A 107,601-nucleotide genomic window follows, 5' to 3' on the forward strand; every position below is an offset into this window, starting at 1 on the left:
AAGGTTCTCGGCGACGTTGCGGGCAACCCCGCCGAAGCTGCGATAGCCATCGACCGGGTTCGACGTCGCGAAGATCAGATCCTTCCTGGCGTGATACTTGCGGTCGAGCACGGCCCCGCCAATGCAGACCATACGTTTGGACGCCGGCAAGACATAGCCGCGGCCGAGAATGTAGCCCTTGTTGATGAGTTGCACGATGTGGGCGGCAACGGTCGAGCGGGCGATTCCGAGCGCCGTCGCTAGATCCTGCTGGCCGGCGAACGGGTTCGCCGCGATCAAGTCGAGAACCGCTTGTTCATGTGCCCCAAGGTCGTCCATCGTCTCACGCGGCCGTCAAATTCGAGGCTGAACGCTGTCGCAACAACAGATGATATTGTCAACGTTTGTTTGCTGACCACCGGCGCTCCTGAGGACCCTGCCGTCCGGACGACGAGAGCGGGTGAGGCGCGAAGACCGCTAAGCCTTCAGCACCGAGACGGCCAATTCGCTGTTGTGGACGTATTCATTGGCGTCAGGCTGCTTCTGCACGAGCAGGATGAACAGCAGGTCGGTGAGCGTCAGTTGTGCATCACGTGCGGTTATCGATGACGAGCGGGCGCGCTCTTCATCGGCGATCGTGTGGAGGCGAATGTCGGCAACCCGGCTCAGCGGATTGTCGCGAAGTCCGGTGACGGCGATCACGATGCTGCCGCGTTTATGTGCGAGTTCTGCTATCCGCAGGGTTTCAATGCTTGCCCCGGAATAGGAAAGCGCGAACAGCACGTCACCTCGTCCAAGCGTCGAGACATTGGCCATTTGCACATGGCTGTCGCTGTCATGCAGCACGTTGCGGCCGAGCTTCATCAGCTTGTAGGAAAAATCGCGCGCCACCAGCGAGGATGCGCCGACGCCGGCCAAATGAATGCGACGCGCACCGTTCAAGGCTTCGAGGGCCTTGCCGATTTCCTGCTCGGTGTTGGCCGCGACGGTCTGTTGCATCGACAAAAGCTTGCTGCCGATCAGCTTGCGCAGGATGACCCGATGGCTGTCGCCGACTTCGATCGAACCGTGGATCATGCCAGCCGGCACGTGCCATTCCTGCGACTTGGCCTCGCTGACGGCGAGCTTAAGCTCCTGATAGCTGGCATAGCCGAGCTTCTGGCTGAACTTGACGACGCTCGACTGGCTGCGGCCGATCTCGGCGGCAAGCCCCGCCGTCGACAGGCGGAGCATCTGGTCGGGATTATCGACGATATACCGCCCGATCTCGCGGTCGCCGGGCGCCATGACTTCGAGCTTGGCCTCGATCTTCTTCAGGACGGACATGCGTTCTCCCATTGCCTGTCATCGACAATGCCGAGCCAAGGAATAAATTATTCCGTCTCTGATTGACAGCCAAGAATGGTCCGTCAAACCTCGACCGGTGCGATTGCGGCCCAGCCTTCGGGCATGTCGACGATTCGGACATGAAAGATCGTAGACTCGCCGACAGCTCGGGATTAGGTCAGAGCCATGGACAAATTGCGGATCGTCGGCGGGCACAGGCTTGAGGGCGCGGTGACGATCTCCGGCGCCAAGAACGCGGCCTTGCCGCAAATAGCGGCGGCGTTGCTCAGCCCGTATCCGCTGCAGCTGACCAACCTGCCCGACGTGACCGATGTCGAGAACATGCTCGGCGTCGTCAGGCTTCATGGCGCCAAGGTCACCAGATCTGCCCACACCGCGACGATCGACACCAGCGCTGCCGTCTCCAGGGAGATAAGCTACGATACTGTCAGGCGCATGCGCGCGACGGTGTTGGTTCTCGGCCCACTGCTTGCCCGCTTCGGCCATGCCCGGGTCTCGCTGCCTGGCGGCTGCGCGATCGGCGCACGGCCGGTCGACATGCACGTCGCCGCACTTGCCGCGCTTGGCGCCGATATCGCGATCGAAAACGGACTGATCGTCGCGTCTGCGCCGGGCGGACTGAAAGGCGCGCGCATCGTTTTGAGCTCGCCGTCGGTCGGCGCGACCGAAACGGCGATGATGGCGGCGACGCCGGCAACCGGCGAGACCGAGATACTCAACGCGGCCCGCGAGCCGGAGGTGGCCGATCTCGCCGCCTGCCTGAGCGCCATGGGCGCGCGGATCGAGGGCGCTGGCACGCACCGCATCCTGATCGCGGGCAGCACAGACTGGCGCGCCGCCACGCACGACATCATCCCGGACCGGATAGAGGCCGGCACCTATGCCGTCGCAGCGGCTATCACCGGCGGTCAGCTCGAGCTGACCCACGCGCGGCTCGAGCACATGGCATCCGTCGTCCAGCTGCTCGAAGCAGCCGGTGTAAAAATATGGCCTGGCGACCGCGGGCTGATCGTATCGAGAGACGGGCCGCTCAGAGCCGTCGACGTGACGACGGAGCCCTATCCGGGCTTTCCGACCGATCTCCAGGCGCAGTTCATGGCGTTGATGTGCTGTGCCGAGGGCGCTTCCCTGTTGCGCGAGACGATCTTCGAGAACCGCTTCATGCATGTGCCCGAACTGATGCGGCTCGGCGCCAATATCAAGCTGCAAGGCACCATGGCGCTGGTGCGCGGGGGCGAGAAGCTGAAGGGCGCGCAAGTGATGGCGACCGACCTGCGCGCCTCCGTCTCGCTCGTACTGGCAGCGCTGGTGTCCGAGGGCGAGACGACGATCAACCGCGTCTATCATCTCGACCGCGGCTATGAGCAGTTGGACCGCAAGCTCCGGCTGTGTGGCGCCCAGATCGAACGAATAAGGCAATGAGTGCCGGTGGGACGTCTCCGCATTATTTCCTGGGCGTCGATGGCGGCGGAACCGGCTGCCGAGCGCGTATCGAAGACGAGGCAGGAACCGTGCTCGGGCAAGGCCTGTCGGGCCCGGCGACAACGCGGCTCGGTATAGAGGCGGCCTGGGCCTCGATTGCCAAAGCCTTTGGCGCGGCGATCGAAGAGGCCGGGTTCGCGGCGGCGGAAATCGCCAGGATCCGCGCCGGCATCGGTGTTGCCGGCATCGGCCGTAAGGGTGCGCTCGAGGCGTTTCGTGGCATCGAACATCCCTTTGCGAGCATCGACTTCGTCAGCGACGGCATCGCGGCATGCCTTGGCGCGCATTCGGGTCAAGACGGCGCCATCGTCATAGCCGGAACCGGTTCGATCGGGCTCGGCTTTGTCGAAGGGCGCGACCTGCGCGTTGGCGGCTACGGTTTTCCGATTTCCGACGAGGGCAGCGGCGCCGATCTCGGACTGAAGGCAGTGCAGCTTGCCTTGCGTGCCCATGACGGCCGGCATGAGCGGACGGCGCTGCTGGCCGAGGTGCTGCAGCGCTTCAAGGACGATCCGTTCGAGGCGGTGGCCTGGATGGACCGCGCCAGCGCGACCGACTATGCCGCCATGGCGCCCATGGTGATCCGCCATGCCGACCAGGGCGATCCGGCCGGTCGGCGGATCGTGCAGGGCGCTGCCGAGCAGATCGACACGTTCGTGCGGGTGCTGTTCGAAAAAGGCGCGCCGCGGGTTACGCTGCTCGGAGGTCTGTCCAGCCCGCTTGAGCCATGGCTCACTCCCGACGTCCGCCGACGGCTGAAGCCGGCCGACGGCGATGCGGTTTCGGGAGCCATAATCCTGGCCAGAAAATCGCTCTACCGCCAGTGATGCCTTGCCCGACAAGGAATATAATATTCCTTCTTCCGTTGACAGAGAGAATATCAAATTCTAAAAAGTTAACGAAACAGAACCGGCGCAGCCGGTACGGAGCCGACGGCCAGGTGCAGGCACTGGACGCCGCTTGCCGCGGGCATCACAGTCCTACTCGCAGTCGCACTTGAAAGTAAGCGAAGTGGTCGAACAAGGGTTGATGTCGGAGCTGGAGCGGCTGGTTTCCGAGGACCGGAACCCGAAAACCATGGACATCGATCTGTTGCCGACCCTCGAGGTGCTGCGCAAGATCAATGACGAGGACAAAGGCGTTGCGTCAGCCGTCGAGAAGGTCATCCCCGATATTGCTACGGCCGTGGACCGGATCGTGAACGCGTTCCAGAACGGTGCACGCCTTGTCTATATTGGGGCTGGCACCAGCGGCCGGCTCGGCGTACTCGACGCCTCGGAATGTCCGCCGACCTTCGGCGTACCCGAGGACATGGTGGTGGGCCTGATCGCCGGCGGCGTCGACGCGCTGATGCACTCTGCGGAAGGCGCCGAGGACGATCCGAAACAGGGAATAAAGGCGCTGCAAGACATCAAGCTGACCGCCGACGACGTGGTCGTCGGCATCGCTGTCAGCGGACGCACACCTTATGTCATCGGTGGCCTGACCTATGCCAAGGAGGTGGGAGCCACCACCGTGGCGTTGTCCTGCAATCCTCGATCGACCATTGCCGGCATTGCCGATATTGCCATCTCTCCGGTGGTTGGCCCGGAGGTCCTCACCGGCTCGACCCGACTGAAATCGGGGACGGCGCAAAAGCTGGTGCTCAACATGCTGTCTACCGCCAGCATGATCCGCATCGGCAAGAGCTATCAGAACCTGATGGTGGACCTCAATCCGAGCAACAAGAAGCTTGTCGCCAGGGCGGTCAGGATCGTGATGCAGACGACCGGCTGCGCGGCACAGCAGGCACGACAGGCACTCGATCAGACCGGCAATGATGTAAAACTGGCAATCCTGGTGACGATCACCGGCATGGGCGTCGAAGAAGCACGTAAGGCGCTTGCCAACGCGGGAGGTTTCCTGCGCAAGGCGATAGGCGAAAAGACGGTGTAAGACCGCATGGATACTGGGCCGATGTTCCGAGGCATGTGTCCCTTTGAAGCGGTCCGGGGAACTGCAAGGCATCTGGTTTAACAATAATGGGAGACGACAATGGTACGGCACATTGGCAAGAACTTGCTTTCCGGCATGACGCTCGCGGCAATGGTTGGCATCGCCGCGCTGCCGGTGCAGGCGAGCGCGGCGACGCTGCATATGGCGTGGTCGCAGGACGCCACGGGTCTTGATCCGCACAAGCAGACGGCATTCTCCTCGCTGCGGCTGCTGGAGCTGATCTACGAACCGCTGGTGCGGCTCGACGCCAATCTGCAGATCGTGCCGGCGGTTGCCGATTCATGGCAGTTCTCGCCGGACGGCAAGGAGTTGAGTTTCAAACTCAATCCGAAAGCAAAATTCCAGAACGGCGCCGCCGTGAATTCGGCCGACGTCAAGGCATCGTTCGAGCGCATACTCGACGAGAAGACGGGTGCGGCTGCGCGCGCCAACTTTCTCTCGATCGCCAGCATCGACACGCCCGATCCAGCCACCGTCGTGTTCCACCTCTCGCAGCCGGATGTGCCGATCCTGACGGCGATGAGCGACGTCAATGCGGCGATCGTCCCGGCAAGCGAAATCACGGCCGGCTCGATCGGCACGACGACGGTCGGCTCGGGTCCCTTCAAGCTCGAAAAGTGGGATCCGAATTCCAAGGAAGTGCTTGTCGCCAACAAGGATTGGGCGGGCGGCGCGACTGGTGTCGACGGCATCGAGATCAGTGTGCTGCCGGACGAAACAGCGATCCTGGCGGCGATGCGCGCCAAGCAGATCGACTTCGCCCTGCTCAACGATCCGCTTGTCGCCACGCTGGTGCCCAAGGAAGCCAGCCTGCAGTTGAACCGCGTGCCGGTGCTAGCCTACCACGTGCTGCAGCTCAATCCCTCCCGCAAGCCGATGACCGAACTCAAGGTGCGCCAGGCAATATCCTGCGTCATCGACCGGCAGGAAGTGCTGGACACCGCCTCGCTTGGCGAAGGCAAAGTCACCGGCCCGCTGACCATCCCGGCGCTGGCGACCGATCCGAACCAGTTGTTCTGCTATAAGCGCGACATTGAGAAGGCCAAGCAGTTGATGGCCGAATCCGGCTATGCCCACGGCTTTTCGGCGACCGTGATCGGCGCCACCGGCGAGCCGCCGACGGCAGCGGCGGAAGCCCAGGTGATCCAGTCGCAACTCGCCGAAATCGGCGTTAAACTCGACATCAAAATGATGGAGCTCAACGTCTATGTCGATGCCTGGCTGAAGGGCGATTTCGACATGGCCGTCGCGCTGAACGGCGGCAGGGCCGATCCCTACACTATGTACAACCGGTACTGGACCAAGACCGGCAATCTGCAGAAGGTGGCGAACTATATCGATGATACGCTGGACAGCCTTATGCAGAAGGGCCGCGCGCAGACCGACCCGGAGAAGCGCAAAGCGATCTTCACCGAGTTCGAGAAGCACATCACCGAGATGTCGCCCTGGATCTGGCTCTACACGTCCTACAGCTATACGGCACAGCAGAAGAATATCGCAGGATTCGAACCGGTGCCGACAGGTTCGCTGTTCAGCCTCGCCAAGGTGACGATCCAGTAGCTGCTTCGATGCCGGACGAGAGGATATTCTTCGCGTGAACTATCTGATGCGGCGACTGGCGACCTTCCCTCTCGTCCTGCTTGGCGTGTCCATCGTGGTGTTCCTGGCGATCCGGATGGTTCCGGGCGATTCGATCACGGCAATGCTGGGGACCGAAGCCGGCCTGCTGACGCCGCAGCAGCGCGATGCGCTTGCAACTTATTTCGGCATCGACCAGCCCTGGTTTATCCAGTACTGGCGCTGGCTGCTTGGTCTTTTCCAAGGTAATCTCGGCATTTCGTCCACGTATGGCAGGCCGGTGCTCGGCGTCATCCTCGAACGCTTCCCGCTGACGCTGGAGCTTGCGCTGCTGTCGATGATCATCGCCCTTGTCGTCGGCATGCCGGCCGGGATCTTTGCCGCCACCCACAATGAGAAGCTTTCCGACCTCGGCGTGCGCGTTGTCGCAATGATCGGCCAGTCGACGCCGAACTTCGTCCTTGCCCTGCTGATCATCTACACGCTGTCGGCGGGGTTTGGCGTTTTGCCGGCGATGGGCGAGTTTTCGCCGCTGTGGCGGGACCCGCTGCGCAATCTCAGCCAGCTGTTCCTGCCTGCCGTAACACTCGGCTTTGCCTTCGCAGCTTCGGTGACCCGCATATCGCGTTCGGCGATGCTCGATGTGCTCAGCGATGATTATGTCAGGACGGCGCGCAGCAAGGGCGTCTCGGCGCGCCGCGTCATCTGGCGGCATGCTTTGCCCAACGCGCTCATCCCGGTCGTGACGCTGAGCGGCATAGAGTTCGGCTATCTCCTGGGCGGGGCAGTCATCGTCGAGCAGATATTTGCGCTGCCCGGTCTCGGCCGCATGGTGCTGGATGCCATCCTGCAGCGCGACTACGCGCTGGTGCAGGGAAGCGCGCTGTTCATCGCCTTCAACTTCATGATCGTCAATCTCCTCGTCGACCTCGCCTATGTCGCGCTCGACCCGCGTATCCGGCTAAGCGAGCACTGATGGCGACCTTGCGAGCTATACTTGCGCATCCCAGCGGCCGCATCGGCGGTGCGATCGTTGCGCTTTATCTGCTGCTTGCCGTGCTTGGCATGCTGGGGCTGACGCCGCACAATCCACTGACGCAGCACCGGGTCGAGCGGCTGCATGCGCCTGACAGCACCTACTGGATGGGCACTGACCTGTTCGGCCGCGATGTCGCAAGCCGGCTGATGACCGGGATCGGCCAGTCCTTCATCGTGGCCTTCTTTTCGGTCGCCTTCGCGACATCGGCCGGCACCGTGCTTGGGCTAGCGGCAGCCTGGTTCGGGCGCCGCTGGGACGGCCTGGTAATGCGCATCATGGACGTTCTGCTGGCGTTCCCGGCGATCCTGCTGGCGCTGCTGATCGTCGCGGTTGCGGGACCGGGAACCTCGACCAGCGTCATTGCCATCGCCATCGTTTACACGCCGATCTTCACACGCGTCGTGCGAGGTCCGGCTCTGTCGCTCAAGGCGCGCGAGTTCGTCGATGCGGCCCGCACGTTCGGCAGCAGCTCGAACTACATCGTGACACGGCATCTTCTGCTCAATCTGGTGGCACCGCTGACGGTCCAGGTGACCCTGGCACTGGCCTGGGCGCTGCTGACCGAAGCCGGCTTAAGCTTCCTCGGGCTCGGCACGCAGCCGCCCGCCGCGTCGCTCGGCCTGATGCTGAGCGACAGCCGCAAACTGATGGAGACAGCTCCCTGGCTGATGATCTTCCCGGGCTTGGCGATCATGATCAGCATCCTCGGTTTCAACCTGCTCGGCGATGCGTTGCGTGATGTCCTCGACCCGAAGATGCGGAGATCGATCGCATGATCCCGCTGCTGTCCGTCAGCGGATTGCGCGTCGGCTTCGGCCGAAAGCCGTCAGCCAATGAGGTCGTGCGCGGCGTCAGCTTCGATCTCGCCGATGGCGAGACGCTGGCCATCGTCGGCGAAAGCGGCTCGGGCAAATCGGTCACCGCGCTGTCGATCAATCGGCTCGTCGATTATGGCGGCGGCCGCATCACCGCGGGCTCGATCAAGCTCAGGCTGGCCGACAACAGCATCTTCGACCTGACCGCCGCGGCCGAGCCGCAACTGACGAAGATCCGCGGCGGCGAAATCGGCATGATCTTCCAGGAGCCGATGACCTCGCTCAATCCGGTGCTGACCATCGGCAGGCAGATCGAGGAATCGTTTCGCCTGCATCGCGGCCTGACCGGCCGGCAAGCAACGGCGGCGGCCAAGGACGCGCTCGACCGCGTGCGTATTCCCGACGCTGCACGGCGGCTGAAATACACGCCCAACCAGCTTTCGGGCGGCATGCTGCAGCGGGTGATGATCGCCATGGCGCTCGCGTGCAACCCGCGCCTGCTCATTGCCGACGAGCCAACGACGGCGCTGGATGTTACGGTGCAGGCGCAGATCATGGCGCTGCTCGCCGAGTTGAAGCAGGAAACCGGGATGTCGATGATCTTCATCACCCACGACATCGGTCTGGTTGCGGGCATCGCCGACAAGATCATGGTGATGCAAAGCGGAGAAGCTGTCGAGCAGGGCGCGCTGAACCAAATATTGGACGATCCGCGGCATCCCTATACGCGGCATCTGCTGCATGCGGTGCCGCATTTCAGCGGCGGCAGTGCGACACGCAGGGACGCGCAACGCGAAAAGCAAAAAGCTGCCGAGCCGGCGCTGAAGGTCAGTGACCTCGTGGTGCGATTTCCAGTCAAGGGTGGTTTTCTCAGCCGTACCAGCGGTGCCGTCCATGCCGTGGACGGTGTGGATTTCGAGCTGATGCCGGGCGAGACATTGGCGGTCGTCGGCGAGAGCGGTTCCGGAAAGTCCACCACCGCCCGCGCGATTCTGGGGCTGGTGCGCTCGACGCGCGGCACAATCTCGGCCAGCGCGCGTAGGGCCGCCGCCGGGCAGAGCGCCCTTCCCGTGCAGATGGTGTTCCAGAATCCCTATGGCTCGCTCAATCCCAAACTCACCGTCGAAAGCATCCTCGCAGAGCCGGTGATCGCTACCGGCGGACGGACAACTGCTGAAACGCGGGCGAAAATGGCCGCGCTGTTGAAACGCGTCGGCCTTCCGGAAAACAGCCTGCAGCGCTATCCGCACGAATTCTCCGGCGGCCAGCGGCAACGCCTGTGCATCGCTCGCGCGCTGATGCTCAATCCTTCGGTTGTCGTCCTCGACGAAGCGGTTTCGGCGCTCGATGTGTCGGTGCAGGCCAGGGTGCTGGAGCTTTTGATCGAGCTGCAGCGTGAATTCGGGCTGGCCTATCTGTTCATCTCGCATGACATGGCTGTCGTCGAGCGGATCGCCCATCGCATCGCGGTCATCTATGCCGGCCAGATCGTCGAGATCGGCGATGCCAGATCGGTGCTGTCGGAGCCGAAGCACTCCTATACCAAACAGCTTATAGCGGCCGTTCCCTCCATAGACCGGCGGCATGAACGTTTCGAAATTGATACGCGCCAGGTCCCCTCGCTCGTGCGTCCGCTGGGATTTGAGCCGGGCCCGGCCAATTGGCACCAATTCGGGCCGGATCATAGAGCACGGGTGGACGTGTGATGATTATCACCCGAAAGCATGCAGAGTCAGACGAACAGCCCATCGCTGCCTTTCAGACGGAGGCCGCAATTGATCGACCATGATCTCTTCGACTGCGCATTCGCCCCGCTCGAAGCGGCCGTGGCTGCGTCGCGCATTCCGGGCAGCGTGCTCGGCATAGTCGACCGGGACGGTCAGCGCATCGTCCGGGCAATCGGCTCAGCCCAAGTCGTGCCGAAGATAAGGCCGATGCATGTCGGGACATGGTTCGACCTGGCATCCCTGACCAAAGTCACCTTCACCACGCCGCGTATTCTGGCACTGGCGGAAGAAGGCGTCATCGACCTCGACGCACCGCTGATTTCGGTCCTGCCCGACCTTCGCCAATATGACGAAAGAGCCTGGGAACGGAAGGTGACTTTTCGCCAGTGCCTCGGCCATCAGACACCGTTTCCCGCCGTTGCGCCGATCTACACCTACGGCCGCGACCCCGAGCTGTTGCGCGCTTTCGTCCTGCAGCGCGAATGGCCGGCCGGGGAGCCGGTCTATTCCGATATCAACTTCATCCTGCTCGGCTTTGTTCTGGAGCGCCTGTCCGGCAAGACCATTCGCCACATGGATCCCGGTCCAGGCTTCGCGTTCTCCGCCGAACCGGATCGAGCGGCGGCGACCGAAGACTGCACATGGCGCCATCGCGTGCTGTCAGGCGAGGTCCACGACGACAATTGCTCGGCATTGCAAGGGGCCGGTCACGCCGGGCTGTTCGGAACGGCAGCTTCGGTCCTCGACTTTGCGCGAGGGCTGCTCGACGGGACCGGCGCGTCGCAGCGTTCGATAACGCTGATGCGCACGCCCTTGTCGGCAACCCGCACCCATGGCTGGGAGCTGCCCTACGAAGGCTGGTCCGGCGGCCGGCTGTGTAGCCCCGAAACCATCGGGCATACCGGCTTCACCGGCACCGGGCTGTGGATCGACTTCGACAAAGGCAGAGCATGGACCTTGCTCACCAATCGGATTCATCCGACACGTCATTTCAACAGCGGGATCGCATCTCTACGGCAATCGGTCGGCGATCTCGTCAACGGAGCCTGACAATCATGGTAAATAGCGAACCAATGTGGGCCGTCGGCTTGATGACCGGCACTGTGCTGGACGGCAATATCGACGTCGCGCTGATCAAGACCGACGGCGAGCGGATCGCGGATTTCGGCACCTACACGCTGGCCCCCTACCCGCAGTCGATCCGGACCTTGCTGGAAGAGACGCTTGGCCAGGCAAGGAGCTGGAATTTCAGCGGGCGGGAACCGGCAATCTTCCATGAGGCAGAAGAGGCGCTGACGCGCGCCCAATCCACCGCGGTCAAGGATCTTGTCGAAAGTCACGGCCTGACCATGGCCGATATCGACGTCGTCGGTTTTCATGGCCAGACCGTGCTGCACCGTGCCCCGGAAGTGGGCCGACTGGGCCAGACCCGCCAGCTTGGCGACGGCGAACTGATGCATGCCATCCTGGGCACCAAAGTCGCCTATGACTTCCGCTCGGCCGACATGCGCGCCGGCGGCCAGGGTGCGCCGCTCTCGGCCGCCTATCACGCCGCGCTTTTGCGCGAGGCCGACGCCGGCGGCGACACGGCAGTGCTCAATCTCGGCGGCGTCGCCAACATCACCTGGTGGGACGGCAAGAACAATGTCGTTGCCTTCGACACCGGGCCCGCCAACGCGCCACTGAACGATTTCATCAAATCGAAGGGGCTCGGCGACATGGACCGCGACGGCGCGCTGGCTCGCGTTGGGACGGTCGACGAGGCACGGCTGGCCAAGCTCCTGCAGCACCCCTACTTGACTAAACCCTATCCGAAATCGCTGGACCGTTTCGATTTCGGCGCCTCGATGGCGGACGGGATGAATGCCGAGGATGGCGCTGCCCTGCTGACGGCCTTCACCGCGGCCGCGGTCGGCAAGGCGCTCGATCTTCTGCCGCGCCGGCCGAAGCGGCTGGTGGTCAGCGGTGGCGGTCGACACAACCCAACGATCATGGCCATGCTTGCCAGCCGCGCCGGCGTCGAAGCGGTTCCGGCCGAGGCGCTCGGCTGGAAGGGCGATGCGGTGGAGGCGGAGTGTTTTGCCTTCCTGGCGGTGCGCGTGCTCAGGGGCTTGCCGATCAGCTTCCCCAGCACGACCGGCGTGCCACAGCCGATGCGTGGCGGACGCCTTGCCGGCTAATCAAGCCAACAACCTCTTCTGCAGGAAGATGCGGCTGCGGCCGATGGGAAAATCGGCAAGCACGCCGAATGGCAGATAGCCCTGGCGCTCATAGGCCTTGGCGGCCTTGGGATTGAACGTGTCGATCCAGGCGCCGTGACAGCCGCGCGCCATTGCCTCCCTCTCGGCTGCCTCGAGCATCCGGCCGGCCATGCGCTGCCCGCGCAGCCGCTCATCGACCCAGAGCCATTGCACATAGAGCCAGCCCCAGGCGGTGTATCCTGAGATGCCGGCGACAATAGCGCCGTGCTCATCGCGCGCGAACACGGCCAGTGTCTTCCTGCCGGAGGCACCGACATCACTGTCGTTGAACGCCGTAAGCCGCTCTCCGAGAAAAGCCAGCTCATGCGGCAAGGGATCGGCGGTTGTCTCAAGCGTTGTATTGTCCATCCAACGAGCATCTATCGAAGGACCGAACCGAGACGCAAGCCTTGCTGCGCTATAGCTTCGGCGAACGCCACGCCGCTGCCGCAGCCGCGATCAGCATGAGCAAAGCTGCAACCACCGCCGATGCCGCAAAACCGAATGTGGAATAAAGCGGTCCGAACGCCGTGGTGCCGACGAACACCGCGAGATAGGTCACCGCGCTGTTCAATCCCATGATAGTGCCGCGGCGCGCAGGATCGAGCGCCGAGAGGCGCATCACCAGGACGTTCAGCCCGAAATGATTGGCAAGGCCCCAGACGGCTATCATCGCTATGGTCAGATGGAAACTACTGCTCGCGGCGGCAATCGCGACATAGACGGCCGCGACGAGCAGGTAGGCAAACGGCATGACACGCCGCGCGCCCAGGCAGTCGATAACGCCGTCAAGAAGTGCGGCCGTGCCGAAGCCAACGCCATAGGCGAGTGCGGCCAGCCCGTTGGCACTGACCGGCCGTCCCAGGCCATTGTGAAGGTGATCGCCAAGATAGCCATAGACACCGTAGAACGCGGTCATGAAGGCGGCGCAGGCAACCAGAAGCGGCACTATGCCGGGAACGCCCAAGGCGCTCAGTGGCGTCGGCGCCGGACCGCTCTTCCTGACGTCGCTGAGCGACGTCAGAGACAGGCTGGCCAATGCGAGTGCTGCGAGCACCGCGACCGCCGCGAAAACGGCGCGCCAATGCACCAGATCGGCAAGTACGGCCGACAGCGAAACGCCGGCGACCATGCTCAGCGTCCACCCGGTCAGCACGACGCCTATGGTGCCGCTTTCACGACCGGGTGGCGCAATCGCGGCGGAGCTGGCGTAGATTGCCGGCATGGCGACACCTGCAGCGATGCCGGCGAGCAGCTGGGCCGCGACCACCCCCGTCACTGTCGGCGCAGCGGCGCTGGCGACGAGCGCAATTGCCAGCAGCAGCAAGGCCCCTTGCAGCATGCGGCGGGCGCCGAGCCGGTCGATGTAGCGCGCCAGGAACAAGGCGCTTGCCGACGTACCGAGCCCGAACGCGGCGGACGCGATCATAACCGCCGGCACGCTTGTGCCGAACGACGCGGCCACGGCCGGTGCGATCGGACCGAGCACCAGCGAGTTCGAGCCGATCACGGCAATGCACCCGGTCAGCAGGTAAGCGAGTGCCGGGATTGGCGGCTTGGCGGCCGCTGCGAATGTGGCGACTTGATCAGTGTTCGACATATGGCAATAATGGCCGTATTAAATTCTGTATCAATAAGGAATATCCACATGGATGAAGAAACAGATGGCATTCCGCAGAACAGACCTGCCGCCCGCGATATTGATGCAACCGACCGAAAAATATTAGGCGTTCTGGTCGACGACGCCACGATCAGCTATGCCGAGCTCGGCGACCGCGTCGGCCTTTCGCCGCCGGCAGTCCATGAACGCGTCAAGCGCCTGCGGCGGAACGGCGCCATCCGCAACACCGCGGCAATCATCGATCCAAAGGCGGTGCACAAGCCGCTGCTCGCCTTCGTCCATATCGACACCAAGGGGTGGGGCAAGACGCCGGAGCTGATGGCGATTTCCGAACATCCCGAAGTCGAGGAGATCCATTCGGTGGCCGGCGACACTTGCATGCTGATCAAGGTCCGTACCGAGGACACGCGGGCGCTCGAAGGCCTGCTGTCGCGCCTCTACGAAACACCCGGCGTCACTTCGACGCGAAGCTACGTGGTGCTGTCGACCTATCTGGAGCGGCCGGTGCAGCCGGGGATTACGACGGAATGGCCGACGCCCCGGCACATGGCCAAGCCGCTCTATTAACTCAAACGATCCTCACGCGTATCCAAAGTCGAACCGGAGACGTCTTAGGCACTGCATCCTGTGGTCATCCGCGGGCCGGTTTCGTTTTCGCCGGTTCCTTGGGTCCGACGGATGTCTATTGCGCAACCGGAGACACGCGATGAGAAAATTGATCGTGGGCAGCTTCATTTCGCTGGACGGCGTCATCGAGGCGCCAATGGAATGGGCCTCGCCCTTCTTCGACGAGGAGATGACGGAGCACTCCTATGAAAAGGCCAGCGAGGCGGATTTCTTCCTGCTCGGCCGCGTCACCTATGAAATGTTTTCGGCGCGTTGGCCGCAGGTCAAAGGCAGCAAGTACATGGACCGCATGAACGGGCTGAAGAAGCTCGTCGCGTCGCGCAGCCTCAAGGAGGTGAGCTGGAACGCGTCGCTGATCGAAGGCGACGTCGCTGCCGAAATTGCCAGGATCAAGCAACAGGCCGGCGACAACATATTGAAGTATGGAGTGAGCAATCTCGACCAGACTCTGCTCGCCAACAGGCTTGTCGACGAGTATCAGCTCTCGATCGTGCCGATCCGTGTCGGCCGTGGCAAACGCGCTTTCCAGGATGTCGACCCGTCCCTGGTCAAGCTGGAGCTTATAGATACGCACCGTTTCAAGAACGGGGTCATTACGCTGACCTATGTCCCGCTGTGATCGTGTACCATGAAGATGCAGCCAAGACTTGACCCGACCGGGCTTTTCGACGTCCGCTACGCCGGCTTTCTGGAGACGGTCGCGCATTTGCGTGGACGGCTGCACCGCTACTGCGCACGCATGACCGGTTCGGCGCTCGACGCCGAAGACGTCATGCAGGAAGCCTTGTTCGAGGCGTATCGGAAGATCGAGAAGCTGGACGATGCGAGCGCCCTTCGCCCCTGGCTGTTTCGCATTGCGCATAATCGCTGCATCGATTTCCTGCGAAGCCGGCAGGTGCGCCAGCAGGCTGAGGCCAATTTCGCCGAGGACGAGATCATCCTGCCGGTCGAGCCGGCGGGCCAGGGCGCCGATCGCGCGATCGAACGGCTGGTGATCCACCTGCCGCCCAAGGAACGCGCCTGTGTCCTGCTCAAGGATGTCTTCGACTATTCGCTGGAAGAGATCGCCGATCTCGTCGGCTCGACAGTGGGTGGCGTCAAAGCTGCGTTGAGCCGTGGCCGCTCGAAATTGGCCGCCTTGTCGGGCGAGCCAATCGTCCGTTCGGAGCGCCAAAGCGATCCGGAACTTCTGGAATTGCTCAGGCGCTATGTCGAACTGTTCAACCGCCGCGACTGGGACGGCGTACGGGCGCTGACCAGCGCCGACGCACAATTGCGGGTCGCGGATTGCTTCAAGGGCAGGCTGTCGGAATCACCTTACTTCGTCGAATACGAAAGAGCCTCGACGGCCTGGAAAATAGCGATTGGCGAGATTGATGGCGAGGCGGTGCTGCTCGTGCTCCACCATGGCGAAGACGGTTGGAAGCCTGCCCATCCGGTTCGGATCGAAGCCGCCGGCGGGATCATAAATCGCATCACCGATTACTATGCCTGCCCCTGGATCATGCCGACGGCTGGTTCGGTGGTCATTTGCGGGCCGGCCTAAGCGGCAGCAGGACCTGCAAGTGTCCGGCATCAACCTCAATGGAATGGGATCGATGCCGGACAAGACATAGGCAATCTACTGAAGCTTCGCCTGCAAGGCGTTGACGTCATCCGTCGTCATTTCGCCGTCGGTCGTCACCTTGCCGTCGACGATCTTCCAGAGCCGGAACGGGCCGGTGATGTCGCCATACTTATCGAAGGCGACCGGACCGATGACGCCTTCGTAGCGGATCGGCTTGCCCTCCTTGATCAGGCCGAGCGCCTTGGCGAACTCGTCCTTGCCGGCATAGATCGGCGTGCCGGCCGGGTCGACTGCCTTGTACATCGCATCCTTGATCTTGGCCGGATCCTCGGAGCCGGCAATGGCGATGGCCAAGCCGACAATAGCGCCGGCATCATACGATCGGTCGGCCGCCGGGTTCGAAGGTTCGATGCCCGAAAATTCCTTGTAGTTCTTGGTGAAATATTCGGTCGATGCGGTCGGGCTGGTGCCCGAGGACGTGCCATAGGCGTCCTTCAAATAGTCGGCGCCGACGGATTCGATGAAGTCCGGACTGTTCATGCCGTCATTGAGCAGGAATTTCTGGACACCGCCCTGCGAAATCCAGGTACGGGCGATGGTTGCGCCGTCGACAGGTGTGCTGACGAGATAAAGCCCGTCCGGTTCACCGGCCATTGCCGCGGTCACTTCCGAGGCATAGCTCGACTGCTTTTCATTGTAGGGCGTGTCGGAGACGATGGTGCCGCCGAGCGCCTTATAGGCGCGTGAGAATTCCGCCACCATGTTAACGCCGAAGTCGTTGTTGACGTGGATGACCGACAGCTTCTTGAAACCCTTGTCCATGGCGTATTTGGCGGCGGCGACGCCTTGCAGTGCGTCCGAGGTGATGGTGCGGAAGAAAATGCCGTTGGTCTTGCCGTCGCGTCCGAGCGCCGTCAGCGTCGGCGACGAAGAGGCTGGCGAGACCTGGACGATCTTGGCCGGAGCGGTGACCGAGGTCAGGATCGGGATCGACACCGAAGAGATGATGCCGCCGATGATCACCGGCACCTTCTTGACCTGCACGAGCTGCGTCGCAGCGTCGACCGCGATGTTGCCCTGGCTCTGGCTGTCGCGCGTGTCGGTCGCGAGATCGCAGCCGCGCACGCCGCCAGCATCGTTGATGTCGCGGAATGCCATCTCGACCGATTTGGCGCCTGCCTGGCCGTACTCGCCGGCCGGGCCTGTCAGTTCCATGACGAGGCCGACGGTGATCTTGCAATCGGCGGCGTGCGCTGCGCCGGCCGCTGTCAGCAGAGCGAGCGCGGTGGTGATCTGAAGTATGGTCTTTTTCATTGTTGTTCCCCTTTCGTTACACGACTCTCATTGATGTCTTGAGCCTGTTCAGCCTTCAGGCATCTGCAGCCAGGTTTCATGCAGATGTCGCCATTCGACGCCGTTGGGCGCCGATGAACTGGTGGTGAAAACGGCACTCGAGCGGCGGCGGCTGTGCTTGCCGGCGCGCTGCTGCGCTTCGATGTAGCTGACGACGATCGTGTCGCCTTGTTGCCACCCAGCCCGGATATCCTCGATCGAGATGGTGAAATCGCCGTCACAGGTGGCGCGGCTTGCCCTGATATGGTTGAGCACCGCGTCACGATCGAGGAGCTGGCCGTCCGGTGCGACCATCTGGAAGCCTTGGCCCATGACGCGTTCGAAGCGGTTGAAATCTGCATCGTTCGCACTCGCCGCATTGAACCAGTCGACGAAGGAGCGGTGGAGACCGACCACCTCGGCGCTGGCGCGGGAAAGCAAGGAAGGCTTCTCATCCATGGCCGCACTCATTTCCTGCCTGCATTCAAATTGTAATGCATGATCGAGCCGTGGCGGCCGTGACGGTCGCGTTCCAATGTGTAGACATCGCCCGTGGGGCCGCGGCTTTGCGCGATCACGGCGGCGATCCGCGCCCGATCCTCAGCATTAAGCGCGACGTCCATGATTCTGGCATTGGCAAGGGCGTGCGCCTGGTTGCGGGCGCCGACGATGACGGCCGCCACTTGCGGCTGTTCCAGCACCCAGGCGCTGGCGATGGTGGCGATATCGACGCCGTGGCGGTCGGCGACGGTCTTCAGTGTGCGAAGCAGCTCCTGGAAAAGCTCCCAGCCGCCGAAATCATCGATGATCAGCTTGTATTTGACCAGCGACCGGTTTTCGAGCGGCGTTTGCGGCTCGGTAACGCCAAGCCATTTTTCGCTGAGGAAGCCGCCCGCCACCGAACCGTAGCAGAGGAAACTGACGCCATGCTGGCTGGCGAGTGCTGCAAGGCTGTTGGCCGGCCGCTGGTCGAGCACCGAATATTGCAATTGCTGGCTGACCAGCGGCACACCTGCGGCCAGGATCTCGGCCAGCCGCGGCGTGTCGAAGTTCGTGGCGCCGATGTTGCGCACCTTGCCTTCCCTGCGGATTTCGTCGAGCCAGCCCATCGCATCGACATAGCGGGGCACCGAATAGTCCCACCAATGGAACTGCACAAGATCGAGCCGCTCAGTCTTCAAGCGCCGCAGCGACTGGTCGACGATGCTGCTGATGTAGTCGCGGGTCATCGTGGAAAGCCGTTCGAGGTCAGGCACCAGCTTGGTGTGCACCTTCATCTTGGCGGCAGCGTCGAGGCCACGCTCATTGGCAAGGCGCAGGCGCGCTGCGCCGATCAGCTCTTCGACGCCGGTATAGATATCGGCGCAATCATAGGTCCTGATGCCGGCGTCGAAGGTGGCGATCAAGTCGGTTACCGCCTGTTGGCGGTCGATCGCGCCGTGCCCGCCGGCAAGCTGCCAGCCGCCGCGAATGACGCGCGAGATCACATAGCCGGGGCTGAGCTCGAATGCCTTCGCAGTCATCTCTGGTCACTCTTCCTGGGCAGCGGCACCGCCGTCGTTTCGGCATGGCTGAACCGCCGCTTGCCGGTCCTGATGATCCGCAGCCGGCTGGCGCAATTGGGATCGGGACAAGCGATCTCCGCATCCGATGTCATCCAGTCGTTCCTGTGGGTCGGGCGCTGCTTTGCTGCTAGAAGCGGCAACACAGCCGCGATGGAATAGATCGAAAAACCCTGCCCCGCCGGCATCGACAGTATCTCACCCTTGAGCTCGAAATAATCACCTGATTTGGCGCCGCAATAGATCGGCTTGCCCTCAGGAATGACCGCCTCGACGCGAAGGTCGAAGAGTTCAAAACTGTCGTCGCTCTCAGCCATTCAGATATCCACCCGGGTAAAGGTGATGTCGCAGGCACCGTTGCGGCGGATCACGCCACAAGCGGCTGCGAATTTATCGCGCTCCTCAGGCACCACCTGCGCGACGACGCTTCCGGCAAGCCAGCCGATCGGGAACAGCAGGCGTGCACCCGCTCCGTAGAACAGGCCGACGTCAAAGATGGCATCCGGGTTGCCGCCCCACATGCGCGGCGGCACGTAGGATAACACGATGTCGCCCGGCTGCGGCGTCAGCGTTGCGTTCTCCGCCGGCAAGGGCCTGGCATAGGTTTGGCCCTCAAGATCGGCTGACGGAACCGGGCAGGAAATCTCAGGCCCCGTCCACATCGCATGGATGCCGGCAACGACGCGCGGCTGCTCGAGATAGGCCAGCAGGAAGGCGGCGTTTTCGGGCGCCTTTTCAGGCAACAGCAGCGCAGTCACGGACAGCTTCGAGCGTGGCTCGGTGATGCTGATGCCAGGCGCCGTCATGCCCTCAATCCTTCCTTGCTTGCGGACTGGAGCTTGTCGCGCAGAAAGGCGAAGGGCCGGCTGATGTCGGCCACCAGAGCCTCGCGCGCCGCTTGCGCATCCTGCCTTGAAAGCGCTGCGACGATGCTGCGGTGGTAGTGGGCCGTATCGACCTCGCCGGCGTCGGAGAAGGCGTAGATGGCAACACGGATGCAAGGCCCGGATTGCAACCACAGGCTCTCGATCATCGGGATCAGCACGGCGGAACCGCAGCATCGGTAGATCTCGAAGTGGAAGCTCTGGTTGAGCGTCGCCTCGCGGTCGATATCCTTCTTGTGCTCCAGCGCCCGCATCTCGTCCCACTCGCCGAGCATGGCTTCGACCGAGGCAATCTGGCGCGCGTTCATGCGCGCGGCGGCCAGGGCGATCGCTTCACCCTCGATCAGGGAGCGAGCCCGCAAGAGGTCGTCGATGCGCTCCAGCGTGATCGGCGGCACGCGAACCGAGCGGTTGGGAAGCGCCTCCAGCGCCTTCTCAGTGATCAGCCGTCCGAGCGCCTCGCGCACCGGCATGGTGCTGGTGACCAGCGCGTCGGCGAGGCCGCGAATGGTCAGAACTTGGCTCGGCTCGAAAAGGCCGCCGATCAAGGCGCGGCGCAGCTCCGAATAGACGCGATCCTGCACGGTCTCGCGGCCGACCGGCGTAAGCTGGGCTGCGATCACCTCATTATTCTTTTCGATGGCGGCCTTCTGCATGGGCAATCCCGGTCTTGGCCGTTTTCGGCTTGCGGAAGAAATTAAAGCCGAATAGCGTGATCAAAGCAAGTGTGATCACAAATCAAATCATAGGCGACGAAGATCGCTTTTCGGCCAGAGGGATTGATGAGCGACACGACGGAACGGCAGGAGGAGATCCGCACGCCGGTCCTCACGGCCAGGAATGTCCTCAGACGCTTCGGCGGCCTGGTCGCGGTCAACAATGTCTCGTTCGACGTCCGGCCAGGCGAAATACTTGGCCTTCTCGGCCCGAACGGCGCCGGCAAGACCACGATGTTCGACCTGCTCGCCGGCAGCATTCTGCCGACCAGCGGCGAAATCCTCCTCAACGGCGTATCGGTGTCGGGGGAAGCAGCCCATCGCCGCATCGGCCGCGGCCTTGGCCGCACGTTCCAGATCCCCCGGCCCTTGCCTAACCTGACGCTGATCGAAAACGTCATGCTGGCCGCGCAAGGGCAGGCCGGAGAAAAACTGCTCGCCAATTTCCTGATGCCCCGGCGGGTCGCTGCCGAAGAAAGGGCTGCCGAGACAAGAGCCGTCGAACTGCTCGAGCTCGTCACGCTTGCTCGCCTCGCGCACGAGCCGGCGCGCGTGCTTTCAGGCGGCCAGCGCAAGCTGCTCGAGCTGGCCCGCGTCATGATGGCCGACCCGGCGATCATCCTGCTCGACGAGCCGGCGGCCGGGGTCAACGCAACCCTGCTCGAGATCATCATCGACCGCATCCGCGACATCAATGCGCGCGGCATCACCTTCCTGCTGATCGAGCACAATATCGACATGGTGACGCGGCTTTGCCACCGCGTGCTGGTCATGGCGAGCGGCCAGCTTCTGTGCGAAGGCACTCCGGACGAAGTGGCGCGCGACCCGCGCGTCATCGAGGCCTATCTCGGGGGCGCGGCATGAGACAAAGGGTACTCGATGTCCGCGACCTTGAAGCCGGCTACGAGCCCGGCGTTCCGATCGTGCGCGGCGCTTCGATCACCGTCGACCAGGGCGAGATCGTCGTCGTTCTCGGTCCCAACGGCGCCGGCAAGTCGAGCCTTATCAAAGCCATCGCCGGCCTTGTCCCGATCACCGGCGGCACGGTTCTGCTGGACGGCAAGGATATCACGGCGTCGCCCGCCCACACCATGGTCCGCCTTGGCCTTGCCTTCGTGCCACAGACAGAAAACATCTTCCCGCTGATGTCGGTCGAGGACAATCTCAGGGTCGCCTGCGGCATCCTGAGGCCGCGCGAGGTCCCCGCCCGCATCGAGGAAATGTATGCGGCCTTTCCCGATCTCGCCCGTCAGCGCAGAACGGCCGCGGGCAATCTGTCGGGTGGACAGCGGCAGATGCTGGCCGTCGCCCGTGCGTTGATCGTCCATCCCAAGGTGCTGGTGCTCGACGAACCGTTGGCCGGCCTGTCGCCGAAATTCGTGGCGATGGTGTTCGAGATGCTGGCCGGTATTCGCAAATCCGGCGTCACCATTCTGCTGGTCGAACAGAACGCCAAGGCAGCGCTTACGATCGGCGACCGCGCCTACGTGCTGGTCGAGGGCAAGGACCGGCACCAGGGCATCGCCTCCGAGCTCTGGAACGATCCTGTCGTCGCCGAGCTCTACCTTGGCCAGCGCCGCCCCGATCTTGGGAAAGGAGGCGCGACATGAACCTGCAATTCGTCGTCGACGGGCTGCTGGCAGGCTCGATGATCGGCCTCGGCGCCATCGGCGTGACACTCACCTATTCGATCCTGCGCTTCTCGAACTTCGCCCATGGCGACTTCATGGCCTGGGGCGCCTATGCGACGCTGGCCGTGGTTGGCGCCATTGGCGCGATGTTCGGCAAGATCGCGCCGATCGCGCCCCTCTCCTTCGGTTGGCCGCTGATCGTCGCGCTCATCATCGGCATGGCGGCCACCGGCCTGCTGGCGCTGGCACTCGACATGATGCTGTTCGCGCGGCTACGGGCCAAGGGCCAGGCGATCATCGTGGTGATGGCGAGCTTCGGCGCCTCGATGGCGCTGAGAAGCCTGCTCGAATTCATCTTCAGCTCGCGGCCGACCTACTTCAGCCGGGCGATCCAGATCGCCATGCCGGTCGGCTTCGGCATTCGCATTACCCCGGACCAGATCGCGCTGCTGCTGCTGACCGCCGTTCTGGTGCTCGGTGTGCATCTCCTGATGACGCGGACCCAGACCGGCCGCTCGATGCAGGCGTTGAGCCAGAACGCAGCACTTGCCCGCATTGTCGGCATCGACGTCGCCAAGGTCGTGCGCGTCACCTGGATCATCGGCGGAGCGCTGGCCTGCGTCGCCGGCGTCATGATCGGCATTCTCATCCAGATCCGCCCATTCATGGGTTTCGAGATGCTGCTGCCGATGTTCGCGGCCGCCATCCTCGGCGGCATCGGCAGCGTGCCTGGCGCCGTTCTCGGCGGCCTGATCATCGGTCTGGCCGAAGCGGGTGCCGTGCAATTGATCGGCGCCGAATGGCGGGCGGCCGTCTCGTTCATCATCCTGATGGCGGTGCTGTTCGTGCGGCCCATCGGCCTTTTCGGAGTGAGGGAACGCTGATGGATCTGTTCGGCTACGGCGCCTTCTTCCTGACCAACGCGCTGATCTTTTCGCTCATCACGCTCGGGCTCAACCTGCAATGGGGGCTGACCGGGCTTTTCAATGTCGGGGTCGCCGGCTTCGTTGCCATCGGCGCCTACACCTCGGCGTTGCTGACCACGCCCGACGATGCCGCGCGACTGGGCGGCTTCGGTCTGCCTATCCTTGTCGGCTGGCTCGGTGCAATGGTCGTTGGCGGCGTCGCGGCCGCCATTACCGGCATCGCCACGCTGCGCCTGAGATCGGACTATCTGGCGATCACTACTTTCGGCGTCGCCGTCGTCGTGCAGCTGGTGGCGCTCAACGCCCAGAAGCTGACCGGCGGCCCGTTCGGCATCGGCTTCATTCCGCGTCCCTTCGGCGGTCTTGCCGAAACGCCGTTGCTGTTCAACCTTTCGAACCTTGCGATCGTCTCGGTGGTGACGCTGATCGTCTATCTCGCGCTGGAGCATCTGTCGCGCAGCCCGTGGGGGCGCGTGTTGAAGGCGCTTCGCGAGGATGAGCGGGCCGCGATATCCCTAGGTAAAAGCGCACGTTTCTACCGTGTCCAGGCCTTCGCCGTGGGCGGTGCCATCATGGCACTGGCCGGCGCGTTGCAGGCGCATTTCACTGGCTTCATCGCTCCGGACAATTACTTGCCGGCGCTGACTTTCCAGGTCTGGGTGATGCTGATCGTCGGCGGCTCGGGCAGCAACATCGGCGCCGTCATCGGCAGCATCCTGGTCTGGGCGATATGGGCCGGATCGGGAGCCTTGACCAGCGTGTTGTTCTCGCCGGAACAGCAGGCACGCGCCGCTTCGCTGCAGATCGTGGCGATCGGCGTGATGCTGTGCGTCATCCTGCTGGTCAGGCCGAACGGCCTGTTCGGCGACAGGCCGCGGCGTCCAAGGTTCGGTAAGGCTGCGAAAGCGGCTCCGGACGAGAGCGCTGCAAGGTCATGAGCAGTGTTGCCGTGCCCCGCAGCCTTTCGCTATGGCACGCCGTTGGCCGCAACCGCCGCGACCGGCCGGCGCTCGAAGGTGCACTCGATGTCGATCTGGCAATTATCGGCGGCGGATTTTCAGGCCTTTCCACCGCGCTGCACAGCGCCGAGAAAGGCATCTCGGTCGCCGTCCTCGAAGCCGAAATCATCGCCTGGGGCGCGACTGGCAGGAACGCCGGTTTTGTCGTGCCGAATTTCGCGAAAAGAGACCCCGACGATATCATTGCCCAGCTCGGGCCCGAACGCGGCGAACGCCTTGTCGGGTTCGCCACCGACAGCTCCGACCTCGTCTTCGACCTGATCAGGCGGCATGCCATCGAATGCGATGCCGTCCAGAGCGGCTGGATACAACCAGCCCATTCACCGGCCGCATTGCAAAAGACCAGATCGCGCGCCGCGCAATGGGCACGACGCGGAAGGCCGGCTGTTGCGCTGGATAGACAGGCGGTCGAAGAGCTGACCGGCGTTCGCGGTTATCTAGGTGGCTGGATTGACAGGTCGGGCGGTGTCCTCAATCCGGTCGAATATGCGCGCGGATTGGCCGACGCGGCGGAAAAAGCCGGCGCGCGCATCTTCGAGCATACGCGTGTCGCGTCGATCGATCACCTAGGCGATGGCTGGGCTTTGAAGACGGCCTCCGGTTCGGTACGCGCAGGAAAGGTGCTGGTCGCCACCAACGCCTATGGCGGGGCGCTGGATCGCGCGCTGCAGCGAACCTATTTCCCGCTGAAAATCTTCCAGATCGCGACAGCGCCGCTGCCGCGCGAAATACGCACCCGGTTGCTTCCGGGCGGGCAAGGCGTCGGCGACACCAGACGCAATCTTTTCACCTTCCGCTTCGACGGCGAAAACAGGCTGATAACCGGCGGCATGCATGTTTTTGGCCCCGGTGCCGACACGCGGGTGCCGCGGGCGATCTGGCGACGGCTTGCTGCGCATCTCGATCTCCCGGACATCCCGCCGCTTGAATATAGCTGGTCGGGGATGGCTGCCGTCGAGCCCGACTTCCTGCCACACCTCGTCGATCTCGGCCCCGGCCTGATCGCGGGCTTTGCCTGTAATGGGCGCGGAATCGCCATGACCACTGCCATGGGCAAGGTGCTTGCGGATTGGGCTGATGGAACAAAGCCTCAGGATTTGCCGCTGCCGTTTGCGCCGCCGTCGCCAATCCCGTTCCATAGCCTGATGCGGCATGCGCCAAACGTGTTGCTCCCCTGGAGCATGCTGCGCGACCGGCTGGACGAGGCAGGCTAGCTCGCCCTCGCCGCGCGCTTAGGGATTACCGGGGCTGATCATGCGTGTCCGTCCGCTGTCCTGATCTCGAACTGCTAGACTCGCTCAAATCATGTTGTTAACGACAGCGGATGAAGCAGAACTATCTTTATCTCATCATCGGCGCTTTGGTCGTCGCCGTCATTGCCTTGGGCATTTACGTCTATCGCGAGGAGACTAAGCCGAAAGGCGTGGAACTTCGTATCGACGATTCCGGCATCTCAGTTCAGGAAAAATAGACCACGTATTGCCGGACTTTGCGCAGTAGAAGTCGGCTTGCACCGTTTCAGCCAAGCTCCAGCGTCGTTATCGCAAAAACCCCGGACTGCATGAGCTGCGGCGCCCTTCCCTTGTACATTCGAGCCGTCTCGAAGCCCGGTTGAAGGCCGGCGGACGACAGCAAAGCTGCAAATTGCCCGCTGGTCTCGGGAACGTCGAGATGCAGGTTTCCGGGACCGGACATGTGCGCGAGCGCGGTGAAGAGATGGCTTGCCGCGTCCAGATCGTCGGCAAAGAGCGGACCGATCTTGCAGCCGTCCCGGCATTGGCGCGCGACGCCGTATCCCGCAATGGCGCCGTGCTTGAGGATCGCAAGCGCGATATGCGGCGGGCGCAGCCAATGTTCCAGGAAGGATCGCCTCGGGCCGGGAAAGAAGCGGCGGTCATAGTCCAGTATGTCCGGCACGATTTCCGGCCCTATGGCGCGAATCTCACTGCCGGCGGCTGCCGGGACATTCGGTGACCCCATGAACCGGATCGTCCGGTAGACCGGCGCAAAACCCATGCTGCGGTAGTTGGCCTGCTGTTCGACAACACCGTCGAGGCCGATTGTGCGTTTGCCGAGCCGCGCCATGCCGGCATCCCAGACTGCCTTGCCGTGGCCTTGGCCACGCCTGTCCGGCCGGCAGATATAGAGGCCGATGAAGCCGAAATCGTCGCCATACGCAACGGCCGAAATGCCGGCCGCCAGTTCGGCGTCGACAAAGGCGCCGATGAAGCCCTGCGGGTCGGCTGCCTGGAACAGCGCGGGATCGTTGAGGCCGGGGTTCCAGCCTTCCCCCGCCGCCCAATCGACAAGGGTTTGCACTTCTTCAAGTGCGAGCGTTCGGATCGTTCGGGGCATTGCGATCACTCGGCGGCACCAGGCGCGAAGGATTTCAGCGCGCCATGATAGGGCTTTGCCAATGGGCTTGCATAGGCGCCGCGCTTGGATGTCGTCAGTCCGAGCGCGATCAAAGCCTCGGCCTGTTTCACGGCAGCGCCGACGCCGTCGATGACTGGAAGCCCGAATTCCCGCTGCAGCGCCGCCGCCAGATCCGCCATGCCGGCACAGCCGAGCACGATCGCCTCGGCGCGATCCTGCTCGATGGCGCGCGCAATCTCGTCGCGCAGCTTGAGGCGTGCGTCGGACGCCGGATCTTCGAGGGCAAGAACCGGGATATCGGCAGCGCGCACGCGCGCGCGCGCCGCCATCCCATAGCGCTGCACCAGCCCTTCGACCGGCACGCGCGAGCGCCCGGTGGTGGTGACGACGGTGAAGCGCTGGGCGATGAACGAGGCCGTGCTGAGCGCTGCCTCGCAGATGCCGATGACCGGAATGTTGGCCATGGCGCGCGCGGCATCGAGGCCGGTGTCGTCGAAACAGGCAATGATCGCGGCTTGTGCGCCTGAGCGCTCCCCGGCAGCGATCTCGACCAGCAGGCCCGGCACGGCCAGCGCTTCATCGTAATAGCCTTCGATCGAAACCGGGCCCATCGTCGAGGTGATGGCGACGATTTCCGTCGATTGAGCAGCGACCGATCGGGCCGCCGCCGCAATGGTCTCGGTCATGCTGGCGGTGGTGTTTGGATTGACGACGAGGATGTGCACTGTCAGGCACGCTCGGCGCGGCGGCCGACATAGACGATTGCGCCGAGCGTCAGCAGGATCACCAGGAAGGAAAACACGGTCGTCACGGTGCCCAGCGCATAGAGCACCGGTGTCGTCACGTTCGTCGTCATGCCGTAGATTTCGAGCGGCAGCGTGTTGAATGTGCCCGAGGTCATCAGCGTGCGGGCGAACTCGTCGTAAGACAGAGTGAAGCCGAACAGGCCGACACCGATCAGGCTGGGCGCGATCATCGGCAGCACGACATGGGCGAAGGTCTGCCACGACGATGCTCCGAGATCCCGCGCGGCTTCCTCATAGGCCGGTGAGAACCGGTTGAAGACAGCAAACATGATCAGCACGCCGAACGGCAAGGTCCAGGTCAGATGGGCGCCGAAAGCGGACGTGTACCAGGCGGGGCGGAAGCCGATCTGCTGGAAGACGACGCCAATGCCGAGGCTGATGATGATCGACGGCACGACGAGGCTGGCGACGGCCAGATAAAACAATGCGGTTGCGCCGCGAAATTTCTGCCGGAAGGCCAGACCGGCAAGCAGCGACACGACAACAGTCACCACCATCACCATAAGGCCAAGGATGAGCGAGCGTTTGAAACTGCCGCCGAAATCGCCGACCGCCTGGCGCTCGAACAAATTGGCGAACCAGTGCAGCGAAACGCCGTTCAGCGGAAATGTCAGACCGCCATTCTCGCCCTGGAAAGAGAGGATCAGGATCGCCGAAAGCGGGCCGTAGAGGAACAGCACGAAAAGCGCGAAGAACGCCGCCAGCACATAGAATTCAAGGGTGCGCTTGTCGTGGCTCATCGCCTCACAGCTCCTTGCGGATGTCGATGATGCGCAGGATGCCCGCGACCATCAACAGCACCAGTACCAAGAGCACGACGGCGTTGGCGGCGGCGGCCGGATATTGCAGCAGCGACATCTGGTTCTTCATCATCAGCGCGACGGAAGCGCTCTGCCCGCCGGACATCACCTGCACCGTCGAAAAGTCGGCCATCACCAGGGTGACGACGAAGATGGTGCCGATCGCCATGCCGGGCTTGGCGAGCGGAATGACGACGTTCCACAGAACCTGCCAGCCGGACGCGCCAGCGTCGCGTGCGGCCTCGATCAACGACTTGTCGATTCGCATTAGCGTGTTGAAGATCGGCGTCACCATGAACAGCGTGTAGAGATGCACCATGGCCAGAACCACGGCGAATTCGGAATAGAGCAGCCATTCGATCGGCTTCGGGACCAGCCCCATCTGCACCAGCGTCGAGTTGACCAGGCCATTGCGTCCAAGCACCGGAATCCACGAGATCATGCGGATGATGTTGGAGGTCAGGAACGGCACCGTGCAGACAAGGAACAGCACCATCTGCATGGCCGTGGTCCTGATGTGGAAGGCGAGGAAATAGGCGACCCAGAAACCGATGAACAGCGTCAGCGCCCAGACGATGGCGGCGTATTTCAGCGTATTTAGATAGGTCTTCCAGGTAACCCACGAGCCGAGCGTATCGGCGTAGTTGGTGGTCAGGAAATCCGGGTACATCGCCGCGAAATCATAGTCCCAGAATGAGACCACGGCGATCATCAAGATCGGCAGCAGGAGGAACGCGCCGAGGATCAGCGCCAGCGGTGCCGCCTGGAGGTAGGGTGCGATGGCACCGATAGAGCATCGACGGCGTCTGGCGGGCTTGGCTGCGGCGGAAGATGCGGGCTGATCGAGTGCCACTGTCATCTGGAAAAGCCTCGGTGGTATTTTGCCGGGCTGTGATCCTTCGCGCCCACCTCTGTCCTGCCGGACATCTCCCCCACAAGGGGAGAGATTGGCAGCTTCGCTGTTGGCGCCTCTTCTTGCGACGTTGGAGATTGGCGAAAGCAGAGGCGACGGCCAATCTCCCCCCAAGTGGGGGAGATGTCCGGCAGGACAGAGGGGGGCGCGAAGGAATGCAACATCGCAGTTATCGCCTGCCTTGCATCAAGCAGCGATGAACTCGTTCCAGCGCTTTACCATGTAGCGGTCCTCGTCCATGACCGAGTTCCAGCAGGCGACTTTGCCCATGCGCTCTTCGAACGAGCCGCCGTCACGCACGGCGCCGGCCTTTTCCATGACCTTGCCGTCCGGCGACAGGATATCGCCCTTTGCCGGCTTGCCTTCGATCCAGTAGCCCCACTCGTCCTCGGACATGAACTTCTTGGCCGACACCATGTTGGCTGAGTAGTAGCCCTGGCGGTTGAGATAGCCGCCCACCCAGCCGGACGTGTACCAGTTGATGTATTCGTAGGCGGCATCGAGTTCGGCGCCGGAGAGATGGGCTGCCAGGCCAAGCCCGCCACCCCAGGACCGGTAGCCTTCCTTGAGCGGCTGGAACCGGCACGCGATGCCCTTGGAGCGGACTGCGGCCACGGCCGGCGACCACATCGACTGGATCACCACTTCGCCTGAAGCCATCAGGTTGACGCTTTCGTCGAAGGACTTCCAGAAGGCGCGGAACTGGCCGTCCTGCTTGGCCTTGATTAGGAAGTCGATCGTCTTGTCGATCTCCTCCTTGGTCATGTTGCCCTTGTCGGCGTATTTGATATTGCCGGTGGCTTCCATGATCATCGCCGCGTCCATGATGCCGATCGACGGGATGTTAAGGATGGCGGTCTTGCCCTTGAAGGCCGGATCCATGATGTCGGCCCAGGTGGTGATGTCACGGCCGACGAGGTCGGGGCGGATACCGAGCGTATCGGCATTGTAGATCGTCGGCACCATGGTGAACCAATTGGTCGGCGCCTTGGCGAAAACCTTGCTGTCCTGCGCCTCGACGTAACCGACCGTGTGCGGGGCGGTGCCCTGGGCGATGACGCTGTCCGGCGTCAGCTTGCCGGTTTTGAACAGCGGCACCAGCTCGTCGTAATATTTCAGCTTGGTGACATCCATCGGCTGCAGGACGCCTGTCGGGAACACCTTCTTGCAGATCCAGTATTCGATGTCGGCGATGTCGTAGCTGTCGGGCTGCGTCACGGCGCGCTGCGCGGCGGCGTCGGAGTCGGTTGCCGTCATCTCCAGCGTGATACCGAGATCGGCTTTGCACTTGTCGGCGATGGCATTGAGGTTGGACACGCCGGTGCCGAACTGGCGCAGCGTGATGTTCGATTGCGCCCAGATGGTCGGAAAGCCTGATATGGCGCCGGAACCGGCGGCAAAACCGACGGCGGCGGCGCCTGTCTTGAGCAGTGAACGTCGCGATATTCCAGTCTTCTTGTCGGTGGTGTTGGTCATGTTAAGTTCCCCTGTTTTGGTTGGTTATGCTGGGTTTCAGGAATCGAGACGGCCAAGGACGATGGCGTCCTCGGCGTCCCAGGCGATCGGCACTGCGTCGCCGGCGGCAACCGGCCTGGCGAAGAAGCTGGTGTCGTCGACGATCACCGTGAAATCCTCGATGCCGGCGCCATTGACCGAGAGCTTCACGGTCGAACCGCGGTACTCGACGTTTGAAACGACGCCGGTGAAGCCGAGCCCGGCTGCCGGCGGCTCGCCGATGCGCACGTGGTCGGTGCGAATGGCGATGTCGATGGGCTCCCCGGTCTCCCTGCCCTGCCCGCTCGCGGCCAGCGTGGCGCCGCCGGGCACGTCGAAAACCACCATGCCGTCGCGACTACCGGTGACACGGCCGGTGATGACATTGTGGTCGCCCATGAAACGAGCGACGAAGGCCGTGGCCGGTCGCTCGAACACCGTGCGAGGGTGCGCCGCCTGCTCGATACGGCCGTCGTTCATGACCACGATCAGGTCGGCCAGCGCCATCGCCTCTTCCTGGCTGTGGGTGACGTGGACGAACGTGATGCCGAGCGAGGTCTGTAGCTTCTTCAGCTCGGCCCGCATGCGGATTTTCAGGAATGGATCAAGTGCCGACAGCGGTTCGTCGAGCAACAGCGCCTCGGGATCGGTGATCAGCGCGCGGGCGAGAGCAACGCGCTGCTGTTGGCCGCCGGACAGCTGCGCCGGACGGCGGCTGGCATATGCCTCCATCTGCATCAGCTTCAGCATGTCGAGTGCCTTGGCGCGGCGCTCCTCCTTGCCGACGCCTTTCATCTTCAGGCTGAACGCGACATTGTCTATCAGGTCGAGATGCGGAAACAGCGCGTAGGACTGGAACATCATGGCCGTGCCGCGCCTGGCCGGCGGCAGATCGGTGACCACTGTGTTGCCGAGCCGCACGTCGCCGCTCGATATGCTCTCGTGCCCGGCGATCATGCGCAGCGTCGAGGTCTTGCCACAGCCGGACGGACCGAGCAGGCAGCAATAGGTTCCCGCAGGGATTTTCAGGCTGATGCCTTCGACGGCAGTCGTCGCGCCATAGACTTTCGAAACGGACACAATGTCGATTTCGGCGGCTTTGGACATCCAGCTTCCCCTTGGTCGGATTAGCCAAAGCATCATGCGTGCCAGTTGCGCGCCGTCGCACCAACCGGCTGAATCCTCGAAGAAATCGGGGCTGTATCTGCATGACTGCCGATACGGCATGCTTGTTCAATGCACAAATTATAGGCGATTGCCGCCGATCCTCGCAAAAATCGTATGCAATCTTTTTCGGTCCTGTATTCACTTTGTCTCTCGTCCAAGCGATGCGATTCAGGATAGAAGAAGGCAGGACCACTGCCATGAACATTGCCGACCAGACTTTCCCTGCCATCGAGTCCGCCAACGAGGATCGCGCGCAGGCGATCCGCGACCATTTGCGCGATGCGATCGTCGATCGCCGGCTGGCGCCGGGAACCAAGCTTTCCGAAGGCGAAGTCGGCACGCTGTTCGATGTCAGCCGCACCGTGGCGCGCGCCGCACTGCAGATGCTTTCCTTCGAGGGATTGGTGCGTACCGAGCGCAATCGCGGCGCCTTCGTCGCCAATCCGTCGCCGGAGGAGGCGCGGCAGGTTTTTGCTTCGCGCCGGCTCATCGAACCCGGCATCGCGATTGCCGCCGCCGGGCGGATGACGCCGGCGCACGTCGCCGCGTTCAAGGCCCAGCTCGACGAAGAAGGCCGTTTCATCGCCGAACGCGGACCGAACGCAAGGCGATCGGAGATCAAGGCCTCGGGGGATTTTCACCTGCTTCTGGCTTCGGTCGCGGGAAACGTCATCCTGCAGCGTTTCATGGAGGAATTGGTCGCTCGTTCATCGCTGGTGATCGCACTCTATGGCCGCTCGGGCATCTCGAGCTGCGGCCACAACGAACACACGCAGATCCTCGAGGCGCTGGAAAATGGCAATGCCGAACGCGCCAGCGCGCTGATACTGCACCACATCGACCATATCGAGGCCGACCTCGATTTGCGCGTCAGGAGCGGCCCGGCACTCAGGCAGGCGCTCGAATTCTGAGATCGCGTCAACGCACGATCCTCACGCACATCGGCGTGCCAATGTCGATGGATCGGCCGGTGTCGCTCAGCCGGCCGGTTGCGGCATCACGGGCGAAAATCGAGATGCGGTCGGCATTCTGGTTGGCCGAGAACAGATGGCCGCCCGAGGGCGTCAGTGCCAGATTGCGCGGCGTGGCTCCGCCGCAAGGCGTATAGCCCACAAGGGCAAGCCTGCCGGTTTGCTGGTCGACCGAAAACACGGCGATGCTGTCATGGCCGCGGTTGGAGCCATAGAGGAAGCGGCCGTCGGGCGAGATCTGGATGTCGGCGCAGTGATTGCCGTCGCGCGCCTCCGGCGGCACGGCCGGCTTGCTGTCGATCACCGTAAGCTTGCCTGATCGTTCGTCCAGCGCTAACGAGACGACCGTCGAATCCAGCTCGTTCATGACGAACGCGAAGCGGCCGCCCGGATGCAGCGCCAAATGGCGCGGACCCGCACCCGGCGCAAGCGCCGACTCGGCGAGCTCCGTCAGGCTGCCGTCTGAGCCGATGCGGTAGGACACCAGCCGGTCGATGCCGAGGTCGGCGACGATGGCCATCCCCCCGGCAACCGTCTCGGTTACGCTATGGGCATGCGGCCGCTCCTGGCGTGCCGGGTCTGGTCCGGTCCCGCTATGGGCGACGCTCGACAACGGTGCGGTCAGGCCGCCATCCTCGCGCAGCCCTAACACCACGACCGAGCGATCCGGGCCGCCCTCGCCCATGCCGTAATTAGCGACCAGCAGCTTGGTCCGGTCGCGCGTGATGGTGTTATGCGCCGTGATGCTGCCCAGCGTCGGCTGCTTGTTGATGTAGGACAGCGTGCCAAACTGCCTGTCGAAGCGGTAGGCCGAGACCACCCCTTCGCGCCAGGTGAACACTTCTGAGTTGGCATAGACATGGGAGCCGTCCGGCGTCACCGACAGGAAGGTGGGATTGTCGATCTCTCCCGTCTCGGCCAGTTTCTTCGTCTCCAGCGTCCCTTCGTCGAAACTGTAGACACCCAGCCCGATGCCGCGCGCGCCCTGAAAATACGGGGCGTCGCGATTGAGGCTGCCGACGAAAACCAGACAGGCATTCTGCATCACTTTCCCTCCTTGTTCCGCCGGCATTGGCCGCGCCGGAGCGGGCAAAATTTCGTCTGTTCACGCTTGCAACACAACCCCATATGTGAAAATACTATTCACAAAAGAAGATTGACGGGAGGATCGATCATGCATTTCGCTGGTCTGCGGCGCGCCCTGATGGACGATTCCCGCTGCCAGAGGAAGTCGTCATGAGCGGTTTCGCGCCAACCGTGGGCGTGGCATCGACACACCCCGCCAACATGCCTAGGGATCATGCCGACCTTCCCGTCTGGAACGCGGAGAACTGGTTCTACGAAGACTGGCCGGTCGGCCAGAAGATCCGCTCGCTGCGCCGGACCATTGCAGAGGGCGACAGCCATCTCTTCAACACGCTGGTGCTCGACATCCATCCATACGTGCAGGACCAGATGTTCGCCGAAACGGAAGGTATTTTCGGCAAGCGGCTGGTGGCAGGGGCCTTCGTGTTCTCGGCCGGGCTCGGGCTCGTCGCCACCAACTGCATCAACGCCTTTTCCTATGGCTACGACAAATTGCGCTTCATCAAGCCGGTGTTCATCGGCGACACGATTTATTCGATCCGCTCCAACCTCGACAAGAAGCCAAAATACAAGGAAATGGGGCTGATCCGCGCCAGCTATGAAGTCTTCAAGGGTGAAGGCGAGCTCGTGCTTTATTGCGAGCACCTGCAGACGGTGAAGTACCGCAATCCGGCCGATTTCGCCGGCAAGACGGAGAAATAGGCAATGGCTGCCATTGCCGAACTGCCGCTGACCGGGCTCATCGTTGTCGATATGAGCCAGTTCCTGTCCGGGCCTTATTGCTCGCTGCGACTGCTCGATCTCGGCGCCCGCGTTATCAAGATCGAGCGGCCGGATGGCGGCGACCTGTCGCGCCGGCTCTATCTCAGCGACACCGAGATCGGCGGCGATTCCACCATTTTCCATGCGATCAACCGCGCCAAGGAAAGCTTTGCCATCGACTTGAAGAACGAGGCCGACCTTGCGGCACTGGGCGGCCTGCTGGCCAAGGCCGACGTGCTGATCCAGAATTTCAGGCCCGGCGTCATCGAACGACTGGGTTTCGATTACGAGGCGGTGCGCAAGATCAATCCGCGCCTGGTCTATGCCTCGATCAGCGGCTATGGCGAGGAAGGCCCGTGGGTCAAGCGGCCCGGGCAGGATCTGCTGGCGCAGGCTCGCTCCGGCGTGATGTGGCTGAACGGCGACGAGGACCAGGGGCCGGTGCCCTTCGGCCTGGCGATCGCCGACATGCTGGCGGGCTCGGCCGCCGCGCAAGGCATTCTTGCAGCACTGGTGCGGCGCGGCGTGACCGGCGAGGGCAGCCATGTCGAGACCAGCCTGCTCGAAGCACTGGTCGACTTCCAGTTCGAGGTGCTGACCACGCATCTCAATGACGGGCGCCGGCTGCCGCGGCGGTCATCTTTCCGCAGCGCGCATGCCTATCTGTCGGCGCCCTATGGCGTCTATCCGGCCAAGGACGGCTATCTGGCGATCGCCATGACGCCGATCCCGAAGCTCGCCGATCTCCTGGGTCTCGAAGAGCTTGCCCCCTATCGCGATCAGCCGTCGACCTGGTTCACCGCCCGCGACGAGATCAAGGCGATCATCGCGCAAAAGATCGCAACGAAGACGGTCGACGAATGGCTGGCCATTCTCGAGCCTGCCGACATCTGGTGCGCCAAGGTTTTGACCTGGCCGGAAATGATGGCCAGCGAAGGCTTCCAGGTCCTCGACATGCTGCAGACGGTGACGCGCGAGGATGATGTTTCGATCCTCACCACGCGCTCGCCGCTCAGGGTCGACGGCGTCCGCGCCAAGGTCGAGCGGGCCGCGCCGCGCATCGGCGAGCACAGCGCAAAAATCCGCGCGGAGTTCGGGCTGTGAGCGACGTCACGCTCAAAGGCATGACCTGGAGCCACTCGCGCGGCTATGACCCGATGGTCGCCTGTTCGGCGCTGTGGAAGGAACGGACCGGCGTCACTATCGAATGGGACAAGCGCTCGCTGCAGGATTTCGAATCCTTCCCGGTCGAGGAACTGGCCCGTGCCTACGACCTGATCGTCATCGATCATCCGCATGTCGGCCAGATCACCGCCGAGAATTGCCTGGCGCCGCTCGATGTCGCTGGCCGGGAAGCCGAACGCGCGGCACTTGCGGCGGGCAGTGTCGGCCGGTCCTTTCCGAGCTACAACTGGCAAGGCCGGCAGTGGGCGTTTCCGATCGACGCGGCCAGCCAGGTGCAGGCATGGCGGCCCGATACGCTTTCGGCCGCGCCGGCGAGCTGGGCCGATGCGCTCGATCTGGCGCGGCAAGGCCGCGTGCTGTTGCCGCTGAGGCCGCCGCATGCGCTGATGACGTTCTACACGCTTGCCGGCAATCTCGGCCGGCCTGCCGGTGAAGGCCCTGGCGACCATGTCGATCCGGCAACGGGCAAGCAGGTCTTCGAGATGATGCGCGAGATCGCGGCCCTCGTCGATCCGGCGTGTCTTGGCATGGATCCGATCGCGGTTCTGGAGCAAATGGCCGGATCGGGATCACGGATCGCCTGCGCGCCGCTGATCTATGGCTACGTCTCCTATGCCATCGCCTGGTTTCTACCCAACCGCCTCGCTTTCGCGGATATTCCGGCCGCGGGCAATGCCGGCCCCAAAGGCTCGGCGCTCGGCGGGACCGGCATTGCCGTTTCGGCGTTCTCGAAGGCGAGGCAGGCAGCAATCGACTTCGCCTACTGGATTGCCAGCGGCGACGTGCAGCGCGGCCCCTACGCCTCGGCCGGCGGCCAGCCCGGCCATGCCGCAGCCTGGGGCGATGCCGCCGTCAATGCCGCTGCCGGCAATTTCTACAAAGATACCCGAGCCACGCTCGAAGGTGCCTGGGTCAGGCCGCGGCATGACGGCTACATGGCGTTCCAGCAGGCGGCCTCCGATCGCATCAATCTCGGCCTGAGCGAAAGGCACAATGCCGCTCGCGTCGTTGCCGATCTCAATCGCCTGTTTCGGGAGAGCCTTTCGACGCAGGTGTCCGGCGTTGCCGGCGCAGGAGCGGCGTCAGAGATTCCATAGCCGCTTGGCGTTGCCTGACAACAGCTTTTGCCGCTCATCGGCGCTTGCACCGCCGAGCAGCGCGTGCGTTGCCGCAATCCAGGTCGCAAGGCCGCCGCCGAGCGTGCAGACCGGCCAGTCGCTGCCCCAGACGACGCGGTCCCAGCCGAAGCATTCGATGGTGTGCTCGACATAGGAACGCAGCGTTTCGACGGTCCAGGATCCGGCATCCGCATAGGCGACCACACCGGAAATCTTGCCGACGACGTTCGGGCGCCGCGCGATCTCCGCCATGTGCTCGCGCCAGGGGTGCTCGGCACCGCCCTTGATGTCGGGCACGCCGCAATGGTCGAGGACGAACTGCATATTCGGCGCGAGGTCGGCGAGTGCGATCGCCTTGGGGATCTGGTGCGGCAGAACGACTAGATCGAAGGTCAGGCCGCTGCCGGCTAGCCGCTTGATGTTTTCGCGGAACCGCGCGCCTTCCGACAGTTCATCCGGCATGACGTGCAGCACGCGGCGAAAGCCTTTGACGAAAGGATCAGCGCGCTGGCGCTCGAGATAGGCGGCAAAGCCGGGCTCCTCCGGACGGCAGGAGGCAATCGCTCCTCTCAGCAAACTGCCCTTTTGCCGCGATAGTGCTTTGACACGGCTGGTTTCAGCCTCGATATCGGCTGGATCGACATCGACCTCCATATGGAACGCGCCGTCGATGCCGGCGCGACGGGCCTGGACTGCATATTCGTCGTAGGAGAAATCACGGTTGAGCGCCGGCACGCCGGCCAGCCAGGGATAGCGCAGGGCGGACTGGTCGATCAGGTGCAGATGGGTGTCAAAGATCATAGTGGCGCGCTCCTCCTTGGCGACTTCGAGATCATCTCACGGAGAAATTCTTCATTCAAATAAGAATTCATCTCGATTGCGTGACAGTCGACCCCGCCAGTTGCGACAGCTTTTCGGTGGCTGCCAGCAACAGCTCTATCGTCCTGGTGATGTCGGGCGCCTTGGGTGCGTTGACCAGGGTAATGTAGGGAATCGACAGTGCGGCGATTGCCTTGCCGTCCGAGCCGAGAACAGGCGTCGACAGGTTGAACACGCCGGCCGTCTGCATCGACGCCATCATCTCGTAGCCGCGTTCACGAATCTGGTCGAGGCGGGCGAAAAACTCGGGTGATTGCGGTGCCTTGTCGGTGCTGCGCAGATGTTCTGAGATCATCATTTGCCGCTCTTCCGGCGGGCGGAACGCCAGCAGCACATGGCCGGAGCCGGTGTCGAACAGGCTGATATGCGAGCCGACGCGGATGGAGATGCCCCAGTAATCCGGCGCTTCCTGCTGGGCAATGACCACGGCGGAACCGCGATCGAAGACGACGAGCTGGTTTGCCTGCTGTGAGGTTTCGGCCAGTTCGCGCATCAGCGGCGTCGCATAGGAAACCAGCCGGCGCACCGGCGCATGCAGCTGCGCCAGACCAAACAGCTTCAGCGTCAGCGAATAGCGGTCGCCATCCGGCCGCGTGACGTAGCCGCGCCGCACAAGCCGGTCCAGCATGCGATAGAACTCGTTCGGGCTGCGGTCGAGTTTCTTGGCGATTTCCGCCTGCGTCAGGCCGCCATCGACGCCGGCCAGCAGCTCGAGGATATCGAGCCCCTTGTCCAGCGCCGGGGCTCGATAGCGGTCGTCTTCCTCGTCCTCTGGCATTGCGCTTCTCCAGTGAATTTCAGCTTTCATATACGCATACCGGCAGTGCTTCCGGAAGAACTTTCGGCTTGACGATCCTGTAAATGTTTTGTTTGTATATGAATGAAGCTGCCGATCAGCCCTCGCTATGGATCGACGCAGACTCTTGGGAGGATACCAATGACGAAACTGTTTTGCGGCCTGTCGGCCGGCGTAACGCTGCTCGCACTCGGTGCGAGTGCTGCCCTTGCTGCCGACCTGCCCGGCAAATTCGACGGCGTCACCATCGACGCCAAGCTGATCGGCGGCCAGCAATATGAAGGGCTGTACGCGCGCATCGGCGAATGGGAAAAGCTGACCGGCGCCAAGGTCAACGTGATCTCGAAGAAGAACCACTTCGAGCTCGACAAGGAAATCAAGTCGGATATCGCCTCCGGCAGCATCAACTGGTGCGTCGGGTCGAACCACTCGTCCTTCGCGCCGCAATATCCCGATATCTACACCGATCTCAACAAGCTGCTTCCGAAGGAGGAGATCGACGCCTTCGTGCCGTCGACGATCAAGGCGTCGACGCTCGACGGCAAGCTGGTCATGCTGCCGCGGGCGCAGTTCGACGTCTCGGCGCTCTACTACCAGAAGAGCCTCTACCAGGACGAAGCCAAGAAGTCCGCCTACAAGGCCAAGTACGGCAAGGAACTGACACCGCCCGACACCTGGGACGAGGTCGCCCAGCAGGCGGAATTTTTCGCCAGCCCGCCCGATTTCTACGGCACCCAGTTCGCCGGCAAGGAAGAGGCGATCAACGGCCGCTTTTACGAGATGCTCATCGCCGACGGCGGCGAATACCTCGACAAGGATGGCAAGCCGGCCTTCAACTCGGAAGCCGGCGTGCACGCGCTCGACTGGTTCGTCAATCTCTACAAGGCCAAGGCGGTGCCGGCCGGCACCACCAACTATCTATGGGACGATCTCGGCCAGGGCTTTGCCTCGGGCACCGTCGCCATCAACCTCGACTGGCCGGGCTGGGCAGGCTTCTTCAACGATCCGAAGTCGTCGAAGGTCGCCGGCAATGTCGGGGTGAAGGTGGCGCCGAAGGGATCGGCAGGCATTCGCACCGGCTGGTCGGGGCACCACGGGTTTTCGGTAACCGAAAACTGCGCCAGCAAGGAAGCCGCGGCGTCGCTGGTCTGGTTCCTGACCAATGAGGACAGCCAGAAGCTCGAGGCGGCAAGCGGCCCACTGCCGACCCGCACGGCGGTGTGGGACTGGGACATCCAGCAGGCGGCCAGCGATCCTTACAAAAAGGAAGTGCTGGCGGCTTTCCAGGAAGAGGCGAAGCACGCCTTTGCCGTGCCGCAGACCCCTGAATGGATCGAAATCTCCAACGCCGTCTATCCCGAATTGCAGGCCGCCATCCTTGGCGACAAGACCTCCAAGCAGGCGCTGGACGACGCTGCCGCCAAGGCCACGCAGATCCTCGAGGACGCCGGCAAGCTTTGACCATTCTTCAAAGGGGGCGCCGCGCTCATCGAAGAGCGGCGCCCCTGAACTTTTTTCGAACCGTGCGCAACACGCTTTGTCTTGATCCCAGGTCGCTGATGGCGGCCCTCGGTGTCCGGGCACCAACCAGAACCGGATCGCCATGAAAGGCTGGAGACCCTCGCCGCCATTACTGCTCCTGCTGCCGGCGGTGATCGTGCTGGCGGCGGTGGTGGTGGTGCCGCTGCTGCTTTCGCTCTATTCCAGCTTCACACCGTTCCGGCTGACCAGGCCGGAGACGTTCTGGGTCTTCATCGGCGCGCGCAACTACGTCGCCATCCTGACCAGCCGCGCTTTCTGGATCGCCTTTGCCCGCACCGTGGTGCTGCTGACGGTGGCGCTCAACCTGGAAATGCTGATCGGGCTCGGGCTGGCCCTGCTGGTGGAGAAAGCGTCGCGCGGCCAGCGGGTCCTGCGCACCATCATGATGTTTCCGATGATGTTTTCGCCGATCCTCGTCGGCTTCCAGTTCAAATTCATGTTCAACGACAATATCGGCCTGGTGAACAACGCCCTGCAGGGGCTCGGCCTGACCGACCGCGCCATCCCGTGGCTGATCGACGGCAATCTCGCCTTCATTGCCATCCTGATCGCCGAGATCTGGTCGTCGACCTCGGTATTCGCGATCCTCATCCTGGCCGGGCTGCTGGCGATGCCGCGCGAACCGGTCGAGGCGGCCCGCGTCGACGGCTGCACGCCGTGGCAGACATTCCGCTATGTCACCTGGCCGTTCATCATGCCGTTTGCATTCATCGCCATGACCATCCGCTCGCTCGACGTGGCGCGCGCCTATGACATCGTCAAGATCATGACCGACGGCGGCCCCGCCGGCCGCACCGAACTGGTCTGGACGCTGGTCGCCCGCACCGCCTATGGCGATGCCAAGATGGGCCTGGCCAACGCCATGGCCTATTGCTCGATCCTGCTGTCGATCCTGTTCACCGTCTATTTCTACCGCAAGCTCGCCGCGGCGCGCACGCAGATCGCGGCGGAGTGGTAAGGATGGACCAGAACAACCTGCATCGCGTCGGCAACAAAGCGCTCGGCATCGCTCATGGTGTCGGGCTGTTCCTGGCCATGCTGTTCATCTGCCTGCCCGGCATCTGGATCGTGCTCTCGTCGCTCAGGCCGACCGTCGAGATCATGGCCAAGCCGCCGGTGTGGATCCCGCGGGACCTCTCCCTCGACGCCTACATCGCCATGTTCAGCGGCGTCGGCCAGGGCGGCATCCCGGTGCTCGACTATTTTCGCAATTCGCTGATCATCTCGGTAACCTCGACGGTGATCGCCATTGTTATCGGCATGGCCGGCGGCTACGCCTTTGCCCGCTACCGCTTTCGCGCCAAGTCGGCAATGTTCCTCGGTCTGATGCTGACGCGCACGGTGCCCGGCATTGCGCTGTCGCTGCCGCTGTTCTTCGTCTTTGCGCGGCTCGGCATCATCGACACGCATTTCGGACTGATCCTGGTCTATGTCGCGCTCAACGTGCCCTTCACCGTCTGGCTGATCGACGGCTTTTTCCGCCAGGTGCCGAAAGACCTCGCCGAAGCCGCGCAGATCGACGGCTGCACGCGGTGGCAGGCCTTCTGGCAGGTCGAGTTTCCGCTGGCCGGCCCCGGCATCGCCTCGGCCGGCATCTTTGCCTTCCTCACCTCCTGGAACGAGTTCGCGCTCGCCTCGCAACTGACACGCTCGATCAACTCCAAGACATTGCCGGTCGGCCTGCTCGACTATACGGCCGAATTCACCATCGACTGGCGCGGCATGTGCGCTCTGGCCGTGGTCATGATCATACCGGCGCTCACGCTTACCTTCATCGTCCAGAAACACCTCGTCGGCGGCCTCACATCCGGCGCGGTGAAAGGCTGACATGGCAACAGTATCGCTCAAGAAACTCACCAAGAGCTATGGTCCAGTGGCGGTGGTGCACGGCATCGACCTCGAGGTCGCCGACCGCGAGTTCATCGCGCTTGTCGGGCCGTCCGGCTGCGGCAAGTCGACAACCCTGCGCATGATCGCCGGCCTCGAGGCGATCAGCGACGGTGTCATCGAGATCGGCGGCCGCATGGTCAACGACCTGCCGCCGCGCTCGCGCAACATCTCGATGGTGTTCCAGTCCTACGCGCTCTATCCGCATATGACGGTGAGCGAAAACCTCGCCTTCTCGCTGAAGATAGCCGGCGCCGCGAAGGAAGAAATGGACCGTCGCGTCGCCGAAGCGTCCGGCATTCTCGGCCTCGACCAGTTGCTCGACCGCCGGCCGTCGCAGCTGTCGGGCGGACAGCGCCAGCGCGTCGCCATGGGTCGCGCCATCGTGCGTGATCCCGATGTTTTCCTGTTCGACGAGCCGCTTTCCAATCTCGACGCCAAGCTTCGGACGCAGATGCGCACCGAGATCAAGAAACTGCACGCCAAGGTCCAGTCGACGGTGATATACGTCACCCACGACCAGGTCGAAGCGATGACATTGGCCGACCGCATCGTCATCATGCGTGACGGCTTCATCGAGCAGGTCGGCACACCAGACGAGGTCTTCCGCCGGCCGCGGACGCGCTTCGTGGCGGGCTTCATCGGTTCGCCGCCGATGAATTTGCATGAGGCCGACATCGACGACGGACAGCTGCTGTTCGCCAGCGGCGAGAGATTGCCCCTGCCCAGCCAGTTCAAGGCAAATGTCCGAACCGGCGACAAGGTCGTGTTCGGCCTCAGGCCCGACGACATCTATCCGACCGGACACGGCATCAGCTCCGGCGAAGAGGTCGACGTCCACCAAGTGGAGTTGCCGGTGACCGTCACCGAGCCGCTCGGCAATGAAACGCTGGTGTTCGCCGAATTCAACGGCAGCGACTGGGTATCGCGGATGCTCAATCCAAAGCCGCTCAAAGCCGGCGACCGCGTCAAGATGAGCCTGGACCTGTCGCAGGCCCATCTGTTTTCCGCCGACACCAGCAAAACATTGCGAGGTTAAATCATGGCAAAGATCGAGAAAGTCGAACTGCGGATGGTCGACCTGGTGCCGAAGGTCAAGCGGACCGATGCCATCCAGAGTTTTGTCTCGCAGGAAACACCGATCGTCACCATCACCGACGCCGACGGCGCGGTCGGCACCGGCTACAGCTATACGATCGGCACCGGCGGCTCCTCGGTGATGCCGCTGCTGGCCGACCACCTGGCGCCGCGGCTGATCGGCCGCGACGCCGACATGATCGAGGCGATCTGGCACGAGCTGGAGTTCGCCACCCATGCCACGACGATCGGCGCGATCACGGCAATCGCGCTCGCGGCCATCGACACTGCCCTTTGGGACCTGCGGGCGAACAAACAGAGGCTGCCGCTGTGGAAGCTGGCCGGTGGCGCGAAGGACCGCTGCCCGCTCTACACGACCGAAGGCGGCTGGCTGCATATCGAAACCGAGGCGCTGGTTGAGGATGCGCTGGACGCCAAGGCCAAGGGTTTTCGCGGCTCGAAGGTCAAGATCGGAAAGCCGCACGGTTCCGAGGATCTTGCCCGGCTGACGGCGGTGCGCCGGGCGGTCGGAGACTCCTACGAGATCATGACCGACTGCAACCAGGGCTTTTCGGTCGACGAGGCAATCCGCCGGGCCGAACGCCTGCGTGAACTCGACCTCGCCTGGATCGAGGAGCCGTTGCCGGCCGACGACATTGACGGCCATGTGCGGCTGTCGAATGCGACGTCGACGCCGATCGCCATCGGCGAGTCGCTCTATTCGATCCGGCATTTCCGCGAATATATGCAAAAGGGCGCATGCTCGATCGTGCAGGTCGATGTCGGCCGCATCGGCGGCATCACGCCGTGGCTGAAGGTGGCGCATGCGGCCGAGGCGTTCGACATACCGGTCTGCCCGCATTTCCTGATGGAACTGCATGTCAGCCTGACATGCGCCGTTCAGAACGGCAGATATGTCGAGTATATTCCCCAGCTCGACGAGCTGACCGGTAAGAAAATGCGTATCGAGGACGGGCATGCATTGGCGCCGGACGAGCCCGGCATCGGCATCGACTGGGACTGGGATGCGATCAAGGCGAAGAGCATCGCGGAATTCACCACGACGATAGTGAAATAGGAGGCGGACCTGCAGCGAATGGGAATGGTGCTCGGCCTCAAGCCGGAGAAAGTCGCCGAGTATGTGCGGCTTCACGCCGCCGTGTGGCCGGACGTGCTGGCGATGATTTCCGCCTGCAACATCAAGAATTATTCGATCTATCTGAGGGAGCCGGAGCACCTTTTGTTCAGCACCTTCGAGTACCACGGCACCGACTATGCCGCCGACATGGCCAAGATGGCTGCCGATCCCACGACGCAGGAATGGTGGGCGCTGTGCATGCCGTGCCAGGAGCCGCTGCCGACCCGCAAGGAGGGCGAGTGGTGGGCGTCGATGGACGAAGTCTTCCATTATGACTGATGACATTTTCGATCCTTCCTCGCTCTCCCAGGCCTGGGCACAGCCGTCAAAGCCCAGGCCGATCGTGATTTTCGGCGCCGGCTCGATCGTCGGCGATGCGCATTTTCCGGCCTATGGAAAAGCCGGTTTCCCGGTTGCCGGGCTTTTCGACCCCGACCTGGCCAAGGCGGAAAAACTGGCGCGGAAATGGGGCGTCGCCGCTTACCGGTCGGTGGAGGAAGCCGCTGCAATCAGCGACGCCGTCTTCGATCTGGCGACGCCGCCGGCCTATCATGCCGGCGTGCTCAGGGCGCTGCCCGGTGGTGCGGTGGCGCTGATCCAGAAGCCGATGGGCAGCAATCTCACCGAGGCGACCGAGATCCTCGAAATCTGCCGCTCCAAAGGCCTCAAGGCGGCGGTGAATTTCCAGCTGCGCTTCGCGCCGATGATGCTGGCGCTCAGGGATGCGATCGCCAAGGGCTGGCTCGGCGACGTGGTCGATTTCGACGCATGGCTGGCGCTGGCGACACCCTGGCAGCTCTGGGAATTCCTGTTGCAGGCGCCGCGCGTCGAGATCGCCATGCATTCGATCCATTATCTCGACCTCATCCGGCAATTGCTCGGCGACCCCAAGGGGATTCACGCCAAGACGCTCGGCCACCCCGGCCATAAGGTTGCGCAAACGCGCACCAGCGCGATTCTCGACTATGGCGACACCGTGCGCTGTGCACTGTCGATCAACCACGATCACAAATTCGGTCGAAAACACCAGGCTTGCGAATTCCGCATCTGCGGCACCGAAGGCGCCGCTTACCTGAAATTAGGCGTCAACCTCGACTATCCGCGCGGCGAGCCGGACATCCTCGAAATCTACCCCAAAGGCGGCACGGACTGGATTGCGGTTCCACTCGTCGGCGCATGGTTTCCGGACGCCTTTGCCGGCCGCATGGCCAATGTCCAGCGCTACGCATCGGGCGAGGACGCCGAGCTTGTCAGTTCCGTCGAGGACGCATGGAACACCATGGCGCTGGTCGAAGCCGCCTACCGATCGAGCGCGGCGCCGGCAACACCGATCGCGGCGAGGCCCTGACATGGAGCAGACTGTCTATTTCGAAGACTACCGGATCGGCTCGTCGCGCATGACCCGCGGGCGCACCATCACCGAGACCGACTTCGTCGTCCATGCTGGCCATACCGGCGATTTCTTTCCGCATCACATGGACGCCGAGTTCATGAAGACTACGCCGTTCGGCCAGCGCATCGCCCACGGGACGCTGGTCTTTTCGGTCGGCGTCGGGCTGACGGCAAGCGTCGTCAATCCGGTTGCCTTCTCCTATGGCTACGACAGGCTGCGCTTCATTAAGCCGGTGTTCATCGGCGATACAATAAGGACCCGCACCACCATCTCGGCTAGAGAAGACGACCCGAAGCGACCCGATTCAGGCCGTATCGTCGAGCGCTGCGAGGTGATCAACCAGGATGGCGACGTGGTGCTGGTCGCCGACCACATCTACATCGTCGAGCGTCGCGGCAAGCCGACCAGAACCTCGACGGATGGCGCTGAAACCTAAAGACAAAAAACCGCCTTGCGGCGGGTCCTCGGTCCGAATCAGCACCATACCCAAATTGGTAGCATAGCTGCCGGCACAAAGCAAGAACAAAAGTGGCAATCCGGAAAAATCGCGAAGGTTGCGCTGCCCCTTATCGTCCCGCGAACGCCGGCTTGCAGGACTTGGGTTCCGCGGAGCGGGCGGATGAGGGGCGGTGCCGACATCGGCAATTGGTTATATCCGGTTGACCGGATATACCGGCTTGCCGCCGCGCAGGACCGCTGCGACGTCGGCAAACACCTTGTTGCGAATCTCCGCGTAAGACTGGGTCGAGTAGTGTGCCGCGTGCGGGCTGACCAGCACGGTGTCCAGCGCCAGCAGCGGATTGTCGGGCGAAGGCGGCTCCTGCTCGAACGTGTCGATGCCAGCGCCCGCCAGATGGCCGCGCCGGATCGCGTCCGCCAATGCGACCTCGTCGACCAGGCCGCCGCGCGACACATTGATGAGTATCGCCCCTTCCTTCATCCGCGACAGGGCTTGTGCCGACATGATGTTTCTGGTCTCCGGTGTCGCGGGAACGTGCAGCGAGACGATGTCGGCCCTGGCTAGCAGCTCGTCGAAGCCGACCGGTTCGGCACCGCCGGCCGTAATGCGCTCTGCTGGCATATGCGGGTCGTAGGCGATGATATGATAGCCGAAGACCCGCGCCCGCTCGGCAGTCAGCCGCCCGATCTGGCCGAAGCCGATCAGGCCGAGGATCTGCCTGTCGGGCCGCGTGATGCCCGCGCCATCGGTCATTGCAGCCCAGCGGCCGGCGCGCACCGCGCTGTCGAACTGCTTCAGCCTGCGCGTCAAAGCCAGGATCAGGGCCATGGCGTGGGTGCTGACTTCAACCAGATTGGCATCCGGCACGTAGGTTACCTGAACACCGGCACGGCTGGCGGCCTCGAGGTCGATCGAGTCGAGCCCTACGCCGAACCGTCCGATGACCTTGAGCCCCTTCAGTTCCGCCAAAACGCGAGCCGTGATGGGCTCCCGCAATACCATCAATGCGTCAGCGTCGCGGCAGTGTTCGATCAGGGCATCTTCCGTGAGCAGCGTCTTTTCGACAAACTCGGCGCTCAAGCCGTCAAGGTAGCGCAGCTGCTCTTCCTCGACTGACAATACGCCGTCGGTCTTGATGATCTTCATGGCAAACTCTTGCTACGAGCCGCTGCGCGCCGAGGCGACACCGGCGGCAAGGCCGGCGCCAAGAAACATCGTGTCGCTGGCCAGCATGTAGAAACTGATGCCGTGCCGCGACCATTTGCCGACATCATCCGCCGAGGGGCGAAAGATGCCGACGGCCTTGCGGGCCGCGCGCGCCGCGCCCGCGATCCTGACGATGGCGGCATTGAGCTTGTCCTGGCCGGCCGGCCCCATGGCGTCGATCGAGACCGACAGGTCGCCGGGACCAATGAAGACCACGTCGACGCCGTCGACCTGGACGATGTCGTCGATATTGGCGAGGCCTTCGGCCGTCTCGACCTGGATGGCGACCGTCAGGACCTCGTTGGCCGATTTGAGGTAGTCCGGAATCCCGTAGCCATAACCGGCGGCGCGGCCCGGGCCGACACCGCGTGCGCCGACCGGCGGGTACCGGCAGGCCATGACCGCCATGCGGGCTTGCTCGGCCGTGGAGACGCGCGGCACCAGGACGCCCGACGCGCCGGCGTCGAGCGCGGCCGCAATCCACTCCGGCGTGTGGCCGGGAACGCGCACCATCGCGGGAACCTTGTGCACATCGGCGGCGCGAACCAGATCCTCGAGCCGTTCGCGGCCGATCTGCGAATGCTCCCAGTCGATGCACAGGAAATCGACCCCGCTCGCGGCCGCCACTTCGACCGCCACCGGATGCGGGATGGCGCAGAAGGTGCCGATGAGGCGATCGAGTGAGATACATTTCTTGCGAAAGTCGTACATGAAAACTCCAGAGATTTTTCGGCGTCGGCGAACTGTTCGCGTTATTTGCCGGTGGTCCGCGGCAAAGGATGCACGGCTTCCGTAGACATTGGAAAGTGTCGGCTGCCGCCTGAAAAGGGCGGGAAGGTCTTGTAGTCGGCGCGCATCTCCAGCCGCGCCGGTGATTGCAGTGCGTGCGTCAGCGCCGCGGGACTGTCGAACATGACCCGGTTGCGCTGCATATGGTCGACCCGCGGCCAGGGCAGCGAGCCGCACCAATCCAGCCGCGACAGAACCTCTATGTGGCGAATGCCGGGGAAGCCCCGCATCAATTGCGGATGATGCGTCACATAGTGATAGAGCCAGATATTCATGTCTTCGGCCGGCCCGGGATAGTGGACAAGATAGCTGCAGGGCAGCCCGGATGTCTTGACGCCAGCGTCGTCGACGGGAAACGAACGCACGCACATTGCCTGCTGCGTCGGCCTCGAACCGGCGATGCTCGACAGCATACCTGGTCCGGCAAGCGCCTGCAGATGGCCGGACGGCGCCAGCGCCGCCTCCATGTCTGCCAATTCGTCGAAATAGAGCTGGAAGCCAAAGACCGGCGGTGGACCATCGTTGTTGAACATGTCCGTCGCCACTTCGGGCAGATAGATGTTTGCAAGCGCAAGGCCCGGCGTTGACGCGATCACACGCCGCACTGCGTCAACGTCTTCACCGGCGATGGCCAAATTTGCGTCGCGGTCATCATGGAAGAAAGCGAGATAGGCAAAGCGCATCTGGACCACCTGCTGGGTTCGGCTAGATCAAATTCGGAAGGAAGAGGGCGATCTGCGGAAAGAGAACAATCAGCATGATCAGCAGAAGCGTCAGCGCGATGTAAGGCGCCGCTGACATGGCAACCGTTTTGAGCGATGTGCCTTTCGGCGCGACACCGATCATGATGAACAGCAGCAGACCAAAAGGCGGCGTGGTGAAGCCGACCTCGTAGGCAAGCAGCAGGATCAGCCCGAACCAGACAGGATCGTAGCCGAATTGCTGGGCGATCGGCAGGAAGATCGGCAGCGTGATCAGCATCATCGAGACCTGATCCATGAACATGCCGAGCAGCAGGATGACGAGCACCATCATGAGCAGCATGGGATACGGTCCAAGATCGTAGCCGACGATGAACTGGATAAAACCGTTCGACGCGCCGGAGAAGGCGAATATCTGCGAGAACGTCGTCGAAGCCGAGATGATCAGGAAGGTCATGCCGGTGACCTTCATCGCATCGTCCAGCGACTTCCAGACAACCGACCAGCTGAACCGTCGGTAGACAAACAACAAGGCGAAGACGGCGGCACAGCCGAGCCCTGCCGACTCGGTCGGCGTCGCTATCCCAAGGATGATCGTGCCGACCACCATGAACACGATGACGCTCATCGGAATGATGTTGACGGCGACCGCCCTCACCTTCTCGGCCGCGGGAACGGCAGGTACCGGATAGTGCGGCGCGGCGTCCGGATCGATCTTCGTCTGCGCAAAGATCAGCGCCGCGTACATGACAACGAGCAGCAGTCCCGGCAGAGCCCCCGCTATGAGCAGCGCGCCAACGTCAATCTGGGCAAGCGAGCCGAGCAAGACGGCCAGCGAGGATGGCGGGATGATGACGGCAAGGCTTCCGGCGCCAAGCACCGGCCCGTAGGCCATGTGCGGCTTGTAGCCCCGCTTCAGCATCTCGGGCACCATCAGCGAGCCCATCATGCCGGTATTGGCGAGGCTCGAGCCCGACAGCGCGGAAAAGATCGTGCCGGCGGCGAGAACGACATAGGCAAGACGTCCGCGCAGATTGCCGATGCACAGGTCGAGCGCGTAGATGACCTTCTCGCCGAGGCCGGAGCGGAAGAACAGGCTGCCCATAACGAGAAACATCGGCAGCGGAGCAAGCGCATAGGTCGATACAGCGTCGGAAAAGTTGGCGACCATCTGCGTCACGCCGATCGAACCGCCGAAGAACAGGTACAGCCCGATCACATTTGTGACGAAGAAAGCGAAGGCGACCGGCAGCCCAAGCCCCATTAACACCAGGATGGTGCCAACAAGCACGGCGAATGGAAACAGCCAGGCCACCGGTCAGAGCCCTTCCATTTCCAGCGGATCGAGCGTGTACAGCGTGTCACGGCCGAGCAAATATCTGAGCCATTCCAGCGCCGAGAGGTAAAAGGCGAGCATGATGGGCAGAAAGACCAGCCATTTCGGCATGTCGAAGCTGCGCGTTTCATATTCGCCGCCGGCAACGGCACTTGTCAGGGACGACAGAGCGACGCTGCCGAGGTAGAGGCTGACGCCGATGCAGGCGAGGTAGACCAGCTTTTCAAGGACCGCCCGTGCCCGCACCGGCAGCGTCTTGCGCAGGAACTCGACGAAGACATGGCCCTTGCTGTGGACCAGCCAGGGCATCGGCAGAAATGCCGCGTAGAGCAGGCCGTATTCCGTCGCCGATACCGCCCAGGCCAGCGGCCTCAGGCCCAGATTGCGGACGCACACATCAGCAACCACCGCGACGATGATGAGGCCAAGCACCACTTTTGCCGCCGCCGCCAGCGCCAGGCTCAGCTTCCCAACCGCTGCAAACAATCTGACCATGGCCGACCCTCATGTCCACCTTCGCCCCTTGGCCCAGCTTTGATGGAGGGCACACAGGGCACCCTCGGCTTGGGCTACTGGAAAAATTTCTTCAACTGGGCGATATTGGTGGGATCGCGTTTGGCCATTCTCGCCCAGCTCGCCTTTGTGGCAGCCGCCAGGAATTTGTCGCGGCCGGCGCCGGTCAAGCTGACAACCTTCTGCCCGCCGGCGATCATCGCCTGTGCCTGCTTTTCGGACTCGGCAAGATTGGCGTCATAGCTCGCGCGCTCGTATTCGACGGCCGTGTCGGCAAGCAGCTTCTGCGCCTCGGCCGACAGCGTGTCCCATTTGGCCTTGTTGATCGAGATCAGCACATCGGTTTTGAAGAATTGCGGGTCGACACGGTATTTGGTGAATTTGTCCCAGCCGAAGGACGCATAGCCAAATACGGTATAGGCATTGGCATTGACGACGCCGCGCTCGAGCGAGGTATAGACGTCCCCCGGCGCTTGCACGATCACCGTCGCGCCCAAGGATTCGAGGAAATCGCGATAGAGCGGTGACGAACGTATCTTCAAACTGCCCCAGTCAATGCTGCCTTCGCTATCGAGCTTGGGTTCGTCGACGGTGAAGACGTTGAAGCCCGAGCCCGCGTCGACATGCGCAAGCAGATGGGCATTGGCCTTCTTCTCGAAAATCCCGCTGACGAAGTCCCAGCCGCCATTCTCGCGAACCTCCCACGGCGTCTTCGTCGATGCGGAGAACACCTCGCCTTCGGGCACGAGTTCGAGGAACTGCCCTGCCGGTGTGTCGATCACGTCGATAAGGCCGCTCCTGAGCGCCGCGCCCTGCTGGATCGGCGGAATGACCTCCGGCCCGCCGCGGACGTTGATCTGGACCACGCCCTTGCCCTTTTCGTTCACCTTCTGAACGAATTTCAGGAAGCTCTGGGCGTAGCCGTTCTGCGTCGGCGTAAAATGCACGGCGTTGAGGACGACCTCTTCGGCCTCGGCGATACCCGCCACACCCGACATGATTGCAGCCAGAACAAGGGATTTCCAAATGCGCATTGCCGTACTCCCTTTGATGGTTCGTCCATTATCCGGCCCATGATCGGGCCGATCTGAAATTGCAATCGCTATGCCGCCACGCGAACGGCGGTTAACTGGCATCATCTCCTACTGTCAGGAACCGTCCATGCGCGTAGAAGACCGGCGATCGGTGAGCGCGGTCCAGTGCAACGCCTGAGACGATGCCGATGATGATCATGTGCGACGCCCGTACGATAATTTCGGCCACCCGGCATTCGAACATTGCCCGCGCGCCGACAAGCAAGGGCGCGCCGGTTTCGCCGCGCACCCATGATCCGGACGAGAAGCGCGCGGCGCCCTTGGCTTTGGTCATGCCGCCAAACGCACGCACAACATTCTCCTGGTCGCCGGCGGGAAGATTGACTGAAAAGGGCAAGCTTTCGCGAATGGCCGAGGCAAAGGTGCTGCCGCGGTTGACGCAGGCCAGCAGCGACGGCGGCTCGGCACTGAACGAGCAGAGAGCCGTCGCCGTGATGCCGCAAAAGCCGATCTCGTCATGCTCCGAGGCGAGGATGGCGACCGAGCCCGCCACGGCCCGCATCGCCTGCTTGAAGGCGCGCGGATTGACGGCGTCGTGCCCATCCACCCACGGCGTCGGAATGGCGGCCGCCGGCATCAATTTACTCGAAGCCCGGCCTGGCGCATCAGCGGCAGCACGCGGTCGCAGAAGAAGGGCAGTTCGTAGGTGTAGTTGACGAATGTGAGGGCGGCGCCGGAGTAACCCTGGTCCATGATCTTGGTGAGGTCGTCGACGATCTTTTCCGGCGTGCCGACGAGCGGGAACGTCCCGGCACCGCCGGCGAACCTTTGCCGATATTCGGTGAATGCCTTCGCGTCATGCGAGTTCGCGAATTCCTTCTTCTTGCGCATATGCTCGTCGACCGCGCCCTCGTCCGCGCATTCCAGCGCGTAGTGCCGGTAGTAGTCCTCGGCTTCCTGCTGGGTCTCCCGGCAAACGACGTGACAGACCGTATAGACGCCGACTTCGCGTCCGACCTCAGCCGCTCGGTTGGTGATGTCGACCACATGCGCACGGCCGTCGGCGATTTCAGAAAAAGTCGAAAACAGATAGTCGCAGTGGCGGGCCGCATAGTTGCGCCCCGGCGCGCCGAAGGCGGCGTTCATGGTCACCGGTCGCGGCGCCTGCAGGCTTGGCGGCCGGCTGACGACACCCTTCAGATCATAGAACTCGCCGCTGAAGTCGAACGGCTCCCTCGATTGATAGGCACGCACGATGATGTTGATCCATTCCTCGGCCTGATCATAGGTCCGCTCGCCGACCGTCTGCCCGAACATGGCGAACTCGTCCGGGTTCCAGCCGCAGACGATGTTCAGGCCGGCACGCCCGTTGGAGATGTGGTCGACCGTCGCCAGCGCTTTGGCAGCCTGCAGCGGATGAATCAGCGGCACATGCACCGTCATGAACAGGCCGATGTTTTCGGTGGCGACGGCAAGGCCCGCCGCCCAGGTGAAAGTCTCGAACGACCATTCCCGCACATGCGTCAAACCGCCGAAGCCGCGCCAGCGGGCGATCGGCAGCAGAAACTCGAGGCCGGCGCGATCGGCAATGCAGGCGGAGTTGAGGTTGTCTTCCCAGCGGGCGCGCCAGCGCTCGGGGACGGTGGTCATTGCCAGGCCGCCATCGGCGTTCATGGAAAAGACGCCGAGCTTGAACCTGTTCGGCCCTTTCAGCGGGTGCTGCTTCCTGATCATGATTTCCCCCGCTGCGACATGCTCTCACCTTCACCGCTGGAATTTTGAAACGGTGGGCTCAGCCTCATGAAACGCTCCTCGGCGTTCTGAATGAAGTGCGTCATGCGGTCGTAAGCGGCGACGGCGTCGCGCTTGACGAATGCCTCATAGATGGCACCCATGCCGACCATTATAACGGCCTGTGTCGGCTGGTGCGACAGCGTCCTTAAACGGACGACGAGCACGTGATCGGCGAAGCGGGCAATCGTTTGTGAAAGGCGCTGGTTCTCGACGGCACCGAGCCAACAATTCCTGAATGCCGAATTGGCCTGGAAAAAGCGGTCGGCATCGCCGGCGGCGGCCGCAGCCTCCGCCTCTCGAAGCGCGGCCGCCAGCGTCTTGAGGCCAGCGGCGTTAAGTGTCCGCGCAGCGTGCGCGGCCGCACGCGGCTCGAGCAAGCGGCGGACCTCGAAGATGTCGGCAACGTCCGTTGCGGTAAGTGTGGGCAGCGTGAAGCCGCGTGTGGTGCCGACGAGATAGCCCTCATGCACCAACTGCATCAAGGCGTCGCGCACAGGCATTCTGGAAATGCCGAGCTGGGCGGCAATGTCGACATCGACGAGCTTCTGGCCAGGCGCCAATTCGCCATGCTGTATGGTCAGCCGGATTTGTTGATAGACCTGGGCACGCAGATTGCCATCGCCAACCCGCTTGAGCTCTATCGTTTCCGTCATCCACGCCTTCCCATGCGAAGATTTCGTATATCGTTTGAGGCTGGTGTTCTCGCAGTGATCCGTTGAAATGCAGCTACATATCGATAGAATTCGACCTGCAGGCCATGTTCCAATGCGAAGTGGAGCACAGGCTGGACCGCCTGGCAAGGTGTTTTAAGTTTATAATGTATACTGTTTGAGTTCGCTGCCCGGAGGGCAGAGGATCGCGCCATCCGTGCTGCCACGCAGTGCGACGGCGGGGGACAGCTGGCGATTCGCGCGGTTCGGTAAAAAACGTACAGACATTTTTCCGTGACACATCCAAGCTGGCGGATTTAACTAAAATTACTTGCGATCTGCGCGCGCCGGCACGCCCACCCCGATCCCCTCGCCGGTGCGCATTACTGGATCGCCCGCCGTATCGAAAGGTGCGGCGGGCTTTTCGTTTCGTTTGGCGGGGAGGCGCTTATGCGAGACTTGCCCAGGAATATCGACGCTGATGTCGTGATAGAGATCAGCAAGCTGCTCGACGACCGGGCGAAGTCGGTGCCGGTGCCAGTCCATAAACTGGCAACGATGATCCGGCGGAGCATCGAGACCCGTCTGACCGATCAATCCATTGAGGAGCTGATCGTGGAAATGGCCGCGACGCGGGGACTTGCGATGCTGTTCGACTTGCCGATGGTCCCGGTAGCAAATCTCGACAACGTCGTGCCGATTGCCTTAGCGCGCCGTCCCCGCTGACCATTTCGCTCGAGTTCTACCGGTCTCCGCCTCGCTGCCCGACTTCACTTGTCCTCATGCGCGGGCCGCGTGTCGCCCTTCTTTTCGGGGTCGTGGGTATGGTGGCTATCGCGTTCGCCACCGCCGCCGGAGACCTTGCTGTGGTTGCGACGGTCGGAATCGGCCGGCGGCCTTTCGACGCTCAGCGGCTTCTTGGCGTTTTCGTGCGCGGCGCCGGGACCGCCCTGGCGGATGCTGGCAGGAGTTTTCTTCGACGTGGACATGGGCTAGCGATCCTGGACGTTGCCTTGATGGGTGGTGTTGACCTTCGTGTTGCCTTGCTGGCCCTGCTTGTCGGGATCCGGAGCGGTGGATTGTGGTGCCTGGTCGGCCGCTACCGGTTTTTTGTCACCGGCTCCCTTTGGGCTCAGATTTTTCGGCGGCACAGGGGGAGGTTTTGTGCTCATGGCGTGTCTCCTTCCGCCACCCAAAACAAGCGGCTCGGGAGAAAGGTTCCCGAGGGGTCCGATACGAACGGCGGTTGCCGCAACGAGCCGGGTCCACAGGCCGTGGCTTGGGCCGGCGGGAGGCCGGCACAATCGGGATTATTTCTTGATGATGTTTCCGTTGTTGAGATCGAAGGCCTGGGCACCGAACGCCTGCCTGAAGAAATCCTCCTGCAGATCGCCCCATTCGCCGAGATAGGCGCCGCAATTGCTGCAATATATCGGCGTCGAATCCTTCGGGTTGTCGGGAATCTCCATCAGGATCGTCCCGCACGCCTTGCAATCGAGCTTGTCATCCAAACGGCGGCCCATCGGCCAATAATTGCGCGTTTTCAGCCGCGCGCCAATTGTCGTTTTCGTACGAAACTGCGAACGGTACGTTTTTCACCTGCAGGCGGGGCAGTAGGCTAGCGGTCTGCCGGATTTCCGAAGGCCGGATCGCGCCGCCTCGAATACGTCCTGACCCGCGGCAACTCATCTGGAAAGTCGACCCAGGGCAACCTCATGTCCCAATATGCGTGGGCCTGTGGCGGAACCCGTTCGGGGTGATCGAGAAAGCCGATCGCCAGATAGAGTTCGTCGGGCAGGCCCTGGTCGACATAGCCAATCGATGTCCCGCAATCCGCGCAGAAGGACCGGAGGACGCCGGGGGTCTTCGAAAAGGTCTTCGGTGTGCCGGTGAGCAACGTGAACTCGGAAGGGCGATAGCCGACCCACACCGTTAGCGGGCTTCCTATCGCCTTGCGACAGTCGTCATCGTGATCGGAGCAAACCCAGAACGGCTCGCCGCGCATCTCTGCCGTTATGGCGCCGCAAAAACAGGAACCCGTTTCAGTTCGTGGCATTGGCTAACTTCATTGCTGGACTCGCCTTCATTGCTGGCCCGGCATTTCGGTATTTTCCTTCGGGTTCTTCTTGATGCCTGCGGCAGGCGAGGTCTCGGCCGGAGCATTGCCACCCTGGTTCTGCTCAGGGGCTCTTTTGAGCGGCGACGTTTGCCAGCCCATATCGCCGTACAAGAAGCCTATGAGAAAGCCGACGATGATGATGGCCGAAATCACCATCGCAATTAACGCGTTACGTCGCTCCATTTGGCACGGCTCCTTTCTTCGAGCCGAACAAACCATGACGGAAATGGTTCCGGTGGCACGGCGCGGAGCCGGCCGGAACATTCAGCCCTACGGCGGGTTCGTATGAGTGCGCTTCTACAGGGAGTGGCTTGCATGAGACCCGCCGTAACCGATCGCATCGAAACCAAGAAATACGACCACCCGACAGGCGGCTGGGGATCGCTCAAATCCCTGGTCCGCAAGGCGCGAGGCGAAGGCCTGCTATTGTCCGGGATATGGAGCACGCTGCTCAAGCAGAACAAGGCCGACGGCTATATGTGCGTGTCCTGCTCATGGGCAAAGCCGGCCCAGCCAAGGCCTTTCGAATTCTGTGAAAACGGCGCCAAGGCGACGATGTGGGACCAGACCAAGCTGCGCTGCGAACCCGCATTCTTCGCCGAGCATTCGGTGACGGAATTGCTCGATTGGCCGGACCACGATCTGGAGAAGCAGGGCAGGCTTACCGAGCCCATGCGCTACAACGCCGCCGTCGACCATTACGAGCCGGTCTCCTGGGACGATGCGTTCCGCGACATAGCTGCCGAATTGCGGCGGCTCGATCCCAAATCGGTGGTGTTCTACACATCCGGCCGCGCCTCGCTCGAGGCCTCGTTCATGTACCAGCTTTTTGCGCGGATCTATGGGTCTTCGAACCTGCCCGATTCGTCCAACATGTGCCATGAATCGACCTCGGTCGGCTTGCCGGAATCGATCGGCTCGCCGGTCGGGACCGTGCAGCTCGAAGACTTTGCGAAATGCGACATGATGTTCTTCTTCGGGCACAACACCGGGGTGACGGCGCCGCGCCTGCTGCATCCGCTGCAGGAGGCACGCCAACGCAACGTGCCCGTCTTCACTTTCAATCCCTTGCCCGAGCGGGGACTGAAGCGCTTCAAAAACCCGCAAAACCCCATCGACATGCTGTCACCCGGACCGGGAACCAAAATGTCCAGCGATTACTTCCAGGTTCGTTCGGGCGGCGACATCGCCGCGATGACCGGCATCGCCAAAGCGTTGCTGGCGCTCGACGATGCCGCCCGCGAAAGCGGCAGGACGCGCATCCTCGACATTGCTTTCATCGCCGACCACACGCACGGCTTCGCCGAGTTCGAAGCCTTCCTGCGCAGCACCCAATGGGCTGATATCGTCGCGCGATCCGGCATTGCGCAGACCGATCTGGAACATGTCGCCGAGGTCTACAGCCACGCCAACGCGGTGATCGGCAACTACGGCATGGGCCTGACCCAGCATCGGCACGGCACTGAGAACGTCCAGATGCTGTGCAATCTTTTGATGATGCGCGGCAATATCGGAAAACCCGGCGCCGGCATTTCGCCGCTGCGCGGCCATTCCAATGTCCAGGGGCAGCGCACCGTCGGCATATCGGAAAAACCCGAGCTCGTCCCGCTCGACAAGTTCGCCGAGTTCTACGCCTTTGAGCCGCCGCGCGAGAAAGGTCTCGATACGGTCGAGACGTGCGAGGGCGTCATCGGCGGATCGGTCAAGGGCTTCGTCGGGCTGGGCGGCAATTTCGTGCGGGCCGTTCCGGAAACCGGCCTGGTCGAGAAGGCCTGGCGTGGGCTCGACCTGCATGTCGAGATCGCGACCAAGCTCAACCGCAGCCACCTGATCGCCGGCCGGACAACCTATTTGCTGCCTTGCCTGTCACGGCTGGAAAGAGATCATCAGGCGAGCGGCGACCAAAGGGTGTCGGTAGAGGATTCCACAGCCTGTATCCACGGCTCGTTCGGATCGCGACCTCCGGCTTCGCCGCATCTGCTTTCCGAGCCCAGGATCGTCGCCGAACTTGCCAAGGCGACGGTGCCGGGCAGGAGTTCGATCCCGTGGGATGAGTGGGTTGCGGATTATTCGCGCATCCGCGACGAGATCGAGCGCTGCTATCCCCAACATTTCCGCGACTTCAACAAGCGCTTCCTGACGCCCGGCGGCTTCCATCGCGACATCAAGGCGAGCAAGCGGGTCTGGGAGACGCCGAACAAGAAGGCCAATTTCAAGCTGCCAAGCGGCCTTGAAACCGACCCTGACATCGATGTCGCCGGCCGCGATGTGCTGACGCTGATCACGGTGCGCTCCAACGACCAGTTCAACACGACCGTCTACGGCTACAACGACCGGCTGCGCGGCATCAGCGGCACACGCATGGTGCTGTTGATGAATGAAAAGGATATCCAGCGCCTCGGTTTGAGCGCGGGACAGGAGGTCGATCTCGAAGCCAATGCGCGCGATGGCGTGGAGCGCCGCGTGCACGGGCTGCGCATCACGCCTTTCTCGGTGCCGGAGGGCAATTGCGCCGGTTATTATCCCGAGCTCAACCCGCTGGTTCCTTTGTGGCACAGAGCCGAGAAGGCTCATGTTCCGGCAGTCAAATCGGTACCGGTGCGGATCTTGCCATAGGCGTGGCTCGCAGGAGGAATCTTCGGCATCGCGCAGATATGGCCGGCAGCATCGTCGAAAACTGTGGAGCAAACCAATGCAAAACGGAAAACTCGCTGTCGTCACTGGCGCCTCGAGCGGCATCGGCAAGGAACTTGCCAGGCTGTGCGCCAAGAACGGCTACGAGCTCGTCATTGCCGCCGACGAGCCCGCGGTCCGGCAAGCCGCGGAAGCGCTTGGATCGCACGATGTGGCGGTCGAAGCCATTGAGGCCGATCTTGCGACCGTCGAGGGCGCCGACCGGCTGATGGCAAAGATCGGCGACCGGGACATCGACCTTCTGCTCCTCAATGCCGGGCGCGGACTTGGCGGCGGCTTCGTCGACCAGGACTGGGGCAAGGTGCGCCGTGTCATCGACACCAACATTACCGGGACGGTGTATCTGGCGGATGGACTGGCCGGCAGGATGGCGCGGCGGGGCAGCGGCCGCATTCTGTTCACCGGCTCCGTTGCCGGCTTCATGCCCGGCACCTTCCAGGCGGTCTATAACGCTACCAAGGCATTTATCGATTCCTTCGCGATCGCCCTCCGGCACGAATTGCAGGATACCGGCGTCACGGTGACGGTGCTGATGCCGGGCGCCACGCAGACGCGGTTCTTCGAACGCGCCGAGATGATGGACACCAAGATCGGGGCCGACGAGAAGGACAATCCTGCCGATGTCGCCAGAGTAGGGTACGAGGCCATGATGGCCGGTGAGGAACAGGTCGTCGCCGGCTGGAAAACAAGCTGCAAGTGGCCGCCGCCCACGTCACACCGGCGGGCTCGTTGGCCGAGCAGCATCGCAAGGTGGCTGAACCAGGCTCGGCTTCCAGAAGCTGACCGCAGGAACGCGCAGCCCGATCTGACCGGCGGAACATTTCTGCGGGGCATCAGTTCGACCGGCAGGCCGCTCGAAACGCGCCCCAGTCGGCAGGAGCAAATCATGAAAGCCCTCACTTGGCACGGCAAAGGTGACATACGCTGCGAGCAGGTGGCCGACCCTGCCATAGAGGATGACCGCGACATCATCATCAAGGTTACCTGCTGCGCCATATGCGGCTCCGACCTGCATCTGATGAACGGCTACATGCCGACCATGGAGGCTGGCGACGTGCTCGGGCACGAGGCGATGGGCGAAGTGGTCGAAACCGGCCGCGGCCATTCGAAATTTAGGAAGGGCGACCGGGTCGTGGTGCCGTTCAACATCTCGTGCGGGGAATGCTGGTTCTGCAAAAACGGCCTTTTTTCGCTGTGCGACAGGTCGAACCCCAATGCCGAGCAGGCTGCCAAGGTGATGGGCCAGTCGCCGGCCGGCCTGTTCGGCTATTCGCATCTGGTCGGCGGCTATTGGGGCGGCCAGGCGCAATATCTGCGTGTCCCCTTCGCCGATGTCGGGCCGGTCAAGGTGCCGGATGGGATGGAGGACGAGCAGGTGCTGTTTTTGTCCGACATCTTCCCGACCGGCTACATGGCGGCGGAGAATGCCGGCATCGAGAAAGGCGACACGGTCGCGATCTGGGGCTGCGGCCCGGTCGGCCAGTTCGCTATCCAGAGCGCCTGGATGCTTGGCGCAGAGCGGGTGATCGCGATCGACAAGGTTCCCGAACGCCTGGCTATGGCGCGCAATCAGGGCAAGGCTGAAACCCTCGATTTCAGCAATTCCGACATTTACGACGCATTGATGGAGATGACCGGCGGGCGCGGCCCGGACCGCTGCATCGACTGCGTCGGCACCGAATCCGATCCTGGCGCCAGCTTCGACGCTATGCTCGACAAGGCCAAGGCCGCGGTCTATCTCGGCACGGACAGGCCGCACGTGCTGCGCGAGGCCATTTATTGCTGCCGCAAGGGCGGCACCATCTCGGTGCCCGGCGTCTATATTGGCCTGGTCGATCAGATCCCGTTCGGCGCGGCGATGAACAAGGGGCTGACCTTCCGGATGGGCCAGACCCATACGCAACGGTATCTCGAGCCGCTTCTGGCCAAGATCCAGAACGGCGAAATCGATCCATCCTTCGTCATCACCCACCGGGCCGGTCTCGAAGAGGGTCCGGACCTCTACAAGGCCTTCCGCGACAAGGAAGATGGCTGCATCAAGGTGGTAATGCGGCCGAATGCCTGAGTTGGTCGGTCGCAAACCACCGAAAGGGAAAAACATGGCTGACGAGCGATCCACATCGAAGCCGGCGACGCGGCAGCCAAACGCGGAAGGATTGCCGCATCCGCGGCGAGATGCCAGCGACACGGATGCCGGGGCAAAGCCGGCGACCCCGAACACCGCCGGCGCCTCGAAGTCTTCAGATACTCCGCTGGACAACCCGGTGGCGAACCGCAATGCCGGCCGGCGGCGGCAGGCCGGCACCACGCCGCGCCCGACCGACAAGCCGCTGGATTAAGAGACGGGCCGCGGATTGAAAACGCGGGGCGCCGGGTTGACAGTATCTCAGCAGGCTCGCGCGAGTTCATCCACGGCATTCAGGATCGCACTCTGGCTCGCCGGCTTCTGCACGATCCTGCAGGTGCGGAACCCGGCCGGAATTTCGCGCTCGCCATACCCGGAGAGGAAGGCGAACGGCACGCCTCGCCCCCGCAATGCTTCCGCAATCGGATAGCTGGTTTCGTCGTTCAGCTGGATATCCAGCAGCGCCGCGTCGATGCCGCCTTCGTCGATGAGCCGAAGCGCGGCCATCACTGAGGAAACCGGTCCGACCACCTGATGGCCGGCTTTGTGCAGGTAGGCCGCCGCGTCGTCGGCGATCAGCCATTCGTCTTCCACGATCAGCACGCGCATCTGTCCGGTCACGACGAGCCCTCGCGGGTCAGAGGGAATGCGATTTCCGCCTCCAAACCATTTGAGTGGAAACTTGTTTCAACCTTTCCGCCAAGCCGGTAGCCGATTTCGCCACGTAGGAGGGTAAGGCCGAAACCGCTGTCGGTTGGCTCCTTGATGCGGGGGCCACCCTTCTCGCGCCAGGTGAGCCTGAAGGTTCCGTCTGCGACCGACCATTTTACGACTATCCGTCCGGCAGGTTTCGACAGTGCGCCATATTTAGCGGCATTCGTCGCCAGTTCATGGATTGCCATGCCGAAGGAAAGCCCTTGTACCGGCTTGAGGCTCACCCGTTTGCCATGGAGTTCGAACCGTTCGGCCCCGAAGGGATCGAGTTCCTGGCGCAGCAGTTCCTCCACGGAAGCTTCGGTCCAGCTTTCCCGCGAGAGCAGACTGTAGGCTCGTGACATCGCCTGCAGCCGGCCGATCAAGGCGTCGGCGAACTCGTCTTTCGACGCCGAGTTTTCACGTGTCCGGTTGGTGATGCTGGCGACGACCGCCAGCATGTTCTTGACGCGATGGTTCAGCTCCGAGATGAGCACCTGCTGACGCTCTTCCGCCTGCGCCAGTGTCGTCACGTCGATCAGCGTCACGACGACGCCCTGGATGCCGCCGCTCTTGTCCCGATAAGGGTTGATCCGAACCAGGTGGAACCGGCCCTTGTCGTCGCGCGCAAGATGATGGTTCAGGGTTTCTCCGGTCTCGAACACCGCCTCGATGTGCCGCTTCAACTCGGGGTAGTCGAGCTGGCTCGAAAGATCGGTCAGCGGCCGGCCGACATCGGATTGACGCAAGTTGAAGAAGGATGATGCCGCGGGAGTGAACGTCCGCACCACAAGGTTGCGGTCGAGGAAGATGGTGGCGATTTCCGTGCTTTCGAACAGGTTTCTGAGGTCGCTGTTGGCGCGGTCAAGCTCCTCTATCTTGCCGGTCAGCTCCGCGTTAATTGTGTTGAGCTCTTCATTGAGCGACTGCATCTCCTCCTTCGAGGCCTCAAGCTCCTCATTGGTCGACTGTGCCTCTTCATTGACGGAGACGAGTTCCTCGTTCGAAGACTTTACTTCCTCGAGCGCCGTTTCGTATTCCTCGATGGTCGATTGCAGCCGCTCGCGCGTGTCCCGCAACTCCCGTTCGAGATCGGCCGCGTCATCGGTGCCGCGGTTTTCGCGTGCCGGCTCGGAGCGCATCCGGGGCTGTGCCACCGAATTGAACAGGACGAGGTAGAGGGGCTCGCCATTGCCACGTTCCGTGTATGGCTCGACCGTCAGTGTAATGAACTGAAGCTGTCCGTCATCTTCCTCGACCGCTATGTTCTCCCGCACGACCGTGCGGCGCGTCGTGGCTGCTTCCCGCAACGCGGCGCGCAGCTCAAGTCTCAGCCCGCGGCGGGCCAGGGTCAGCAACTGCCGGCTCGGGGCGCCTTGCGGCGCTTCCAGATATTTGCCCGTCCGCGCCGAATAGTAGACGATGTCGCCATCGCCATTGACCAGAACGTGAGGCGGGGCGAACCGCTCCAGCACCTGAGCCTCGATCGCCTGGCGCAGTGAATGGCTGGCGGCATCCTTCTTCGAGCCGCCGCGTCCGACCGGAAGGGCACCCGTGCGGCCATTGCCGATCAGGACCAGCGGCCGAGGCGTGGCATGTTCCCGCGCCTGGAATATCCGCTGCTTCTTGTCGACCGTGGCGAAAAGGTCGCCGTGCTGACCGACGCTTTCCGAGGTGCCGAGGAACAGATAACCGCCCGGCCTCAGTGCGTAATGGAAGATCGGAATCACCCGGTTCTGGATCTGCGGACCGAAATAGATCAGCAGGTTGCGGCACGAAATCATATCCATGCGGGAGAAGGGCGGATCGCGGATAATGCTGTGCGGCGAAAAGATACACAGTTCGCGCACCTCTTTGCCGAGCACATAGCTCTCGCCGTCGCTGTGGAAAAAGCGTTGCCTGCGCTGTGGCGAAAGCCCGTGCAGCAGCGCTTCGGGATAACGCGCCGCACGCGCAACGGCGAGCGCCGGCTCATCGATGTCGGTCGCGAACAACTGGACACGCGGCGGAGCGGAAAGTTTCTCGATGCGCTCGCGCATCAGCATGCCGATCGAGAACACCTCCTCGCCGGTGGCGCAGCCGGGCACCCAGACACGCACCGCATCGGACGCGTTCCTGCCTTCGAAAATCTGCGGTATGACCTTTTCCTCCAGCAATTTGAACGCTTCGGCGTCGCGAAAAAAGCTGGTGACGTTGATGAGCAGGTCGCGAAACAGCTTCGCCACCTCGTCCGGATCCCTTTTCAGCCGTTCTATGTACGTGGCGATCGACTGCAACTGCGTGATCTGCATGCGCCGCTTTACGCGACGCAAAAAAGTCTTGGTCTTGTAGCCGGAAAAGTCGTGACCGGATTGGCTGCGCAAAATGGCGTAGATTTCATCGCGGGCCCGATCCATCTCGGCCTTTTGATCGTCGTCCGCTTCGGTCAGTCCGTTCAGCACATCGAAGCCGCGCACAAACGCCTGAAGCTTTGCCCCGATCTGCTCGGCGGGCGCCGCTATGTCGATCAAGCCGCTCGAAATCGCACTCTGCGGCATGTCCGGATTGCGCGGGCCGGAACCGTTGGAGGCCTGGGCAATGGTCAGCCCGCCATGCTCCTTGATTGCCCTGGCGCCGAGCGTGCCGTCCGAGTCGCCACCCGACAGGATAATGCCGACGGCATACTCGCCCTGGTCCTCGGCCAATGCGCTGAAGAAAATGTCGATTGGCTTACGCTCGCGGTTGAGCGTGTTGGGCCGGCGCAGCGAAAGCGCGCCCTTACGGATGGTGAGGACGACGTTTTGCGGCATCACATAGACTTGGTTGGGTTGGACCGCCACGCCCTCCTCGGCCACGACCACCGGCATTTCGGTGTAACGTCGGATGACCTCATGCAGCAGGCTTTCCCGCTCTGGGCTGAGATGCGTGACGACGACGAACGCCATGCCGGTGTCACCGGTCAGTCCTTTGAACAGGCCCTCCATCGCGGGAATGCCGCCGGCCGATGCGCCGACGCCGACAATGGGAAATGTTCCATTCTGGGATGCCACGCCAAGCCCCTGGTAACCGCCGCGAACACGAAGCCGTCAAGTCGGGCCTTAGACCCAAATCGCGCCTCAGATTAAGACCGGGCTGAGCCTCAGGCCAGCGAATAGTCCATCAACGGAACAAAGTACCGCCGGTGGGCATTAACATTTTACTTTGGAGGCGGTTCCAATGGCAAAACGATCCCCTGAACTAAAGCCGGCCAAGCGAATCCTGTTGCCGTCGCCGGATCTGACCAAGTTCCCGATATCTGAAAACATTCCGCCTCGCCTGCTGGCGCTCGCGGAACGGTTGCAAGAGGTGCTGGCGCGCCACTTTGCAGAAGCCCGCGCCGACAAGCGTAGATCCCGCAGAAAGAAGGAACAATGAGGTGCGCGACCTGCAAGGCTTGCATATCCTGATCGTCGAGGACGAATGGATGCTGGCGGGAGATCTTGCACGTTACTTCAGCAAGATGGGCGCCGTGGTGCTTGGCCCAGTAGCGACGGTCGAACAGGCATCGAAACATACGGATGAGGCGGAAGCCGCGATCCTGGACATCAATCTCAACGGACGACGTGTATTTCCGATCGCCGACGAGTTGGTGCGCCGCGGCGTGCCGTTCGTGTTTTTCAGCGGCGATGAAGACATCGTTATTCCTGAGCGGCTTCGGTATGCCAGCAGCCTCCGAAAATCCTCCGACGCCCAGGCTGTTTTCGATGCTCTCTTCCCAGCCGAGACGTCGGCATCGAAAGCAGGCGGAGCGTCCGAGCCCTCGGACGACGTATTTTCGCTGCTGCCTAAGCTCAGGCTCGCGGCGCGTCTGCTGCTGGGAGATGTGGAGGCCTCCGACCGGCTGGTCGAGCGGACGCTCGAGCAGGCCATCGGCGAGATCGACAAGAGACGATCCGGCTCCTCCACCGAGGATTGGCTCAACGGCATCATGCGAAATATCGTCAAAGCACGTGGAGCAAATCTGCTGCATTGACCATGGCCGCTGTTTGCCGCGACCCTATTTCCGGCTGCGCTCGACGAATTTGTTGAAGCGGCTGGTTTTTCCGCCGCTGGTCTCGTCCTGGTAGAGGAAGGCCAGTTCGTTCTCATCGAATATCCTGAAGAACTCGTCCCACTCGACGGGCTCGAACGTCTCTTCAGGCTCGCCGAAGTCGATGCGCAGTATGCCGCCCTCGCCCTTGGTGCGCACCACGGCCGGCCGACCGTCGCGATCCTCGGCCCAACGGCGGATTTCATCATGATCGGTGGTCGTCTTCGATTCAGACATCGCAATCTCCCTTCGATTCCACCGCACACCGCGAGATCCCGGTCTGCCTTCGTACAACCAGCAGATGCATCGCCGGCCGGCATGTGCGCGCGGTTGGTCGATTATGGCTCCTAACACCAAGCGCGCTTCGATGTTCCCGTGCCCAAGGCAAGGATGCTTTTCGCGAACGCGGCGCTCCGGGAACTTTGTTGAAGCAAGGGAACAAACCTTTCGCCCGGAAGTTTGGGGCGGCAAAGCCATTCATATGAGGAGTTGTCGTGAAACGTATACTGGTCACGGGAGGCTGCGGTTTTATCGGCCGCCACGTCGCCCAGGAACTCGTTGAACATGGTTATGGGGTTTCAATTCTAGATGCGCTGCTGGACCAGGTGCATGGCGGCGAGGCAATCAGCCTGCCGGCAGGCGCCAAGCTGATCAAAGGCGACGTTCGCGATCGCGACGCCATCACAGAGGCGGTCGACGATGTCGACGCGATCATTCACCTGGCGGCTGAGGTGGGCGTCGGCCAATCCATGTACGAGATCGTCCGCTATGTCGGCACCAACGACCTCGGCACCGCCACGTTGCTGGAAGCGCTGATCAAACGCCCGATCGAGCGGATCGTCGCCGCTTCTTCGATGAGCGTCTATGGCGAGGGTCTCTATGCCACGCCAGACGGCCGGCGCATCGACAATGCAAGACGGCAGCCGGACGACATCCGCAGCGGCCAATGGAATCCCCTGTCGCCGGAAGGTGAAGTCCTGTCGCCGCTGCCCACCGACGAGCAGAAACCAGTCGACCTCGCCTCGATCTACGCGCTGACAAAGTACGCCCAGGAACGCGCCGTACTGATCTTCGGCGAAGCCTATGGCGTCGACGCGGTGGCGCTGCGCCTGTTCAATGTCTTCGGCGCCGGACAGGCGCTCTCGAATCCGTATACCGGCGTGTTGGCGAACTTCGCCTCGCGCATCGCCAATGGCCAGCGGCCGCTGATTTTCGAGGATGGCGAACAGCAGCGCGATTTCGTGCATGTGCGCGACGTTGCCCGCGCCTTCCGGCTGGCGCTGGAACAGCCCCAGGCGCGAAGCCACGTCATCAACATCGGCAGCGGGCGAGCCTACGCCGTCAGCGAGGTCGCCCGGCTGCTCGCCGAAGCAATGGGCGTGCCTGGCCGCCAGCCGGAAATCCTCGGCAAGGCGCGCTCCGGCGATATCCGTAACTGCTTTGCCGATATCTCGAAGGCGCGCGAACTGCTCGGCTTCCAGCCGCAGCACCGGCTGGAGCATTCGCTCGGCGATTTCGTGGCATGGGTGCGCAACACGGTCGCCATCGATCGCAGCGCCGAGATGAAGCGGGAACTCGAAGCGCGAGGACTGGTATCATGAGACCGGATTCACCCAATTTTCGCGATGCGCCCGTCGCCATTATCGGCGGCAGCGGCTTTATCGGCTCAAACCTCGCCGACAGCCTGTTGTCGGATGGCGAACCGGTGCTGGTCATCGACAATCTGAGCCGTCCCGACGTCGAGCAGAACTTGGAATGGCTGAGGCAAAAGCACGGCAGCCGCCTCACCATCGAAATAGCCGACATCCGCGGCGCCGAGGCGCTGATGCCGCTGGTGGCTGGTTCGAAGGCGGTTTTCCACTTTGCCGCGCAGACCGCCGTCACCACGAGCCTGGTTCGGCCGGACGAGGATTTCGACATCAACCTGCGCGGAACGTTCAACGTCCTGGAAGCCGCTCGCCGCAGCGGCAAGCGCATCCCCATCGTTTTCGCCAGCACCAACAAGGTCTATGGCCGCCTCGCCGACCTCGCCATGCGCGAAGAGGACGACAAATACGCGCCTTGCGACGCGGCCATCCATGCGCACGGCGTCGACGAAACGCGCGGCCTCGATTTCTGCACCCCCTATGGCTGCTCCAAGGGCGCGGCGGACCAGTATGTCCTCGACTACGCCAAGTCATACGATCTGCCGACGGCGGTGCTGCGCATGAGCTGCATCTATGGCCCGCGCCAGTTCGGGACGGAGGATCAGGGCTGGGTCGCCCATTTCCTGCTCAGCGCCTTCTCCGACCGGCCGATCACCATCTATGGCGATGGCAAGCAGGTGCGCGACATCCTGCATGTTGCCGACGCGGTCGCGGCTTACCGCGCCGTGCTCGACCGCATCGAGGCGGTCAAGGGCGAGGCATTCAATCTCGGCGGCGGACCGGAAAACGCCGTCAGCCTGCGCATGCTGCTGAACGAGATTCGCGACATAACGAAACGGGACGTTCCGATCCGTTACGATCGCGAACGCACCGGCGACCAACCGTTCTTCGTCGCCGACACACGCGCGATCGAGGCGGCGCTGGGATGGAAAGCGCAGGTCTCGTGGCGAAACGGCATTCGCGACCTCGCCGACTGGCTGCAGCGTCATCGCCTCGACCCGCATCCCGAACCGGCGAGGTACGTGGCATGAAGGTCGCCCTAGTCAATCCGTCCTGGACCTACCAGGACAGCATCTATTTCGGTTGCCGCCAGCCGCATCTGCCGCTCGAACTCGGCTATTCGAAAGCCTTGCTCGAAGCCGCCGGCCACGAGGCGCTGATGCTGGACGGGCAGATCCAGAAGCTCGACAACGCCGCGCTTGCCGATCGCGTCGCCGCCTTCGAGCCTGATATGACCGTCGTCACCACCGCGCCGACCTACCTGTTCTGGCGCTGCGCACCGCCCGAGTTGCGCGTACCGGCCGATTTCCTCAACCATCTTGCCGGGCGCGGCGGCCGCACTGTCGCCGTCGGGCCGCATGGTTCGGCGACGCCGACGCCGACTTTGCGCAAGCTTGGCGTCGATATCGTCGTGCGCGGCGAATGCGAGGAAGTGGTCGCACAACTTGCCCGACGCGACAACTGGAGCGCAGTGCCGTCCACCGCCCATTTCGAGAATGGAGAACTGGTTTCGAACGGCGGCGTGCATGCCAGCTCGTTCATCGACCATCCAGCGCTCGAATGGCCGTCGGACTGGATTGCCGCGCATCAGCATCATCATCACCGCTTCGACGACGACCAAATCGGTTTCGGTGCGGAAGTCGAGGCGTCGCGCGGTTGCCCCTATAATTGCAGCTTCTGCGCCAAGATCGATTTCCGCGATGCCTATCGCCGCCGGAACCACGAGGCGGTGATCGCCGAGATCGACCGGCTGATCGCACAGGGCGTCGGCTACATCTACTTCATCGACGAGATCTTCCTGCCGCAAAAGGCATTGCTGGAAGCGCTGGTCGATCGCGATGTGAAGTTCGGCGTGCAGACCCGGATCGACCTCTGGAAGCCGGAACTGCTGAAGCTGCTCGGTGCCGCCGGTTGCGTCTCGATCGAAGCGGGGCTCGAAAGCCTGACGGTGGAAGGCCGCGCCATGCTGGCCAAACGCTGCCGGCTGGGCACCGAGGAACTGGCCGCGTTGCTGGTCGATGCAAGGCGCCACGTGCCGTTCGTCCAGGCCAATCTGATCGGCGTGGTCGAGGACGATCCCGCGCTGGTCGATTATTGGCGGAAGCACCTGATCGACAACGGCGTTTGGGCCAACGAACCGGTGCCGCTTTATCCTTATCCGAGTTCGCCGAGCTACCGCGAACTTTGGGGCGAGCCGGACGATCTCGCCTGGGAGCGCGCGCACGAACATTATCTCGCATCCTTCCAAAGGTTCAGCGACATCCAGGAGAAGCGGCCGCGTCCGCTGGCCGAATTGGAGGCCACATGTTGCGGACACTGAGCTCGCGGCCGCGGCGTATCCTGATGACTGTCGATGCCGTTGGCGGCGTCTGGCGCTATGCGCTCGATCTGGCCAGGCAACTGGTCGCCGGCGGCGACAGCGTCGTGCTCGCCGGGCTTGGTCCGGAACCGTCCAGCCAGCAGGCCGAGGAGGCCCAGTCATTTGCGTCGCTGACATGGCTTAACACGCCGCCCGACTGGATCACCCGCAACGAGCACGATCTCGACGCATTGCAGCAGGAGCTGCACCCGCTCATACGTGACTACGCCATCGAGGTCGTCCATCTCAACGCGCCGACCCAGGCCGCGGGGCTCGACGTGCCCTGCCCGGTCGTGGCGGTGTCGCATTCCTGCGTGGTGACATGGTTCCACGCCGTCAAAGGACAGACGGCGGACGGCGAATGGGCCTGGCAGAAGGAGCGCAACCGGCGCGGTTTCGACAACGCAGGCATGGTCGTTGCACCGAGCCGCAGCCATGCCGACATGCTGGAAACCTGCTACGGGCCGATTGCGCGCCTGAGCGTCGTCGGCAACGGCGCACGGCCCGGCCAGAAGAGCGAAAGGCGGGAATCGGTCGTGTTCGCCGCCGCGCGCTGGTGGGACGAAGGCAAGAACGCGGCGGTGCTGGACCATGCCGCCTCCCTGACGCAATGGCCGGTCTTCGTCGCCGGCTCCTTGCAAGGCCCGGACGGCCAGCATGTTGGCTTCAGCCACGCCGTTCCGGTCGGGCCGGTACCGCATGAGGACGTGCGCTTGCTGATGGCGCGGGCCGGCATTTTCGTATCGCCGTCGCTGTACGAACCGTTCGGCCTGGCCACGCTGGAAGCCGCAATGTCGAAGACGCCTTTGGTGCTCGCCGATATTTCGACTTATCGCGAATTGTGGGACGGGGCGGCCATGTTCTACGACGCGCGCGATCCGGGCGATCTCGCCAGATGCATCAACAGCCTTTGCAGCGACGCGCAGCGCCGGCGAGAGCTCGGTGAGGCAGCCGCCCGCCGAAGCCGCAGATTTTCATTAGCAAGACAGGCGACCGCCATGCGCGGCATCTACGACAAGGCGGCCCTGGCCACCATGGCGGATAGTTGATTATGCGGTTTTTGTTCTACACCCATTCGATCGTTTCCGACTGGAACCACGGCAACGCACATTTCCTGCGCGGCATCATGCGTGAGCTGGTCGCACGCGGGCACCAGGCCATCGCGCTGGAGCCTGCCGACGGCTGGAGCCGGTCGAACCTGCTGGCCGAGAAAGGATCCTTCGCGATCGAGCGATTCCGGAAAGACTTTCCCGAGTTGATGCCGGTCACCTATGATGCCGCCTTCGACCACGAAGCCTGGATCTCCGACGCCGATGTGGTGATCGTGCATGAGTGGACCGAGCCGGACCTTGTCGCGCGGCTGGGCAGGGCGAAAGCGAATGGCGGGCGTTTCACGCTGCTGTTCCACGACACGCACCATCGCGCCATCTCGGCCACGCAAGCGATTTCCGCCTTGCGGCTTGAGCATTATGACGGCGTGCTCGCCTTCGGCGAGGCGCTGCGGGAAAGCTATCTCCGCGCTGGGTGGGGCAAGCGGGTCTTCACCTGGCACGAGGCAGCCGATGACCACCTGTTCCAGCCACATCCTGAAATCGAGCGTAGTTCCGACCTTATCTGGATCGGCAATTGGGGCGACGACGAGCGCGGCGCCGAAATCAGGGAGTTCCTGGTCGACCCGGTGCGCGAACTCGGCCTGAGCGGAACCGTCCACGGCGTTCGCTATCCGCGGGAGGCGCTCGCCGACCTTGCGGCCGCCGGCCTGCGCTACGAAGGCTGGATCGCCAATGCCGACGTGCCGAAGGCATTCGCGGCGAACCGTATCACGGTCCACATCCCGCGGCGTCCGTACCGCGAAAGCCTGCCCGGCATCCCGACCATCCGCATGTTCGAGGCGCTCGCCTGCGGTATTCCGCTCATTTCGGCGCCCTGGTCCGATGTCGAACGCTTATTCAGGCCGGGCACCGATTTCCTGTTTGCAAACACCGGCTTCGAGATGCGGCATCATCTTCGCGCCGTGCTGCGTGACGCGGATCTCGCCGCTTCCCTGGCGACATCGGGCCTCGAGACTATTCGCTCACGGCACACATGCCGGCACCGGGCGGATGAGCTGTTCGGCGTGCTCGCCGAATGCGGGCACCGCCAAGCCGCCGACACGATCCTTGCAAAGGAGGCAGCCGAATGAAGATCGCATTCTACGGGTCGAGCCTGCTGTCGTCCTATTGGAACGGTGCGGCCACCTATTACCGCGGCCTGCTCAAGGCCCTGGCAATGCTCGGCTATGACATCACCTTCTACGAGCCGGACGTCTACGATCGCCAGAAGAACCGCGATATCGAGGCGCCGGACTGGTGTGCCGTCGTCGTCTATGAGGCCACCCCGCACGCCATGATGCAGGTGGCGGCGCGGGCCGCCGAAGCAGATATCGTCGTCAAGGCAAGCGGCGTCGGTTTCGCCGACGACGCGCTGTTGCGGGCGGTGCTCGATCACGCCCGTGCCGATGCGCTCACCGTGTTCTGGGATGTCGACGCGCCGGCGACGCTTGGCCAGTTGCGCGACGAGCCCGACCATCCGCTGCATCGCGCGCTGCAGGAAATCGACGTCGTGCTGACTTATGGCGGCGGCGACCCGGTGGTCTGGGCCTATCGGGCAATGGGGGCCGCCGAATGCGTGCCGATCTACAATGCGCTCGATCCGGAGACGCATCATCCGGTCGACAAGGATATGCGCTTTGCCTGCGATCTCGCCTTTCTCGGCAACCGGCTGCCGGACCGCGAGGCGCGCGTCGAAGCCTTCTTCCTCGATCCGGCCGGCCGCTCGGCCGATCAGCGCTTCCTGCTCGGCGGCTCGGGCTGGGGCGACAAGCAGATGCCCGCCAATGTCCGATGGCTCGGCCATGTCGGCACGCGTGACCACAATGCATTGAACGTCACGGCCAAGGCGGTGCTGAACATCAGCCGCGACAGCATGGCGGCCAACGGTTTTTCGCCTGCGACGCGGGTTTTCGAGGCGGCGGGCGCCGGCGCCTGCCTCATCACCGACGACTGGCTCGGTGTAGACCTGTTCCTGAAACCCGGCGAGGAAATCCTGGTCGCGCGCGATGGCGACGATGTCGCCGAGATCATGCAAAGCCTTAGCGCCGAACGAGCCAAGGCGATCGGGGCATCTGCGCTTCGGCGGGTGCTTGGCGAACATACCTATACGACACGTGCCGTTTTGGCCGACGCCATTTTCAGACGTCATTTCGAGCGTCCGACCGTGGAGGCGGCCGAATGACAAAGCCGCTCGACATCGTCTTTCTTGGCCTGTCGCTCTCCTCATCCTGGGGAAACGGCCACGCCACCACCTTTCGGGGGCTGCTTAAAGGTCTCCACGAACTCGGCCATCGCGTCACCTTTCTCGAGCGCGATGTGTCGTGGTACGCAAGTCACCGGGATCTGCGCGATCCCGATTTCTGCGCGTTGCGCTACTATGAAACGACCGACGATCTTCGCCGCAACTTTGCGCGCTGCCTGCGCGATGCCGATATCGTGGTCGTCGGCTCCTTCGTCCCGGACGGCCCTGAAATCATCGACGTCGTGGCATCGCTGCGCACGGGTCAGTTTTGCTTCTACGACATCGACACGCCGGTCACGCTGGCAAAGCTTTCAACCGATGATTGCGAGTATATTGCCAGGCGGCAGGTCCCGTATTTCGACGTCTATTTCTCTTTCACCGGCGGACCGACGCTCGCCCGTCTGACGGCGGAATTCGGCGCGAGGCGGGCCGAGCCGCTCTACTGCTCCGTCGACCCGGAACGGCATCACGGAACCGGTGATCCAATCCGCTGGGATCTCGGCTATCTCGGCACCTACAGCCCCGACCGCCAGGCGACGCTGGAGGCCCTGCTGTTCGAACCGGCGCGTCGCATGCCGGAGCGCCGCTTCGTCGTGGCAGGTTCGCAATATCCGCGCGAAATCGTCTGGCCGGGCAATGTCGATCGTATCGAACACCTGCCGCCGGCAGATCACGCCGCCTTTTACAGCCGCCAACGCTACACGTTGAACGTCACGCGCAGTTCCATGATCGCGGCCGGATGGTCGCCCAGCGTGCGACTCTTCGAGGCAGCCGCCTGCGGCACGGCGATCATCAGCGATAGCTGGGCCGGACTGGACAGCCTGTTTCCAGAGCGGACGATCCACACGGCGCGCAGGACCGAGGACGTAATCGGTATCCTGTCCGGGGAATCCGACGGCGCCCGGCTTGCCATGGCCAAGCAGGCGCGCGTGCTCATCCTGGCAGCTCACACAAGCATCGCAAGAGCCCGCGAATTCGTTTCGCTGCTGGCGCAGGCGAAATCGCCACGTTCTGTTCTCGATCTGGACGTCGAGAGCGCAGCATGACCCGCAGACGGGAGAAGATAGAGATGCAGCTATCAAAAAAGGCGCAACGGACCAGGACCGTGCTTGTCGCCGGCGGCGCAGGCTTCCTCGGTTCGCATCTTTGCGAGACAATGCTCCAGGCCGGCTGGCGCGTGATCTGCGTCGACAATTTCCTTACCGGCCGCATGGAGAACATAGCATCGATCGCCGATCGTCCGGATTTTCGGCTGATCAAGCAAGACATTTGCCGGCCGTTGGAGCTTGGCGAACCGGTGGACCGCATCTTCAACATGGCATGCGCGGCCTCGCCGCCGCGTTACCAGGCCGACCCGGTCCACACGACGCGGACTTGCGTCATCGGGACGCTCAATCTGCTGGAGCTCGCCGCCCGCAACGGCGCCCGCTTCCTGCAGGCGTCCACCAGCGAAATTTATGGCGATCCCGAACAGCATCCGCAGAAGGAAGACTATGTCGGGCACGTGAACTGCATCGGCCCACGCGCCTGCTATGACGAAGGCAAGCGCACCGCCGAAACCTTGTGCTTCGATTATTTGAGAATGGGAAAAGCCGATATCCGTGTCGCGCGCATCTTCAATACCTATGGTCCCAGGATGGACCCTGCCGACGGACGGATCGTTTCCAACCTGATCATGCAGGCGCTCGAGAGACGGCCGCTGACGATATTCGGCGACGGGCTGCAGACCAGGTCGTTCTGCTACGTTTCCGATCTGGTCGACGGCTTGATCCGGTTGATGGAGGTCGATCCCAATCCGCGCCAGCCCGTCAATCTGGGCAATCCGGGGGAGTTCACCATCCTGCAATTGGCGGGCCTGGTGAGGCGCATGACCAGTACAGAATCCGCCTTGAAATTCCTGCCGCTGCCGCAAGACGACCCTCGCCGGCGGCAACCCGACATCTCCCGCGCCAAAAAGCTTCTCGGCTGGTCGCCAAAGGTGCACCTTAGGCAGGGCCTGATGCACACAGTCAGCTATTTTGCCGAGCTTGAGACGGCGCAGATGATCGACAGAAGACGTCGAATTGCCGCCACCGTGCGTCCGGCTTCAGGCCGGCTGCAAAATCTGCCGGCCTGAAGGCGGGGAGCGTCTAGGCCGCTTGGTCATGACGGAAAGCGCCGCCGTTTCGGATTTGGTCACTTTTTCTCGTCGCGGGAACAACCCGTCCAGCTTCTGGTTCGGCCAGGATACCGGCATGGAGACGATTGTGCATCCGAAGCGATCCGCCAAAGACATCGAGCAAATGGCCGCAAGAGAGACGGCTGCCTTCCTGCGGCGCGCCTCCATCACCTATCTGGAATGTTGCGTGAGCCTGATGCTGACGCATCTTCAGAGGGAGGAAGTAGCGGCCATCCTCGAAAAGGAAGCGGATATGCTGCGCCGGCTGGACTGATCCCGCTCGAGCGGCCGCAGGTCGCCTTGGCTTTCCAGGAAACGAAGCAGCGCTGCAGCGTAACGTCTTGCCGCGGCCGCCAGCCGGTCCCGTTCCCGACCGTCGCCCGATCGCTCAGCCAAGCTCCACAAGCCAAGCTGGAAGGCGAGATAGCAGGGCTCGTAGTAGTGGACCAGACTGGCATCGACGGGACGGGACGTACTCGCCTCGACAGCTTTGCAAAGTGCCGCAGTCGCCGCGCTGGAGAGGCTGTACTCGACACGGGCGCCGGCAATGTCCCAGGCGATGTCCTGGCAGCCGATCAGATCGTGCGATCGGCAATGATCGAGGGCGTCCGTCTTCACGAGCATGCCATTGCTTGGAAGAATGAACTCCCACGGATGAAGTCGCCCGTCGATCTCGACCCGCTGCATGCTCTTGCGTGGAGCCTGTTTCGAGAACCAGGTCTGCAGCTCCGCCGCGCGGCTTTCGCCCAGCGCCTCACGTGTATTCTGCACGGCCATGTCGGCAAGCGCTTCTAGCGAGGCACCCGGCTCGGAGGCGGGCAGATTGGCTGCGCGCCAGGCCAGATAGCGCGCGAGATGAGCGACCACTTTTTCTTTCGAAAGTCTTGCCCGGTCCAGCGTTGTACCGTCGATCCAGCGTTCGACGAGAAAGCCATGGCAGAGCCCGGCGATTCCCGGGCCAAAGCCTGCATCGTGCAGCCTCACGGCGACCTCGGCCTTGTGCATTCCGATTTCACCGAGGCCGACGAATTTGACCGACCATTTTTCCCGACCCGCAGAAGCAAGAGACTTTCGCCGCTCGAAGCCGCGGTGGACGGGGGGCCAATGATCCTGCGAACCATAATGGAAGCGACGCCACTCTCCGCCGGATGTTTCGATCAGGCTGACCGCCGTGCGGCCGATCGTCCTGGCCACCCACGCCCGTAACGTCGGGACAACGGATCCGGCGGGGAAAGTCCGTTCGAAGTCCGCGGTGTGTTTTTGGCAAACCGTCCATGCCTCGCGACTGTCCGCCGACGCTTCGGGGCCTGGGCCACCCACATGGCTGGGGAACAGATGGATGCGCACGGCATCGATGCCCCGCGCTTGGAGCCATGCGACGACGGCGTGGAACGAACTGCCTGACAGGCCCGGGCCTTCGTCGACGACGGCAAAGCGGGCCGACGGCCTCCACCTCCAGCCGCCGATCAGCTCCGGATCGGCGGCAAGCCGCCTGCGAAACGGGTGGCCGATCGGCCGGACACTGACGGGTGCCGGTGCGCCGATGGCTGCCGCCACCATCGCTGCCAACCCCAGGCCGATGCTGCGGATGCCGATCACGCATGTCTTCGCATCGAGACCCGACTGCCGCGCGGCGACGAAATAGCTCTCCGGATAGAGCGCATAATGGGCAAATCCTTCAGCCGTGCCGGTCAGGATTTCGCCATCGCAATCGAGTTCGGCCAGCATTCGCAGCGCTTCAGCATCGATCGGGCCATCAATGGCGAATCCGGCGTTCCACGATCTGCCCACGTCCCGGGCCAAGCCGACCAGGAGATTTGTGCCCGCGATCCGCTGTGAGGAATTCCTGTCCATGCCGTTGGCCTCGAATTCAGCATCGGCAAGGCCCTGGACCAATTCCGAGACCCTGACGAACAGGCCGACCAGGGCTGCGTGCCGTCCGATCCCGCTTGGCATGTCCGCAATGTGCCCGGCCGCGTCGCAGGCCGAGGCGCGAACATATCGCGCGCTCCGAATTTGCTTGTGGTCGCCATAGACGATCATTGTCCCGTCCCGGTTGGTCTCGCCCCCAGCTGCACAACTCGGCGGGCGCTACTTTGATCCACTATCGGTTGCACGATTTTTGCAGCCGGCAAGGAACAATCCGGGAGGCAGGCGGTTTGGCACGAAGAACTTACCTTCAACAGCATAGGCAGCGGTTTCGTGGGATCGAAGAAAGTTCGAATCGGAATAGTGGGCGTCGGCAACTGCGCCTCCTCCCTTGTTCAGGGCATCACCTATTACCGCGACGCAAGGAGCAATGAACCCATACCCGGGCTGATGCATGCCGATCTTGGCGGCTATCATGTCAAGGACATTGAAGTGGTCTGCGCTTTCGATGTCGCCAAAGGCAAGGTCGGACGCGATGTGGCTGACGCGATCTACAGCGCGCCGAATAATACTTTCCGCTTTGCCGATGTCGCGCCTACCGGCGCTCGCGTCGAACGCGGACCGACGCTGGACGGCATCGGCAAATATCTGCGCGACGAGATCGAGGAGGCCGAGGAGCCGGTCGCCAACGTCGGCAAGATCCTCGCCGAAAGCGGCGCCGAAATCCTGGTGTCCTATCTGCCAGTCGGTTCGGAAGAGGCAACGCGCTTCTATGCCGAGTGCGCGCTCGAGGCGGGCTGCGCCTTCGTCAACTGCATACCAGTCTTCATCGCTTCGCGGCCGGAGTGGCGCCAACGCTTCGAGCAGCACGGCCTGCCGCTGATCGGCGACGACATCAAGAGCCAGGTCGGTGCGACCATCGTCCATCGGCTGCTCGCCAACCTGTTTCGCGAGCGCGGCGTGCGCATCGATCGCACGTACCAGCTCAATTTCGGCGGCAACACCGACTTCCTCAACATGCTGGAGCGCGAGCGGCTTGAATCGAAGAAGATCTCCAAGACGCAATCCGTCACCAGCCAGCTCGACGTTCCCCTGGAGCCCGGCAATATTCATGTCGGGCCGAGCGACCACGTTCCATGGCTGACCGACCGCAAGTGGGCCTATATCCGGGTCGAAGGCACGACCTTCGGCGGCGTGCCGCTGAACGCCGAGCTCAAGCTGGAAGTGTGGGATTCGCCCAACTCGGCCGGCGTCGTCATCGATGCGGTGCGTTGCGCCAAGCTGGCGCTCGATCGCGGCATCGCGGGCGCGCTGACCGGTCCCTGCAGTTATTTCATGAAATCGCCGCCAGAGCAGTTCACCGACGCGGAGGCCCGCCAGCGCACGCTCTCTTTCATCGCCGGTAAGGACGAGCCGATGCTCGATGCCGCGGAATGACGACGACGTTCTTACTGGTGCGTCACGCCGCGCACGACAATGTCGGCTGTTATCTTGCCGGACGGCTAGCTGGCGTGTGCCTTGGCGAGGCCGGCAAGGCACAGGCCTCGCATCTGGCTGACCGCATGGCACGCGAGGCGATAGCGGCAATCCTCTGCAGCCCGCGCGAACGCACGCAGGAGACTGCCAATCCGATCGCGCTCGCCTGCAATGCCGGCGAAATCGTGATCCGCGAGGAACTCGATGAGATCGACTTCGGCACCTGGTCGGGAAAGACCTTCGAAGAGCTGAACCAGGATGCCGACTGGCGGGTCTGGAACGATCAACGTCAGCAGGCGAGAACACCGAGCGGCGAGACCATGCTTGACGTGCAGCAACGCGTCGTCTCGCTGATCGAGCAGGTCCGCGGAACATACCAGAACCAGTGCGTTGCACTGGTCAGCCATGCCGACGTCATCAAGGCCGCCGTGTGCAAGGTGCTCGGCGTGTCGCTGGGAAACTGCTTTCGCTTCGATATCGACCCGGCGTCGATCACCACGGTTGTTTGGGGAGACTGGGGGTCGAAGCTGATCAGACTCAACGAAGCTGCCTGACGAGGAATTTGCCGGATGCGCATGGTCATTTTCGGTCTTACCGTGACATCGTCGTGGGGCAACGGCCACGCCACGCTGTGGCGCGGATTGATCCGGGCGATGGCCGGGCTGGGCTGGTCCATCACCTTCTTCGAACGCAACACCCCCTATTATGCCGGGACGCGCGACCTCGACCAGTTGGATGGCGGCAACCTTGTCCTTTACCCCGATTGGGAGGACATCCAGCGCGTTGCCGAGCAGGCAATGAACGAGGCCGATGTCGTCATCGTCACCTCCTATTGCCCCGATGCCGTGAGCGCGTCGCGCCTTGCCCACCAGGCCTGTCGCGGGCTGAAGGTCTTCTACGATCTGGACACGCCGGTGACGCTGGCGCGGATCGAACAAGGTGATCCTCCGGCCTATTTCGGGCCGGAAGGGCTTCGCGATTTCGATCTCGTGCTGAGCTATACGGGAGGAACCGCCATCGACGCATTGCAGTCGATGCTGGGTGCACGCCGCGTTATGCCGCTCTACGGCCATGTCGATCCAGAGCGACACCGGCCGGCCCCGCCCAGGCCGGAGTTTGCCGGCGACCTTTCCTATCTCGGGACCTATGCGGCGGACCGCCAGGCCGGGGTCGAGAGGCTGCTGGTCAGCCCGGCTGCGCGCCTGCCGGATCGCCGTTTCATCATTGGCGGCGCACAATATCCGCAAGAATTCCCGTGGAGCGACAATATCTTCTTCGTCCGGCATCTGCCGCCGGCCGACCACCCTGCTTTCTTTTCATCGTCACGGCTGACCCTGAACGTGACCCGCGAGGCGATGGCCGAACGGGGCTGGTGTCCTTCCGGCCGGCTGTTCGAAGCCGCCGCTTGCGGTGCCGCGATGGTGAGCGACACATGGCCCGGACTGGAGGCCTTTTTCCGGCCCGGTGAAGAGATCGTCGTGGCCAACAGCACCGACGACGTGGTCGCCGCGCTCGACCTGTCCGACGCCGAGCTTGACGCGATCCGCCGCCGAGCGCGCGAGCGGGTGCTGGACGAACACACCTCGGCGCGGCGCGCGAAGGAATTCGACCGCATCCTGTCCGATGCACCGCACGGCTCCACGCATGGCGAGCCGTTGAAGGAGGCAGTTTGATGTTGGGCATCGTGCCCGCCGCCGGACGCGGAAGCCGCATCCAGCCGCTCGGCTTTTCTAAGGAGCTTCTGCCGGTCGGCAGCCGCATCGACGGCAACACCGAGCGGCCTTGCGCAGTCAGCGAATACCTGGTGCGCCGCATGGTGCGCGCGGGGGCCGACAAGATCTGCTTCGTCATCGGCTCGGGTAAGTCGGATATCCTCGAATATTATTCTGCCGGCTATGCCGACGCGGCCGCTCTGTTTGTGGTGCAGCCCTCTCCGGTCGGCCTTTGCGACGCCATCTTCCGCGCCGCACCACTCGTCGCAGCCGACGAGACCGTTCTGGTCGGTTTGCCCGATACAATCTGGTTTCCCGAAGACGGCTTCCTGGCCCTTCCGGGCGACAGCCTGTCCTTCCTGCTGTTTCCGGTGGACCAGCCGGAGTTCTTCGATGCCGTCGTTGTCGATGAGGACGGCCGGGTGAAGCAAATCCAGGTCAAGCAGCAGAATGCCCAATCGAACTGGATCTGGGGTGCGTTCAAGATGCCCGGCCGCACCCTTCACCGGCTCGCCGCGCTGTGGCGGGAACGGGACCGGTGCGACGAATATATCGGCACGCTGGTCAACGCCTATCTCGCCGCCGGGGGCGAAGCGCATGGCATCAAGGCCGGCACGGCCTATGTCGACGTCGGCACCTTCAACGGCTACCGCACCGCACTTCGGCTGCTTGAAAGCGCCACCGGTACCAAGGACGACCAAGCCGCCATTACGCTGCCCGGCCACCAGCACGTCCCTATCCTCGCCGGCGAAGGAGGCTAGCCATGCTGCATTCCGATGCCGAAATCCGCCGCCGTATCGATGCGCTCGGCCCATGGTTCCACAATATGGAACTAGCCGGCATCGAAACCGCTCCCGACCATTTCCTTGGCAATTATCCGCTGATCAAATGGCGCAAGTTCGCCGACGCGATTCCCGCCGATCTTTCCGGCAAGGCGGTGCTCGACATAGGCTGTAATGCGGGTTTCTACTCGATCGAGATGAAACGCCGCGGCGCCGGCCGCGTGCTTGGCATCGATTTCGACGAGGCTTACCTGGCGCAGGCGCGCTTTGCCGCTGAGGTAGCGGACTGCGATATCGAGTTCCGGCAGCTCTCGGTCTACGACGTTGGCGCGTTGCGTGAGCGGTTCGACATCGTGCTGTTCATGGGAGTGCTCTACCATTTGCGCCATCCCTTGCTCGCACTCGATCTGATCCGGGAGCATGTCGCCGATGACCTGATGATCTTCCAGTCGATGCAGCGCGGCAGCACCAACGTGCCGGCGCTCGAGCAGAATTATCATTTCTGGACCCACGACCTGTTCGACCGGCCGGAATTCCCAAAGCTGCATTTCATCGAGCATCGTTATGCCGACGACCCGACCAACTGGTGGATTCCCAACCGTGCCTGCACCGAAGCCATGCTGCGCAGCGCCGGCTTCGAGATCGTGCTGCAACCGGAGCAGGAGGTCTATTTCTGCCGCACCGCCGACGTACCGGCCGGCGGCGGTGCCGTCTACCCGTCGAAAGGACAGATAAATGATTGAAGCCGCGATGATCTGGAACGAGCCCAACAACAAATCCCACTGGGATCCGGAGCTCGACCCCGACTGGAGCCGCTTCGCCACTACGGCAATCCTGGCCGCCGACGCGATCGCGTCGGAGAATCCCACCTTGACCAAAGTCCTTGGCGGCATCTCGCCGATCGATGCCGGCTTCATGACACGGATGAAGGAATTCGGCGTGCTCGATCATGTCGACGCGGTCGCCGTGCACGGCTTTCCGCTCGACTGGAACCTCTGGCAGATCCACGAATGGCCGCAGAAGATCGGCGAGATCTCGGCCGTCACTGATCTTCCGGTGTGGGTCAGCGAGGTCGGCGTCTCGACCTTCGGCGCCGAGGAGGTACAGGTCTGGGGCCTACGCCGGACCGCGGAATTGCTGATCGGCAACGCACCGCGCATCCAATGGTACAGCCTCTACGACCTGCCGCGCGAGTGGGAAGCGACGACGCGCCATCGCGAGGCGGAAGGCTCCTCCTACTATCGCCACTTCTACATGGGCCTGCTTCGCCAGGACGGCACGCCAAAGCCGGCGCTCGAGGAATTCCTGCACCACACGCCGGCAATGGGACTGGTGCAGTGGTTCCATTTCGAAGATCACCGGCTGGATGACGCCGTCGCCTGGATGAAACGGCTCGGCGTCACCAATCTGCGCACCGGCCTTTCCTGGGCCGACAGCTTCAGGCCCAACGCGCTTGACTGGTTCGACCGGCAGATGGAGGCGTTGGCCGACTTCGACGTGACGGTCACCTTCTGCTTCACGCCGGAACATCGCGGAATGATGCCGCACCACAGCAGTCCGCCGCTGGTGCCGGAGGAATTCGCCGAGTTCTGCGCGGCAATGACGCGCCGCTATGCCGGCAGCATCGCTGCCCCTTGCGTCGGCAGGCTACGCGCCTCCGCTGCGTGAGGAGCCATGACGCTCACCGTCCTCAACGTCGCCTATCCCCTCGCCCCCGTCGGGCCGGATGCGGTCGGTGGCGCCGAGCAGGTGCTGTCGATGCTCGACCAGGCGCTCGTACAGGCCGGACACCGCTCTATCGTGATCGGCTGCCAGGGCTCGAGCGCCGCGGGTGTCCTCATCGAGACGCCGGCCGAGCCGGGCGTGCTCGATGAAGCGGCGAAGCGCCGGGCGCAGCGTGCTCATCGCGCTGCAATTGCTACCGCACGCGCTCGCTGGCGAATCGACGTGGTTCATTTGCACGGCATCGATTTCGATGGCTATCTGCCGGACGACGGGCCGACATTGGTGACCCTGCATTTGCCGCTCGACTGGTATCCGGCCGACGCTCTCAATCCGGCGCGGCAGGATTTGTGGCTGCATTCGGTATCGGCGGCTCAGCAAAGAAGCGCACCGCCGGGCGCCAGGCTGATCGGGCCGATTCCCAACGGAGTGGACATCGACGCGCTGAGCGAACCACAGGCCAAACACGACTTTGCGCTCGTGCTCAGCCGCGTCTGCCCGGAAAAGGGCATCCATCTGGCGCTGGTCGCAGCCAAGAAGGCCGGTGTGCCGCTGGTCGTCGGCGGCAAAGTCTACCCCTACGAAACCCACACCGCGTATTTTCGCGATGAGGTCGAACCCCGGCTGGACGACCGGCGCCGCTTCCTCGGTCCGCTCGGCTTTGTCGCCAAGCGGCGCCTGCTGAACACAGCCTGCTGCCTGGTCATCCCGAGCCTTGCCGCGGAAACCAGTTCGCTCGTCGCCATGGAGGCGCTCGCCTGCGGCACCCCCGTGGTGGCCTTCCCGAATGGCGCACTGCCGGATGTGGTCGAGCATGGCAAGACCGGGTATCTGGTCAGGGATGTCGACGAGATGGCGCAAGCCATCGTTGCCGCACGCGGCCTGGACCCCCAGACCTGCCGGGCCGAGGCGCGGCGGCGCTTTTCACTCGACCGCATGGTTTCCTCCTACATGGACGCCTATCGGGCGCTGGCACGGCTCGGCACAGACAGCGGGCAGCTCGCGACGGCGAAGTGAGCGGGACATGCTCCACAGTGAGATCATCGACGATCCGGCGCACCTCGAAACCCTCGAGCCGCACTGGTGGGAGCTTTGGTCGCGCAGTTCCTCGGCGACGCCGTTCCAGTCTCCCGCATGGTTGCTGCCATGGTGGCGGACATTCGCCCCCGGCGAGCTAGCGACGGTCGCCGTCTGGCGTGGCGACGATCTGGTCGGCCTGGCGCCACTCTATCTGGAATGCCAGGAATCCGGCGCGCGGCTGCTCCCGGTCGGGATTTCGTTGAGCGACTATCTGGACGTCCTTTGTCTTCCCGAGATCGCCGAACCGGTCGCCGCCGGCATCGCCGACACGGTTCTTTCCCTCGGCTGGTCGCAGTGGATCTTGCAGGACCTGCCTCCCGGCGGCGCCGGGCTTGCCATCAGGCATGCCGCGCTCGAATCGTGCCAAGCCGTCGATCATGCTGCTTGCCCGGTGCTCGCCCTCGCCGGCGATCAGACGCTTCACGGCTGTGTTCCGGCGCGGCGGAGGCGCCAATTGCGCCGCGCCCACAGGGCCGCGTCGAGACGCGGCAGGCTCTCCATCGAACCCGCTTTGTCCGATCCGCAGACATTCCTCGATCACCTGATCCGCCTTCACCGCGCGCGCTGGGCCGGACACGGCGACGGCGTTCTGTCCGATACCCGCGTGGAAGAATTCCATCGTCACGCGCTGCCGCAGCTGGTCGCACAAGTGCTTGCCCGATGCTGGCTTATCACCATCGGTGACGCGATCGTGGGCGCCTATTACGGGTTCCATCATCGGGGCCGCGCTTACGCTTACCTCGGTGGCTTCGATCCGGCCTACGCCGAGGAAAGTCCCGGCGCGCTGCTCATCGGCCAGGCGATAAGGCAGGCGATCTGCGAAGGCGCGGAAGAGTTCGATTTTCTGCGCGGACAAGAGGCCTACAAATACAGCTGGGGCGCCGTCGACCGGTGGTCGATGCGCAAGATCTGGACGCGGAGCAAAGGATGATGAGCGCGACCCAACCGGGATCTCGGCGGTCGACATCAGCAAGGCGGGTGCTGGAGGAATGCATGGCAGACGGTGCCGGCGTCGAAGCCGTCATCGCCAGGCTGGCTCTCCGTTTCGAGACAGGAATCGAAGCCGCAGAACTGGCGAAGATTGCGCAAAACACGCACTCGGCCGATCCGCGAAAGACGGCAAAACTACAACGGATTGCGGACCTGCTTCAGCGCAGGCCCGGGATCTTCGCCATGCTGCGCAAAACAGGTGGTGCCGTTCGGCACGAGCGTGGCGAGGGCGAAACGGACGATGCGGTCGTCAAGCGGCTGGCGGCGGGTTTTGATGCGGCGGCGGCAATCTCCCCGGCGGCGAGCGTCCAGCTGTCGTCGCTGGGCAATGAGGAAAAGCTCTCGGCCGCTACGGCTGAGATCGTTGCATGGCTGGAGAGGCGAAGCTTTACCGGCACCAGCCGCGACATACTGGATATTGGCTGTGGTATCGGCCGGTTCGAACAGGCGCTCGCCGCTCTGTCGCACCGGATCGTCGGCAGCGATATATCCCCAGCGATGATCTCGATCGCCCGCCAGCGATGCGCCGGGCTCGGCAATGTAGAATTCCGCCCTACCCGCGGTTTCGATCTTGCCGATTTTCGCGATGCCAGCTTCGACCGCGTGCTGGCCGTCGACAGCTTTCCCTATCTGGTGCTGGCCGGCCTCGCGGAACGACATTTCGTGGAAATCGCGCGCGTGCTGAAAAGGCCGGGCATGGCCGTGCTTTTGAATTATTCATATCGCGGATCGCCGGCGCTGGATCGCGCCGACGTTCATAAATTCGCCAATGCAAATGGCATGCAAGTCCTCGTCGACGGGGAAAAGCCGTTCCGGCACTGGGACGGCGATGCCTTCCTGCTTACGATTTCCGGCGGAACATTGCGGCCCAACGCTGGTTCGGATGCCGACGGGAAAAGCCGCTATTCGACAGTATGAAGGAGAACAAGATGGCGTCCGGCAGCAAGAAGTATATCGGTCGCGGCAGTCAGGGAAAGGGCGCCGGCGCTGGCGCAATGACCGATCTGCCGAAGGACAAGATCGGAGAGAATGCCGTTCTGTCCAACAGGGACAAGAAGCAGCACACCAAGGAGCGTGGGCTCGATGGCAATCGGGTCAAGTCCGAGCAGTACCAGGATCATTCAGCGGATCGGCGGCCTGAAGACTGATCGTTGAGGCAGCATATGGCTTGCAGCCCGTGAGCAATTGAACGGCAGCGAGAGCCTAACCGCCGAGGGAGCTGTGCAAGGACCGAAGCCGGTCGCATGGAGGGCCTGCAAATTCTTGCAAACTCGCACCGTTGCCACCAAAGTGAGTGAAGGGACCAACATTTGCCAAGAGAATGCGATGTCTCGCTCAAGGGAAGATTCCGTCAGCACGCGCGCCGATCTGACGATAGACCGGGAAATCGCTTGCTTGCTTGCGGCCATCGAGCAGGAAAGGGTTCCTGACAGGCTGACCAAACTTGCGATCGAATTGCAGCATGCGCTTGTCGAAAGGCGCTTGCGCGAGTCCAGTAACTAACGTGATGTGTATTAGCGGCGCCTCTCGGCTTCGAAGTCCAGTTGTCCTTCGGACAGATAGCTGCGCCTTTCCATCAGGGTTTGCGAGGAACTTTCGCCAAGGTATTCCAGCACGCCGGCGCGTGCCCTGTTGAGCCGGCTCTTCACGGTTCCTACCGCGCAACCGCATATTTCGGCCGTTTCCTCATAGCTGACGCCCAGCACGCCTATTAGCATCAGAACCTCGCGCTGGTGCTCGGGAAGGCTCTGGATGGCCTGGTGGACTTCCTTGCCCTGTACGGACCATTCCTGCGTCGCTTCCGAGATCGGCCGCAGCGAAGCGCAGTCGAGCAAGCCGGGCGCTTCCCTCACCGCGGCCCTGACACGCGTGTAGTAAGTGTTGCGCATGATCGTGAAGAGCCACGACTTCATGCGCGTTCCAGCTTCGAACTTGTCAATGTTGGCCAGTCCCTTGGTCAGCGTCTCCTGGACCAGGTCGTCCGCATCATCGGGAGTGCGGCAGAAGGTGCGGGCGAAAGCCCGCAAAGCGGGTATGAGATCGACGATGGAAACTTCTTCGGTTTCGCGGGTCGCCAAGGCGTAGGCTGTGGGTGGCAATGGTCCAGCTCCCGTCCAGAATGAGTTCGTGAGCGCAGACCAGTTAAATGCATTGGGCGAAAGATCGTTCCGGTTGGCGAAAATCACCCGGCTACAGAAACCGGAGAGGACTTGGCTGAGCAATCCCAGCCGACGGCGATATTTTTGACGGAACAACGACCCGTATCGCGGAGTTCAAATCAAGGTCGTCCGACAATTCGGGCGCCGCCATTTGGCGCGTTGAAATGCGATGTCGCAGCGAGCCTTGGCGCCACGTCAAGGACGGCCCGCCACCTCAAGAAACAGGAGGAGTCCATGACAGGAAACAAGCACGTCAAAGGCAAAACGCCGGCCGATAGCGATCTTGCCAACGATCCCGGCATCGGCAGTTCCAAGGGCACGATCAAGGAGGGCGACCGGCTCGATCAGGGCGACAACACGTTCGAAGGCGACGTCGAGAACGACACCACGCCTCAAGGCGGTATCAATCCCCGGCAAAAGATGCGGACCAACAAGTGACGCCAGGACCGGCGGCGCACGATCGAACAAACCCGCTGCAACCTGTGCAGCAATCCCGCGTTAAAGAGCATGGGCCTCGTGTCCGCCCCGAGCGTTGATGCGACAGGCTCTTTCGCGGAGACACAGATGACAAAAAAATCGTTTGGCCGCCCCGTTCCAATTCTCGTCGGCCTTGGTTTCCCTCGCTATGTCGAAAATATCTGGCAGGCCTATGACGTCTTAAACGAATGGCCGAGCCGCGGTCCGGCGCACAAGGCAGCGTTCGACGCCTGCCGCGCTGGGCTGGCTGAGGAGGTCGATGCCGAGACGGTGCGCGCGGCGTTCGATGCATTCGCCCGCAAGGCGGGCATTCTGGCGCACGATATGGCCATCGAAACACCAGCGCGCACCATAACGCCTGCGAAGGCCCATGACGTTTGGCTGAAACGCCCATCGGACGGCCCTGTAGACCCTGGAGGCTAATTACACCCCAGCTTACTCGAAGCAGCCAGCTTGCTTGAACCGGGAGGAATACAGTGCTGAGACTAGAGTTCGATGTTCCTGTTTGCATCTATTTCGGCAAGCCTGGACGATCGCGATTCGTCAGTTCCGTTTTCGAAGCAGTATATTGCCTGAAAAGTGAGAAATGGCCGGCGCGCAATGCCCCACTGGCACTGGCTGCCGCTGATGTATTGAATCGCGCCCGGACCGGTGAAATCGCGACCGCCAAAGCGCGGCAAGCATTTGTCGACGCCGCTTGGGAGGCGAACATTCTTGTCGAGGGAGAGCCGCCTGAGGCGCATGCCCCGACAGCCTTCATGTCACACAGCGGGTGAACCGGCAGGCTGCCTCCCCGCAGTTGCGTCCAAAGCCCCGCTTATTGCGAATGGTTGGTGTCGGCTGCCTTTTTCTCGCGCTGCTGCCTGAGGACCTCGTCGGTTCCGACCGGCTTCTTCGATCCGCCGGGAATCGCGGTGGACACAACAGCCGGCGGGTCGCTTGCCGGGAAAGAATCCTCCAGACCCGCCTGCAACTGGTCTTCCAGCGTTTGCGGCTCTTCCGATCGTCCGGACGTCCTTCGGGCGTCCAACTTCTCCAGCGGCTGTGTCATGTCCGGTGAAGACCTGACTTCTCGAATCCAGCCATAGAGCTGTTCGATGGCAAATTCCTTCATCGTGTCGAAATCGGCCTTTTCGTCACGCGATGCCTCGATTTGGTCGACCATGGTCTTCTCGAAACGTTCGAGGCTATCGCCTCCGCAGGCGCGGCAGAGACGCACCAGCGCCTCGCGCAGTATGAGCGGCGCAAAGTGCGCCGTCGCCTCAAGCCTGAGCTGCTGCAAACGCTCCGGGGTGGCGGCTTGGAACTTCGACATGTTCGACCTCTCGCCTTGTGGAGCATGTCAACGAAAATTATCGGCGGATGTTCCATCGATGGCGGCCGGTGCATCGCTCGATCCTCAGCGGTGCGCGCCGCCACCGACTGCCATGCGGATACCGAGACCAACGACGAAACAGCCTGCCACCCGCTGCTGCCAAAGCCTTACCTTCGGCCTTTTCATGATCCAAGCCCCGAGCGGGCCCGATGCGAGTGCATATGTGCCCAGCACCAGCACACCGGTCATTTTCTGGGTGCCGCCGAGCAGCAGCAGTTGCAGCGTGACCGATCCGCGAGCAGGATCGACGAACTGCGGAAGGAATGCCACCATAAAGGTTATCGGCCAGGGATTTATCAGATTGGCGATCATTCCTTCGCGTGCGGCCACAAGCGGTCCGACACTGCGCGGCTTGTCGACGGCGATGCTGGCTGACGGCAACAGCGCCAGACGCGATCCAAGCCAAACCAGGTAGGCTGCGCCCGCCCAGCGAAGCATGGCAAAGGCAAGCGGCGATGCCTGGACGAGCGACGATATGCCGAGGGCAAGGAGCGGCAGCTGGACCATTCCGGCGCCGAAGGTCATTCCCAGGACGGTGAACAGGGCAACATCACGACCCTGCCCGATGCCGCGCGCCATCACCAGCAGACTGTCAGGCCCCGGCGGCATCTGCATCAGGATGACCGTTCCGACAAAAGCCGTCCACGAAACGGGATCCATGCCGCTACTTCGACCCGGTTTCGTAGGATGCCTTCGCGCCGTCCTTCAACCGGCCAGCATCTCGCATCATCTTGAGCGCTTCGTCCCTCGTCAGGCCGCACCTGCGGGCAAAAAACTCGATCTCATAGGCCAACTCGGCCGGCAGGTCGTCTTTGGAATGCATTCTTCGCTTGTGTTTGCGTGCGCCCATTGAGGCTCGGTCCCGGATACGTTGGTCCTCCCGAACTCACATCAGATCAGCCGGTTCCCATTGCCTGACCAATTCGCTTGCGCAGGTTTTCTCACGCGCCGTCTGGCCGGCCCACCCTGTCCTTGAGTTCATTCAGGAATGCGAGCAGGGCGTCTTCTGGATCGTCGGCCTCTTCGGTCAGCATATCGATGCCCCAGCGTCCGAGGACGGCTTCCTGGACGATGCTTGGCTGCGGCATGAAGATGAAGGATTTCGGACGGTTCTTCTCGTAGCCGGACCTGCGCCAGGTCTGCCAAAGCCGATGCAGCAGCAGACGGATATTCATGTCGGACATGCTGTAGCCGATGAACAGGATGGTGCGCCCTAGCGCGTCGGCTCGAAATTTCACATCGAGCGGCGAATCGAAGGATAGCCGCTCAAAATAATCGGTCTCGGCCAGGACCAACGATTTATCGTCGTCGAAATCGCCGTGGAATTTGATGATTTGCGTCACGTCGCCGGTGGCCTTTGGCAAGTCCTTTGCATTCGCGACTTTGACAAAGGGGCAGCCATGGATCTCGAAGGCAACCTCGAGGTTGCGATCATAATTGGTGGTGTAGATGATCGGAAAATCGAGCGATACGATGAGCTTGTGGATTGCCGACCGTTGCACTTCTTCCCGCGAGACGCTCCATTCACGATCCATCCAACTGCGCAAAGGGCCGAGGCTCCCCTGCTTCAGCCGGTAATATTCGGCAAGGGCCTGATAGCTGGCCTCCGGTGCGCCGATCATGTCCTCGTGAAGGCCGAGCTCGTTTTGCATATGCTCGATGAGCTTTTGCCAAGACGGCAAGCCGACGCTCATCGACACTCCGGCTCCAACGAACAATATTGCTCGTCGCTCTTTTACCGATTGAGCCAGTTGCTCGACTGCAGACAGCATTCGACACAACTGTCAGAAGTGCTGCTCTGTTCCGATGGCGCCTGGACCATCGCGAGAATAACTCCGATTTCAGGTTGACTGCCAACACCCAGATCGGCTGTCCGGAGCTCCGGTCCCCGCGTTTGGCCGACCGAACCCGATATTTATTTCATTCTCTTTGGCACTTCTGCGCCTCCTACGCGTTGGAGAGTGTTCAACAAAGACGGCGCAGCTAATGGATCGCCAGCGGATTGTCTCAGTAGCATTATGTCTGTTCCTGCTTACGATCGGCGCCATCCAGCAAAAGGCTTGGGCTCAAGCACCTTGCTCGGCCGACCATGACAAATTGCTGGCCGCCCTCAAGGCCAACGTCAAAGCCAGCGGCGGCCCCGGCAATGGCGGCTTCGACACCCATGAATGGGCGGCAATCGTGGCTCGCGATGGAACGGTCTGCGCCGTCGCCTTCAGCGGGCCCACCGCCGACGCCCAGTGGCCCGGCAGCCGGCTGACCGCCGCCGAAAAGGCCAATACGGCCAACGGGCTCAGCCTCGCCCAGATGGCGTTGTCCACCGCGAACCTCTATGCGCCGGTGCAGCCCGGCGGTCCTTTATTCGGCCTGCAGGCCACCAATCCGGTCAATCAGGCGACCGCCTATGCCGGCGATCCTTCGACATTTGGAAGCTCCAGCGATCCGTTGCTGGGAAAGCCGATCGGCGGTGTCGTCGCATTTGGCGGCGGCCTAGCTCTCTACGACGGAAAGGGGATCGTCGGGGCGCTCGGCATAAGCGGCGATTCCTCTTGTGCCGACCACAATGTCGCCTGGCGCGTGCGCGCTGCACTCGGGCTGGACAAGGTACCGGCCGGCGTCAACCCAAACCGCAAGGATGCTATCATTTACGACCTCGATCCCGGCGGCAAGAGCGCCTCAGGCTGGGGCCATCCGTTGTGTTCGGGAACCGAGGCGGACGTGGCGGCGGAGCTTGGCGCCGGCGTCGGCGGCTCGATACGCAAATGAGGAAAGCGCGACAGGCGGCGGCGAAAACTCGTGTGTTAGCCAAAGGAGGAAAAAGGCCAATGGCTGCGATGCTGGGATGGACGCTGCTGGCGGGCTTCGCGCTGATTACCGCGGCGGTTGCTCAGTCAACGTCAGGCCCTGCGATAAATCCGCCGGCCGCAGCCGCTCCGCCCGACGACGGGCAGTGGGCGATGCCGGCAAAGAACTATGCCTCGACCCGCTACAGCGATCTCGCGGAGATCACCGAAGACAACGTCAAGACCCTGCAGGTGGCCTTCACCTTCTCGACCGGCGTCAACAAGGGCCAGGAGGCTGCGCCCTTGGTGGTCGGCAACACGATGTACATCGTGACGCCGTTTCCCAATATTCTCTACGCGCTTGACCTTACCAAGCCCGGCGCGCCGATGAAGTGGAAGTTCGAGCCCAATCCCGAGCCTGCCGCGCAGGGCGTTGCCTGTTGCGACGTGGTCAACCGCGGTGCGGCGTTCTTCGACGGGCGCATCTATTTCAACACGCTCGACGGCCATGCCATCGCCGTCGATGCGGCCACCGGCAAACCGGTCTGGAACACCCATATCGGCAACATCAATATCGGCGAGACCATCACCATGGCGCCGCTGGTGGTGAAGGGCAAAGTGCTGGTCGGGAATTCCGGCGGCGAAATGGGCGTACGCGGCTGGATCAAGGCGCTCGACGCCGGCGACGGGCACGTCGTCTGGACGGCCTACAACACCGGCCCGGACGCCGAGGTGCTGATCGGGCCCGACTTCAAGCCACATTATGACGTGGACAAGGGCAAGGACCTCGGCGTGACCTCATGGCCGCCAGACGCCTGGAAGATCGGCGGCGGCAATGTGTGGGGCTGGATCTCCTATGACCCGGACCTCAACCTGATCTTCCACGGCACGGGAAATCCCGGTCCGTGGAATCCGGACCTGCGGCCGGGCGACAATAAGTGGACCGCCGGCATCTTTGCCCGCGATCCCGACACCGGCGCAGCCAGATGGTTCTATCAATGGACCCCGCACGATTTGCACGACTACGACGGCATCAACGAACAGGTGCTGCTCGACATGACCTGGCAGGGCAAGCCCCGCAAGGTGCTCGTCCGGCCGGAACGCAACGGCTACGTCTATCTGTTGGACCGCACCACGGGCGAAGTCTTGTCGGCAGTGCCGTTCGGGCCGGTCAACTCCACCAAGGGCGTCGACCTGAAGACCGGCCGGCTGATTGTAAATCCGGACAAGAAGACCGGCACGGGCAAGGTCGTCCGCGACATCTGTCCCACCGCATCCGGTCTAAAGGACTGGCAGCCTTCGGCGTTCTCGCCAAAGACCGGCCTGCTCTACATTCCGCACAACAACATGTGCATGGACGAAGAAGGCGTCGAGGTGAATTACATCGCCGGCACGCCCTATGTCGGCATGAATGTGCGCATGATTCCCGGGCCGGGCGGCAATCGCGGTGCTTTTACCGCTTGGGATGTCGCCGCCGCCAAGCCGGCGTGGAGCCTGAAGGAGAACTTCCCGGTGTGGAGCGGCGCCGTCGCCACCGCCGGCAACGTCGTGTTCTATGGGACGATGGAAGGCTGGTTCAAGGCGGTCAGCGCCAAGACCGGCGCACTGCTTTGGCAGTTCAAGACGTCGTCCGGCATCATCGGCCAGCCGATCACCTATCGCGGCCCGGACGGGCACCAATATGTCGCGATTCTTTCGGGCGTCGGCGGCTGGGCCGGCGCGATCGTATCCGGCGATCTCGACCCGCGCGACGCCACCGCCGCGCTCGGCTTCGTCAACGTCATGAAGGACCTGAAGGATGTAACCACGCCGGGAGGTACGCTGTATGTGTTCCGGCTGCCTTGAGACAATCGGCCGAGTTACGCGCGCACGGAGAAAATCTTCCCGGCGGTTTGGCGTCGCGGTCGGCGCACTGGCGCTCTCGCTTGTCGCCGCCGTTGCTGATGCGCGCGAGCTGAGGATCTGCGCCGATCCCAACAACATGCCGTTCTCCAATGCCGCCAGGCAGGGTTTTGAAAACAAGATCGCCGAACTCGTCGCGACGGAGCTTGGTGCGACTGTTTCCTACACGTGGTGGGCACAGCGGCGCGGCTTCGTCCGCAACACGCTGAAGGCCGGCTTGTGCGATCTTGTGCCCGGCACGCCTGCCAATCTCGAGATGCTGCGCACCACCGCGCCCTATTACCGGTCTTCCTATGTGTTCGTGACACGCAAGGATGTGCCGGAAATCACGTCCTTCAACGATCCTCGCCTGCGCGATCTGCACATCGGTGTCCAGCTGATCGGCGACGACGGCGCCAACTCGCCGCCCGTCCAGGCGCTTGGCCGCCGCGGCATCGTTGGCCATCTCATCGGTTTCCCTGTCTATGGCGACTATTCGGCGCCAAACCCGCCAGCGCGCATCGTTGAGGCGGTCGCGAATGGTGATATCGATATGGCCGTGGTCTGGGGGCCGCTGGCCGGCTACTTCGCACCCAGGCAGAAGGTGGCGCTGCGGATCACGCCGGTTTCGCCGCGCGTGGACGGCCCGCAACTGCCGATGATCTACGACATCTCGATGGGCGTGCGCCGTGGCGACGATACGCTGCGCAGCGAGGTGAACGCCGTTCTGACCAGACACCGCGCCGAGATCGACGCGATCTTGGCGGCCTACCAGGTGCCCCGCTTCGATCCTGTCGGAGCGCCTTGAAATGAAGTGTGGTCTTCCGTTGCTGGTGTTCGCAATCCTCGCGGTTGCCGCTTGCCAGCGTGAGGAACGTGACACGCGTCCACAGTCGGCGCTCGGCTCGGGCGACCAGCCGGCAGCCGTGACGGCGCTCGAGCCGGGCGGCCAACGGCCGGCCTCGTCCGACAACAAGGCCGGCGTGTTCGAGGCCAACGCCTTCCACCTCAGCGAGGGCAAACGTCTGTTCAACTGGTTTAACTGTTCCGGCTGCCATGCCAATGGCGGTGGCGGCATGGGCCCGGCCCTCATGGACCAGAAGTGGCTCTATGGCAGCTCGATCGAAAGCATCCACGCCACGATCAGGGACGGCCGGCCAAACGGCATGCCGAGCTTCCGCGACAAGATCCCGGACGACCAGATCTGGGAGCTTGCCGCCTTCGTCCGCGCGCTGAGCGGCAACGCGCCAAAATCCGCTGCGCCGAGCCGCGACGACGACATGATGCCCCATCCATCCGAAAATCGCCTGCCGGATGCCGCCACGCTGGGGAAGTCGCCGTGAACCGCGTTGTCTGCAGGGTGTGCTGCTGCACAGTCTGCATGCTGCTCCTTGCAGGATGCAGCGGCTGGCAATCCGCGCTCGACCCAAAAGGCCCTGCCGCGGGCGAGCTCGCATGGCTGATCTGGTTCTTCACAGCACTCTGCACGGTGGTTTGGCTTCTGGTGATGGCCGTGCTGATCATGCCATTAACCCGGCGCGCGGCGCCGTCGGGCAATCCGCTTGTCCTCGATGCTGCCGCCGAGCGCAGCAAGATGCGAATTGTCGTCGCCGCACTCGCCGCTACCGCCCTGATCCTGGTCGGCCTGACGCTGCTGAGCTACTTCTCTAACCGGACGCTCGCCGCCATCGGCTCGGATACGGCGCTGACGGTCCGGGTGACCGGGCATCAATGGTGGTGGGAGGTGCGCTACGAAAACGATCAGCCGAACCGCATCCTCACGACCGCCAATGAAATCCACATCCCGGCGGGCGAGCCGGTGCGGCTCGTAGTGACCTCGACAGACGTCATCCATTCCTTCTGGGTGCCGAACCTCTCGGGCAAGCTGGACCTCATTCCAGGCCACGAGAACGTTCTCGACCTGAAGGCGGACAAGCCCGGCGTCTATCGCGGCCAGTGCGCCGAGTTCTGCGGCGCGCAGCATGCCAATATGAGCACCTTCATCGTCGCCGAACCAAGGCCCGTCTTCGACGCCTGGCTGAACGACCAGTTGCGGCCGGCGGCCGCTCCTGCCTCGGGCGAGGCAAAAGCCGGCCATGACCTGTTCCTCAAACGGCCTTGCGTGATGTGCCACAAGATCGGCGGCACCATCGCCGGCGGTACGGTCGCTCCCGACCTTACACATATCGCAAGCCGGCGGACGCTCGCTGCCGGAACGCTGGCTATGAGCCGCGGCAATCTCGCGGCGTGGATAGCCGATCCGCAAGGGATCAAGCCAGGAGCTCATATGCCCGTGGTGGGACTGAACGGAGACGAGCTGAATGCGATCGTCGCCTATCTCGAGGGCCTGAAATGAGCAGCGCCGACCTTGCCCATGAGCGTCACCTCGCCCAGCAACGCGAGGCGACACAAAAGGGCGACCTTGCTCCGGAGCGCGATGGTCCTCGCGATACCGGTCTCGACGACGCCAGCCTTGAGGGCCGGCTGGCGCGGACATGGCGGACGCCGCCGGGCATCATCGGTGCGCTGTCGAGCGTCGACCACAAGATCGTTGCGCGGCGCTATTTGATCACCGCTTTCGTGTTCCTGTGCCTCGCTGGCCTCAGCGCGGTTGCCATGCGCATCCAGCTGTCGGGGCCGGAGCGCGGGCTGATCGGGCCCGATCGCTACAACCAGCTGTTCACCATGCATGGCGTAACCATGATGTTCCTATTTGCGGTGCCGATCGTTCAGGCAACCGGCATCTACCTCGTGCCGCTGATGGTCGGCACCCGTAACATCGCCTTCCCGCGCCTCAATGCGTTCAGCTTCTGGATTTATCTCTCGGGTGGCCTCTTCGCCTGGGTGTCGTTTGCACTCGACATGGCGCCCGACGTCGGTTGGTTCTCCTACGTGCCGCTGTCGGGTCCTGAATTCGGGCCGGGCAAGCGTTCCGACGTGTGGGCGCAGATGATCACCTATACCGAAGTTTCATCGTTGGCGGTCGCGGTTGCCACCATCGTCACCGTGCTGAAGCAGCGTGCGCCGGGCATGTCGCTGGACAAGATTCCGCTCTACGTCTGGGCGATGCTGGTCACCTCATTCGTGATCGTGTTCGCCATGCCGGCGGTCATGATCACGTCGACGTTCCTGATCCTCGACCGGCTGGTCGGCACCCATATCTTCAATCCAGCCGAGGGCGGCGACGTACTGCTCTTCCAGCACCTGTTCTGGTTTTTCGGCCACCCCGAGGTCTACATAATATTCCTCCCGGCTACCGGCATGGTGTCCTCGATCATCGCCGCTTTCGCGCGGCGTCCGGTATTCGGCTATCTGGGAATGGTTCTGTCGCTGATTTCGGTTGGCTTCCTGTCGTTCGGCCTGTGGGTTCACCACATGTTTGCAACCGGTCTGCCGAAGCTCGGCGCGAGCTTCTTCACCGCGTCGAGCATGCTGATCGCCATCCCGAACGGGCTGCAGATCTTCTGCTGGCTGGCAACATTGTGGGACGGAAAGCCGATAGTCAGGACGCCGCTGCTGTTCGTGTTCGGCTTCTTCTTCACGTTCGTCGCGGGCGGCCTGACTGGGGTAATGCTGGCGTCGGTGCCATTGGACCTGCAAGTGCACGACACCTATTTCGTGGTCGCGCATTTCCATTACGTGTTGATCGGCGGGTCGGTATTCCCGCTGCTTGGCGCGACCTATTTCTGGTTCCCCAAGATCACCGGCCGGATGATGAGCGAGCGTCTCGGACGCTGGCACTTCTGGCTTGCCTTCATAGGCTTCAATGCGGCGTTCTTTCCGATGCACATTGTCGGCCTGTGGGGCATGCCGCGCCGGGTCTACACCTACCCGGTGGAGCTCGGCTGGGGCAACATCAACCTGTTCATCACAGCCGGCGCGGTCGTCCTGTTCCTGAGCTTCGTTCTGTTCACTATTAACCTGGTGTACAGCGCCTCGAGGGGCGCCCCGGCCGGGGACAATCCCTGGAATGCGGGCACGCTGGAATGGGCGACGAGCTCTCCACCGCCGAGCTATAACTTCGCTCGGATCCCGGTGGTTACGCACTCCGAGCCGCTCTGGGCCGAACGTGACACGCTGCCTGTCGCGACCGGGCTTCGCGTCGACGCGCGCGAACTTGTTATTTCGACTGTGGCAGAAGCGCATCCCGATGTGCGCGAGAAGTCGGCGCCGCCGTCGATCTGGCCATTGTTCGCCGCGCTCGCCGTCGGCGCCACCTTTCTCTATTCGATCTTCAGCCCTTGGGCGGTGGTCTGGGGAGCCGGGCCGATCGCCATCACCTTAATTGGCTGGTTCTGGCCGAAAGGCGATCTGGAGGACGAGGAATGAAACAACGCCCTGTCGCCGATGTTTCCGAACTCCCGACCTTCGGGCTCGGACCGCGCAGCCCGACCTGGTGGGGCACTCTCGCCTTCATGGCGCTCGAGGGCACCGGTTTCGCGCTCGCCGCAGGCGCGTATCTTTACCTTGCCTATCTGTCGCCCGAATGGCCCTTAGGCGTGCCGCCGCCCAACCATTGGCCGGGCACCATCGTCACGCTGTTGCTGCTCGCCAGCGTGGTGCCCAATCACATACTGAACCGCTACGCCGAAGCCTGTGCCATGGTGCCCGTGCGCATCGGCCTGATCGTGATGTCGCTGCTCGGTATCGCGCCGCTTGTCGTGCGGTGGTTCGAATTTCCGGCCCTCAACATTTATTGGGATACTAATGCGTACGGCTCAATGCTGTGGGTGCTGCTCGGCCTTCATACAACGCATCTGATTACCGACGTCGGCGACACGCTGGTGCTGACGGTCCTGATGTTCACGCGCCATGGCTACAGCGGCCGGCGCTTCGGGGACGTTGGCGACAACGTCTTCTACTGGGATTTCGTGGTCGCAACCTGGATCCCGATCTATCTGTTGATCTACTGGATGCCGAGGCTTGACTGAGATGCGTGCGCTTCGCTTGGGCACATCATGGGGCGGGCTGTTGTCCGGACCTTTGGCCTGGGCGGTGTCGACGCAGCTGAATTACGCGGTCGTGGAGTGGCAGTGCACCCACGGCATACCCGTCATACCGGTCATTGCGCTGGCGCTGGCAGTGCTGGCCTTGCTCGGCGGCGCGCTTTCGTGGCGGGCGCGACAGCAAGGTGGCGCCGCCTTTAAACCAGATCGTACGCGCGCCACTGAAGCTTTCGTCGCCAATGTCAGCATTCTCAGCGCGGTGCTGTTTGCACTGGTAATCGTCATGCAAGGCGCCGCCTCGCTCATTCTTGACGGCTGCCTGCGATGAGCTTCGACGCGCTCTTCTCGACCTCGATCTGCTACGGTGCCGGCGCCCCGCAGGCAGGCTGGACGCTGGCGTTGCCGATCACGCTTCCCCTGACCGCGATCGCAGTGCTTTACGCAGCAGGCGCGGCTCGACTGTGGCGACGGAGTGCTCGCGGCCGTCCATTGCGGCTGTGGCAAGCCCTGCTGTTCGCGGCCGGCTGGATCATCTTGGCGGTAGCACTGGTCAGTCCGCTCCATGCATTGGGTGAGCGCGTCTTCACCGTCCATATGATCGAGCACGAGCTGTTGATGGCGGTGGCGGCACCCCTGCTGGTCGCCTCGTGCCCGGCGGCGGCGATGATGTGGGCATTGCCGATCAGGCTGCGGCTGGCATTTGGCGCAGCCGGGCACACGAAGGTGTTTCGAACGGTTTGGGCCGCCGTCAGCCGCCCTGTAGCCGCGACCTTCGTGCACGGCGTCGCGATATGGGCCTGGCACGTTCCGGCGCTGTTCGAGGCAGCGCTTGCACAGGGTGTCCTGCATTATGCGCAACATGCCAGCTTCTTCGGTACGGGGCTGCTGTTCTGGTGGGTGCTGCTGCCGCGTTCAGGCCGCGAACAAGCCTATGGCAGCGCGGTTATGCACCTTTTCTTCACCTCACTGCACACCGGCCTGCTCGGGGTGCTGCTGCTGGTCTCGCCAAGGCTATGGTATCCGGTAAACGCAGCCGGCGCGGAATTGTGGAACCTTAGCCCGCTCGAGGACCAGCAGCTCGCCGGCTTGGTGATGTGGGTTCCGGCCGGCCTGATTTATGGCGGCGCGGCGTTGCTGCTGGCCGGCCTGTGGATTCGCTCGAGCAGCCGAAAGGACCGGGAGGCGTCGCATGCGCTTCACGCTGTCTAAAGCCGTAATCGGCGCTGCGGTTATTGTCGTGCTCGTTGCAGCCTTGGCCGGGATTTTGTTGTACTTCGAGCAAAGCCGTCGGGTCGAGCAGAAGGCCGACAATGCCACCGGCGGCGTCGGCGCCCGCGCCATTCCGATCATGATGGCCAATGGCTGCGCCGGTTGCCACACCATCACCGGCGTTCCCGGCGCGCAAGGGTTAGTCGGCCCACGCCTTGACGCAAGCCTAACCACCCGGGTCTATGTCGGCGGCGTCTTGCGCAACAGGCCGGAGAACCTGATCCGGTGGATCCGTGCGGCAAGGGAGGTCAATCCGCATACGGCAATGCCTTCGACCAGGATTTCTGAGCAGGAGGCGCGGGATATCGCGGCCTATCTCTATTCGCTGAAGTGACACGATTGCAGCTGACGAGCAGGGTTACTGCAACACCTCGCCAGGAACAAATCGGCATAGCCACGGTTTGGTTCTACACGTCAAACCGCGAGGAAATCCTATGGACACCGATGTCAATTCCGAAACCCGCTCGATCTTCATTGTCGGGCTGCGCAATGCCCACGCCATGGAAAACCAGGCACTGTCGATCATGAAACCTCAGGTGAAGCGGATCGAGAACTATCCGCAGGTCGCCGACCGCCTGCAGCAGCATATCACGGAGACCGAAGGGCAGATCGCCCGGCTGGAATCCATTCTGGATGGCCTCGGTGAGGACCATTCCACATTGAAGGATACGGCTATGTCGATGGTCGGCAGCATGGCGGCGATGGGACATTCCGTGGCCGGCGACGAAATCCTCAAGAACAGCTTCGCCAACTTCGCATTCGAAAATTACGAGATCGCCGCTTACAACTCGTTGCTCGTGCTCGGCGAGGCCGGAGGGTTTAATCAGGCAACCAGCTCTCTTCAGCAGAATCTCAGCGAAGAGGAGAAAATGGCCGACTGGCTGAAGCAGAACCTGCGCGACGTCACCTTGCAATACGCCAGGCTGCGTGAGGCGGGAGAGACCGCCAAGAGTTAGGCCGCCCCGCTGGCCGAGGAATGCTGGCAACCACCCGAGTCGAATTGACGGGGTGGTTGTTTTTCAGAATTGGGCAGTGCTGCTGAGCATTGCGCGGCACGGCGTTGGCCATTGAGCCCGAAGAACCGAACGGATTCAGAGCGAAGAATCGGAACGGACCGGAGCGCCTCGGCTAATGACTTGAGCGCCGCGATCACATTTGTCTGCGGAAGGTTGCGGACTCCTAGCCGACTTCGATGTTCCAACCGCGAGGCGACCCGCGGTCGGGATCGCTACGAACGACCGCAGCGCTATCAAGTCGTTTCGGGAGACTCGTTCGATTTGGCCTCGTCGGTCTCCGGCAAACGATCGCGAATGGCTTCCTCGGTTTTGCTTGCCGTCTTTTTCACGACTTTCTCGACGCGGTCGACCAACGTCTCGGCGTCGCCGCTGGAACCCTGTCGGTCAGCCTCTTCCTTTACAGTCTCATATGCTTCGGCGGCGACCTGCTTGGCTTGCTCCACCCCTTCTTCAAAGACTTCCTCGGCGCTGTCACGAACCTTGTCGCGGTAGTGGCCGAGTTGCGCGTCCTCAGCGGCGGTGTGAGGCAGCATCACGCCGATGGCTGTGCCCACGGCAAGGCCCACCGCGGCCATCGCCAGAGGTTCGCGCTGGAACAGGTCCTGCGCCGACTGACGCACCCGCCCCGTCATATCGGTGGCGGCCGAGCCGGCTTGCCCGGCCGTGCTTGTCAATCTTTCTTTGGCGCCGCTCGCAACGTCTGCCACAGCCTCAGTCGCACCGCCTGCCACGGAAGCAACCGAACGAGCGGCATCGGAGAGCATGGAGCCGGCGGAACCTTCGCCCTCGGCACCGTACTCATCGCCGCTTGAGTCCTGCCAGGCCGCGCCCAAGCCCCTCAGGTCAGAGAAGTTTCGGGTGCCGTCAGGTTCCCTGCCGGTCGAATAGACACCAAGTGCTGAACTGTCTACCGACGTGCCCTTGCCAAGCATCAGCCAGGCCAGACCCGCGCCGACCAATGTAAGCGGCAACGGATTGTCCCTGACCTGAGTCTTAAGATTGCTGAGCATGGCGGATCCCTCACCGCTGAACATCCCGGTGAATTCGTCGATCAGTTGGCCCGGTGTCATCTTGCTGCGGATCGAGTCTGCGGTATCTGCCACTCTGGCGCGAGCAACATCAGCATCGCGTTCCAACTCGGCTGCGGATTTGTCGGTCATCTTATCTGTTCCTTGATCACGCGTGCGTCGCGTTTAAGTTGGTCTTGTGTCCGGTCGGGGGTCAACTCCGAGGGAGCCATGCTTGCCTTGCCGGAGCGCAAGAGTATGACGCCCAGTACTGCCACCACGACGCCGACGAGCAGCGAGGACCATCCGGCTCCCAGGCCGGCGCTCGCCAAGGCAATCACCAGCGCCTGCAAAAGCACCATCAGGGCGGCAAGCAGGCAAATGACGCCTCCCATCACCTCCACGGCGCCGGCGCCGGCCCTGCTTACCTTTTCCGACATTTCAGCCCGCAACAGCCTGCTTTCGGTTTGAAGCAGTGTTGTGACCTGCTGTGCCAGATCGCTGACAAGGGTTGTCAGGCTGCGAGTGTCCTGGTTATCAGTCATGGGTTTCGCTCCAGGCTTGCATTGGCCCAGTCATCGCCGGACTGATCGGATCCTAACGGGGCTGGCTCAACTGGCTCTGCCGATCGCCATCCCGACTCATTCGAGCTAGGACCCGTCTCGGTCGCCCGGCCTGTGCCCGACTGGCCCGGCGCTGCGGTTTGGGTAGAGGGTGGCGAGCTCTTGATGAACCGTCCCAACGCCAGGCCTGCCAATACCGAACCGGCGATCAGCGCCCCCGAGTTTTCGCGGCCGAACGACTGAATTTCGCCAAGCACCTCGTCGAACGGTTTATCCTTCAGGGACGAGGAAAGCCGCTCGAGCCCGCCTGCGGCGTCAAGGGCGAATTTCGAAGCGGTCCGTTGATCATTGTTGGCAAGATGCTCGCTTGCCGCGCGCAATGCGCCGCTGAAGGCCTTGAGGTTGGCGCTCACGTCGCGCTGCGTCCCCTCCGCCTTATTGAACAATGCTTGCTTTGCTTCCGATGCGTAATCTCCGGCTTTCCTGGTGATCTCGTCACGCGCATCGTGGAGCGCTTCCGTCGCGGTCTGCTTTTCCCGTTGTAGTCTTTCCGAAAGCTCGCTTCTGGCGGTCTCGAAATCGGCCGTCTGACGGCCCTGATCGTCCTGGTCCTGCATGGTGTCTCCTAGTGGAATCCGAGGAAGGAGAGGATCGCAAGCACGACGACGACGAGGCCGATGAGATAAATAACACTGTTCATGGCGCAATCTCCTCCACTGCACACCGAACTTGCCTGTGCTTCCCGTGTTCCCTCAGACGTCATCTTTTTTGGTAAGCGAAGCCTAACCAGCTTCAAGAGGGGATCTTGTCCTGCGCCGATGGCGGTGAGCGCGCGGGTGGAAAGGATATGAGACCGGACTCCGGTGCGACTTACAGGTCGAGGCGCAGGTCCGCTCCGGCAGATATTCGCGCTGCATGGGGCGGAATTTTTCCGCATTGCTTTGACTGGGCATTATCGCAGTGGGACCTGCCTGCGACCTACCACTCGATTGCCGGCCGAGCGATCATCAGCCAGAAAATTCCGAGCACGGCAGCGAAGGCGGGAAAGCCGAATGCGAACCACATCCAGAAAAGCCGGTGATAGCGCGCCGGCAAAGGTGCGCCTCCAGCGGCGGCTTGCGATGCCAGCTTGCGCATCTCCATTTGCATCCAGACGACCGGGAGCCAGAACATTCCGATGACGACGTAAAGCGCGATCGAAAGCACGATCCAGCCCTCCGAGAGCGAGTAGCCCGCCTGCCAGGCGAGCGCGGCTCCGGTCAAAGGTTGCGCGACCACGGCCGTCGCTGTGAAAAGGAAGTCGGCAATGACGACAATGCGCGCCACCGCCGCAACCGTCGCGGCATTGCCGGTCCTGTGGGCGAGCAGCATGAAGAAGGCGATGCCGGCGCCGGTGCCGAGCAGCACGGCTGCACCGATGACATGCAGAAATTTCAGCAGGAAATAGAGCATCACCGCTCCTCCAGCACGGCCAGGGCAACAAAGTGCAGCACCAGGATCGGCAACACTTTGAGGAACGGCCCAAGCGGCTCGTTCCACAGATCGGGGCGGAGAAAACTTCCGACGATCAGGTAGAAGAGCGAGAGCGCAATGCCGCCATAAAGGCCTTCCCGCGTCGTCGGCCGCCAGGCTATGAGAGCGCCGACGACAATGTCGGCAAGAGCACCGGCAATCACGGCGGGCGCCGACAAGACGCCAGCCCCTGTGCTTTGCATCAGGCCGCTGCCGCTGCCATAGCCGGTGGTCAGCGACACGATCCCCGTCATGATCCAGAAGAAGGGCAGGACGACGAAGATCGCCGGCTTGAGGACATAGAGCCCGGCAAACCATTTTTCCTGCACCGTTGCCGGATTGAGCGCGAGGAAGTCCGCCAGGGTTTGCGGCCGTATGTCGGTCGAGGCGGTCCAGTCCGAGGGATCTCCGACCGCTCCTCGGGCGATCTCCCGGGCTGCGTTGGTGCGCATCGGTGGGCGCCAGCCGAGCATCGCGGCAAGGTCGCCGAGCCGGTAGAGAAGCTTTGCAACAGCCGCCGGCAAGACAAACCTGGCGGCCGGAGCCCAGCCGAGCCATCGGCGATAACTGCCGACGACCTCGTCCATGCTCAGTTGTTCGGGACCGACAAGTTCCAGCACCACGCGAGACGGACTGGCGGGATCGAGAAGCAAGACGACGGTTGAGACCACGTCGTCGAGTTGTACCACCTGGAGCAGACCGGTGCCGGGCATGGACGGCAGCACTGGCAGCGACGCGAGACCCCGAAACAATGCGCTGGCTCCAAACACCGGCCGGCCGAGCACCACGGACGGGCGCAGGATCACCCAGTCCAGATCAAGCGCCATAAGCGCCTGGTCGCCGGCCAGTTTCGTCACCGAGAACGTCGAAGGCTGCGCCCGATCGACGCCGATCGCCGAGAAGTGGATCACCCGGGCAACCCCTGCCCGCGCACATGCAAGGAAGAGTGCTGCAGCCGCATCGCGATGGACTTCCCGCGTTCTTTCGCGAGAGCTGTCCTGCAAAACGCCCGCACAATTGACGACGGCGTTGATGCCGCTGAGATGCGGCAGCCAGTCTTCGGGCTGCAGCGCCACGGCCATGTCCAGCACCAGCAATTTGTCATCGCGAGCTCCGCTGGGTCGCGGATTGCGGGCGACACCGATCACCTCGTGCCCTTCGGCACCAAGGCGCGCGCAAACCGAGGCACCAATCAGGCCGGTGGCGCCGACAACCAGGACTTTCACGGAACCTTGCCCTCCAGTGGCGAGAAAACAGCGCTCATTTCCGCCTCTCGCCTTCAATATCCCCCTGCATACGGGAAAGTTCCTCCGTCGTGCACAGCAGTCGCGGCCGCTTCGGGTCTGAGATGTCGAGCTTGTCCCAGGGAATGCGATACATGCCGTCGCGATGGCGCAGCCCGAAGACATCGAGAACCGCTGTGCCGATGGCCGAAGCGGAAAGGCGCTCGAATGCCGCGTAAATGCCGACGTGGAACTCGGTGACTACGAAGTCGTCGCCATCCGGTTCGGCGCGGATCTCCTCGATGTGTCCGATGCTTTTGCCACGCTGCGAAAGCACATTCCTGCCAGCCAATTGCTCAAGATTGACGGTGGCCATCATCCAGCTCCCGGGATACGCCCGATGACATGGTCGCGCAGCCAGTCCTGCCAGTCGAAAATCGCCGTTTTGCGGACATCGATATCGAACTCGATGTCGACGCCGATGTCGCGCACCTTGTTCCACGCGATGCGGTGCGGCTCGGCATGGCGTCTGCCGCCGAGCCTGGCCGCAAGCTGTGACATCCAGCGCCCGGGCCGGTCGCCAAGCCGACGCGCCAGCGTGATCGAGCCGAGCTCGACCGCAACGATTTTAGGCGGCTTGCCTGGCCTGAGCTCGGCCACCAGCCCGTCAACCTTGCCGATCTTGACCTGCTCGCGGTCGACCACTTGCTTGTCGAGAATGTCGCGCAACAAATCCATCACGTGCCTCCGAATATCTGCAAAGGAATGGTCACGATCGCGAGCACGAAACCGAGCGCGATGATGAAGATGACCGCGGCATTAGCGATCATGCCATTGCGGTACTCGCCGACATAGCGCTCGTCGTTCAGCAGGAAGAGGAACGGAACCACGGTCAGCGGCAGGCTGGCGGCCGTCAGCGCCATGGAAAAGATGGTGAGCTTCAGCGGATCGAGGCCCAGCGCGATCGGAATGGCGGCGAAAAACAACGATACCGTATAGACGGTGCTGAAGCCCGGGTCGTCGCGCGGTTTCAGGTTCTCGCCCCAGGTCCAGCCGAAACCCTGCGCCACGAGGTAGGCTTGCTGCAGGCCGATTTCTAGCGCGGCACCGAAACAGGCAATGCCTAGTGAAGCAACGAACAGGACAAATCCCCAGAAACCGAATATCTGGATCAGCATCAGCGGCAGTTGGTGGTAGTCGTCGACCTGCTCTATGCCGTGCGCTGCCAGCACGAGCGCCGCCACAATCAACACGCCGATCGAGATAGTGCCGCCAAAGCTCATGCCCAAGCCAGCAATGGCCCGATTGGCTCCGAGATAGCTTTCGTCCCACTGGTCCTCGATCGCTCCCGACGAATAGAACATGAACAGATAGGGCGAGATCGACGCACCAAGAATGCTGACCGCCATGAACCAGTAATTGGCCGCGTCGTGCTCGGGCAGAGTGGGCACGGCACCGGCCGCAACCTGCCCCCAATCGGGCTTCAGCATGACGGCGCCAACCACGAAGCACAGCGTGACGAGGCCGAGGAACGCGACGCCTTTTTCGATAAAGCCGAACGTCCCTTTCCAGAGGAACAGCCATGCAAGCAGTGCCACTGGCAGCGCCCACCACTGAAAGCCGATGCCGGTCGCGAGCTCGAGCGCAATGGCAACACCGCCGATTTCGGCTGCCATGACCAGGAAGTTGACCAGCAAGGTCGCAAGCAACGGCCACAAAAAGGCGTTGAAGCCAAACCGTTCCCGGATTCCGTCGGCGATGGTGTGATGGCTAACGGCGGCGAAGCGTCCGGCCATTTCGACCAGGAAGATGATGCAGATCGTGCCCAGGACGACGGCCCATATCAGCTGAAACCTGAACGCCGCGCCGGCCTGAGCTGCGGTCGCCATTGATCCAACCTCGAGAAAGCCGCCAACGCTTGTGACGACGCCGAGCGATATTTCGAGCAGCTTCTTCATGATTTCGGCGCGAAGTATTTGGCGTAGGACGTGCTCAGGTCGGCGGCGGCGGCCCGCAGATCGTGCTGCGCGTCTTCCACTTCCGAGCGGTTGCCGTTCTGCACGGCCGTCGCCGCGCGCATTACCGCTGCCGAAAGCAGTCCAACCGCCATCGTCAGATCGGCTTGCCCGCTGGGCTCAGGCGAATTGGCGGACTGGATTTGCGCACCGGCATCGGCGAGCGCCTTGCCGACCGATTGCAAAGTGCGCGACGTGTATTTCGAGGGAGCCGCCCCAGCAGCCCAGGCCTCCAGGACGAGCGATGCGGTCTGTGCGGCGGAAGCTGCGGTTTTCGACTGCTGTTCGACCTGGTCGGAAGGCGAGCATGCCGTCAGTATAGATATCATCAGCAGCAAGCACAGGCGGTCTGGTCGAAGACCGACGAGTGTAACGGCATTTACAATACGTGCTCGTAGCGTTGCTGCCACACGATTGTTCTCCCCGCACGAAGCGACTTCGGCGTGAAGTTTGATCTAGAGCGCTGGATGACCACGTCAACTGAACCGCGATGAACGGCGCTGGCACCGCGGAACAAACCAGCGATCGCCGGATTAGGGGATGAGGAGGCGAACACCATGGACAGGGAAGAGCGTATCAGGCAGCGAGCCCACGAGATCTGGGAGCGCG

At 62.8% G+C, this 107,601-nt stretch carries 122 protein-coding genes and 1 pseudogene (2 of these 123 running past the window's edge); 71 read left to right on the top strand and 52 right to left on the bottom strand.

Translation table 11 applies throughout. The features are described from left to right. A protein-coding gene (locus AC0L2P_RS08540; protein ID WP_473500778.1) for a carbohydrate kinase crosses the window boundary here: on the bottom strand, nt 1-318 show its 5' portion. The gene continues 792 nt to the left of window position 1, outside the view; 318 of the gene's 1,110 nt are visible here — the first part of the coding sequence; it begins with the start codon at nt 316-318; its stop codon lies off the left edge, out of view. 138 nt (nt 319-456) lie between these two features. Beyond that, nucleotides 457-1,305, bottom strand: a complete 849-nt coding sequence (locus AC0L2P_RS08545; RefSeq protein WP_473500780.1) for a MurR/RpiR family transcriptional regulator — start codon at nt 1,303-1,305, stop codon at nt 457-459. A gap of 186 nt (nt 1,306-1,491) precedes the next feature. On the opposite strand from AC0L2P_RS08545, the gene murA reads away from it, so the two are divergent. The 9 genes from murA to AC0L2P_RS08590 all read left to right on the top strand — a co-directional run bounded on the left by murA (nt 1,492) and on the right by AC0L2P_RS08590 (nt 12,142). Continuing rightward, nucleotides 1,492-2,748: a UDP-N-acetylglucosamine 1-carboxyvinyltransferase gene (gene murA / locus AC0L2P_RS08550; RefSeq protein ID WP_473500781.1), complete on the top strand. Its 1,257-nt coding sequence runs from the start codon at nt 1,492-1,494 to the stop codon at nt 2,746-2,748. Further along, nucleotides 2,745-3,635, top strand: a complete 891-nt coding sequence (locus AC0L2P_RS08555) for a glucosamine kinase nucleotide-binding domain-containing protein (protein ID WP_473500782.1) — start codon at nt 2,745-2,747, stop codon at nt 3,633-3,635. Before murA ends, AC0L2P_RS08555 begins: the two co-directional genes overlap by 4 nt. Nucleotides 3,636-3,819: 184 nt before the next feature. Beyond that, entirely contained in the window at nt 3,820-4,743 is a 924-nt protein-coding gene (gene murQ, locus AC0L2P_RS08560) for an N-acetylmuramic acid 6-phosphate etherase (RefSeq protein ID WP_473500973.1), read from the top strand. Between the two features lie 99 nt (nt 4,744-4,842). After that, complete coding sequence (locus AC0L2P_RS08565; protein ID WP_473500783.1) at nt 4,843-6,363, top strand: ABC transporter substrate-binding protein; 1,521 nt, start codon at nt 4,843-4,845, stop codon at nt 6,361-6,363. Between the two features lie 34 nt (nt 6,364-6,397). Next, nucleotides 6,398-7,357, top strand: coding sequence for an ABC transporter permease (locus AC0L2P_RS08570; RefSeq protein ID WP_473500784.1), 960 nt, complete (start codon nt 6,398-6,400; stop codon nt 7,355-7,357). Beyond that, nucleotides 7,357-8,196, top strand: a complete 840-nt coding sequence (locus AC0L2P_RS08575; RefSeq protein WP_473500785.1) for an ABC transporter permease — start codon at nt 7,357-7,359, stop codon at nt 8,194-8,196. Before AC0L2P_RS08570 ends, AC0L2P_RS08575 begins: the two co-directional genes overlap by 1 nt. Then, complete coding sequence (locus AC0L2P_RS08580; protein ID WP_473500786.1) at nt 8,193-9,941, top strand: ABC transporter ATP-binding protein; 1,749 nt, start codon at nt 8,193-8,195, stop codon at nt 9,939-9,941. The genes AC0L2P_RS08575 and AC0L2P_RS08580 overlap by 4 nt, the downstream gene beginning before the upstream one ends. A gap of 69 nt (nt 9,942-10,010) precedes the next feature. After that, nucleotides 10,011-11,012: a serine hydrolase domain-containing protein gene (locus tag AC0L2P_RS08585; RefSeq protein ID WP_473500787.1), complete on the top strand. Its 1,002-nt coding sequence runs from the start codon at nt 10,011-10,013 to the stop codon at nt 11,010-11,012. Between the two features lie 5 nt (nt 11,013-11,017). Further along, a complete protein-coding gene (locus AC0L2P_RS08590) occupies nt 11,018-12,142 on the top strand; it encodes an anhydro-N-acetylmuramic acid kinase (protein ID WP_473500789.1) in 1,125 nt (374 codons plus the stop codon). Here AC0L2P_RS08590 and AC0L2P_RS08595 read toward each other — a convergent pair whose 3' ends face one another. Both AC0L2P_RS08595 and AC0L2P_RS08600 read right to left on the bottom strand, forming a co-directional pair. Beyond that, a complete protein-coding gene (locus tag AC0L2P_RS08595; RefSeq protein ID WP_473500790.1) occupies nt 12,143-12,571 on the bottom strand; it encodes a GNAT family N-acetyltransferase in 429 nt (142 codons plus the stop codon). 49 nt (nt 12,572-12,620) lie between these two features. Beyond that, complete coding sequence (locus AC0L2P_RS08600; protein ID WP_473500791.1) at nt 12,621-13,802, bottom strand: MFS transporter; 1,182 nt, start codon at nt 13,800-13,802, stop codon at nt 12,621-12,623. Between the two features lie 48 nt (nt 13,803-13,850). Between AC0L2P_RS08600 and AC0L2P_RS08605 the strand changes: the two genes are divergently transcribed. The 3 genes from AC0L2P_RS08605 to AC0L2P_RS08615 all read left to right on the top strand — a co-directional run bounded on the left by AC0L2P_RS08605 (nt 13,851) and on the right by AC0L2P_RS08615 (nt 15,996). Continuing rightward, a complete protein-coding gene (locus AC0L2P_RS08605) occupies nt 13,851-14,390 on the top strand; it encodes an Lrp/AsnC family transcriptional regulator (RefSeq protein ID WP_473500792.1) in 540 nt (179 codons plus the stop codon). 139 nt (nt 14,391-14,529) lie between these two features. Then, entirely contained in the window at nt 14,530-15,069 is a 540-nt protein-coding gene (locus AC0L2P_RS08610; protein ID WP_473500793.1) for a dihydrofolate reductase family protein, read from the top strand. 9 nt (nt 15,070-15,078) lie between these two features. Continuing rightward, nucleotides 15,079-15,996, top strand: a complete 918-nt coding sequence (locus AC0L2P_RS08615; protein WP_473500794.1) for a sigma-70 family RNA polymerase sigma factor — start codon at nt 15,079-15,081, stop codon at nt 15,994-15,996. Between the two features lie 75 nt (nt 15,997-16,071). On the opposite strand, the gene AC0L2P_RS08620 is transcribed toward AC0L2P_RS08615, so the two are convergent. Genes AC0L2P_RS08620 through AC0L2P_RS08645 form a run of 6 tightly spaced genes read right to left on the bottom strand, consistent with a single transcriptional unit; the run spans nt 16,072 to nt 20,451 of the window. Continuing rightward, entirely contained in the window at nt 16,072-17,331 is a 1,260-nt protein-coding gene (locus AC0L2P_RS08620; protein WP_473500795.1) for an ABC transporter substrate-binding protein, read from the bottom strand. 48 nt (nt 17,332-17,379) lie between these two features. Continuing rightward, nucleotides 17,380-17,808 carry a DUF4440 domain-containing protein gene (locus AC0L2P_RS08625; protein WP_473500796.1) on the bottom strand — a complete coding sequence of 143 codons (429 nt, stop codon included), beginning with the start codon at nt 17,806-17,808 and terminating at the stop codon, nt 17,380-17,382. Nucleotides 17,809-17,816: 8 nt separating this feature from the next. Beyond that, nucleotides 17,817-18,872 (bottom strand): aldo/keto reductase, encoded by a 1,056-nt coding sequence (locus AC0L2P_RS08630; protein ID WP_473500797.1) that lies wholly within the window; start codon nt 18,870-18,872, stop codon nt 17,817-17,819. Then, nucleotides 18,869-19,228, bottom strand: coding sequence for a TIGR04076 family protein (locus AC0L2P_RS08635; protein WP_473500798.1), 360 nt, complete (start codon nt 19,226-19,228; stop codon nt 18,869-18,871). Before AC0L2P_RS08635 ends, AC0L2P_RS08630 begins: the two co-directional genes overlap by 4 nt. Then, entirely contained in the window at nt 19,229-19,717 is a 489-nt protein-coding gene (locus AC0L2P_RS08640; RefSeq protein WP_473500799.1) for a DUF3830 family protein, read from the bottom strand. Next, nucleotides 19,714-20,451 carry a GntR family transcriptional regulator gene (locus AC0L2P_RS08645; RefSeq protein WP_473500800.1) on the bottom strand — a complete coding sequence of 246 codons (738 nt, stop codon included), beginning with the start codon at nt 20,449-20,451 and terminating at the stop codon, nt 19,714-19,716. The genes AC0L2P_RS08640 and AC0L2P_RS08645 overlap by 4 nt, the downstream gene beginning before the upstream one ends. A gap of 126 nt (nt 20,452-20,577) precedes the next feature. On the opposite strand from AC0L2P_RS08645, the gene AC0L2P_RS08650 reads away from it, so the two are divergent. The 6 genes from AC0L2P_RS08650 (at nt 20,578) to AC0L2P_RS08675 (ending at nt 25,558) form a co-directional block, all read left to right on the top strand. Next, the gene (locus tag AC0L2P_RS08650) at nt 20,578-21,375 is read left to right on the top strand and encodes an ABC transporter ATP-binding protein (RefSeq protein ID WP_473500801.1); all 798 of its coding nucleotides are present in this window, start codon (nt 20,578-20,580) and stop codon (nt 21,373-21,375) included. Then, on the top strand, nt 21,372-22,121 hold the full coding sequence (locus AC0L2P_RS08655) for an ABC transporter ATP-binding protein (RefSeq protein WP_473500802.1): 750 nt from the start codon (nt 21,372-21,374) through the stop codon (nt 22,119-22,121). Before AC0L2P_RS08650 ends, AC0L2P_RS08655 begins: the two co-directional genes overlap by 4 nt. Next, nucleotides 22,118-23,026 (top strand): branched-chain amino acid ABC transporter permease, encoded by a 909-nt coding sequence (locus AC0L2P_RS08660; RefSeq protein WP_473500803.1) that lies wholly within the window; start codon nt 22,118-22,120, stop codon nt 23,024-23,026. The genes AC0L2P_RS08655 and AC0L2P_RS08660 overlap by 4 nt, the downstream gene beginning before the upstream one ends. Continuing rightward, on the top strand, nt 23,023-24,006 hold the full coding sequence (locus AC0L2P_RS08665) for a branched-chain amino acid ABC transporter permease (RefSeq protein WP_473500974.1): 984 nt from the start codon (nt 23,023-23,025) through the stop codon (nt 24,004-24,006). Before AC0L2P_RS08660 ends, AC0L2P_RS08665 begins: the two co-directional genes overlap by 4 nt. Further along, on the top strand, nt 24,003-25,301 hold the full coding sequence (locus AC0L2P_RS08670) for an NAD(P)/FAD-dependent oxidoreductase (protein ID WP_473500805.1): 1,299 nt from the start codon (nt 24,003-24,005) through the stop codon (nt 25,299-25,301). Before AC0L2P_RS08665 ends, AC0L2P_RS08670 begins: the two co-directional genes overlap by 4 nt. Nucleotides 25,302-25,411: 110 nt before the next feature. Beyond that, on the top strand, nt 25,412-25,558 hold the full coding sequence (locus tag AC0L2P_RS08675; protein WP_023716676.1) for a hypothetical protein: 147 nt from the start codon (nt 25,412-25,414) through the stop codon (nt 25,556-25,558). Nucleotides 25,559-25,605: 47 nt separating this feature from the next. Here AC0L2P_RS08675 and AC0L2P_RS08680 read toward each other — a convergent pair whose 3' ends face one another. The 6 genes from AC0L2P_RS08680 to AC0L2P_RS08705 all read right to left on the bottom strand — a co-directional run bounded on the left by AC0L2P_RS08680 (nt 25,606) and on the right by AC0L2P_RS08705 (nt 31,583). Further along, nucleotides 25,606-26,442, bottom strand: coding sequence for a GNAT family N-acetyltransferase (locus AC0L2P_RS08680; RefSeq protein WP_473500807.1), 837 nt, complete (start codon nt 26,440-26,442; stop codon nt 25,606-25,608). A 5-nt stretch (nt 26,443-26,447) separates the two neighbouring features. Next, on the bottom strand, nt 26,448-27,188 hold the full coding sequence (locus AC0L2P_RS08685) for an aspartate/glutamate racemase family protein (RefSeq protein ID WP_473500809.1): 741 nt from the start codon (nt 27,186-27,188) through the stop codon (nt 26,448-26,450). 2 nt (nt 27,189-27,190) lie between these two features. Then, nucleotides 27,191-28,009 (bottom strand): ABC transporter permease, encoded by an 819-nt coding sequence (locus AC0L2P_RS08690; protein WP_473500810.1) that lies wholly within the window; start codon nt 28,007-28,009, stop codon nt 27,191-27,193. 4 nt (nt 28,010-28,013) lie between these two features. Then, nucleotides 28,014-28,928, bottom strand: a complete 915-nt coding sequence (locus tag AC0L2P_RS08695) for an ABC transporter permease (RefSeq protein WP_473500812.1) — start codon at nt 28,926-28,928, stop codon at nt 28,014-28,016. A 240-nt stretch (nt 28,929-29,168) separates the two neighbouring features. Continuing rightward, nucleotides 29,169-30,458 carry an ABC transporter substrate-binding protein gene (locus AC0L2P_RS08700; RefSeq protein ID WP_023716671.1) on the bottom strand — a complete coding sequence of 430 codons (1,290 nt, stop codon included), beginning with the start codon at nt 30,456-30,458 and terminating at the stop codon, nt 29,169-29,171. Nucleotides 30,459-30,494: 36 nt separating this feature from the next. After that, nucleotides 30,495-31,583: an ABC transporter ATP-binding protein gene (locus tag AC0L2P_RS08705; RefSeq protein WP_473500813.1), complete on the bottom strand. Its 1,089-nt coding sequence runs from the start codon at nt 31,581-31,583 to the stop codon at nt 30,495-30,497. 257 nt (nt 31,584-31,840) lie between these two features. On the opposite strand from AC0L2P_RS08705, the gene AC0L2P_RS08710 reads away from it, so the two are divergent. Then, nucleotides 31,841-32,554 (top strand): GntR family transcriptional regulator, encoded by a 714-nt coding sequence (locus tag AC0L2P_RS08710; protein WP_473500814.1) that lies wholly within the window; start codon nt 31,841-31,843, stop codon nt 32,552-32,554. A 7-nt stretch (nt 32,555-32,561) separates the two neighbouring features. On the opposite strand, the gene AC0L2P_RS08715 is transcribed toward AC0L2P_RS08710, so the two are convergent. Next, nucleotides 32,562-33,659, bottom strand: coding sequence for a lactonase family protein (locus AC0L2P_RS08715; protein WP_473500815.1), 1,098 nt, complete (start codon nt 33,657-33,659; stop codon nt 32,562-32,564). 191 nt (nt 33,660-33,850) lie between these two features. On the opposite strand from AC0L2P_RS08715, the gene AC0L2P_RS08720 reads away from it, so the two are divergent. From AC0L2P_RS08720 to AC0L2P_RS08730, 3 genes are read left to right on the top strand one after another with little or no spacing between them, the layout of a single operon-like run. Beyond that, nucleotides 33,851-34,402, top strand: coding sequence for a MaoC family dehydratase (locus AC0L2P_RS08720; protein WP_352660477.1), 552 nt, complete (start codon nt 33,851-33,853; stop codon nt 34,400-34,402). A gap of 3 nt (nt 34,403-34,405) precedes the next feature. Beyond that, a complete protein-coding gene (locus AC0L2P_RS08725) occupies nt 34,406-35,566 on the top strand; it encodes a CaiB/BaiF CoA transferase family protein (protein WP_473500816.1) in 1,161 nt (386 codons plus the stop codon). Nucleotides 35,567-35,586: 20 nt separating this feature from the next. Continuing rightward, on the top strand, nt 35,587-36,744 hold the full coding sequence (locus AC0L2P_RS08730) for an extracellular solute-binding protein (RefSeq protein WP_473500975.1): 1,158 nt from the start codon (nt 35,587-35,589) through the stop codon (nt 36,742-36,744). On the opposite strand, the gene AC0L2P_RS08735 is transcribed toward AC0L2P_RS08730, so the two are convergent. Together AC0L2P_RS08735 and AC0L2P_RS08740 are read right to left on the bottom strand one after the other, a co-directional pair. Next, entirely contained in the window at nt 36,730-37,566 is an 837-nt protein-coding gene (locus AC0L2P_RS08735) for an amidohydrolase family protein (protein ID WP_473500817.1), read from the bottom strand. The two genes, AC0L2P_RS08730 and AC0L2P_RS08735, sit on opposite strands and share 15 nt — an antisense overlap. A gap of 67 nt (nt 37,567-37,633) precedes the next feature. After that, nucleotides 37,634-38,422 (bottom strand): IclR family transcriptional regulator, encoded by a 789-nt coding sequence (locus tag AC0L2P_RS08740; protein ID WP_473500818.1) that lies wholly within the window; start codon nt 38,420-38,422, stop codon nt 37,634-37,636. Between the two features lie 159 nt (nt 38,423-38,581). Here AC0L2P_RS08740 and AC0L2P_RS08745 point away from each other — a divergent pair, with 159 nt between their 5' ends. The 8 genes from AC0L2P_RS08745 to AC0L2P_RS08780 all read left to right on the top strand — a co-directional run bounded on the left by AC0L2P_RS08745 (nt 38,582) and on the right by AC0L2P_RS08780 (nt 45,913). Next, nucleotides 38,582-39,901, top strand: coding sequence for a type 2 periplasmic-binding domain-containing protein (locus tag AC0L2P_RS08745; RefSeq protein ID WP_473500819.1), 1,320 nt, complete (start codon nt 38,582-38,584; stop codon nt 39,899-39,901). Between the two features lie 142 nt (nt 39,902-40,043). Further along, complete coding sequence (locus AC0L2P_RS08750; protein ID WP_473500820.1) at nt 40,044-40,940, top strand: carbohydrate ABC transporter permease; 897 nt, start codon at nt 40,044-40,046, stop codon at nt 40,938-40,940. 2 nt (nt 40,941-40,942) lie between these two features. Continuing rightward, nucleotides 40,943-41,809 carry a carbohydrate ABC transporter permease gene (locus AC0L2P_RS08755; RefSeq protein ID WP_473500822.1) on the top strand — a complete coding sequence of 289 codons (867 nt, stop codon included), beginning with the start codon at nt 40,943-40,945 and terminating at the stop codon, nt 41,807-41,809. 1 nt (nt 41,810) lies between these two features. Beyond that, nucleotides 41,811-42,908 (top strand): ABC transporter ATP-binding protein, encoded by a 1,098-nt coding sequence (locus tag AC0L2P_RS08760; RefSeq protein ID WP_473500823.1) that lies wholly within the window; start codon nt 41,811-41,813, stop codon nt 42,906-42,908. Nucleotides 42,909-42,911: 3 nt separating this feature from the next. Continuing rightward, on the top strand, nt 42,912-44,024 hold the full coding sequence (locus tag AC0L2P_RS08765) for a mandelate racemase/muconate lactonizing enzyme family protein (protein WP_473500824.1): 1,113 nt from the start codon (nt 42,912-42,914) through the stop codon (nt 44,022-44,024). 9 nt (nt 44,025-44,033) lie between these two features. Then, the gene (locus AC0L2P_RS08770) at nt 44,034-44,363 is read left to right on the top strand and encodes an L-rhamnose mutarotase (RefSeq protein ID WP_473500976.1); all 330 of its coding nucleotides are present in this window, start codon (nt 44,034-44,036) and stop codon (nt 44,361-44,363) included. Then, a complete protein-coding gene (locus tag AC0L2P_RS08775; protein WP_473500826.1) occupies nt 44,356-45,432 on the top strand; it encodes a Gfo/Idh/MocA family protein in 1,077 nt (358 codons plus the stop codon). Before AC0L2P_RS08770 ends, AC0L2P_RS08775 begins: the two co-directional genes overlap by 8 nt. Nucleotide 45,433: 1 nt before the next feature. Further along, on the top strand, nt 45,434-45,913 hold the full coding sequence (locus tag AC0L2P_RS08780; protein ID WP_473500827.1) for a MaoC/PaaZ C-terminal domain-containing protein: 480 nt from the start codon (nt 45,434-45,436) through the stop codon (nt 45,911-45,913). Nucleotides 45,914-46,126: 213 nt separating this feature from the next. Here AC0L2P_RS08780 and AC0L2P_RS08785 read toward each other — a convergent pair whose 3' ends face one another. The 9 genes from AC0L2P_RS08785 to AC0L2P_RS08825 all read right to left on the bottom strand — a co-directional run bounded on the left by AC0L2P_RS08785 (nt 46,127) and on the right by AC0L2P_RS08825 (nt 53,963). Further along, the gene (locus AC0L2P_RS08785) at nt 46,127-47,083 is read right to left on the bottom strand and encodes a C-terminal binding protein (RefSeq protein WP_473500828.1); all 957 of its coding nucleotides are present in this window, start codon (nt 47,081-47,083) and stop codon (nt 46,127-46,129) included. 12 nt (nt 47,084-47,095) lie between these two features. Beyond that, a complete protein-coding gene (locus AC0L2P_RS08790; RefSeq protein WP_473500829.1) occupies nt 47,096-47,854 on the bottom strand; it encodes an HpcH/HpaI aldolase family protein in 759 nt (252 codons plus the stop codon). A gap of 41 nt (nt 47,855-47,895) precedes the next feature. Beyond that, entirely contained in the window at nt 47,896-48,615 is a 720-nt protein-coding gene (locus AC0L2P_RS08795) for a hypothetical protein (RefSeq protein WP_473500831.1), read from the bottom strand. Between the two features lie 22 nt (nt 48,616-48,637). Continuing rightward, a complete protein-coding gene (locus AC0L2P_RS08800) occupies nt 48,638-49,948 on the bottom strand; it encodes a TRAP transporter large permease (RefSeq protein ID WP_473500833.1) in 1,311 nt (436 codons plus the stop codon). Between the two features lie 3 nt (nt 49,949-49,951). Then, entirely contained in the window at nt 49,952-50,464 is a 513-nt protein-coding gene (locus AC0L2P_RS08805; RefSeq protein WP_473500834.1) for a TRAP transporter small permease, read from the bottom strand. Between the two features lie 74 nt (nt 50,465-50,538). Beyond that, nucleotides 50,539-51,516 carry a TRAP transporter substrate-binding protein DctP gene (gene dctP / locus AC0L2P_RS08810; RefSeq protein ID WP_473500835.1) on the bottom strand — a complete coding sequence of 326 codons (978 nt, stop codon included), beginning with the start codon at nt 51,514-51,516 and terminating at the stop codon, nt 50,539-50,541. A gap of 91 nt (nt 51,517-51,607) precedes the next feature. Next, nucleotides 51,608-52,153, bottom strand: coding sequence for a flavin reductase family protein (locus AC0L2P_RS08815; protein ID WP_473500836.1), 546 nt, complete (start codon nt 52,151-52,153; stop codon nt 51,608-51,610). Continuing rightward, nucleotides 52,153-53,247 (bottom strand): LLM class flavin-dependent oxidoreductase, encoded by a 1,095-nt coding sequence (locus AC0L2P_RS08820; RefSeq protein WP_473500977.1) that lies wholly within the window; start codon nt 53,245-53,247, stop codon nt 52,153-52,155. The genes AC0L2P_RS08815 and AC0L2P_RS08820 overlap by 1 nt, the downstream gene beginning before the upstream one ends. After that, entirely contained in the window at nt 53,247-53,963 is a 717-nt protein-coding gene (locus tag AC0L2P_RS08825) for a GntR family transcriptional regulator (RefSeq protein ID WP_473500837.1), read from the bottom strand. Before AC0L2P_RS08825 ends, AC0L2P_RS08820 begins: the two co-directional genes overlap by 1 nt. Nucleotides 53,964-54,410: 447 nt before the next feature. Between AC0L2P_RS08825 and AC0L2P_RS08830 the strand changes: the two genes are divergently transcribed. After that, nucleotides 54,411-54,686 (top strand): hypothetical protein, encoded by a 276-nt coding sequence (locus tag AC0L2P_RS08830; protein WP_473500838.1) that lies wholly within the window; start codon nt 54,411-54,413, stop codon nt 54,684-54,686. A 44-nt stretch (nt 54,687-54,730) separates the two neighbouring features. Here AC0L2P_RS08830 and AC0L2P_RS08835 read toward each other — a convergent pair whose 3' ends face one another. From AC0L2P_RS08835 to AC0L2P_RS08855, 5 genes are all read right to left on the bottom strand, one after another. Next, the gene (locus AC0L2P_RS08835; RefSeq protein WP_473500839.1) at nt 54,731-54,949 is read right to left on the bottom strand and encodes a hypothetical protein; all 219 of its coding nucleotides are present in this window, start codon (nt 54,947-54,949) and stop codon (nt 54,731-54,733) included. A gap of 3 nt (nt 54,950-54,952) precedes the next feature. Next, nucleotides 54,953-55,132 (bottom strand): hypothetical protein, encoded by a 180-nt coding sequence (locus AC0L2P_RS08840; RefSeq protein ID WP_473500841.1) that lies wholly within the window; start codon nt 55,130-55,132, stop codon nt 54,953-54,955. Nucleotides 55,133-55,270: 138 nt separating this feature from the next. Further along, complete coding sequence (locus tag AC0L2P_RS08845) at nt 55,271-55,429, bottom strand: hypothetical protein (protein WP_023716639.1); 159 nt, start codon at nt 55,427-55,429, stop codon at nt 55,271-55,273. A 149-nt stretch (nt 55,430-55,578) separates the two neighbouring features. After that, entirely contained in the window at nt 55,579-56,016 is a 438-nt protein-coding gene (locus AC0L2P_RS08850; protein WP_473500842.1) for a GFA family protein, read from the bottom strand. A gap of 27 nt (nt 56,017-56,043) precedes the next feature. Then, nucleotides 56,044-56,262: a hypothetical protein gene (locus tag AC0L2P_RS08855; protein WP_023716637.1), complete on the bottom strand. Its 219-nt coding sequence runs from the start codon at nt 56,260-56,262 to the stop codon at nt 56,044-56,046. 132 nt (nt 56,263-56,394) lie between these two features. Between AC0L2P_RS08855 and AC0L2P_RS08860 the strand changes: the two genes are divergently transcribed. The 4 genes and pseudogenes from AC0L2P_RS08860 to AC0L2P_RS08875 all read left to right on the top strand — a co-directional run bounded on the left by AC0L2P_RS08860 (nt 56,395) and on the right by AC0L2P_RS08875 (nt 61,112). Further along, on the top strand, nt 56,395-58,695 hold the full coding sequence (locus AC0L2P_RS08860; protein WP_473500843.1) for an FdhF/YdeP family oxidoreductase: 2,301 nt from the start codon (nt 56,395-56,397) through the stop codon (nt 58,693-58,695). A gap of 76 nt (nt 58,696-58,771) precedes the next feature. Then, a pseudogene (locus tag AC0L2P_RS08865) lies at nt 58,772-59,329 on the top strand (SDR family NAD(P)-dependent oxidoreductase); the annotation flags it as partial. Between the two features lie 330 nt (nt 59,330-59,659). Next, on the top strand, nt 59,660-60,838 hold the full coding sequence (locus tag AC0L2P_RS08870) for a zinc-dependent alcohol dehydrogenase (protein WP_473500978.1): 1,179 nt from the start codon (nt 59,660-59,662) through the stop codon (nt 60,836-60,838). 34 nt (nt 60,839-60,872) lie between these two features. Continuing rightward, entirely contained in the window at nt 60,873-61,112 is a 240-nt protein-coding gene (locus AC0L2P_RS08875) for a hypothetical protein (protein ID WP_473500844.1), read from the top strand. Nucleotides 61,113-61,159: 47 nt separating this feature from the next. On the opposite strand, the gene AC0L2P_RS08880 is transcribed toward AC0L2P_RS08875, so the two are convergent. Beyond that, nucleotides 61,160-61,519 (bottom strand): response regulator, encoded by a 360-nt coding sequence (locus tag AC0L2P_RS08880; RefSeq protein WP_473500845.1) that lies wholly within the window; start codon nt 61,517-61,519, stop codon nt 61,160-61,162. Next, a complete protein-coding gene (locus AC0L2P_RS08885) occupies nt 61,516-64,620 on the bottom strand; it encodes a CheR family methyltransferase (protein ID WP_473500847.1) in 3,105 nt (1,034 codons plus the stop codon). The genes AC0L2P_RS08880 and AC0L2P_RS08885 overlap by 4 nt, the downstream gene beginning before the upstream one ends. A 166-nt stretch (nt 64,621-64,786) precedes the next feature. Here AC0L2P_RS08885 and AC0L2P_RS08890 point away from each other — a divergent pair, with 166 nt between their 5' ends. Then, nucleotides 64,787-64,984: a hypothetical protein gene (locus AC0L2P_RS08890; RefSeq protein ID WP_473500849.1), complete on the top strand. Its 198-nt coding sequence runs from the start codon at nt 64,787-64,789 to the stop codon at nt 64,982-64,984. A 1-nt stretch (nt 64,985) separates the two neighbouring features. Then, nucleotides 64,986-65,582: a response regulator gene (locus AC0L2P_RS08895; protein WP_473500851.1), complete on the top strand. Its 597-nt coding sequence runs from the start codon at nt 64,986-64,988 to the stop codon at nt 65,580-65,582. 24 nt (nt 65,583-65,606) lie between these two features. Here AC0L2P_RS08895 and AC0L2P_RS08900 read toward each other — a convergent pair whose 3' ends face one another. Beyond that, on the bottom strand, nt 65,607-65,876 hold the full coding sequence (locus AC0L2P_RS08900; RefSeq protein WP_352467978.1) for a hypothetical protein: 270 nt from the start codon (nt 65,874-65,876) through the stop codon (nt 65,607-65,609). A 257-nt stretch (nt 65,877-66,133) separates the two neighbouring features. Here AC0L2P_RS08900 and AC0L2P_RS08905 point away from each other — a divergent pair, with 257 nt between their 5' ends. From AC0L2P_RS08905 to AC0L2P_RS08945, 9 genes are read left to right on the top strand one after another with little or no spacing between them, the layout of a single operon-like run. After that, nucleotides 66,134-67,240: an NAD-dependent epimerase/dehydratase family protein gene (locus AC0L2P_RS08905; protein WP_473500852.1), complete on the top strand. Its 1,107-nt coding sequence runs from the start codon at nt 66,134-66,136 to the stop codon at nt 67,238-67,240. Then, nucleotides 67,237-68,316: an NAD-dependent epimerase/dehydratase family protein gene (locus tag AC0L2P_RS08910; RefSeq protein WP_473500854.1), complete on the top strand. Its 1,080-nt coding sequence runs from the start codon at nt 67,237-67,239 to the stop codon at nt 68,314-68,316. Before AC0L2P_RS08905 ends, AC0L2P_RS08910 begins: the two co-directional genes overlap by 4 nt. Continuing rightward, nucleotides 68,313-69,605, top strand: a complete 1,293-nt coding sequence (locus AC0L2P_RS08915; RefSeq protein ID WP_473500855.1) for a TIGR04295 family B12-binding domain-containing radical SAM protein — start codon at nt 68,313-68,315, stop codon at nt 69,603-69,605. Before AC0L2P_RS08910 ends, AC0L2P_RS08915 begins: the two co-directional genes overlap by 4 nt. Beyond that, complete coding sequence (locus tag AC0L2P_RS08920) at nt 69,590-70,693, top strand: glycosyltransferase family 4 protein (protein WP_473500856.1); 1,104 nt, start codon at nt 69,590-69,592, stop codon at nt 70,691-70,693. The genes AC0L2P_RS08915 and AC0L2P_RS08920 overlap by 16 nt, the downstream gene beginning before the upstream one ends. 2 nt (nt 70,694-70,695) lie before the next feature. Further along, nucleotides 70,696-71,826, top strand: coding sequence for a CgeB family protein (locus AC0L2P_RS08925; RefSeq protein WP_473500857.1), 1,131 nt, complete (start codon nt 70,696-70,698; stop codon nt 71,824-71,826). Next, entirely contained in the window at nt 71,823-72,917 is a 1,095-nt protein-coding gene (locus AC0L2P_RS08930; protein WP_473500858.1) for a CgeB family protein, read from the top strand. Before AC0L2P_RS08925 ends, AC0L2P_RS08930 begins: the two co-directional genes overlap by 4 nt. After that, the gene (locus AC0L2P_RS08935) at nt 72,914-74,023 is read left to right on the top strand and encodes a CgeB family protein (RefSeq protein WP_473500859.1); all 1,110 of its coding nucleotides are present in this window, start codon (nt 72,914-72,916) and stop codon (nt 74,021-74,023) included. Before AC0L2P_RS08930 ends, AC0L2P_RS08935 begins: the two co-directional genes overlap by 4 nt. A gap of 23 nt (nt 74,024-74,046) precedes the next feature. After that, nucleotides 74,047-75,093, top strand: a complete 1,047-nt coding sequence (locus AC0L2P_RS08940) for a UDP-glucuronic acid decarboxylase family protein (protein ID WP_473500861.1) — start codon at nt 74,047-74,049, stop codon at nt 75,091-75,093. Between the two features lie 28 nt (nt 75,094-75,121). Beyond that, nucleotides 75,122-75,409 carry a hypothetical protein gene (locus AC0L2P_RS08945; protein WP_473500862.1) on the top strand — a complete coding sequence of 96 codons (288 nt, stop codon included), beginning with the start codon at nt 75,122-75,124 and terminating at the stop codon, nt 75,407-75,409. On the opposite strand, the gene AC0L2P_RS08950 is transcribed toward AC0L2P_RS08945, so the two are convergent. Beyond that, entirely contained in the window at nt 75,346-77,178 is a 1,833-nt protein-coding gene (locus AC0L2P_RS08950; protein ID WP_473500863.1) for a hypothetical protein, read from the bottom strand. The two genes, AC0L2P_RS08945 and AC0L2P_RS08950, sit on opposite strands and share 64 nt — an antisense overlap. A 159-nt stretch (nt 77,179-77,337) precedes the next feature. Between AC0L2P_RS08950 and AC0L2P_RS08955 the strand changes: the two genes are divergently transcribed. The 10 genes from AC0L2P_RS08955 to AC0L2P_RS09000 all read left to right on the top strand — a co-directional run bounded on the left by AC0L2P_RS08955 (nt 77,338) and on the right by AC0L2P_RS09000 (nt 85,914). Beyond that, nucleotides 77,338-78,441, top strand: coding sequence for an inositol-3-phosphate synthase (locus AC0L2P_RS08955; RefSeq protein WP_473500864.1), 1,104 nt, complete (start codon nt 77,338-77,340; stop codon nt 78,439-78,441). After that, nucleotides 78,438-79,034, top strand: a complete 597-nt coding sequence (locus AC0L2P_RS08960; protein WP_473500865.1) for a histidine phosphatase family protein — start codon at nt 78,438-78,440, stop codon at nt 79,032-79,034. Before AC0L2P_RS08955 ends, AC0L2P_RS08960 begins: the two co-directional genes overlap by 4 nt. Nucleotides 79,035-79,049: 15 nt before the next feature. After that, nucleotides 79,050-80,153, top strand: coding sequence for a CgeB family protein (locus AC0L2P_RS08965; protein ID WP_473500866.1), 1,104 nt, complete (start codon nt 79,050-79,052; stop codon nt 80,151-80,153). Continuing rightward, complete coding sequence (locus tag AC0L2P_RS08970; RefSeq protein WP_473500867.1) at nt 80,153-80,953, top strand: nucleotidyltransferase family protein; 801 nt, start codon at nt 80,153-80,155, stop codon at nt 80,951-80,953. The genes AC0L2P_RS08965 and AC0L2P_RS08970 overlap by 1 nt, the downstream gene beginning before the upstream one ends. 2 nt (nt 80,954-80,955) lie before the next feature. Continuing rightward, nucleotides 80,956-81,717: a TIGR04290 family methyltransferase gene (locus AC0L2P_RS08975; RefSeq protein WP_352660331.1), complete on the top strand. Its 762-nt coding sequence runs from the start codon at nt 80,956-80,958 to the stop codon at nt 81,715-81,717. Next, a complete protein-coding gene (locus AC0L2P_RS08980) occupies nt 81,710-82,642 on the top strand; it encodes a glycoside hydrolase 5 family protein (RefSeq protein ID WP_473500868.1) in 933 nt (310 codons plus the stop codon). Before AC0L2P_RS08975 ends, AC0L2P_RS08980 begins: the two co-directional genes overlap by 8 nt. A gap of 6 nt (nt 82,643-82,648) precedes the next feature. Beyond that, the gene (locus tag AC0L2P_RS08985; protein WP_473500869.1) at nt 82,649-83,713 is read left to right on the top strand and encodes a glycosyltransferase; all 1,065 of its coding nucleotides are present in this window, start codon (nt 82,649-82,651) and stop codon (nt 83,711-83,713) included. 7 nt (nt 83,714-83,720) lie between these two features. Continuing rightward, nucleotides 83,721-84,707 carry a GNAT family N-acetyltransferase gene (locus tag AC0L2P_RS08990; protein ID WP_473500870.1) on the top strand — a complete coding sequence of 329 codons (987 nt, stop codon included), beginning with the start codon at nt 83,721-83,723 and terminating at the stop codon, nt 84,705-84,707. A gap of 62 nt (nt 84,708-84,769) precedes the next feature. Further along, on the top strand, nt 84,770-85,684 hold the full coding sequence (locus AC0L2P_RS08995) for a class I SAM-dependent methyltransferase (RefSeq protein ID WP_473500871.1): 915 nt from the start codon (nt 84,770-84,772) through the stop codon (nt 85,682-85,684). 11 nt (nt 85,685-85,695) lie between these two features. Next, nucleotides 85,696-85,914, top strand: coding sequence for a hypothetical protein (locus AC0L2P_RS09000; RefSeq protein ID WP_473500872.1), 219 nt, complete (start codon nt 85,696-85,698; stop codon nt 85,912-85,914). A 187-nt stretch (nt 85,915-86,101) separates the two neighbouring features. Here the strand turns inward: AC0L2P_RS09000 and AC0L2P_RS09005 are convergent, their stop codons facing one another. Then, on the bottom strand, nt 86,102-86,230 hold the full coding sequence (locus tag AC0L2P_RS09005) for a hypothetical protein (protein WP_473500873.1): 129 nt from the start codon (nt 86,228-86,230) through the stop codon (nt 86,102-86,104). 50 nt (nt 86,231-86,280) lie between these two features. Continuing rightward, nucleotides 86,281-86,844: a sigma-70 family RNA polymerase sigma factor gene (locus tag AC0L2P_RS09010; protein WP_352488584.1), complete on the bottom strand. Its 564-nt coding sequence runs from the start codon at nt 86,842-86,844 to the stop codon at nt 86,281-86,283. A gap of 315 nt (nt 86,845-87,159) precedes the next feature. Here AC0L2P_RS09010 and AC0L2P_RS09015 point away from each other — a divergent pair, with 315 nt between their 5' ends. The 3 genes from AC0L2P_RS09015 (at nt 87,160) to AC0L2P_RS09025 (ending at nt 88,178) form a co-directional block, all read left to right on the top strand. Beyond that, nucleotides 87,160-87,363: a hypothetical protein gene (locus AC0L2P_RS09015; protein ID WP_023716611.1), complete on the top strand. Its 204-nt coding sequence runs from the start codon at nt 87,160-87,162 to the stop codon at nt 87,361-87,363. 69 nt (nt 87,364-87,432) lie between these two features. Beyond that, nucleotides 87,433-87,825 carry a DUF982 domain-containing protein gene (locus tag AC0L2P_RS09020; protein WP_473500874.1) on the top strand — a complete coding sequence of 131 codons (393 nt, stop codon included), beginning with the start codon at nt 87,433-87,435 and terminating at the stop codon, nt 87,823-87,825. A gap of 53 nt (nt 87,826-87,878) precedes the next feature. Beyond that, entirely contained in the window at nt 87,879-88,178 is a 300-nt protein-coding gene (locus AC0L2P_RS09025; protein ID WP_473500875.1) for a DUF982 domain-containing protein, read from the top strand. Nucleotides 88,179-88,219: 41 nt separating this feature from the next. On the opposite strand, the gene AC0L2P_RS09030 is transcribed toward AC0L2P_RS09025, so the two are convergent. The 4 genes from AC0L2P_RS09030 to AC0L2P_RS09045 form a co-directional block, all read right to left on the bottom strand. Next, on the bottom strand, nt 88,220-88,717 hold the full coding sequence (locus tag AC0L2P_RS09030; RefSeq protein ID WP_473500876.1) for a hypothetical protein: 498 nt from the start codon (nt 88,715-88,717) through the stop codon (nt 88,220-88,222). 84 nt (nt 88,718-88,801) lie between these two features. Continuing rightward, nucleotides 88,802-89,437, bottom strand: a complete 636-nt coding sequence (locus AC0L2P_RS09035) for a LysE family translocator (protein WP_473500877.1) — start codon at nt 89,435-89,437, stop codon at nt 88,802-88,804. Between the two features lie 4 nt (nt 89,438-89,441). Further along, the gene (locus AC0L2P_RS09040; RefSeq protein WP_473500878.1) at nt 89,442-89,600 is read right to left on the bottom strand and encodes a hypothetical protein; all 159 of its coding nucleotides are present in this window, start codon (nt 89,598-89,600) and stop codon (nt 89,442-89,444) included. Between the two features lie 118 nt (nt 89,601-89,718). Further along, on the bottom strand, nt 89,719-90,549 hold the full coding sequence (locus AC0L2P_RS09045; RefSeq protein ID WP_473500879.1) for an SIR2 family NAD-dependent protein deacylase: 831 nt from the start codon (nt 90,547-90,549) through the stop codon (nt 89,719-89,721). A gap of 214 nt (nt 90,550-90,763) precedes the next feature. Here AC0L2P_RS09045 and AC0L2P_RS09050 point away from each other — a divergent pair, with 214 nt between their 5' ends. The 11 genes from AC0L2P_RS09050 to AC0L2P_RS09100 all read left to right on the top strand — a co-directional run bounded on the left by AC0L2P_RS09050 (nt 90,764) and on the right by AC0L2P_RS09100 (nt 100,612). After that, nucleotides 90,764-91,543: a GlcG/HbpS family heme-binding protein gene (locus tag AC0L2P_RS09050; protein ID WP_473500880.1), complete on the top strand. Its 780-nt coding sequence runs from the start codon at nt 90,764-90,766 to the stop codon at nt 91,541-91,543. Between the two features lie 59 nt (nt 91,544-91,602). Beyond that, nucleotides 91,603-93,405 (top strand): methanol/ethanol family PQQ-dependent dehydrogenase, encoded by a 1,803-nt coding sequence (locus tag AC0L2P_RS09055; protein WP_473500881.1) that lies wholly within the window; start codon nt 91,603-91,605, stop codon nt 93,403-93,405. Continuing rightward, complete coding sequence (locus AC0L2P_RS09060) at nt 93,386-94,249, top strand: substrate-binding domain-containing protein (RefSeq protein WP_473500882.1); 864 nt, start codon at nt 93,386-93,388, stop codon at nt 94,247-94,249. Before AC0L2P_RS09055 ends, AC0L2P_RS09060 begins: the two co-directional genes overlap by 20 nt. Nucleotide 94,250: 1 nt before the next feature. Then, nucleotides 94,251-94,784, top strand: a complete 534-nt coding sequence (locus AC0L2P_RS09065; protein ID WP_473500883.1) for a c-type cytochrome — start codon at nt 94,251-94,253, stop codon at nt 94,782-94,784. 38 nt (nt 94,785-94,822) lie between these two features. After that, nucleotides 94,823-95,797 carry a cytochrome c oxidase subunit II gene (coxB, locus tag AC0L2P_RS09070; protein ID WP_473500884.1) on the top strand — a complete coding sequence of 325 codons (975 nt, stop codon included), beginning with the start codon at nt 94,823-94,825 and terminating at the stop codon, nt 95,795-95,797. Further along, entirely contained in the window at nt 95,794-97,770 is a 1,977-nt protein-coding gene (gene ctaD / locus AC0L2P_RS09075; protein WP_473500885.1) for a cytochrome c oxidase subunit I, read from the top strand. The genes coxB and ctaD overlap by 4 nt, the downstream gene beginning before the upstream one ends. Further along, nucleotides 97,767-98,372 (top strand): cytochrome c oxidase subunit 3, encoded by a 606-nt coding sequence (locus tag AC0L2P_RS09080; protein WP_473500886.1) that lies wholly within the window; start codon nt 97,767-97,769, stop codon nt 98,370-98,372. Before ctaD ends, AC0L2P_RS09080 begins: the two co-directional genes overlap by 4 nt. 1 nt (nt 98,373) lies before the next feature. After that, nucleotides 98,374-98,715, top strand: a complete 342-nt coding sequence (locus AC0L2P_RS09085; RefSeq protein WP_473500887.1) for a hypothetical protein — start codon at nt 98,374-98,376, stop codon at nt 98,713-98,715. Further along, a complete protein-coding gene (locus AC0L2P_RS09090; RefSeq protein WP_473500888.1) occupies nt 98,712-99,596 on the top strand; it encodes a cytochrome c oxidase assembly protein in 885 nt (294 codons plus the stop codon). Before AC0L2P_RS09085 ends, AC0L2P_RS09090 begins: the two co-directional genes overlap by 4 nt. Beyond that, complete coding sequence (locus AC0L2P_RS09095) at nt 99,577-99,990, top strand: c-type cytochrome (protein ID WP_473500889.1); 414 nt, start codon at nt 99,577-99,579, stop codon at nt 99,988-99,990. The genes AC0L2P_RS09090 and AC0L2P_RS09095 overlap by 20 nt, the downstream gene beginning before the upstream one ends. Nucleotides 99,991-100,090: 100 nt before the next feature. After that, nucleotides 100,091-100,612, top strand: a complete 522-nt coding sequence (locus AC0L2P_RS09100) for a ferritin-like domain-containing protein (protein WP_473500890.1) — start codon at nt 100,091-100,093, stop codon at nt 100,610-100,612. Nucleotides 100,613-100,905: 293 nt separating this feature from the next. Here AC0L2P_RS09100 and AC0L2P_RS09105 read toward each other — a convergent pair whose 3' ends face one another. From AC0L2P_RS09105 to AC0L2P_RS09145, 9 genes are all read right to left on the bottom strand, one after another. Next, a complete protein-coding gene (locus AC0L2P_RS09105) occupies nt 100,906-101,832 on the bottom strand; it encodes a hypothetical protein (RefSeq protein WP_473500891.1) in 927 nt (308 codons plus the stop codon). Then, complete coding sequence (locus AC0L2P_RS09110; RefSeq protein WP_473500892.1) at nt 101,829-102,224, bottom strand: phage holin family protein; 396 nt, start codon at nt 102,222-102,224, stop codon at nt 101,829-101,831. Before AC0L2P_RS09110 ends, AC0L2P_RS09105 begins: the two co-directional genes overlap by 4 nt. After that, complete coding sequence (locus AC0L2P_RS09115; RefSeq protein WP_473500893.1) at nt 102,221-102,859, bottom strand: hypothetical protein; 639 nt, start codon at nt 102,857-102,859, stop codon at nt 102,221-102,223. The genes AC0L2P_RS09110 and AC0L2P_RS09115 overlap by 4 nt, the downstream gene beginning before the upstream one ends. A 361-nt stretch (nt 102,860-103,220) precedes the next feature. After that, nucleotides 103,221-103,694, bottom strand: a complete 474-nt coding sequence (locus AC0L2P_RS09120; protein ID WP_473500894.1) for a DUF2269 family protein — start codon at nt 103,692-103,694, stop codon at nt 103,221-103,223. After that, nucleotides 103,694-104,980, bottom strand: coding sequence for an SDR family oxidoreductase (locus AC0L2P_RS09125; RefSeq protein WP_473500895.1), 1,287 nt, complete (start codon nt 104,978-104,980; stop codon nt 103,694-103,696). The genes AC0L2P_RS09120 and AC0L2P_RS09125 overlap by 1 nt, the downstream gene beginning before the upstream one ends. Nucleotides 104,981-105,014: 34 nt before the next feature. Further along, nucleotides 105,015-105,353: a hypothetical protein gene (locus tag AC0L2P_RS09130; RefSeq protein ID WP_473500896.1), complete on the bottom strand. Its 339-nt coding sequence runs from the start codon at nt 105,351-105,353 to the stop codon at nt 105,015-105,017. Beyond that, nucleotides 105,353-105,715 carry a hypothetical protein gene (locus tag AC0L2P_RS09135; RefSeq protein ID WP_473500897.1) on the bottom strand — a complete coding sequence of 121 codons (363 nt, stop codon included), beginning with the start codon at nt 105,713-105,715 and terminating at the stop codon, nt 105,353-105,355. The genes AC0L2P_RS09130 and AC0L2P_RS09135 overlap by 1 nt, the downstream gene beginning before the upstream one ends. Next, nucleotides 105,715-106,935 carry an NRAMP family divalent metal transporter gene (locus AC0L2P_RS09140; protein ID WP_473500898.1) on the bottom strand — a complete coding sequence of 407 codons (1,221 nt, stop codon included), beginning with the start codon at nt 106,933-106,935 and terminating at the stop codon, nt 105,715-105,717. Before AC0L2P_RS09140 ends, AC0L2P_RS09135 begins: the two co-directional genes overlap by 1 nt. After that, nucleotides 106,932-107,321: a hypothetical protein gene (locus AC0L2P_RS09145; protein ID WP_473500899.1), complete on the bottom strand. Its 390-nt coding sequence runs from the start codon at nt 107,319-107,321 to the stop codon at nt 106,932-106,934. Before AC0L2P_RS09145 ends, AC0L2P_RS09140 begins: the two co-directional genes overlap by 4 nt. Before the next feature lie 228 nt (nt 107,322-107,549). Between AC0L2P_RS09145 and AC0L2P_RS09150 the strand changes: the two genes are divergently transcribed. Further along, a protein-coding gene (locus tag AC0L2P_RS09150) for a DUF2934 domain-containing protein (RefSeq protein WP_473500900.1) crosses the window boundary here: on the top strand, nt 107,550-107,601 show its 5' end (the start). The gene runs 161 nt beyond the window's last position; the window shows 52 of its 213 coding nt (coding positions 1-52); it begins with the start codon at nt 107,550-107,552; its stop codon lies off the right edge, out of view.

The sequence above is a fragment of the Mesorhizobium sp. WSM4836 genome (assembly GCF_055811815.1).

Excerpts from the sequence above, each read along its gene's own strand:
- AC0L2P_RS08545 (WP_473500780.1), bottom strand. The coding sequence starts at position 1,305 with ATGTCCGTCCTGAAGAAGATCGAGGCCAAGCTCGAAGTCATGGCGCCC.
- murA (WP_473500781.1), top strand. The coding sequence starts at position 1,492 with ATGGACAAATTGCGGATCGTCGGCGGGCACAGGCTTGAGGGCGCGGTG.
- AC0L2P_RS08555 (WP_473500782.1), top strand. The coding sequence starts at position 2,745 with ATGAGTGCCGGTGGGACGTCTCCGCATTATTTCCTGGGCGTCGATGGC.
- AC0L2P_RS08565 (WP_473500783.1), top strand. The coding sequence starts at position 4,843 with ATGGTACGGCACATTGGCAAGAACTTGCTTTCCGGCATGACGCTCGCG.
- AC0L2P_RS08575 (WP_473500785.1), top strand. The coding sequence starts at position 7,357 with ATGGCGACCTTGCGAGCTATACTTGCGCATCCCAGCGGCCGCATCGGC.
- AC0L2P_RS08580 (WP_473500786.1), top strand. The coding sequence starts at position 8,193 with ATGATCCCGCTGCTGTCCGTCAGCGGATTGCGCGTCGGCTTCGGCCGA.
- AC0L2P_RS08590 (WP_473500789.1), top strand. The coding sequence starts at position 11,018 with ATGGTAAATAGCGAACCAATGTGGGCCGTCGGCTTGATGACCGGCACT.
- AC0L2P_RS08595 (WP_473500790.1), bottom strand. The coding sequence starts at position 12,571 with ATGGACAATACAACGCTTGAGACAACCGCCGATCCCTTGCCGCATGAG.
- AC0L2P_RS08600 (WP_473500791.1), bottom strand. The coding sequence starts at position 13,802 with ATGTCGAACACTGATCAAGTCGCCACATTCGCAGCGGCCGCCAAGCCG.
- AC0L2P_RS08605 (WP_473500792.1), top strand. The coding sequence starts at position 13,851 with ATGGATGAAGAAACAGATGGCATTCCGCAGAACAGACCTGCCGCCCGC.
- AC0L2P_RS08610 (WP_473500793.1), top strand. The coding sequence starts at position 14,530 with ATGAGAAAATTGATCGTGGGCAGCTTCATTTCGCTGGACGGCGTCATC.
- AC0L2P_RS08615 (WP_473500794.1), top strand. The coding sequence starts at position 15,079 with ATGAAGATGCAGCCAAGACTTGACCCGACCGGGCTTTTCGACGTCCGC.
- AC0L2P_RS08620 (WP_473500795.1), bottom strand. The coding sequence starts at position 17,331 with ATGAAAAAGACCATACTTCAGATCACCACCGCGCTCGCTCTGCTGACA.
- AC0L2P_RS08625 (WP_473500796.1), bottom strand. The coding sequence starts at position 17,808 with ATGGATGAGAAGCCTTCCTTGCTTTCCCGCGCCAGCGCCGAGGTGGTC.
- AC0L2P_RS08630 (WP_473500797.1), bottom strand. The coding sequence starts at position 18,872 with ATGACTGCGAAGGCATTCGAGCTCAGCCCCGGCTATGTGATCTCGCGC.
- AC0L2P_RS08635 (WP_473500798.1), bottom strand. The coding sequence starts at position 19,228 with ATGGCTGAGAGCGACGACAGTTTTGAACTCTTCGACCTTCGCGTCGAG.
- AC0L2P_RS08640 (WP_473500799.1), bottom strand. The coding sequence starts at position 19,717 with ATGACGGCGCCTGGCATCAGCATCACCGAGCCACGCTCGAAGCTGTCC.
- AC0L2P_RS08645 (WP_473500800.1), bottom strand. The coding sequence starts at position 20,451 with ATGCAGAAGGCCGCCATCGAAAAGAATAATGAGGTGATCGCAGCCCAG.
- AC0L2P_RS08650 (WP_473500801.1), top strand. The coding sequence starts at position 20,578 with ATGAGCGACACGACGGAACGGCAGGAGGAGATCCGCACGCCGGTCCTC.
- AC0L2P_RS08655 (WP_473500802.1), top strand. The coding sequence starts at position 21,372 with ATGAGACAAAGGGTACTCGATGTCCGCGACCTTGAAGCCGGCTACGAG.
- AC0L2P_RS08660 (WP_473500803.1), top strand. The coding sequence starts at position 22,118 with ATGAACCTGCAATTCGTCGTCGACGGGCTGCTGGCAGGCTCGATGATC.
- AC0L2P_RS08670 (WP_473500805.1), top strand. The coding sequence starts at position 24,003 with ATGAGCAGTGTTGCCGTGCCCCGCAGCCTTTCGCTATGGCACGCCGTT.
- AC0L2P_RS08675 (WP_023716676.1), top strand. The coding sequence starts at position 25,412 with ATGAAGCAGAACTATCTTTATCTCATCATCGGCGCTTTGGTCGTCGCC.
- AC0L2P_RS08680 (WP_473500807.1), bottom strand. The coding sequence starts at position 26,442 with ATGCCCCGAACGATCCGAACGCTCGCACTTGAAGAAGTGCAAACCCTT.
- AC0L2P_RS08690 (WP_473500810.1), bottom strand. The coding sequence starts at position 28,009 with ATGAGCCACGACAAGCGCACCCTTGAATTCTATGTGCTGGCGGCGTTC.
- AC0L2P_RS08695 (WP_473500812.1), bottom strand. The coding sequence starts at position 28,928 with ATGACAGTGGCACTCGATCAGCCCGCATCTTCCGCCGCAGCCAAGCCC.
- AC0L2P_RS08700 (WP_023716671.1), bottom strand. The coding sequence starts at position 30,458 with ATGACCAACACCACCGACAAGAAGACTGGAATATCGCGACGTTCACTG.
- AC0L2P_RS08705 (WP_473500813.1), bottom strand. The coding sequence starts at position 31,583 with ATGTCCAAAGCCGCCGAAATCGACATTGTGTCCGTTTCGAAAGTCTAT.
- AC0L2P_RS08710 (WP_473500814.1), top strand. The coding sequence starts at position 31,841 with ATGAACATTGCCGACCAGACTTTCCCTGCCATCGAGTCCGCCAACGAG.
- AC0L2P_RS08715 (WP_473500815.1), bottom strand. The coding sequence starts at position 33,659 with ATGCAGAATGCCTGTCTGGTTTTCGTCGGCAGCCTCAATCGCGACGCC.
- AC0L2P_RS08720 (WP_352660477.1), top strand. The coding sequence starts at position 33,851 with ATGAGCGGTTTCGCGCCAACCGTGGGCGTGGCATCGACACACCCCGCC.
- AC0L2P_RS08725 (WP_473500816.1), top strand. The coding sequence starts at position 34,406 with ATGGCTGCCATTGCCGAACTGCCGCTGACCGGGCTCATCGTTGTCGAT.
- AC0L2P_RS08730 (WP_473500975.1), top strand. The coding sequence starts at position 35,587 with ATGACCTGGAGCCACTCGCGCGGCTATGACCCGATGGTCGCCTGTTCG.
- AC0L2P_RS08735 (WP_473500817.1), bottom strand. The coding sequence starts at position 37,566 with ATGATCTTTGACACCCATCTGCACCTGATCGACCAGTCCGCCCTGCGC.
- AC0L2P_RS08740 (WP_473500818.1), bottom strand. The coding sequence starts at position 38,422 with ATGCCAGAGGACGAGGAAGACGACCGCTATCGAGCCCCGGCGCTGGAC.
- AC0L2P_RS08745 (WP_473500819.1), top strand. The coding sequence starts at position 38,582 with ATGACGAAACTGTTTTGCGGCCTGTCGGCCGGCGTAACGCTGCTCGCA.
- AC0L2P_RS08750 (WP_473500820.1), top strand. The coding sequence starts at position 40,044 with ATGAAAGGCTGGAGACCCTCGCCGCCATTACTGCTCCTGCTGCCGGCG.
- AC0L2P_RS08755 (WP_473500822.1), top strand. The coding sequence starts at position 40,943 with ATGGACCAGAACAACCTGCATCGCGTCGGCAACAAAGCGCTCGGCATC.
- AC0L2P_RS08760 (WP_473500823.1), top strand. The coding sequence starts at position 41,811 with ATGGCAACAGTATCGCTCAAGAAACTCACCAAGAGCTATGGTCCAGTG.
- AC0L2P_RS08765 (WP_473500824.1), top strand. The coding sequence starts at position 42,912 with ATGGCAAAGATCGAGAAAGTCGAACTGCGGATGGTCGACCTGGTGCCG.
- AC0L2P_RS08775 (WP_473500826.1), top strand. The coding sequence starts at position 44,356 with ATGACTGATGACATTTTCGATCCTTCCTCGCTCTCCCAGGCCTGGGCA.
- AC0L2P_RS08780 (WP_473500827.1), top strand. The coding sequence starts at position 45,434 with ATGGAGCAGACTGTCTATTTCGAAGACTACCGGATCGGCTCGTCGCGC.
- AC0L2P_RS08785 (WP_473500828.1), bottom strand. The coding sequence starts at position 47,083 with ATGAAGATCATCAAGACCGACGGCGTATTGTCAGTCGAGGAAGAGCAG.
- AC0L2P_RS08790 (WP_473500829.1), bottom strand. The coding sequence starts at position 47,854 with ATGTACGACTTTCGCAAGAAATGTATCTCACTCGATCGCCTCATCGGC.
- AC0L2P_RS08795 (WP_473500831.1), bottom strand. The coding sequence starts at position 48,615 with ATGCGCTTTGCCTATCTCGCTTTCTTCCATGATGACCGCGACGCAAAT.
- AC0L2P_RS08805 (WP_473500834.1), bottom strand. The coding sequence starts at position 50,464 with ATGGTCAGATTGTTTGCAGCGGTTGGGAAGCTGAGCCTGGCGCTGGCG.
- dctP (WP_473500835.1), bottom strand. The coding sequence starts at position 51,516 with ATGCGCATTTGGAAATCCCTTGTTCTGGCTGCAATCATGTCGGGTGTG.
- AC0L2P_RS08815 (WP_473500836.1), bottom strand. The coding sequence starts at position 52,153 with ATGCCGGCGGCCGCCATTCCGACGCCGTGGGTGGATGGGCACGACGCC.
- AC0L2P_RS08825 (WP_473500837.1), bottom strand. The coding sequence starts at position 53,963 with ATGACGGAAACGATAGAGCTCAAGCGGGTTGGCGATGGCAATCTGCGT.
- AC0L2P_RS08830 (WP_473500838.1), top strand. The coding sequence starts at position 54,411 with ATGCGAGACTTGCCCAGGAATATCGACGCTGATGTCGTGATAGAGATC.
- AC0L2P_RS08835 (WP_473500839.1), bottom strand. The coding sequence starts at position 54,949 with ATGTCCACGTCGAAGAAAACTCCTGCCAGCATCCGCCAGGGCGGTCCC.
- AC0L2P_RS08840 (WP_473500841.1), bottom strand. The coding sequence starts at position 55,132 with ATGAGCACAAAACCTCCCCCTGTGCCGCCGAAAAATCTGAGCCCAAAG.
- AC0L2P_RS08845 (WP_023716639.1), bottom strand. The coding sequence starts at position 55,429 with ATGGAGATTCCCGACAACCCGAAGGATTCGACGCCGATATATTGCAGC.
- AC0L2P_RS08850 (WP_473500842.1), bottom strand. The coding sequence starts at position 56,016 with ATGCCACGAACTGAAACGGGTTCCTGTTTTTGCGGCGCCATAACGGCA.
- AC0L2P_RS08855 (WP_023716637.1), bottom strand. The coding sequence starts at position 56,262 with ATGGAGCGACGTAACGCGTTAATTGCGATGGTGATTTCGGCCATCATC.
- AC0L2P_RS08860 (WP_473500843.1), top strand. The coding sequence starts at position 56,395 with ATGAGACCCGCCGTAACCGATCGCATCGAAACCAAGAAATACGACCAC.
- AC0L2P_RS08870 (WP_473500978.1), top strand. The coding sequence starts at position 59,660 with ATGAAAGCCCTCACTTGGCACGGCAAAGGTGACATACGCTGCGAGCAG.
- AC0L2P_RS08875 (WP_473500844.1), top strand. The coding sequence starts at position 60,873 with ATGGCTGACGAGCGATCCACATCGAAGCCGGCGACGCGGCAGCCAAAC.
- AC0L2P_RS08890 (WP_473500849.1), top strand. The coding sequence starts at position 64,787 with ATGGCAAAACGATCCCCTGAACTAAAGCCGGCCAAGCGAATCCTGTTG.
- AC0L2P_RS08900 (WP_352467978.1), bottom strand. The coding sequence starts at position 65,876 with ATGTCTGAATCGAAGACGACCACCGATCATGATGAAATCCGCCGTTGG.
- AC0L2P_RS08910 (WP_473500854.1), top strand. The coding sequence starts at position 67,237 with ATGAGACCGGATTCACCCAATTTTCGCGATGCGCCCGTCGCCATTATC.
- AC0L2P_RS08915 (WP_473500855.1), top strand. The coding sequence starts at position 68,313 with ATGAAGGTCGCCCTAGTCAATCCGTCCTGGACCTACCAGGACAGCATC.
- AC0L2P_RS08920 (WP_473500856.1), top strand. The coding sequence starts at position 69,590 with ATGTTGCGGACACTGAGCTCGCGGCCGCGGCGTATCCTGATGACTGTC.
- AC0L2P_RS08925 (WP_473500857.1), top strand. The coding sequence starts at position 70,696 with ATGCGGTTTTTGTTCTACACCCATTCGATCGTTTCCGACTGGAACCAC.
- AC0L2P_RS08930 (WP_473500858.1), top strand. The coding sequence starts at position 71,823 with ATGAAGATCGCATTCTACGGGTCGAGCCTGCTGTCGTCCTATTGGAAC.
- AC0L2P_RS08935 (WP_473500859.1), top strand. The coding sequence starts at position 72,914 with ATGACAAAGCCGCTCGACATCGTCTTTCTTGGCCTGTCGCTCTCCTCA.
- AC0L2P_RS08940 (WP_473500861.1), top strand. The coding sequence starts at position 74,047 with ATGCAGCTATCAAAAAAGGCGCAACGGACCAGGACCGTGCTTGTCGCC.
- AC0L2P_RS08945 (WP_473500862.1), top strand. The coding sequence starts at position 75,122 with ATGACGGAAAGCGCCGCCGTTTCGGATTTGGTCACTTTTTCTCGTCGC.
- AC0L2P_RS08950 (WP_473500863.1), bottom strand. The coding sequence starts at position 77,178 with ATGATCGTCTATGGCGACCACAAGCAAATTCGGAGCGCGCGATATGTT.
- AC0L2P_RS08960 (WP_473500865.1), top strand. The coding sequence starts at position 78,438 with ATGACGACGACGTTCTTACTGGTGCGTCACGCCGCGCACGACAATGTC.
- AC0L2P_RS08965 (WP_473500866.1), top strand. The coding sequence starts at position 79,050 with ATGCGCATGGTCATTTTCGGTCTTACCGTGACATCGTCGTGGGGCAAC.
- AC0L2P_RS08970 (WP_473500867.1), top strand. The coding sequence starts at position 80,153 with ATGTTGGGCATCGTGCCCGCCGCCGGACGCGGAAGCCGCATCCAGCCG.
- AC0L2P_RS08975 (WP_352660331.1), top strand. The coding sequence starts at position 80,956 with ATGCTGCATTCCGATGCCGAAATCCGCCGCCGTATCGATGCGCTCGGC.
- AC0L2P_RS08980 (WP_473500868.1), top strand. The coding sequence starts at position 81,710 with ATGATTGAAGCCGCGATGATCTGGAACGAGCCCAACAACAAATCCCAC.
- AC0L2P_RS08985 (WP_473500869.1), top strand. The coding sequence starts at position 82,649 with ATGACGCTCACCGTCCTCAACGTCGCCTATCCCCTCGCCCCCGTCGGG.
- AC0L2P_RS08990 (WP_473500870.1), top strand. The coding sequence starts at position 83,721 with ATGCTCCACAGTGAGATCATCGACGATCCGGCGCACCTCGAAACCCTC.
- AC0L2P_RS08995 (WP_473500871.1), top strand. The coding sequence starts at position 84,770 with ATGGCAGACGGTGCCGGCGTCGAAGCCGTCATCGCCAGGCTGGCTCTC.
- AC0L2P_RS09000 (WP_473500872.1), top strand. The coding sequence starts at position 85,696 with ATGGCGTCCGGCAGCAAGAAGTATATCGGTCGCGGCAGTCAGGGAAAG.
- AC0L2P_RS09005 (WP_473500873.1), bottom strand. The coding sequence starts at position 86,230 with ATGCTGCAATTCGATCGCAAGTTTGGTCAGCCTGTCAGGAACCCTTTC.
- AC0L2P_RS09015 (WP_023716611.1), top strand. The coding sequence starts at position 87,160 with ATGACAGGAAACAAGCACGTCAAAGGCAAAACGCCGGCCGATAGCGAT.
- AC0L2P_RS09020 (WP_473500874.1), top strand. The coding sequence starts at position 87,433 with ATGGGCCTCGTGTCCGCCCCGAGCGTTGATGCGACAGGCTCTTTCGCG.
- AC0L2P_RS09030 (WP_473500876.1), bottom strand. The coding sequence starts at position 88,717 with ATGTCGAAGTTCCAAGCCGCCACCCCGGAGCGTTTGCAGCAGCTCAGG.
- AC0L2P_RS09035 (WP_473500877.1), bottom strand. The coding sequence starts at position 89,437 with ATGGATCCCGTTTCGTGGACGGCTTTTGTCGGAACGGTCATCCTGATG.
- AC0L2P_RS09040 (WP_473500878.1), bottom strand. The coding sequence starts at position 89,600 with ATGCATTCCAAAGACGACCTGCCGGCCGAGTTGGCCTATGAGATCGAG.
- AC0L2P_RS09045 (WP_473500879.1), bottom strand. The coding sequence starts at position 90,549 with ATGCTGTCTGCAGTCGAGCAACTGGCTCAATCGGTAAAAGAGCGACGA.
- AC0L2P_RS09050 (WP_473500880.1), top strand. The coding sequence starts at position 90,764 with ATGGATCGCCAGCGGATTGTCTCAGTAGCATTATGTCTGTTCCTGCTT.
- AC0L2P_RS09055 (WP_473500881.1), top strand. The coding sequence starts at position 91,603 with ATGGCTGCGATGCTGGGATGGACGCTGCTGGCGGGCTTCGCGCTGATT.
- AC0L2P_RS09060 (WP_473500882.1), top strand. The coding sequence starts at position 93,386 with ATGTGTTCCGGCTGCCTTGAGACAATCGGCCGAGTTACGCGCGCACGG.
- AC0L2P_RS09065 (WP_473500883.1), top strand. The coding sequence starts at position 94,251 with ATGAAGTGTGGTCTTCCGTTGCTGGTGTTCGCAATCCTCGCGGTTGCC.
- coxB (WP_473500884.1), top strand. The coding sequence starts at position 94,823 with ATGCTGCTCCTTGCAGGATGCAGCGGCTGGCAATCCGCGCTCGACCCA.
- ctaD (WP_473500885.1), top strand. The coding sequence starts at position 95,794 with ATGAGCAGCGCCGACCTTGCCCATGAGCGTCACCTCGCCCAGCAACGC.
- AC0L2P_RS09080 (WP_473500886.1), top strand. The coding sequence starts at position 97,767 with ATGAAACAACGCCCTGTCGCCGATGTTTCCGAACTCCCGACCTTCGGG.
- AC0L2P_RS09085 (WP_473500887.1), top strand. The coding sequence starts at position 98,374 with ATGCGTGCGCTTCGCTTGGGCACATCATGGGGCGGGCTGTTGTCCGGA.
- AC0L2P_RS09090 (WP_473500888.1), top strand. The coding sequence starts at position 98,712 with ATGAGCTTCGACGCGCTCTTCTCGACCTCGATCTGCTACGGTGCCGGC.
- AC0L2P_RS09095 (WP_473500889.1), top strand. The coding sequence starts at position 99,577 with ATGCGCTTCACGCTGTCTAAAGCCGTAATCGGCGCTGCGGTTATTGTC.
- AC0L2P_RS09100 (WP_473500890.1), top strand. The coding sequence starts at position 100,091 with ATGGACACCGATGTCAATTCCGAAACCCGCTCGATCTTCATTGTCGGG.
- AC0L2P_RS09105 (WP_473500891.1), bottom strand. The coding sequence starts at position 101,832 with ATGACCGACAAATCCGCAGCCGAGTTGGAACGCGATGCTGATGTTGCT.
- AC0L2P_RS09110 (WP_473500892.1), bottom strand. The coding sequence starts at position 102,224 with ATGACTGATAACCAGGACACTCGCAGCCTGACAACCCTTGTCAGCGAT.
- AC0L2P_RS09115 (WP_473500893.1), bottom strand. The coding sequence starts at position 102,859 with ATGCAGGACCAGGACGATCAGGGCCGTCAGACGGCCGATTTCGAGACC.
- AC0L2P_RS09120 (WP_473500894.1), bottom strand. The coding sequence starts at position 103,694 with ATGCTCTATTTCCTGCTGAAATTTCTGCATGTCATCGGTGCAGCCGTG.
- AC0L2P_RS09130 (WP_473500896.1), bottom strand. The coding sequence starts at position 105,353 with ATGGCCACCGTCAATCTTGAGCAATTGGCTGGCAGGAATGTGCTTTCG.
- AC0L2P_RS09135 (WP_473500897.1), bottom strand. The coding sequence starts at position 105,715 with ATGGATTTGTTGCGCGACATTCTCGACAAGCAAGTGGTCGACCGCGAG.
- AC0L2P_RS09140 (WP_473500898.1), bottom strand. The coding sequence starts at position 106,935 with ATGAAGAAGCTGCTCGAAATATCGCTCGGCGTCGTCACAAGCGTTGGC.
- AC0L2P_RS09145 (WP_473500899.1), bottom strand. The coding sequence starts at position 107,321 with ATGATATCTATACTGACGGCATGCTCGCCTTCCGACCAGGTCGAACAG.